This is a genomic window from Nocardia sp. NPDC055053, from assembly GCF_053608285.1.
This window is the reverse complement of record NZ_JBSGVD010000005.1, coordinates 115,343-226,760: the sequence shown is the minus strand read 5'-3', so window position 1 is coordinate 226,760 and position 111,418 is coordinate 115,343. Positions and strand designations below refer to the sequence as shown.

Here is a 111,418-nt window from a genome sequence, read left to right as displayed (position 1 = left end):
ACAGCGCGCGCATGGATTCCGGTGCGTCGGGCACCGCGTCGATACCCTCGGCGAGGGCCGTGTCCAGCATCCGGCGACCGGCTTTCGAGCCGATCTCGCCGTGCATCACCTCGGCGACGAAACGCTCGGCCACCGGGTCACCGGTGAACAGGTCCTCGCACAGGGCGGCGGCCTGCTCGTCACTGGGAAACAAGGGCTGCCTGGTCACGGCCGCGAAGATGCGTTCGATCCGGCGCACCGTCGGCGTGCCGCGCGCCTCCCGATAGCGAAAAGCCGTGGGGCATTTCACCGGCTGGACATGATCTTCGACGATATCGGCCACTGTCGGCCTCCTGACGTTCAATTCGCTCATCGACTGCGATCGGCGTCGCGTTGCACCGACCATACTATGAAGCACATATTTCCGTACCCGAAAGTATGGAATGCTCTCGCTCCTACGGCACGATGCGGTATTTCAGCATCATGTCGTGGTCCTCGTGGTCGAGCAGGTGACAGTGCCAGACGTAACCCCGCAGGTCGTCGGGGTGATGGCCCGCGTGGTCGGCGACGCGGTGCCCGCCATGGCCGTCCGCCCCCGCGAGTTCGGTCGCGACCCGGCGCGGGAAGGCCGCATCCGGATCGAAGCCGAGTTCCGTCGCGGTCGGGAACCGGACGATGATGCTGGTGACCGTCCCGCCGTCGACCCGCACGATGTCTTTGCGACCCGCTTCCCATGGCCGCGGCGGCTGCATGGGACCAGCCAGGAACCCTTGCGCCGACGGCACCCATTTCTGCCCGACCGGCGGCTGCGGATGGGCCAGCTGGTAGTCGACCGTCCGCAGTGGCGTCCGGCCGAGAATGCGAAAAGTGACCAGGTGCAGGTGGATCGGGTGCGGATCGGGCGTGATGTTGACGAGGTCCCACTGCTCGACGGTGCCCTGGCGTGGCATTTCGATGTCGGGGCTGGCGAAGGTGAGGTTGTTCAGCGACATGATCGCGGGCGGCACCCGCAGCTCGTAGGGCTGACTCACCGTGACGGTGCGCACCACGGTCGGCGTCTCGATCGCCGGCAGCACCGGCGGCCCGAATGTGCCGCCGCGCAACCGTTCCGGCACACCACCGGCGAAACCCGGCCGATCCTGCACCCGGAATTGGCAGAACATCGGCATCGCGACCTCGCCGAGGATCGCGGCCTGGAACACCGGCGCCTCGTCGTTGCGCAGTTCGACCGTCTCGCCCGGGTCCAGCTCGGTGAAATCGACCAGCAGGTCTACGCGTTCGCCCGGTGACAACCGCAGCTCGTGCACCACGACGGGCGCGTCGAGCAGGCCGTGATCGTTGCCGATCACCCAGAACCGCATCCGGTTGCCGAAGAACAGATTCCACACACTGAACGACGCGGCGTTGAGCACCCGGAAGCGGTAGAGGCCGCGCGCGACCGGCAGATACGGCCAGATCTTGCCGTTGACCATGCCGATGTCCCCGACGGCCCCGCCTTCCCAGCCACCTTCCGGCACCACCGGCGTCGACCGGACCGATTGACGCCCGTCGGCGGTGAACAGTTTCTCCTGCAACACCAAGGGAATCTCGAACTCCCCGGCGGGCAGCCCCAGCGGATTACCGGGTTCGCCGGTGTCGAATTCGTCTCGGAGCAGCAGCATTCCGGCCAGTCCGGCGTAGACGTTCACGCGGGTGATGCCCATCGCGTGGTCGTGGTACCACAGATGACCGGCGTCCTGAGCCAGGGGGAAATCGTGGTCGATGCCGCCGCCAGGGTAGACCAGTTGCTCGGGATGCCCGTCGCTGTCCGGCGGTGTCACACCACCGTGCAGATGCAGCGAGGACGGCGGAGCGGCGCGGAAACTCTCGGCGACACCGTGCAGGCTCGTATCCATGTCGGCGGCGAGCGGGTGCGTGGTCATCCGGTTCTCGAAACGCAGCCGCAGCGGCGATCCCACCGGATGCTCGATCGTCGGTCCCAGATAACTCATCCCGTTGTAGCCCAGCGCCGGTGAATCCGGCAGGTCACGGTGGAAGCGGTGGGTGGTGGTCGAGGCGACGAGGTCGAGCTTGGCGCCGCGCACCACGGGCAGCTGGGGCAGTTCGTCGACGAACGGTTCGACAGCCGGGGAATGGAACAGCAGTGGACTGCGTCTCCCGGGCGCTGCGACGGGGGCCGCGGAGGCAGGCGCCTCGATCAGCACCGTACCGAGCAGACCCGCGCCGGCCACTCGCAGAAACCGGCGGCGTTCAATCGGATGTTCCATGGTCGAGCCCTTCCGTGCTGCACCGTTGCATGCACGATGGGCGACCATACCACTGGGTACAGTGGACAGTACCTCTTTGGATGTAGCGTTCCGCGATCAAGGGTTCTGGCTACTGTGGAGTCATGGGCATCGAGTGTTCCGACATCGTTGCAACACCCAGGGCCGAGGTTTTCGCCTGGTTTGCTCGTCGCGGCGCGTTCACGCGCCTGGCACCACCGTGGCAGCCGGTGACCCTGCTCGCCGAAGCGGATTCCCTGGCCACCGGCCGGGCAGTTCTCGGCTTCCCCGGCGGACTGCGCTGGATCGCCCAGCACGACCCCGGCGAGTATCGACCGCCCGAGCGGTTCGCCGACGCCGTCGCAGCCCAAGGCCCTGCCTCACTCCCCCTCGCCCGGCTGCTGCCGTGGCGCCACATTCACGAGTTCGCCGAAGTCGACGACGAGCACACCCGCGTCATCGATCGGGTGCGGACACCGGTTCCGGAGTCGGTATTGCGGCCGATCTTCGACTACCGCTACCGTCAGCTGGCGAACGACCTCGCCGCCCACCACCGCGCGAGCGAGTCCGGTTACCGGCCGGCCACGATCGCGGTCACCGGCGCGTCCGGCCTGGTCGGCACAGCACTGTGCGCCTTTCTCAGCACCGGGGGTCACCGCGTGGTGCGCCTGGTCCGGCATCCCGCACGTCATCCCGACGAACGGCGGTGGGACCCCGACGATCCCGCCGCCGACCTCCTCGACGACATCGATGCCGTAGTCCACCTGGCCGGCGCCTCGATCGCGGGCCGGTTCACCGCCGAACACAAGCGCGCGGTGGCCGACAGCCGCATCGAGCCGACCCGGCGACTCGCCGAACTCGCCGCCGCGTCGGGGGCCGGCACCTTCGTCAGCGCGTCCGCCATCGGCTACTACGGCTACGACCGGGGCGAGGAAGCACTGACCGAGCAGGCCGAGCGCGGTGACGGATTCCTGGCCGATCTGGTCGAACGGTGGGAGGCCGCCTGCGCGCCCGCCGCCGGGGCGGAAGTTCGCGCTGTTCAGGTGCGAACCGGCATCGTCCAGTCACCGCTGGGCGGCACGCTGCGCCTGTTGCGTCCGTTGTTCGCCGCCGGACTCGGCGGGCGGATCGGGGACGGCAGACAGTGGTTGTCCTGGATCGGCATCGACGATCTCGTCGACGTGTATCACCGCGTGCTCTGGGATAGCGGCTTGACCGGCCCGGTCAATGCTGTTGCACCACAGGCAGTTCGAAACACCGAGTACACCCGGGTGCTGGCGAAGGTGCTGCGTCGACCCGCGTTGCTGCCTGTCCCCGGTTTCGGACCGGCACTCCTGCTCGGTAGGCAAGGTGCGCGCGAACTCGCCGAGGCGAATCAGCGAGTGATTCCGTCACGGCTGGCCGGCGCCGGGCACACCTTCCGCACAGCGGAACTGGAGGAGACCCTGCGCCATCTTCTCGGCCGGACCACTACACCCACCGGACTAGGCTGAATCCCACTGCCGGACATCCCGATAGCGCGCCGAGCCCCCTCCGGAATCCACCGGTGCACTCCTGTTCCCACGCGCAAGCAGCTCCTGAATGCATCGAATGTGCATCGTTTACTGACTACACCGCAGCGGCGATCCGCCATCCCGGGGTCTAGCTGAGGGCTTCCACCGCGTCGGCCAGGCAACCGATCCGCTCGACCGCGTCGGGCAGCATCACGACATCCCAGCCCGGCCCGCCGACGAGCACCCGCGCCCCGGCCGCCGCGCAGGCCAGCACCGCCGAGGTCAGCGCGGTCGACTCGCGCTGGGACCACAGCAGCACCGCGGGCGCGCTCGCCTGCCGGGCCAGCGCGCCGGACAGCGCGTCGGTGGGGACGTCGGCGCCGAGCATGCGCGCGCCGATCCCGGCCTGCGCCAACGCGGCACGCGCTACATCCAGTGGCAGCGAATGTGTTTCGCCGCTGGTGCACGCCAGCAGTACCGGTGCACCACCCGGCGCTGGTGTCACCCGCTGCATGACCGCCGCGATCGACCACGACAGGAGGTGCTCGACATCGATACAGGCCTCGCCGCCACCCTGGCGCGCGACGATATCGGCGAAGGCGGGGCGGCACAACGCTTCCCAGGTCCGCACGACACCGTAGGCCCGCACGTGCGCGTCCAGATGAGCGCAGGCGGCGGTGGTGTCCAACGCGAACACCGCCTCGAGCAGGGCCGCGCGGTCTCCGAGCACCAGCGCGGAGCCACGCGCCGCCGCCGCGGCGCCCGCCGGACTCGCACCGCCGCCGATCAGGTCGAGCATGCGCTCGAGGACCGCGATGTCGGCGTCGGTGTAGAGCCGGTGGCGGCCCGGACGGTCTTGCGCGGGCCCGATCCCGTAGCGACGGTTCCAGCTCCGGAGGGTGGCGGTCGGGATGCCGAGGCGTTCGGCCACCGCGCGCACCGTATATCCGGCCATGGCGGTGGCGGGCGCGGAACCGGCGGGCATCGCTTCATTCTGCCCCGCACGCCCCGGTCTGTACGCCGCGGCCGGGTCCGAGCGCGGCGGCGTTGCCCCGCCGGTACGCCGGTCCGACATCGTGGCGTCCTGCCGGATCCGCCGAATCATGAATCAATTATGCATCGTTTGCTGATAGAATGGCCACACCATCGATCTCGAGGAGTTTCCGTGCGTACTCGACGTAATCCATGGATGACTGCCCTGTTGCTCGCCGCGACCGCGAGCCTCACGGGCGCCGGCGCCGCGGTCGCCGCACCGCCAGCGCCCGTCCCGCGGCTCGATCTCGATCGCTATCTCGGCGAATGGCGTCAGCTCGCGGCGATTCCGCAGGTGTTCAACCTCAATTGCGCGCGCGACACCACCGCTGTCTACACCCTGGACGCCAGGGGCGACATCGGCGTCCACAACCGCTGCCACACCTGGACCGGCGGCGTCGACGAGATCCGCGGCACCGCCACGGTGAACGACCCGGTCACGAACGCGCAACTGCACGTGAGCTTCCCCAGCGTTCCCGGCCAGGGTGAGCGCGAGGGGGACACCAACTACGTCGTGACCGCGCTCGGCCCTGACTACTCGTGGGCACTGGTCACCTCCCCGAGCAGGCTCTCCGGTTTCGTGCTCTCGCGCACCCCGGCGCTGGACGACCCCACCTGGCGCGAGGTCGACGACGCGATCCGGGCGGCGGGCCAGGACCCGTGCGTGTATCTCACCTCGCCGGCGACCGGCGGACGTGACGATGTGCGCCCCCTGTGCGCGCGATGAGCGTCGCCATCGCACTGTTCACCCGCGACCTGCGGGTGCACGACAACCCGGTCCTCACGGCAGCGGCCCGTGTCGCCGACCAGGTGGTACCGCTGTTCGTCGTCGACGAGGCACTGGTGCCCGGCCGCTGCCCACCCAATCGCACGCACTTCCTCGCGGCGGCACTGGCCGAGCTGGACGGAGAACTGCGCGCGCGCGGCGGTGCGCTCGCCGTACGACGCGGTGCGGTGGTCGACGAGGTGGAGCGCGTGGTCGAGGAGACCGGTGCCGCGAGCGTGCACATGGCCGAGGACGTGAGCCGCTACAGCAGGGCGCGTGAACAGTCGCTGCGCGACAGGCTGACCGCAACCGTGCACTGCCACTCCGGTTCCGTCACCACCACTTTCGCGGAGCTCGTCCCGTCGACCGGACGCGATCATTTCGCCGTCTTCACCCCGTACTTCCGGCGCTGGAGCCAGGCTCACCGCCGCACCCCGCTGCCGGCGCCCCGATCACTGTCCCTCCCACCGATCCGCAGCGGCGCACTGCCCGTCGCGAAGGATCTCAGTGATGGCGGGCCGTCGCCACGGTTGACGGTCGGCGGGGAAACGACCGCCCGTACGCTCCTGCGTGATTGGCTCGACGGCCCGATCGACAGCTACGCCCGCGACAACGACTATCTCGCCGCCGACGCGACCTCCCGATTGTCGGCGCACCTGCATTTCGGATGCCTGTCCCCCACCGAGGTGGTGCGCCGCGTCGACACGACGACCGACAGCGAACTCGCCTTCGCCCGGCAACTTGCCTGGCGGGACTTCCACCACCAAGTGCTCGCCGCCCGCCCCGATGCCGCCTGGTCGGATTATCGTCGGCGCACGGCAGCGGGCCCTGTAGACGAAAAGTCCGTCGCCGCATGGCAAGACGGGCGCACCGGCTATCCGATCGTCGACGCGGGGATGCGGCAACTCCGCGCCGAAGGCTGGATGCCGGGTCGAGCGCGCCTGATCACCGCGAGCTTCCTCGCCAAGTCGCTGCGCCAGGACCGGCGGATCGGCGCGGCACACTTCCTGCACTGGCTCGTCGACGCCGATCTCGCGAACAACCAGCTCAACTGGCAGTGGGTCGCGGGCACCGGCACCGACACCCGCCCCAACCGGGTCCTCAATCCCCTGCGCCAGGCCGACCGCTACGACCCCGACGGCACCTACGTGCGGCGGTGGCTACCCGAGCTGGCACACCTGCCTGGCGCGCGAATTCATCGTCCCTGGCGCGAGAACGTCGATCCGGCAACCTATCCCGCGCCGATCATCGATTGTGCCGGGCGGTGAGGCCGGCCTGGCAATTCTTCGAGTGGAAAAGAGACAGCCATCCGAGCGGCCGGGCCAGCCGAACTCCGTGGCATCCACACCGTGCGGCATTGTGCCGCACGCCGACGGAAGTGACGGAAAGATCATGCGATACCTGCGCAGAACTCTCGTAGCGGCCATGCTCCTCGGCTCGACGCTCGGCGTCGCGGCCTGCACCGACGACGACGCGAGCACCACCACGGCGACCACCTCCGCACCGATGCCCACGGCACCGAACACCACCGGCGCGGACGCCGCGTCCGGCCTGGTCGGGCCGGGGTGCGCGGAGTACGCCGCCCAGGTTCCGACCGGTCCCGGCTCGGTCAGCGGAATGGCCGAGGAGCCGGTGGCGGTCGCCGCGTCCAACAACCCGATGCTCACCACTCTCGTGTCGGCGGTCTCGGGCGAGCTCAATCCCGACGTCAACCTGGTCGATACCCTCAACGGCGGCCAGTTCACCGTGTTCGCACCCGTCGACTCGGCCTTCGCGAAGATCGATCCGGCGACCGTCGAGACGTTGAAGACCGACTCGGCCGCCCTCACCGAGATCCTCACCTACCACGTGGTCCCCGGCCAGATCGCGCCACCGAGCATCGCGGGCACCCACGAGACCGTGGAGGGCGCCGATGTCACGGTCACCGGGTCCGGTGACACACTGAAGGTCGGCGATGCGAACGTGATCTGCGGTGGTGTGCGCACCGCGAACGCCACCGTGTACATGATCGACAGCGTGCTCATGCCGCCCGCGGCGTGATGTCGACGATGGTCGCGCCGCCGCGGACCGTAGAGTCGGGCGAGAAACATCCCGGCGGCGCCCATCCGGACCTGCGGGCTGGCCGAAATCCCTCTCATGCCGATGCAAGCAGGGACCACACGATGACGAACCGGCCGGGCTCCTCGCCGATCCGCCTGAGATCGGTCGCCGATCCGGCGGCCGCTTGTCCGGCGGGCGCCAAGCCCGACCATGCCGTCCAAGCCCGCCTGGTCACACTGCTGGCCGATGTCGCGACCGGCGATCGCGGCGCGTTCGCCGAGTTCTACCGCGCGACCAGCCCCCGGGTGTTCGGTCTGGCGTTGCGCGTGGTGCGCAATCACGGCGCCGCCGAGGACATCGCCCAGGAGGTCTTCCTCCAGGTCTGGGCCCTGGCAGCCGAATACGACGCCACCAAGGCGAGCCCGATCGGCTGGTTGATGATGCTGACCCACCGGCGCGCGGTCGACCGGGTGCGGGCCGAGCAGTCGGCCACCAGCCGCGACCTCGTGTTCGGCCACGCCCACCTCGGCCGCGATCACGACACTGTCGCCGAGGAAGTCACCCAGCGACTCGACGAGCAGTCGGTGCTGGACTGCCTCGGCACCATGACCGACCTCCAGCGCGAGGCGGTGGCGCTGGCCTACTACAGCGGGCGCACCTACGTCGAGGTCTCCGAGACCTTGGACGTGCCGTTGCCGACGGTGAAGAGCCGGATCAGAGACGGCTTGAAAAGACTCGAGAACTGTTTGACCGGAGGTAATTCCCGATGAGCGAGACAGATCGGCGGACCCCCTGGTCGTGGCTCGACGAGGCCTACCCGTACGCCCTGGACGCCCTGGATCCCCAGCAGCGACAAGCCGTCGACCATTGGCTCGACGCCGCGGGACCCGACCGCACGGCGGAGTTCCGCGGCATCGTCCGGCGAATCCAGGAGACGATGGCTGCGGTGACCGTGGTCGACTCGGTGCCGCCGCCCGCGCGACTCGAAACCGCGCTGTTGCGGGCCTTGGACCAGCGCCATCCGCGTCGCGCCGACCTGGGCAGGCGCTGGCATGTCCGGTGGTTGACCGTCGCCGCCGCGGCGATCGTTGCCGTCGGTGCCGGTGTCGGCATCGCGGTGCTCGACCGGGCGAACGACGGTCCTGGAGCGATCACCGCGCAACAGGTGGTCGAGCAGCCCGACAGCCGAGAGTCCTCGGTCGCCGTCTCCGGCGGTGGCGCGATGACGGTGTATCAGTCGAAGGCACTCGGCGCCGCCGCCGTGTCGTTCCGGGACCTGCCCGCGCTGCCCGCCGACCGCATTTACCAGCTGTGGCTGGTGCCGTCCGCAGGCACACCGCAGTCGGTGGCGGTGATGGATGGTCCGGCCTCGGTCGTCACCGCCGTCGAGCCCGCCGACACTCTCGCGGTAACCGTCGAGCCTGTCGGTGGCTCCGTCGGGCCGACCACACCGGTGATCGTCAGCATGACTGTCGGCTGACCCGCCTGAAGCGGGTCAGGCCGGCACTCGATACTTCAGGAGTGACAGCATGATTCGCCGTACCGCGGCCGTGGCCGCCACGACGGCCGCGGCCGCGGTCGTCCTCGGGGTCGGACATCTCGTGGCCGTCGTCGTCGATCCGGGTTCCTCCCCGTTCTTCGTGCTCGGGGCGACCGTGGTCGATCACACGCCGATGTGGTTGAAGGACAGCGCTATCCGCTGGTTCGGCACGAACGACAAACTGGCACTGGCTGTCACGATGGGTCTGGTCATGATGGTGGCCGCCGCGATGATCGGGCTCGTGGCCCGCCGCAGCCTTGCGCTGGGAGCAGCCGTGCTGGGAGGTCTCGGCGTCGTCGTGGCGGGGCTCGCGCTGCTCAGGCCGACTGCCACGCCGCTGTGCGCATTCCCCGCGGTGGCCGGTACGGGTGCGGGGATCGCGGCGCTGTGCGCACTGTTCCTCGTGCCGTCCGACGACGGCCATCGGGTCGGTCCGACCCGGCGTGGTTTCTTGCTCGCCTTGGCTGCGGTAGCCGCCGGAGCGGCATCGGCAGGTGCGGCAGGGCAGTTCCTCGGTAGCCGATTGCGCGACGTCGGCGCCGACCGAGCGGCCTTCCGCCTTCCGCGCGTCGCCGAATCGATCCCGCCGGTGACACCCGAGATGGACCTCGCGGTTCCCGGATTGACCCGATTCATCACTCCCGCACAGGATTTCTATCGCATCGATACCGTCCTGCAGCTTCCGTCGCTGACCCGCGCGCAATGGCGTCTGCGCATCCACGGGATGGTGGACCGCGACATCCATCTGGACTACGACGAGTTGAGCGCCAGGACCGCCGTCGAGTCACTCCTCACGCTCACCTGTGTGTCGAACGAGGTCGGTGGTGGCCTCGCCGGAACCGCCACCTGGACCGGCTACCGCCTCGCCGACCTGCTGACCGAAGCCGGCCCGGCCCCCGACGCCGACATGATCTTGTCGCGCAGCGTCGACGGATTCACCGCCGGAACCCCACTCGCCGCCGTGCTCGGCAACCCGGACGCGCTGCTCGCCGTCGCGATGAACGGCGCCGCACTGCCCGTCGCCAACGGCTACCCGGTCCGGATGATCGTGCCCGGCCTCTACGGCTACGTGTCCGCCACCAAATGGGTGGTCGACCTCGAAGTCACCCGCTTCGACCGCGCAGAGGCGTACTGGACCGAACGTGGCTGGGCAGCACAGGCACCCGTCAAGACCGCGTCCCGGATCGATGTCCCGGCCGCGTTCGCCACCCTCTCCGCCGGACCCGTCACCGTGGCGGGAGTCGCGTGGGCACAGGGCCGTGGCATCAGCGCCGTCGAAATCCAGGTCGACGACGGCCCCTGGCAACCGGCCACGCTAGCCGCGGCGTACAGCCTCGACACCTGGCGCCAATGGACCTGGGCATGGAACGCCACACCGGGAACCCATGCCCTGCGCGTACGCGCCGTCGACGCCACCGGAGCCCTACAGACCGACACCCGGACAACACCGTTCCCCGACGGGGCGACCGGCAGGCACTCGCGCGTGGTGACGGTCCGTTGACCGTCGGTCTCAGCCCTGGCGCCGGCTCAGCGGACCCGTGGCTTGCGAGCCACGATGAGAAAGCGCGACGAGTGGGCGATGAACGGGCCGTCGGTGACGATCTGTTCGTGGAGTTCGCGGAGACGGTCGTGATGGGCCTCGACGGAGAAGCCGGGAACGATCCAGATGACCTTGCGCAGGAAGTAGATCACCGCGCCGATGTCGCGGAATTCCATGCGCAGTCGCTCCGCTCGGATGTCGACGACGTCGAGGCCTGCTGCTTCGGCGGCCGCGCGGGCGGTGTCGGGGTGACGGCGGCTGCGCACGGCCCGCGGTTGCGGGCCGAGAAAAGAACTCGCAGAGTTCGAACACGCTCGCCGGGCCTACGTGCTGGGCGAGGTAGGTGCCTCCCGGTTCGAGCATGCGGGCGATCTCGGTCCAGTGCACCGTGACCGGGTGGCGGCTGATCACCAGATCGAAGGCCGCGTCGGCGAACGGGAGTGGTGGTTCGTCGTCGTCGGCCACGACCACGACACCGCGCGGCCGCAGCAGGGCCGTCGCCTTGGCGGCATTCGGCGGCCATGCCTCGGTCGCCGCGGTAACCGCGGGGAGCCGCGGGACGCCGGCCAGCACTTCACCCCCACCGGTCTGGATGTCCAGCGCCGCCGCGGCCAGGGCGAGGCGCTCCCCGATCAGCCGCTGATAGCCCCACGACGGCCGTTCCTCGGTGGCCCGCCCTCCAGTCGGCGGGCGCCAACGGAGCCTCGGGACCGCCGAGGGCCGCGGCGACAATCGGGCAGCCCGCGGTGAAATCGCTCGACGTCAGCGTGTCTTTCCACATCTGGATGAAGGCGGCGAGGCTGTCGACGGGACTGTCGGTGGCGGTGTATCCGGCGATCACCGAACTCATCATCTGCCCGGCCACCCGGGTCGACTCCTCGACGAGTTCCGCCTTCCCGCGGGGGAAGTTCTGATAGATCGAGCGCCGCGCGGTGTCGCTACGAGCCAGCAGGTCGGTGATTCCGGTGCCGGCCACGCCGCGTTCCCGCACGAGCGCGATCATGCCGGCGATGAGCCGTTCACGTGGACTCGGCGTCACGGCATTCCTCCTCTGATCGAACGACCGATGCTTGATGAACATCGCGCATCTGGACATCTTCCGGCTGATGGATCGGTCACATCCCCTGTGGCAACTGCATGTCATCGAGGGCCTCGACGACGGCCGCGTGGCTCTGTATGTCAAGGGCCACCACGCCCTGCTCGACGGAGTGGCCACCGTGCGGCTCGCGCGCAAGGTGATGTCGAACGATCCCGACGAACGCGGTAGGCCGGCGATCTGGGCGTATCGAGAATCCGGCAAGCGGCGGCCCCGCACTGCCCCGGACTCGGAAGGTACAGGCGGGCCCGGGCTCCCCTCACTACTGCGACTGATGAACGCTCCGATCCGAGGGGTCGCGGATCAGCTCACCGGGGTGCAGGCGATCTCACGGATGTACGGCGGGTTGTTCGGATCCGAGACGGCCTTGATCAAGCCGTACTCCGCGCCGGCCTCAATCCTCAACGGCCCGATCACCGCCGAACGCCGGATCGCCACCCAGTCGTTCGACCTGGACCGCGTCACCGCGCTGGCCCAGCGCTGCGGGGGAACGATCAACGACGTGATTCTCGCGATCTGCGCGGGCGGCCTGCGCCGCTACCTCGCCGAGATCGACGCGCTGCCCGCGGACCCGCTGATCGCGGGCATGCCGATGTCGTTCCGCCCCAAAGACAGCGACGACGCCGAAGGCAACGCGACCACCATGGCGCTGGCCACTCTCGCGACCGATATCGACGATGTGCGGGACCGTGTTTCGGCGATCGTCGCGTCGACGGTCGCCGCCAAACAGCACATGAGCCGGATGTCGGGCGCCGCGGTGATGGCGTACACGGCGATGCTCATGGCGCCCTTCGGCGCGAGCTTGGTCCTCGGTGTGAGCAGCCGGATCACGCCGATGTTCAACGTCGTCATTTCCAACATGCCGGGGCCGAGCAAGCCGTTGCACTACAACGGCATGACCCTCGAAGAGTGGCACGCCGTGTCGATCCCGCTCGACGGTCAGGCACTCAACATTACGATCCTGTCGTACGCGAACCGCCTCAACTTGTGCGTCACCGCGTGCGCCACCTCGCTGCCCCATGTCCAACGCGTCGCACCGTACTGCGGTGCCGCACTGGCCGAACTGGAACGGGTCTACCTGCAGTAACACGACAACCCCACCGTCGAAAGGCACTCGTATGCAGTTTCTCCGCACCGACCGGCACGGTTCCGTGCAGACGATCTGGTTGGACAACCCGCCCTACAACTTCCTCACCGATGCCGTGATGGCCGAATTGCTCGAGCTACTTCGTGTCGTCGACCGCGACGACGACGTCCGTGCGGTCGTGCTCACCAGCGCCGTCGACGGTGTCTTCGTCAGCCACTACTCGGTGTCGGAGATATTGGACGGGGTCGAAGCCGCCCCGGTGACACTGAACCCGCGGACGGCGGGCGCCGCGCTGCGGATGAGCACCCTGGCCGACCATGTGCCCGGTGGGCAGGCGGGTTTGGCTCTGGCCGGAGCAGGCGGCGTCGCGAACCTGCGCCGCTACCATGAGGTCTGCCAGTTGATGCGCGAGTCCAGCACCGTGTTCATCGCAGCGCTCAACGGCCGCGCGCTGGGTGGGGGTTGCGAGTTGTCCCTGGCCTGCGACCTGCGCCTGATGGCCGATGGTCCGTTCGAAATCGGCCAGCCCGAGATCTTGGTCGGCATCATTCCCGGCGGCGGCGGTACCCAGATGCTGACCCGGGTGCTTGGTGCCGGTCGCGCCATGGAGTTGTGCCTCGAAGGCGCTCCGATCAGTCCGAGACGGGCGTTGGAGATCGGACTGGTGCACCGGGTGGTAGCTCCCGACGACCTGCTCGCCGAGGCGCAGTCGACCGCAGCCCGGCTGGCCAAGCGCTCCCCCACCGCCGTCCGCGGCATCAAACATGCCATTTACCACGGTGGTTCGACGTCTCTGGAGAAGGGCCTGCATATCGAACGCGCCCAGTTCCTGACCGCGGCGTCCACACCGTCGGCCAAGCGAGCCATGGCCGCCTACCTCGCCGACGTCGAGTCCACCATCGACGAAGGCCGCGACATGTCCGACTTCGTCGCGGACAATCTGCCGGGCTGGATCGACGGAACCAAGGTGGAGTTCACCGAGTAGGTTCCGGCAACGTTTTCGCGGCAAACCTGAGTAGTTCAAGTGTTGGTCATTCCGGCACCGGACTCTGGCGGTACGGTTCTCGGCTCCGATGTCGTTATCCAGTAAGAGGAGTTCGAGCAGATGGATGGCCGGCACGAGGGCATCAGCCGACGTAGTGCGCTGTTCGCGGCCGGAGCCGCGATCGCGTACTCCGCGCTGGAACAGCCGGGGCGGGCGGGCACCATCACGCGGGGTTCGTACACCGGCCCCACGGACTCCGGACAGCGGGCTGACCTGGCCGAACAGGCGATCGTGCAGCGGCATGTGCGCCCGCTCTGGGGGCTGCCGCAGCGGAAGCTGGGTGCGCTGGTCTGGCCGGCTTCGGCGACGGAACAGTCGTTCGGGCGCTGGTGCTACTGGTGGCAGGCTCAGCTGCTCGACTGTGCGGTGGATGCCGCGTCCCGCGCCCGCACCCCGGAACGCGTCGACCGGGTCGTCGCACTCGCACGCGGTATCCGAACCCGCAATATCACCGGCTGGACCAACCGGTACTACGACGATATGGGGTGGCTGGCGCTGGCGCTCGACCGCGCCGACCGGCTGCTCGACATCCGGTTCGGCAACGCCGTCGAGGAGTTGCGGGCGGAGTTGATCGACGGCTGGAACCCGGCCGTCGGTGCGGTGCCATGGCGCTTCGGCGACGACTACTACAACACCCCCTCGATCGGCCCGACCGGTATCGCGTGGGCTCGGCTGGGCGAGCTTTCCCGCGCCGGGGACCTCGCCGACTTCCTGCACACCCGTCTGCGCGACCCGCACAGCGGCTTGATCCTCGACGGTGTCCACGAGCCCGGCGGGAGGGTGAACCGGACCGTCCACACCTACTGCCAGGGCGTGACCATCGGGCTGGAAGCCGAATTGGCGCTGCGCACAGGCGAATCGAGCCACCGCGACCGGGCGGCCGCGCTCGTCGCCGCGGTCGCGGAGGAGCTCACCGACGCCGGGGTGATCGCAGCGACCGCCGGGGGCGATTCCGGGCTGTTCATGGGTATCCTCGCGCGGTATCTCGCCGAAGCCGCACTGTCCCTGGGCGACACCACCGCCGCGGACATCGTGCACGCGTCCGCGCGGGCAGCCTGGGAACACCGCGCCGAGGTGGACGGGCTACCGCTGTTCGGTACCGACTGGACCCGTGCTGTCACGGTCCGGGAGTATCCGGGCACCTTTCTCCCGCTCGCGGACTCGTCCGCCGAGTCGTCGGTGAACCTGAGCCGCGATCTCTCGGTGCAGTTGAGCGGGTGGATGCTGCTCGAAGCGGACCACCGGCTCACCGCCGCGGGACGGTGAGCGCACGCGGCTACCTGTCAGATCCCCACTCGGCTCGCTGTCGGGCGCAGCCGCAGCACGATCAGGCCGGTCAGCAGCAGCACGGCCAGTGAGTCGAACACCGTGCTGAACACCGGTGCGTCCGGCCGGGTGGTCGAATCCGTCAGCGTCAGTACCAGATTCGTCGTCTTGGTGGTGATCGCGGCCAGCGCCACCGGCACCTGAACCGCGGGGACGAACGCCGCCCAGACCAGCGCGGCGCCAAGGACCAGTTGCATCACGCCGCGGTGCCGCAGCAGGGCCTCCTCCATCGGGGCCAGCTGCGTCAGTCCGTAGTACTCCAGGGCGGTCGGCGTAACGAGTGCCAGCACCGGCGTCATGGTGATCAGGCCAAGGACCACGAGGGCGACCTTGACGACTCTGGCATCGGGCATATCGAGCTCCAATCATCAGCAGTACTGACGATCAGCGTACGTGACTAAGATGGGCTGATGCGAGAGACGACGGCAGTGGAACAGATCACCCAGGCGCCGATCTTCATGCTGTTCCGGGTCGGCGATGCGGCCCGCGATGCCGTGGAGCGGTCGCTGGACCGTTACGGTCTGCGCGGCAAGGACTTCCGTGTGCTGTCCTACGCCAGTACGGGCGTGTTCTCCCAGCAGGATCTGGCCCGGGTCACCGGCCTCGACCGCACGACCATGGTCGCCGTGATCGACCGTTTGGAGCGCACGGGCATGGCGGCCCGCGAGCGTGGCGACGACCGGCGCACACACGTCGTGACGCCGACCCCGAAGGGCTTACGCACGCTGAAAGAGGCTTTCGCCGAACTGGAACAGGTCCAGGACGAATTCCTCGCCGCCTTGAGCCCGTCGGGCAAACGCGCCATGGAAACGGCGCTGACCCGGCTGTTCACCGCGCATGACCCCTCGTGCCACCCCAGCGACGAAACCTGATGCGCCAGGGGGACGTGAGAATCAGCGCACGGGCTGCAGAACGTTCAGGATCGGGTCGTAAGCCCAGTTCAGCATCCGCTCGGCGTCTTCTTTCGCTGTGACACTGCTGTGGGGTGAGCTGTGCAGCACCACACCGATCAGGGGAATTCCCGCCCGGACCGTCTCGAACAGCAGGCAGTGTCCCGCGGCGTCGGTGTTCCCGGTTTTGATGCCGAGGGTGCCGGGATATTCGAGCAGCAGCCGGTTCGTCGAATTCCAGTGGTGCTCACGGTTACCCGGTCCGGCGGGAACGTGAAAGGTCCGCGAACCGACGATGTCACGGAACACCGGCAGGCTCATCGCCCGCATGCCCAGCGCCACGAGATCCACCGGTGTGGAATAGGTGGAGTTGTCGGTCGGGTTCGGCAATCCGCTGGGGTCGGTGAAATGTGATCCCGCCAGGCCCATGAAACGCGCGGTGTCGTTCATCCTGGCGAGGAAACCATCCTGGCCGGGCCCGTAGGCCTCGGCCAGCGCATAGGCGGCGTCGCAGCCGGAAGGCAGCAGCAGCGCGTACAGGAGCTGCCGTGCGGTGAGCACCTCGCCGGGCGCCAGCCCCGCCGTGCTCCCGTTGTGCCTGCCGCAGTAGCCCACGACTTCCTGCGGCACGGTCACCGCCCGCTCGAGATCACCGGCGACGATCACGACCAGCGCCGTCATCACCTTCGTGATGCTGGCGATCGGAACCGGAGTGTGCGCCTCCCGCGACCACACCACCGTTCCGGTGATCCCGTCCGCCAGCGCCGCCCCCGTCGCCTGCACCCCCTCCGGCCCGTGCACAGGCCAGGGCAGCAGCTGCGCCTGGCCGGCACTTCCGGTGGGCACCGCGGCCGCGACACCGGGCCCTGCCGCGACAACCAGAACCCCGGCGACTACAGCGTGCAACATCCCGGCAAATGTCCGCATGGCGACATTCTGGCGCACAACTCGACCGACAAGTGGGATTTCACCGCCGCTATTTCGCCCCACGTTTCCGTCAGGACCAGGGCGACGCATTTCCATGAGTGGCGTTCATTCGGTGCCACCCAGGATCGCTCGCAAGCGCTCGGTGTCGGCCGGGGTCCAGCCTGCCGGTGACAGTATCGCGGCCCAGGCGTCGGCGATGTCGGCGTGGAAGGTGTGGCCGTGTCCGTCGGGCACATCGGTCGAGACCGCCATGTCGGCCGACACCTGCAGGAACGTCACCACCGGAATCCAGCGCGTGCTCGGCAGGACATCGCGACCGCGCTCCTCCCTGAGCCAGTCGGGTTTCTGGAACAGCAGCCGCGGTGTCCACCAGGTGATCGGGTCGGAGGCGTGCTGAAGGTAGACCACTTTGGGGGTTCCCCACGCACTGTCGGGGCGGGCGAGATCCGGTGCGCCGGCGATGAATCGCACGGTGTGCCCGTCACGGTAGATCGGCAGCCATTGCGGTGAGCCGGGGTCGCGGCGCGCGGTGGCGTCACGCCACACGGGGTTGGTCGCGGTGGGACCGACGAACAGGACGCCGTCGGTGCGGGCGGCCATGTCCTGGATCCCGGCGAACGCGGCCTCGCCGCCGAAGGAGCCGAGGCTCTCGCCGAAGACGACCAGTTTCGGCCGACGATCCTCGGGCAGGGTGTCCCACTCGGCGTGTACCGCCTCGAACAAGGCCTGACCGGCCTGCCTGGCCCGTTCCTGGTCGACGACGAACGACAGCCAACTCGGCAGGTAGGAGTACTGCATGCTCACCAGGGCGCTGTCACCGTTGGCCAGATACTCCAGTGCCGACGCGGTCGACTCGTTGATCCAGCCGGTTCCGGTCGTGGTCGCCACACCGAGCACAGCCCGGTCGAATCCGCCGGCTCGCCGCAACTCCGCCACCGCGAGATCGGCTTCGGCCCTGATGTTCTCGGCGGAATCGAGTCCGGTGTAGACGCGGATCGGTTCCCGCGCCGGCTTGCCGCTGAACACCGTCAGGTCGCGTGCGGTCGGTCCGTTGGCGACGAAGATCCGGCCCTGCCGACCGAGCGAGTCCCAGCTCACGAGTGATCCGGGACCGCCGGAGCGTTCCGGAATGACGGGTTCTTCGGTATCCGGCGAATCCTCTTGATTGACAGCCTTGAACGTCTCGTTGAGTACCGACATCCCCACATCGGCCACGACGCCGTTGATCACCGCGACAGCAACCACCGCCACGACAACACCGCCGAGCACAGCGGCGACGCGAGTGGGCAGCACCCGCCCCAGTAGCCCACCGACCCAGCGCGACAGCGCCCAGCACAGTCGCGACACCGCGAGCAACACCGCGAACACCACGGCGCTGATCGCCACGATGATCGGGTAGGCGTGCCAGGCAAGGCCACTCACCCCCATGAGCGAACGCAGATCGCTCTGCCAATCGGCGTACCAGGCCAGGACGGTCACCGTGCCGAGTGCCGCGACGATTCCCAATCCCCACCGGACCACCGTTGGCGTCGGCCCCGGCTCTCGTTGCACCATCCACCGCATCAGCGCGGCGACCGCGAGGCCGAGTCCGTAGCCGAAGGCCGCCGCCGCGCCGGTGACGACTCCCTGGAACAGCGGCCCCCGTGGCAGCAGCGATGGGGTGAGCGACAGCCACACCAGTACCAGCGCGCCGATCGCACCGCCCAGGTGGAAACCCCGGCGCCGGAACGCGGGCGCCGGGTCGCCGCCCTCTGGATCGAGCCCGCGCGTGGAATTCATCTGTCCCCCTGTGACTCGCAATTACGTGCCGAGGAAAATTCGCACCCATCCCGGGTGGTCGACGACGTCGACGTCGAACACCTGCACGGTGACCTCGACCGGCCGCCCGGTCGCCGGGTCGCGGAGTCGAATCGGCGACAACCCCGTCGAAAACGTCACCTCACCTTCGCGCCACAGCCCGCAGAACTCCGGGTACATCCCCAGCTCGCCGAGCAGGCGCTCCGGCCATCCGGCCTGACCGACTGCGCCGATTCGCCCGCGCAGTCCGCTCACCGACATCCGCGCGACGTCGTCCCAGTTCACGACAACCTGCCGGGCCAGCCGGTCACCGAACAACCAGTGCAGCCCGTTGCCACCTTCGCGTAGTCCCGGCAGCATCGTGCGTGCGGCCGTGTTGAGCGCCAGGATATTGCCGCGGGAGTCGAAGTATCCCGCCATCCCGCCACGGTGCGCGTCGAGACTGCGGAGCGCATCGTCGCCGATGCCCGCACGCAACTGGCCGATCGTCGGAGTCGCCGCGATCGGTATCCCCGCCAGGTCGAACAGATGCCTGCGCTCGGTCACCCGCAGCGTCCGGGCCCGATCCAGGCAGTCCGCCAATGCCTCGACGACCGCGCGCGCCGGATGATCCCGGTCGCCCCACTCCAGATGAGTCACGTAGCTCACGCTGACTCCCGCCGACATCGCCAGCCGCTCGCGCGACATTCGGCGATCATCGCGCAACCAGCGCAGGAAACTGCCGAATGTCGGGGGCGCCAACCGCACCGCATCGCCGGACCTGGTCAGCTGCTTCACCGCACTCACTTCCGTCAGGGCCTTGGCCGCACCCCTGCACGATAGCGATCGCAGCACGCCGCAAGCCGGGAAACACGCAGCGATGTGCTGCGCGCCTACACGAAACAAGCCATGCTCCGCGTTCTGGCCGGCGGCATTCTCCGCGGCGAGGGTGCGACATCACCGGATCGACGACAGCTCGCTTTCAGCAACAATGATGTCGCCCCGCCTTGACACCCGGCGGTCGGCGAGGTCGCCACGAGACCCGTCGCGATCACCGATGCGGACTTCCCCGCGGCGTGATCACACGGGGCTGTCGGCAGGAACCTTCGCTGCGGTGATCTGGGTCAGCAGGCATCGCCATCCGCCGTCGTCGTGGATGAAGGCGTCGGTGGTCCATTCGTCGGCGTCGAACCGCGTACCCCGGTAATGGGCGGTGTTGACGACACGGGTCGTCAGCAGCGCGACCCGGTCGTAGTGGCGGATTCGCGCAGCGCCGACGCGCGCCATCGCCGAGTGCGTGAGGTCGCCCGACCGGACGAATGCCAGGAACTGCGCCGCGGTGGTGACGCCGTTCTCGGACACCATCACCCACTCGTCGGTCATGAACGAGCCGATGCGGTCCGCGTCGTTGGCGACGATCGCGGCCTGCCACTCGTCGAGCACGGCGAGGAGTTGGTCGTCGACCGATTGTCCGGTGCCGGACTGTGTTGCTGTCATGGTCCGACGGTAGGCCGGGCAACCCCCGGTGGTCTTGGACGAATGGAACGATCGCCGGATGCTCACGCTCTGTCCGACTCTTTCGGCCGAAAAGGGTCAACAGTACGATCGATCTCGAGCCCCACCATCGCACGAGTTCGGCATGCTGCGAGGAAAGGCCGAGGCCATGACGACAAAGACTTGCGATGTGTGCATTGTGGGGGCGGGAATCACCGGGCTGAATGCCTTGTGGGTCGCCGGCCGGTATCTCGCACGTAATCAAAAGGTCGTCTTGGTCGACAGCAGAAAACGGGTTGGGGGGATGTGGACCGACACCTATCCCTACGTGCGATTGCACCAGCCGCACGGCCTGTTCACCGCCGGCAATATCAGGTGGACCCTCGGCCGGGAACGCTCGTACCTGGCGACGAAACCCGAGGTGCTCGATCACCTCGAATATTGCCTCGACACGATCGAACAGCGCGTCCAGGTCGACAAACTCTTCGGATGGACCATGGTCGCGCACGACGAAACCGCGGGCATCGTCCGGATCACCTGCGAGTCCGCGGACGGCGCGACCGTGGTGGTCGAGGCCGAGCGGCTGATCAAAGCGTATGGGTTCCGCATCGCACCGAATGAGCCGTTCGATGTCTCCAGCACGCGGGTGCGGTCGGTATCGCCCGACTTCTGCGATCTCCACGGCGACGACCTGCGAGGCAGTGACGCGCCGGTATGGATTATCGGTGGTGGCAAGACTGCCATGGACACCGCGCTCGAACTCATCACGCGGTACCCCGGCCGCGAGGTGAATCTCGTAGCCGGGGTCGGGACGTTCTTCCAGAGCCGCGATCGGTTGTTTCCTCCCGGTGCCCGAAGGTGGTGGGCTGGTGAACTTTCCAGCAGTCTCCTCAGAGAAACCAGCCGCCGTTTCGACGGAACCAACGAGGCCGACGTGTGGGACTGGCACCGCACGACATACGGCACCTGGGTTACCCCGGAGACGGGCAGCTTCCTGCTGGGAATTCTCTCGGAATCGGAGAATGCGACGATCGCCGCGGGATTGCGCCGGGTGGTGATGGACTACCTCGTCGATGCCGTCGACGACAACGATGTGACACGACTGGTCTTTCGCAGCGGTGCGACGACCACCATCCCGCCGGGCAGCTGGATGGTGAACTGCACCGGTTACGTCTTGCGGCACGACTACCCCTACGAGCCCTACGTCTCCGGCAGCGGAGCGGTCCTGTCGATACAGCCCCGGTCTGCCACCTTGTACCTGACCTCGATGATCGGCTACTTCCTGACCCACCTGATGTTCCTGGACCGGCTCAGCGACACCCCACTCTACGAACTCGACGTGCCGGAACTGCTGAGCAAGTCCAGAACCGTTGTCCCGTATACGCTGTTCGCACTCACCCTGTACAACGCCGGCATCATCTACGACAACGTTCCGCTCGCGGTATTTCGCGATTTCGGACTCGACTTCGATCGCTGGTATCCCTTGCCACGCCGCATGGCGGCCATGACGCGGTTCGCGCTCACGCACCGTCGCGACCGCGAACACCTGCGTCGCACCCTGGACACCGTTCGCGACCGGTTCGATGTCCGCTGCGGTCCCCTGGCACGGGAGGCCCGACACGGCGACACGACCGAGGTGGCGGACCAAGGGACCGGCAGCACCGTGTAAAACTGGACATATGCCGCATACCAGTCCCGTTACCGCTTGGAAGACACTCCGCGACGGAAACGATCGCTTCGTCGAAGGCAGACTGCAGCACCCCAATCAGGGCGCAGCCGACCGTGCCGAACTGACCGCTGGGCAGCATCCGTCGGCGATCCTGTTCGGCTGTGGTGACTCCCGGGTCGCCGCCGAGATCATCTTCGACCGCGGCCTCGGCGACATGTTCGTCGTCCGCACCGCCGGTCACGTCGTCGACGGTTCCGTGCTCGGATCGATCGAGTACGGCGTCGACGTGCTGGGCGTGTCGCTGATCGTCGTTCTCGGCCACGACAGCTGCGGCGCCGTCCGCGCGACGATCGACGCCCTGGATTCCGGCGCCGTGCCCGGCGGGTTCATCCGCAGCATCGTGGAGCGGGTCACCCCCTCGATCCTGCTCGGCCGCCGCGAGGGACTCAGCACCGTCGACGAGCTCGAGGCCCGGCACGTGGAGGAGACAGCGATGCTGCTCACCCAGCGGTCGAGCAGCATCGCCGAGAAGATCGAAGCGGGCGAGCTCGCCATCGCGTGCGTCACCTACAACCTGTCCGACGGACGCGCCCAGTTGCACCGCGTCATCGGGAACATCGGCGAACTCGAGTAGCCGGTACACCGCCGCGAGGGACCGACCTTCGCGGCGGTGATGTCCGGACCGGTCAGGCGCGGGTAAGCGCGCCCCCGTACTCCGACCGCGCGAATCTGACCGCGGGCTGGAACCGGGCCAGTACCTCGCCCGCGGGCAGCCCGGTGACCTCCTCGATATAGGCGCCCGCCTGCTCGACGGTCTCGATGCCGAGGAACGGCTGCGGATGGTGCAGCAACCCCACCAGCGCGCTCGCGAACCGCGGCTCCACCGCCCCGGCGGCGAAGAACTGCCCGCCGATGTCGGCGAACTCCGGATCGCCGAGGAACAGCCGGGTCACCTTCGCGGCGGCATCGCTGCGCGCGGCGAGGAATTCGGCATAGCGGGCGGCGATCCAGGTCTCGTCGAAGGCGCCGTCGTGCACCGCGGCCGCGGCGACCAGCCGCTGCGCCTGGACCAGCCCGCTCTGCGCGCCCTGCCCCGCGATCGGGTCGTAGGCGACGGAGGTGTCGCCCAGCGAAGCCACCGGATGACCGCTCGCGGTGGTGCCGACGCCCGCACGAACCACCGGCCGGACGGCACCCTTCAGCCACGAGTGCGGGTCGTCCTCGATCACCTGGGTGGCCAGGACTTCCGGCAGATCCCAGTCGATGTAGTCGCGGTACAGCTCGGTGACGATACGGTGCGCCGAGGCCGCCGAATCGGCCGCGCCGAAGCGCCGTTCCCAGTCGCTGCCCGGCCGGGCCCAGCCGAGGAATGCCCAGCTCGGACCCGCGTCCTTGTGCAGGTAGGGCCCCCACCAGCCCTCGCCCTGATCGGCGAAGATGGAGAATCCGCTGTGCGCGCCGCCCGCCGGACTGCGGTGGGCGAACACGCTCGGGTCGTGGCCGAGTCCCGTCACCGTGACGGTGAGCAGCGAGCGTTGCGGCGCGTCGTAGACAGTGCGGGCGGTGTCGATCGGGAACAGGTCGGACAGGCCACCGCGACCGGTCGCGACGAGGGTCAGATCGTGCCGGCCTGCGATGCCGTCGAGGGTTTCCGGGGTGACCTGCTCGACGGCGAAGCGGCCACCGCGCTCGCGGAAGGCGGTGAGCCGCTCGTCTGCCTTGAGCCTGGTGTCGACCGCGACGCCGACGTAGCCGTCGAACACGCCGTCGAAGGCGATGAGTTCGTTGCGGTCGGGGTCGGCGATGCGGACGCTGAGCCCGGTGTGGCGGGGTGCCCTCGCGGTGTAGGGGTCGAGGCCGAGGGCCAGCTCGGCCTGCTGTGCCACACCGAATTCCAGGGCGGTGCCGGTGGCGGGGACGTCGTTGCGCAGGGCAGGCTGATCGCGGTCGCTGTAGAGCGTGACCTCGAACCCGGCGTCGAGCAGACCTAGCGCCGCGGTGACGCCGGTCTGTCCGGCGCCGACGATCGCGGCCGAACGCGGGGAACGTGAAGCGGTATTGTGCGATGTCATATCGGAATGATGCTCGATTCCGCGCCGCCGCAGCAGGATTGCGATCAGCGGGAATCGATGGCCGCGACCGTACCCGGCCGGGACTCCGATTCCGGCAGGGCGGTCGAATTCCGGCCGCCCACGCGGTAACTCGCCCCGCGATGGCCGTCCGGGAGCCGGTCCCCCGCTCCGAACAGCGCGTGCCGCAGCGTGCCCCGCTCGTATTCGGTGGCATAGACACCGCGCGCGGTCAGCACCGGAACCACGTGCCGCACAATGTCTTCGAATGTGCCCGGCGTAATCGCGTAGGCCAGGTTGAACCCGTCCAGATCGGTCTCGTCCACCCATTCCTGGAGCTGGTCGGCGACGGTCTCCCCCGAGCCGACGAACACCGGGCCCATGCCGCCGATACCGGCCCAGCGGCCGATGTCGCGCACGGTCCATGCGCGACCGTCGTCGTCGAATTCCTGGAACGCGGCCACCGCCGATTGGATGGCGTTGCTGTGCACCTCGCCGATGGGGTCGTCGAGGTCGTAGCGCGACAGGTCGATGCCCATCCAGCCGGACATGAACACCAGCCCGCCCTCCACGCTCGCGTAGGACAGGTACTCCGCGTGTTTGGCGCGCGCGGCCTCGTCGGTGGCATCGGTGACGATGGTGGCCAGCGCGTAGATCCGGGCCGAGTAGCGGTCACGGCCTGCCTCCTCGAGCGCAGCCCTGATCCGCGAAACAGTCTGGGCGAGCACGCGTTTCGACGGCGCGGCCACGAAGATGGCCTCGGCGTTCTCGGCGGCGAAGCGGACACCGCGCGGGGAGGCGCCCGCCTGGTAGATCACCGGGGTGCGCTGGGGCGACGGTTCGGACAGGTGGATGCCGGGCACGGTGAAATGCCGGCCGCGATGGCCGATGTGGTGCACCTTCGCCGGATCGACGTAGACGCCGCGCTCGGCGTCGCGCACCACGGCGTCGTCCTCCCACGAGCCCTCCCACAGCTTGTAGAGCACTTCGAGGTACTCGTCGGCCTGGTCGTAGCGGTCGTCGTGGTCGAGCTGGTCGTCGGCGCCGAGATTGCGGGCGGCCGAGGGCAGGTAGCCGGTCACCACGTTCCAGCCGATCCGGCCGTCGGTGAGGTGGTCGAGGGTGGACAGGCGCCGGGCGAACGGGAACGGATGCTCGAAACCGGTGCCGGTGGTGATGCCGAAGCCGAGGTGCTCGGTGACCGCGGCCATCGCCGTCACCAGCAGCAGCGGATCGGCCACCGGGACCTGCGCGCCCTGGCGTAGCGCGGCGATGTCGTTGCCGCCGTAAGCGTCGTAGATGCCGAGGACGTCGGCGATGAAGAGGCCGTCGAAGCGACCGCGTTCGAGCAGCTGCGCCAGCTCGGTCCAGTAGCTCAGCTCCTTGTAGCGGTGTGACTGGTCCTCGGGGTGGCGCCACAGCCCGGGCGACTGGTGGGCCACACAGTTCATGTCGAAGGCGTTGAACCGGATCCGGCGGGTCATCGCGCCTGCTCGCCGGCCGGAACCCGTTCGCCCGCACTCCAGCCGAACGGCAGGTCGGTGCCGTTGAGCAGGTGATCGCCCACCGCCCTTGCCTTCTGGATGGCGGGATTGTGCACGGAGATGGTGCGCGCGTTGCGCCAGTGCCGGTCCAGGCGAAGCCCTTCGGACACGATGGACGCGCCGCCCACTTCGAACAGCAGGCTCGTCGCGGGCAGCACGGTGTCGATCACCGCGAGCTGGGCTTGCGCGGCCGCGAGTTCCACCGCGGTGAGCGCGGTGTCGTCCTTGGCTTCGGCGGCGAGCACCTCGTCGAGGAGATCGGCCACCGCGAGCACGTTCGCACGGGCGGAGAACGCGGCCGCCGACAGCTTGCCGATCACCTGCTGCACGAGCGGATCGTGGCGGGGCAGGTCGGCGGCGGAGTGGGTGTAGCCGCGCGTGCGTCGCGAGACCCAGTCCCGCACATCGCTTTCGGCGCGCTGGGCGATACCGGCGAGCACCGCCAGCTGGACCAGCTGCAGATACGCGGTCGCGTAGGTGGGGCCGGATACGCCGTAGCCGGGGCCGAGGATCTGCTCCTCGGTGACCCGCACTGCGGTGAATTCCGTGGTGCCGCTGGCGGTGAGCCGCTGTCCGAAGCCGTCCCAGTCGTCGTGTTGCCGCACGCCCTCGGCGCGGGCGCCGACCAGGACGCCCACCCGCTCGCCGTCCCGGTCGGCGGCCACGAGGATGTGGTCGGCGTACAGGGAGCCGGTGCTGTAGACCTTGGTGCCGTCGAGCCGCCAGTGCTCGCCGTCGCGGGTGAGCCGGGTGCGGTACCGGTCGACCGCGCCGACGCCGGGTTCGGTGATGGCATTGCCCACCAGGGTCCCCCCGGTCACCGCGCGCAGCCACTGTTCCCGCGCCGGGCCCGGTGCGGCGAGCAGCTGGTCCTCGACGAAGGAGAAGTGCACGCGCAGGGCCTGCGGCAGGTTCGATTCGGCGGCGGCGAGGTCGATGAGCAGCCCGAACAGCTGGCGCACCGTCGCACCGTAGCCGCCGAACTCCACCGGAACGCGCAGCGCGCCGAACCGGGCAGCGCGCAGGGCGGCGATCTCGGTGTGGGCGAGTTCCCGGTCGGTTTCGCGGGCGACGGCGCCGGAGGCGATGCGGTCGAAGATCGGGCGGAAGGCGTCATCCAGTTCGGAATCGGCCGCGCGTTTCGTCTCGGTGGATGTCATGAACCCACGATGACGCCGTCGGCCTGCGCGTTCACTGGTTGCGCGCAGCGGGATCACAAAGGGTGCGGTGCGGGGGCGCTCTGCGACGATGTCCCCATGAGCACCGCCACCCGACCGGGTGTGATCACGACAAGCACGCTGGTTCTGCTGTCGGCCCTGTACTTCGCCCAGGGCCTGCCCTTCGGCTTCTTCACCCAGGCGTTGCCGGTGGTGCTGCGCGAATCGGGCTACTCGCTGGTCGCGATCAGCGCCTCGGGTGTGCTGTTCCTGCCGTGGGCGCTGAAGTTCCTGTGGGCGCCCTACGTCGACCGCTACGGCACCCGTCGTACATGGCTGCTGGTGCTGCAATTGTCCGCGGCCGCGGTCGCGATGGTCCTCGCCTGCCTAGATCTGTCGTCGTCGTTGCGCTGGCTGTTCGTCGGCATCGTGGTGGTGAACCTGCTCTCGGCGACGCAGGACGTGGCCACCGACGGTCTCGCCGTGCGCCTGCTCGGTCCGCGCCAGCGCGGGCTTGGCAACGGCATTCAGGTCGGCGCCTACCGCATCGGCATGATCGTCGGCGGTGGCGCCCTGCTGTGGATGTTCGCCGTGTCCGGGTGGCGAATGCTGTTCCTCGCCATGGCATTACTGATCGTGCTGACCACGGTGCCGGTGTGGCTGCTGCGCGAACCGGTCGCCGACCGCCCGCCGCGCCCGCATCCGGCGCAACTGCTCGGCGCCTGGTGGATCCGGCTGCGCCGCCCCGGCGTCCTCGTCTTCATCGCGCTGATCGGCGCGTTCAAGTTCGGCGATTCGATGGCGTCGGCGCTCACCGGCCCGTTCCTGTCCGACGCCGGTCTCGATCTCGGCCAGATCGCGCTGATCAAGGGCGTCCTCTCCTCGGCGGGCGCCCTGGCCGGCGCGGCCTTCGGCGGCTGGCTGGCCTACCGCTACGGCCGCCGCAGCGCGCTGCTGATCGGCGGTGTCACCCAGACCGCGAGCATCGCGCTGTATCTGTTCGCCGCCCTCGGACTCGGCGGTTTCGAACTCCTCGTCACCGCCAGCCTGGCCGAACACGTCTTCGGCGGCGCGGCCACCGTCGCCGTGTTCGCTCTCATGATGGACGCCTCCGAGCCCGACCACGCGGGCAGCGACTACACCCTGCTCGCCTGCGCCATCGTCGTCGTCCAAGGTGTGGCAGGCATGGCCGCGGGCATCGTCGGCGAGCTGGCCGGCTTTCCCGCCCTGTTCACCACCAGCCTCGTCCTGTCCGGAATCGGCTGCGCCGCACTGGTTCTCGGCTTGTCCCGGGGCCTTGGTCCCGACAGCCTGCGCCAGGCGCTCGGCGACACCCAGGGTCGGCGCACGGCGCGTTGGCAGGTGGATCTGCAAGACTGAGCAGGTGAGCGATGCTGATGCGGGAAGCTACGTCGAGGCCGGTGAGTTCCGCCGCGACACCAACTACATCACGACGCGGATCACCGCCGACGGCCGCGACGGCTACCCCGTCGAACCCGGCCGCTACCGGCTCGTCGCGGCCAGGGCCTGCCCGTGGGCCAACCGCACCTTGATCGTGCGCAGGTTGCTCGGGCTCGAACCGGTGCTGTCACTCGGCCTGTGCGGGCCCACCCACGACAAGCTCAGCTGGACCTTCGATCTGGACCCGGGCGAGGTCGACCCGGTGCTGGGCATCCACCGGCTCCGCGACGCCTACCTGGCCCGGTTCCCGGACTATCCGCGCGGCATCACCGTGCCCGCGGTGGTCGACATCCCGACCGGACAGGTCGTCACCAACGACTACGCCCAGATCACTCTCGACTTCTCCACCGAATGGGCCGCCTACCACCGGCCCGGCGCACCGCAGCTGTATCCCGAACCGCTGCGCGCCCAGATCGACGAGATCAACGCCGAGGTCTTCCGCGAGGTCAACAACGGCGTCTACCGCTGCGGTTTCGCCGGCGCGCAGGACGCCTACGACGACGCCTACACCCGGCTCTTCGCCGCCCTCGACCGGCTCACCGAGCGGCTGAGCACCCAGCGCTACCTGGTCGGCGACACCATCACCGAGGCCGACGTGCGCCTGTTCACCACACTGGCCCGCTTCGACCCCGTCTATCACGGCCATTTCAAGACCAACCGCAGCAAACTCAGCGAGATGCCGGTGCTGTGGGCCTACGCCCGCGACCTGTTCCAGACCCCCGGCTTCGGCGACACCATCGACTTCGGGCAGATCAAGGAGCACTACTACGTGGTGCACCGCGACATCAACCCCACCGGAATCGTCCCCGCCGGACCGGATCTGTCGAACTGGCTGACCCCCCATCACCGCGAGGAACTCGGCGGACGCCCCTTCGGCGACGGCACCCCGCCGTCGCCGCCCCTGCCCGCCGAGCGGGTACCCGCAATCCGCTGAACCGCCCTCGTCTTCAGTTCACTCGGCAGCCCCGGTGATGTTGCGGGCCATCCCGCCGAAGATGACCGCGTGGAAGGGGCTGAGCGCTTTCCAGTAGAGGTGCCCGGCCAATCCGTGTGGTTCGAACAGGGCGCGCTGCCGGTAGTGGGCGCCGCCGTCGGCGGACGGGGTGACCGACAGTTCGAGCCAGCCACGCCCTGGCACCCGCATCTCCGCGCGCAACCGCAGCAGCCGTCCACGCTCGAGGTGTTCGACGCGCCACCAGTCCAGCGCTTCGCCTACGCGCAGGCGGTGCGGGTCGCGCCTACCGCGGCGCAGGCCGACACCGCCGAGCAGCCGGTCGATCCACCCGCGCAGCGCCCAGGCCAGGGGAAAGGAGTACCACCCGTGTTCGCCGCCGACGGCTTCGAGAACCGCCCACAGGGTAGCCGGGTCGGCGGTCGTATCCCGTTCCCGCACATCGCTGTACAGCGATCCGCCGGACCAGTCGGGGTCGGTGGGCAAAGGGTCCGACGGGGCGTCGGGCAGGCCTGCGTCCGACCAGCGGGTGGGGACGTCCAGATCGCGAATGCGGTGCAGCGCCAGCCGCACCGCGCCGGAATAGGAGGTGAGCCCGTCCGATGGGTCCGGGATGTAGTCGGCGATGCGGTGGTCCGCGCACACGACATCGTTGATGAGCGATTCCATCAGCGGTACGGCGATGGCACGCGGTACCGGGGTGACCAGGTTGACCCATTGGGACGACAGCCACGGGGTCAGCACCGGGACGGGCACGATCACCCGGCGTGGCAGCTCCGCCGCGACGGCGTAACCCCGCATCATGCCCTCGTAGGTGAGTACGTCGGGGCCACCGATGTCGAAGGCGTCGTTCACCCGGCCTGGCAGGCCGGCCGCGCGCACCAGATAGTGCAGCACGTCACGCACCGCGATGGGCTGGATCCGGCTGCGCACCCAGCGCGGCGTCACCATGACGGGCAGCCGTTCGGTCAGGTACCGCAACATCTCGAAACTGGCTGATCCGGAACCGATGATCACCGCCGCGCGCAACACCACGGCGGGGGTCGGCGCGCGGAGCAGGATCTCCCCTACCTCGGCACGCGAGGCGAGGTGTCGTGACAGTTTCTGACCGGTGGGCGTGATGCCGCCCAGATACACCAGCCTGGTCAGTCCCGCGCGGTCGGATTCGGTCGCGACCAGGTTCGCCGCCTCGCGATCCACGTTCTCGAAATCCGCGCGGGCCAGGGAGTGGACGAGATAGTAGAGCACTTCCTGACCGTCCAGCGCGGCGCGCACGTCCTCGACGCGGGTGACATCGCCGCGCACCACCTCGACCCGGTCGCGCCATGCCGCCTCGGTGAGTTTGCCCGGGTCACGGGCGAGGACCCGGACAGTGTGCCCGGCGTCCAGCAAGTCCGGAACGAGTCGGCCACCGAGGTATCCGGTGGCGCCGAACACGACACAGCGCATCCGAGATCACCCCTGTCCGATCTTGAGCCGACCGAGATGTACCGTGCGATGCTTCGTCCTTCCCCCTTCTACTGTATACACGATTCCGGGCCCTCATGAGGCGCCGAATTGTGGTCCATAATCGCTCGCGAAAACTGAAACCACCAGGTCAGGAGTAGCGGGGATGGTCTATGTGCTGGATTTCGGTGAGGTCGACCGGGCGCAGGTAGCGATCGTCGGCGGCAAGGGCGCGAACCTCGGTGAGCTGTCGCGCATCGACGGTGTCGAGGTGCCGGACGGCTTCTGTGTGACGACGGATGCCTTCGTACGGGCCGTGGCGGGCCGGCCGTCGATCAGCGACAAGGTCGAGGAGCTCTCGCGCCTCGAAGCGGAGGACCGGGAAGCGATCCGCGAGCTGAGCGCGGAGATCCGGCGCGCCATCGAAGAGCTCGTCATTCCCGATGATGTGGCGGCCGAGATCATCGCCGCGCACGCCCGGCTCGGTGCGGACGGCGCCTACGCTGTCCGATCCAGCGCGACGGCCGAGGATCTACCTACCGCGTCCTTCGCCGGCCAGCAGGACACCTTTCTGAACGTCGTGGGGCCGGAGGCGACCCTCGAGCACGTCAGCCGGTGCTGGGGTTCACTGTTCACCGAGCGGGCCGTCACCTATCGCCTGCGACATGGTTTCGGCCACAAGCTGATTCGAATGGCGGTAGTCGTGCAGCGGATGGTTTTCCCGCGCGCCGCGGGCATCCTGGTCACGGCCGACCCCGTCACCTCCGATCGGACGGTCGTTTCCATCGACGCGGGCTTCGGTCTCGGTGAGGCTCTCGTTTCCGGCCTCGTGAACGCCGATGTCTACCGGGTCCGCCACGGCGACGTCATCAGCGCAACGATCGCCACCAAGAAGCTCGCCGTCGAGCCCGTGCCGACGGGCGGAACGCAAGTGCGCGAGATCGCGCAGGAGCGCAGGAACGAGCCGGTGCTGTCCGATGCCGAGGTGCTCGAGCTCGCGCGGCTGGGCCGCCGCATCGAAGCACATTTCGGCAACCCCCAGGACATCGAATGGTGCCTGGACGGCAAGGGTTTTCGCATCGTGCAAAGCAGGCCGATCACCACGGTGTTCCCGATTCCCGTGGCCGCCGACGACGAGAACCGCGTCTACGTGTCGGTCGGCCATCAGCAGATGATGACCGATGCGATGAAGCCGTTGGGGATCTCGTTGTGGCAGCTGACGAGCCGGGCGCCCATGCGTACCGCGGGTGGACGGTTGTTCGTCGATGTCACCGCGTTGCTGTCGTCGCCGGCGAAGGGCGCGCGCCTGATCGAAGGGCTCGGCAAGTCCGATCCGCTGATCGGGGACGCGCTGCGGACCGTGATCGATCGCGGTGACTTCCTTCGTCAGGTCCCGGACGAGGATGCCGCCGCGGTATCGGCCGGTGCCGCGCCTTCGCCGATCGAGGCCGATCCCGACCTCGTCGCCGAGCTGATCGCGACCAGCGAGTCCTCCCTCACGACCCTGAAACGCGACATCCGGACCCAGTCCGGACCCGCGCTGGTCGACTTCATCCTGGCCGATATCCAGGAGCTGCGGCGGGTCCTGTTCACCCCGCGCGGTCTGCAGGTGATCACTGCCGCCATGGACGCCACGTTGTGGCTCAACGATCGGCTGCGGGAATGGCTGGGCGAGAAGAACGCGGCCGACGCGCTCACCCAGTCGGTTCCAGGGAACGTGACCTCGGAGATGGGCTTCGCACTGCTGGACGTCGCCGATGCGATCCGCCCGCATCCGGAGGTGGTCGCCTATCTGCAGCAGGTCGACAAGGAAGGGCTGGCAGAGGGCGACTTCCTGGACGAACTGGCCGAACACACAGGCGGTCCGCGGGCACGCGCCGCGATCGAGGACTTCCTCGGCACATACGGCATGCGCTGCGTCGGCGAGATCGACATCACCAGGCCACGCTGGAGCGAAAGCCCCGCCACACTCGTGCCGACAATCCTCGGCAATATCAGGAACTTCGGGCCCGGCGCGGGCAGGCAGCGTTTCGCGGACGGACTGCGCGACGCCGAGCAGACGAAACAACAACTCCTGCAACGACTCCGCGTCCTGCCGGACGGCGACCGGAAGGCCGAAGAGACCGAACGGATGATCGATCGGGTCCGCACGTTCTCCGGCTATCGGGAGTATCCGAAGTACAGCATGGTCAGCCGCTATTTCGTCTACAAGCAAGCCCTGCTCGGCGAGGCCGCGCGGCTCGTCGAGGCCGGAGTGCTCCGCGAGCCAGAGGACATCTTCTCCCTGACATTCGACGAGCTCAGCGAGGTGACCCGCACCCAGCGGGCGAGTGCGGAGCTCATCGACGAACGCAAAGACGCGTTCCGCGTGTTTCAGGCGCTCACCCCGCCGCGCGTACTCACCTCCGACGGGGAGACCTTGTCCGGGGCGTATCGGCGCGCCGACCTGCCACCGGGTGCCCTGCCCGGAATGGCGGTGTCCGCCGGGACCATCGAGGGTCGCGCCCGCGTCGTGGCGGATATCGCACAGGCCGACGTCGAATCAGGCGACATCCTGGTCACCGCCTACACCGATCCGAGCTGGACGACGCTGTTCGTCGCGATCGCGGGACTGGTGACCGAAGCCGGCGGCCTGATGACCCACGGTGCGGTGATCGCCCGTGAGTATGGCCTGCCCGCCGTCGTCGGCGTGGAGCACGCCACCGAACTGATCCGCGACGGGCAGCGCATCCGGGTGAACGGCACGGACGGATACGTCGAGATCCTGCCCCACTCCGCCGCACCCGGGGTCGGTACCGCAGGCTGATCCGAGTCTGGCTCCCCAGTCCGATATCCTGCCGTACCGCAGTCCGATGTGCTTGCGGGACACTGGTTTCTACCGTCGGAGCATGCGTCTACGAAGCTTCGTTCTCCCGGTCTGCACAGCGGTGGTGCTCGTGACCGCCTGCACGACCAGCGCGGCCGAGCCCGCCTCCGCGCCTGCGGTCACTGTCGCCCGCGCGGACGCGGTGCGCGCCGATCTCGACGCGCTGATCCGCTCCGGCGCTGTGGGGGCTCTTGCGACACTCACCGACAACGGCGGCAGCACCGTCGTGGCCGCCGGTCTCGCCGATATCGCCGCGCAGACCCCGATCCCGACCGATCGACCCGAACATGTCCGGGTCGGCAGCATCACGAAATCCTTCACCGCCGCGATCGCGCTGCAATTGGTGGCCGAACACCGGATCGGCCTCGACCAGCCGATCGGGAGGTATCTGCCCGGTCTGCTCGCCGGTGCGGGCGTGGACGGGAAGGCCATCACCGTCCGCCAGGTCCTTGGTCATCGCAGCGGACTGCCCGAGCCGACCCTGTCCCGGGAAACGAACGAACACGCGGCAGCTCTGGACGGCCGCACCTTCACCCCCGCGCAGGAGATCGCGCTCGCGCTGCGGCATCCCGCGCAGTTCGCCCCCGGCACCCGATTCAGCTACACCAACATCAATTACATCGTCGCCGGAATGCTGATCGAGGCGGTGACCGGGCGCAGTTATGCCGATGAGCTGCGCGATCGCATTCTCACTCCGCTGGGTCTGGCGGACACCTACCTGCCCGCCACCGGCGAAACCGGTCTGCGCGATCCGCATCTGACCGGTTACACCGCCGAAGACGGCACCGTCGCCGAGGCGACGCTCATGGAGCCGTCGCTGCCGTGGACATCGGGCGCGCTGGTCAGTACGGGCGCCGACCTGAACCGGTTCTATACCGCGCTGCTGGCCGGGCAGGTGGTGCCGCTGACCCAGTTGCAGCAGATGCTCGACGGGTCCGACATGGGCAACGGTGACGGCATCTCCTACGGGCTCGGCATCGCGTACACGCAACTACCGTGTGGCGCGAAGTTTGTGGGCCATGTGGGCGGCGTCCACGGCTTCTCCGCCCTCTCCGGTGCGGGCACCGCCGGGCGCGCGGTCACCATCTCCTTCACCGGAACACCCACCACCGTGGATATCCACGCCCTGCTCACCCACGCACTGTGCGGGTGAGCATCCCAGCCGGCGGCTATCTTCCCAGCTCGGTGGTGGTCGAGCGGCGTTAGGATTGGAGAGGGGTGCGAGGAGAAGAAGGATGAGCACCACCAGTGTGATCGTGATCATCGTCGTCGTGGCAGTAGTCGTTGTGCTCGTCGGCGCGTGGCTGTTGATGCGCAAGCAGCGTGAACACCAGCGGGCCGAAGCCACCAGCATCCGTGACCGGGCGGCGGAACAGGAAGCCGAAATCGGTCAGCGCGAGGCGCGGGCGGAGGAGATCGCCGCCAAGAGCCGCGCTGCCGAGGCCGAAGCCGACGCCAAAGCCGCGCAGGCCGAGCAACTTGCCCAGCAGGCGAACGTGCGTCGCAACGACGCGGCCGAGTCGCGAGCCGACCTGGACAAGGAGTGGGAACGCGCGGACAAGGTCGACCCGGACACGAAGTCGGGCCAGTCGCCGGATTCAACCTGAACCGCCGACACACATAGCCATAGCGGGCGGCCTCGGGCACCTCCCGGGCGGGTTGACGCCCTACTTCGGAACCAGCACTCCGGACAGATCCGCTTCCCGGATCGGCGTATCCGGATTCGCCTGGGCGCTGCACATGAGGTTGATGGCCGCGACCGCCAGATCGACGGTGTTCTGGTCGATCGACGCGTCGTCCCCGCGTTCCTCTTCGAGGAACTTGGTCACCGTCGTGTGCTTCTTGGCCGAGTCCTGCGCGGTGTACTCACTGCACCGGGTGTCACCGCCCTTGTTGACCGCCTTCTCCACCTCGGCGCAGCCCGCAGACCCACCGAGCACGGCCACAATCAACCCCGTCGTCACGACTGTTCTTCGCACAAGCATGGTCACTCTCGTCCCTGTAGTCGATCGCGCCCGTGAGGGCCCGTTACACCGGACATAACCACTCTGACCGAGGGTAACCAGCGGGCCGGATCGCGGAAGTCCCGATTCAGCCGGCGTATGCCGCCAGGAAACGTTCGCCTGCCTCCCAGATCTCGGCTTCGCGCTGCCGGTCATAGGATTCCGCGGACGACCGGGCCACCTGGTTGCGGTCGACATACGACCCGGTGGGCGCCGCGATATCACCGAGCACGACGTCCGCGAGGTATCGCCCCGCCGCCCTGCGGCTGGTAGCCAGCGGGGTCAGCGTCATGATCGGCAGGATGTGCCGCATCGCGAACCGGGAAGCGGGGTCCGCGTCGCGGGCGAGGTCGGTGCCGGGGACGAATCCCGGGTTGTACGCGACGGCATCGATCCCGGCGGGCAGCCGACGGGCGTACTCGTGCACCAGATAGATCGCGGCGAGTTTGCTTGTCGAATACGCGGTGCGCCCGGCGGCTGTGGTGTGCGGCTCCCGGAAGGCGCCGATGCGGGCCAGCACATCCGGAGATTGCCAGGCCGGGCCTGGAACCATGCCCATGTTGTGCCGGAAATCGCCGAAATGGGTGTCGCTCACAGTGATGACGATGCGACCGGGCACGGTGCAGCGGTCCCCCAGCAGCCGGACGAAAAGGTGGTTGGCCACCACGTTGACGGTGAACGTCGACTCGAACCCTTCGGGGCCCGTGGTCTGCGCGTTCGTGTACTGAGTACCCGCGTTGCCGACGAAGGCGTACAGCGGCGGAAGATCGCCGGCGGCGAGCCGATCACCGATCTCGATCGCCGCGGTTCGGACACTCGCGAGCGAAGCGAGATCCGCCGAGACGCAGGAAACCTCATGCCCGTCCGCACGCAGCGCTGTCGACAACTCCGTCCCCGAGGAACCTCGGGCGACGACAACGAGGTGCACATCGGGCGAACGTCGCAGGATGCGCTCGGCGGCGATCCGTCCGATGCCGCGACTCGCGCCGGTCATGACGATGGTGCGCATGAAATCTCCTCGACTGGATTACCACTCATGTCATCACCGACATTCGCCGCTCGCGATCGGTCGAACCAGTGCCGTGCCCGACACCAGGACCAGCAGTGCCCAGGCTCATCGGGTGCCGAGCGGCGAGAATGTCCCCATGGTTTCCGCCCGTCCCGCCTTCGGCGAACTTCTGCGCACCTGGCGCGACCGTCTGTCACCGCTCGACGCGGGCTTCGCCGTCACCGGGAGCCGTCGCGCCCCGGGGCTGCGGCGCGAGGAGCTCGCCCAGTTGGCTTCGCTGTCGGTCGACTACCTGCTGCGTCTGGAGCAGGGTCGCGCCGTCAACCCCTCACCTCAGGTCGTCGCGGCACTCGCCCGGGCTCTGCAGCTGTCCCGAACCGAGCGCGATCAGCTGTATCGCAGTGCGGGACAGCTACCGCCGCAGGACGGGACCATCAGCGACCACGTTCCCGCCGGCATTCAACGACTCACCACTCGCCTCGGTGACATCCCGATCGGCGTGTTCACCGCCGACTGGTCTCTCGTGTGGTGGAACAGCATGTGGACAGCTCTGCACGGCGATCCCGCCGTGATCCCGGCACCGGAACGAAATCTCGCGCTCGCGCTCTTCGGCGACGGCGCCGCGCGTGCGGCGATGCGGCCGATTCGTTCCGAGCGCGGCGACGAGGCGTTCGCGGCGTCGATCGTCGCGGACCTGAAAGACGCGCTGACCCGCTATCCCACCGACGCCCGCCTCAACCGGCTGGTCCAAGACCTGCGACAAGGTTCGCCAGGCTTCGCGCACCTCTGGGCGACGGCGACCACTGCACAGCACGTGACCGATCGGAAGACGATCATCCACCCCGAAGTCGGCGAACTCCTGCTCGACTGCGACGTGCTCCTGGTTCCGGGCGCCGACCTCTACATGGTGACCTACACCGCCGCCGCCACCACCCCCGACGCGGGCAAACTCGAACTGCTCCGGGTGACAGGCGGCCGAGCTGTGCGGACCGGGCCTGTGGGCACAGCATGATGGTGGGATGGTGAGTGTATGCGCACAGTGCTGATACTGATCGTCGTGTCGGTGATCGCGCTGATCGTCGGCGATCGGGTCGCAGTCGTGGTGGTGCAGAACGAGATCGGCCGCAAGGTGGCGGCCGAGTACAACCTTCCGCACCGGCCGGACGTCGATATCCGCGGGTTTCCGTTTCTGACCCAGGCCGTCGACGGCACCTATCCGGAGATCGATATCCGGGTCGGCGACTGGAGTGGGGAGAACATCTCCGTCCACCACCTCGATGTCGTGCTGACCGACGTGTCGGCGCCGCTGAGCGACGTGCTCGGCAACCGCACCTCGAACCTTGTCGCGGCCACGGCGACGGCAACGGCCGTTGTTCCCTACGACGTCGTTCGGGGTTTCGCGCCGTCGGGCGTGGAATCGATCTCCGACAGCCCGGACGGGCTGCGCGTCACCGGAACATTCCCGGTGGCGGGGATGTCGGTGCCCGCGACAGTCTTCGTCACGGTCGCGCCGACCGACGAGGGCATCGAGGTCACGCCGGTCGCGGTCCAGTCCGCGGTCGGCGGACCGGCACTCTCGCTGACGATGCTGCGCCGGACCCTGACCTTCGTCGTGCCGCTGCAGCGGCTGCCGCTCGGTGCGCGCTTGACGGCCATCCAGCCGGGCGCCGACGGCCTCCATGCGACCGCCGTGGCCGACGACGTGCGCTTCGCCGACCTGCCGTGACGACCGGGTGGTGAGGTCGGGCACCATCGCTTGCCGCCCGGTAGCCGGCGTGCCACAGTGGCATCGAGCCCCGGAAGAGGGCTTCCGGACGAGGGGTGCCGTACCCGGAGTGCGACAAGACGGCCCGAGGAGGGCTGGTCATGTCGTGGATTCTGCTCGTCGTCTCCGGATTCCTGGAAGCCGTGTGGGCCACCGCCCTGGGCAAGACCGAAGGCTTCACCCGGCTGGGGCCCTCGGTGGTGTTCTTCACCGCCCTGGCCGCCAGCATGGCCGGCCTGGCCTTCGCGATGCGTGAACTCCCCGTCGGCACCGCCTACGCGGTCTGGGTCGGGATCGGCGCGGTCCTCACCGTGGCATACGCCATGGCCACCGGCGACGAGCCGGTCGCGGTGCTGAAGATTGTGTTCCTGACCATGATCGTCTCCGGCGTCGTCGGACTCAAACTCGCTCACTGACCTACGGACACGGGTCGGAAGTCGGTAGCGTTCGGGTGGGAACCACGACCGAGCGACAGGGAGAGCTGATGGGACTCGAGAACGAGGAGTTCGATTGTGACACTGCGCCACTGGCGATCTCCCCCGATGACGCCCGCCGGTACCGGCTCGACCACAGCCACCACGAGTGCCGTCTCGGCGCCGCCGCGCAGGAGGTCCTGAACGGATCCAGGGCCGAGCCGTGGCCGGAGGCATCCCAGCTGCGGACCGCCGAGGACTGGCTGCATGCCTACCGGCACCGAGGACTACCTACCGAGATCACCGCCGACGGAGCCGGTGTCGAACTGGTATGCGACGACACGGTCACCGCGCTGCTCATCCCGGCCGGACTCGCCGCCGCCACCTACGACCGCAATTCGCTGGCTGTGCCGACACTCGCCACCGCGCCACCCTATGTCCCGCTGCACCGGTGGGCGATGCTCACCCGGGCCGCGTCCCTGACCGACGACGCCACCGGTGTCCTCGCCGATCTCCATGTCACAGCTCTCATGACCGGAGATCGGATCCAGCTGCCCACCGGACCCGGCACCCGCCTGCACCCACCGCGCTACTGGCATGAGTGGCCCCGTCAATCCCGGTCGGGCAAGCCCTACCTTGTGCAACTGCTCCAGGTAGCCAATCCGATGCTGGCCGGTGTCAGGTCCCAGCGCTACCTGGCATCTACCGAAGGCAGGCTCGACGCCGTGACCCGCCGCTGACCATCGGCCGCGGCTGGTTACCGAATGCCGGGGTGGCGGATCAGGAAATAGCTGTGAATGCGACCGGCATGGTCGCGGGGCCGCGAAGCGTGATGTGGTCTCGGTAGACCGGCGGGTCGACGACGAGGCGTGGGTTGTGGACGCGGCGGGCGAATCGGGTGATGGCGACGGAGGCTTCCAGACGGGCCAAGGGTGCGCCCAGGCAGAAGTGCTGGCCGAGGCCGAAGGCGAGGTGGCGATCGGCGCGGGCAGGGTCGAACCGGGTGGGGTTCGTGAAGACCTCGGGGTCGTGGTTGGCCGCGGCGATGAGCATGATCGCGAGATCACCTGCCGCCAGCTCGATTCCGGGCAGTTCGATGGGTTCGCGTGCGATCCGGGGTACCAGTTGCACCGGCGGGTCGTAGCGCAGGCTCTCTTCGATCACCGCGGTGGCGAACGGTGCGGCGACGCCGAGGATGGCGAGGTAGTGGCGATGGCGCAGCAGGGCCAGGGTGGTGTTGGCGATGAGGTTGACTGTTGTTTCGTGCCCGGCGATGAGCAGCAGTACGCAGGTCGAGATGAGTTCGTCGTGGGTGAGCGCGTCGCCGGATTCCTCCGCCGCGAGCAGCGCGGACACAAGATCCTCGCCTGTCCGGGTGCGTCGGCGGACGAGTTGTTCGAAGTAGTCGTGGATTTCGTTGCTCGCGCCGACAAGTCGCGCGGGATCGGGGCGGCCCGCGGTGACGGTCGCCGAGATCGGATCGAGGCTGCGCGCCAGCAGCATCGACCACTGCCGCAACTGTGGTTCGTCGTCGAGTGGGACGCCGAGCAGTTCGCAGATGACCGTGATCGGCAGTGGGTAGGCGAGATCGGCGACGATGTCGAGCTGTCCGCGTTCGGCCGCGCGGTCGAGGGCCGCGTCGGCGATCTCGGTGATGCGCGGTTCGAGGGTGCGCACCACGGCGGGGGTGAACGCCTTGGCGACCAGGCGACGTAGCCGGGTGTGGTCGGGCGCGTCCCGGAACAGCATCGAGGCGGTGCCGGCCAGGGTATCCGCGTGCTCCCCGGCGAGGTCGTGAACGGGAGTGGGCCCCAGCGGAATCGAGGCGTGGTGACGTTCCACGCTCGCCGCCCTGTGCCGGAGCACGGTCGTGCAGTCTCGGTAGGACGACAGCACCACGACCGGCGTCCGGCCGAGTCTGGTCGGCCCGTGCGCACGCATGTCGGCGTAGAGCGGATACGGGTCGCTGCGCTGCGCCGGATCGAGAAGTCGGGCGAAGAAGCCGGAGCCTGCCGTGGTGGTCATGGAGTCCGCCCTTGGTCAATCGTGCCGGATCGCACGGTGGCTGAATGTGGGTGCCGTGCCGGGATTGAGCAGCGCACCGGTCAGTTCACTGGAAGGGAAGAACTGCAGGAACCGCGAGTCCTGCTGCGACACATCCACAATGGTCTTCTCGATGACCATCGAGTTGTATTGCTCGTAGGTGGTCTCGATGGTGTTCGCGTTGAGCACGACCTCGTGTCCCCAGGACTTCGCCGTCCGCGCCAGGCCTGGGATGCGGGAGTTCTCCGGGGTCAGGCATTCGGTGGCGATCGCGTTCTCGCTGATCGCCCAGATCCCGGTGTCGGTATTGAGCACCAGCGACTGATTGCCCATCGCGTGTCCGGGCGTGGACAGCAGCGCGACGCCGGGCCCGAGCAGTACGCTGCCGTCCAGCGGCACGATCGCCTCCGGCGGCAGGTCGACGAAGGTGGTGGGCTGATACCAGGGCCGCTGGTAGGGGTGCAGATCCGCCATCGCTTCCAGTTCGTCCCGCTGCGCGAGGAGCTTGGCGTTCGGGAATGCCGCCACCACCGGCGCGTTCGGGCTGATGTCGGGCTGGGGACGGGTGGTGCCCAGCCATCGCCGGACGTCCTGGGTGTGCAGGTGGTCGAAGGCGAGGTAGTCGACCTCGGCCGGGTCGATGCCGGCGCGGTGGCAGGCGGTGTGCACATCGGAGTGCTCGGTGACGAACAGGTTGCGCACCGGCCCGGGCGTGTAGCGCTGCAGTTCGGCGAAATAGGGTGTGTAGGAATCGAGTTCGTGATCACTGGGTTCGAACAGCAGGGTGCGGCGGGTGCCGTCGGTGTCGGTCCAGCGCACGATCAGCATGCGGTTGCTGATGGTGAGGAACGGCGCCGGGCTCACGGCAGCCCGGAAGAGTCCGTAGCGGGTGGGATAGGGCAGGGAGATCAGGTCACAGGTACGTACCGAGCCGGGGCGGCCGGTGGTCGCGAACTCCCGGCGGAAATCCACCGCGGCGGTGCGGGCCGCGCGCAGTCGTGGCCCGAAACCGCCGGGCGCGACCAGCGCCTTGTCGAAGGTATCGATACGGGTGAACGGCGCGGTGGTGGCCGGCCGTGGAATGGCGAGGGGCTCGGTGGCGAGCCGGTCGGCGATGCTCATGTCAGGCTCCTGGCGGCAGCGGTCGGCGGCGCGGCGATCACAGGGTCCGCGGCCGCAGACGGCCGGCCGCGAACAGCGGGGTGAGTGGCCGGATCGGAATCGGGGGTACCCAGACTCCCAGCAGGTCGACCCGGTGCAGTCTGGCCTCGAGCACGCGGCCGATGCCCATCTGGTCCAGCGGATCACGTTCTGAGCCGTGGACTGTCAGCTGGAAATCTTCGATCCGGCGGACCTCGACAACACGCTCGCGCGGAGTGAAACCCACCAGCCAGGACGGGAAGACACCGGCGAGGCCGACCACGTTGCGGTGCGGGCGGGCCAGGATAGGCGGTGGATCGGTCAGGATCGCGCCGAGCCTGCCGCTCATGCTGAGCAGCTTGTGCCCACGGCGGGTGGCCTCGGCGCGGATCTCGGTATCGGTGACGGTCCAGTCGATCTCGCCCAGTTTCTTCGGGTAGCCGAGCAGTTCCCGGCCGATGATCAAGGCCACGTCGTCGTCGAGAATCATCCAGGGGCAGTGGATTCCGGTGCCCTGTACTGTTCTGACGTGCACGAACAGCCCCGCCTCGTGGTAGCCCTGCGAGTCGAAGTTGTTGTCGGGGAAGAACGCGGTGAACAGGTCCGCGCGCGCGGGTTCGGTCAACCGGACCCCGGCGGGCAGCCATTGCCGCAGCCGATCCGGATCGATCTCGACGGTCGCGCTGAAGTAGTGGGCGTCCTGGTAGAGGCTCCGGCGCGGGTCACCTATCGTGAGCACGCGACGCAGGTCGGCGCTCAGGGAGCGTCCGACGGTGCGGATGTCAGGTTCCCACCCCATGGCTACTTGACCTTTCGGTAGACGGCGCGCAGCAACGGTCCGACGAGCGCGCGAGGGGTGTACTGGCCGCCGACGGTCTGCACTTTGGCGAACAGACCGGGCACCACCCGCCGCCGACCCGCATCCATACCCGCGATCGCCTGCGCCGCAGCCTGTTCCGCGCTCACCCACAGCGGACCGGGGACCAGACGGTCGAGCTCGGGAACTTCGGCCACCTCGGCGTACTCGGTGCGCACCGGCCCGGGCGCGAGCAGCGTGCACTGCACCCCGGAACCGGCCAGCTCACCGTGCAGGGACTCGGCCAACGTGTTGGCGAACGCCTTGGAGGCGGCATAGGTGGCGTTGTTGGGGCCCGGCTGATTGCCCGCTGTCGAGCCGGTGATCAGGATCGCGCCCGCGAGGCGCGCCACCATGCCGGGCAATACAGCGAGCGTGAGGTCGTGCACCGCAACGGTATTCAGTTCCACCTGCCCGCGTTCGCGCGCCGGATCCGCGGCGGCGAGTTCCCCGTAGGTGGCGAAGCCCGCGTTGTTGCAGAGCACGGCGATGTCACGCCCGGCCAGCTCGTCGCACAGTTTCGCGCGTTCGCCGCGGTCGGCCAGGTCGACGGCGCGGATCTCGGATTCGATGCCGTAGCGGGTGGCGAGCCGGTCGGCCAGCTCGCGCAGCCGGTCCTCGCGGCGCGCCACCAGGATCAGCGAATATCCGCGCCGGGCAAGGCCTTCGGCGAGCGCGGCACCGATACCGGACGACGCTCCGGTGACGACTGCTCTGGTACTCGACGTGGGAGTGGGTAGCGACATGGGTTCTCCTCGGAAGTCAGAACTGAGTGAGTGCGCGCGCGGTCACGGTGGTGCCCGCGGCGGCCAGGGTGCGCACCGCCCCTGGGCCGGTCACCTGTTTGTCCCCCGCCGCGATGCGCCGGAAATTCGCCGCGTGCCAGGCGAGCTGGAGGTAGGAATTGACCGGAGTGGCGGCAGCGAGGGGGATGCGCGGTGCGGTGGGCAGGCTCTGCGGTTCCCCGGCCCCGACCAGCAGTTCCGCCGCGATGCCGGGCCGCACGGCGAACGGGCGGCCCATCCCGATCACGTCGACCGCGCCGTCGGAGAGCACCTCGTCGACGAAGGCACGGGTGCGAACGCCGCCGGTGAGCATGAGCGGCATCGCCGAGCGGGCCCGCAGTTCTCGCGCGTAGCGCAGGAAGTACGCTTCGCGCTCCCTGGCGCTGTCCTGCACGACGCCGGTCATGGCGGGAGCTTCGTAGTTGCCGCCGGAGATCTCCAGCAGGTCGATGCCTGCCTGTTCGAGCGCGAGGGCGACATCGAGGGATTCGGCTTCGGCCAGTCCCCCGCGCTGGAAGTCGGCCGAGTTGAGCTTCACCGAGACGATGGCGCCGGGACCGATCGCCTGTCGCACGTCGGCCACGACCTCCAGCAGCAGTCGGCGACGGTTCTCGGGACTACCGCCGTATCGATCGGATCGCTGGTTGGCGACAGGCGAGAGGAACTGCGACAGCAGATAGCCGTGGGCGGCGTGCACCTGCACGCCGGAAAAGCCCGCTGCCACTGCCAGTTCGGCGGTGCGCGCGTAGCGGCGGCGCAGATCGGCGATGTCGTCGAGGCTCAGCGCCCGCGGCTTGCGCAGGTTGAAGCCGAGCGCCTGCGGCCGCAGCGCCGACGGGCCGACCGGGCGCCGATGCAAAGGTCCGACCGCGACACGTCCGGGGTGGTTGATCTGCATGACCATGACCGAACCTTCGCGGGATCCCGCGCGCGCCCAGTTGCCGACGGCCTCGAGATGCCGCTCGTCCTCGAGCGTCACATTGCGCGGCTCGACGTAGGCGCGGCGGTCGATCATGACATTGCCGGTGATGAGCAGACCCGCCCCGCCACGTCCCCAGGCGCTGTAGAGCCGGGTCAACGTCTGGCTGGGGGCGCCGGTGATCTCACCGAGCTGTTCGCTCATGGCGGCCTTGGCGATCCGGTTGGGCAGGGTCACCCCGCACGGCAGCGTCAATGGACTGCCGACGGCGACGACGCGGGGCGAACGATTCTTGGGTGGCATGGCGAACTCCTGTTGTGGCGGAGAGGTTTCGGGGTCAGGCGATGAGACGAGCGGCAGCACGGATCGGGCGCAGCAGGCGACGCCCTTGCGCGATCTCGGAGGGCGCGGTCGGCCGCGGCGCGGTCTGGGTGAGCTCGGCGGAACCCGGCAGCAGGGCCCGCACCGTCAACAGCTGGGCCAGCGCGCGCACCAGCCATCGGCCGCGCAACACCTCCCAGCGCAATTCCGGTCCACCCGCGAGGATCTCGGCGGACGGCTCGCTGACGCGCGCGTAGAGATCGCCCACCGACGTGTGCGTCCGCTGCTGGAGCAGTGCGGCTTCGGCGAGCAGCCGCGAACTGTTCATCAGCAGCATGCCCGCGCCCGAGCGCGGTGCGACCAGTCCGGCGAAGTACAGGTTCGCCAGGCCTGGCGCGAAGGTGTGCGACACCAGTCGTGGCTGCCCGTTCTGCCATTCGAGCAGGCCGTCGCGCAGGAACGGGAAGGTGGTCTTGAACCCGGTCGCCCAGACGATGGTGTCGTAGGTGCCGCTGGTGCCGTCGGTGAAATGCACGGTGCGACCGTCGAAGCGCGCGATTTCCGGCCGGACGGCGATCCGGCCGTGCTTGAGGAAATACGGGAGCTGCTGGTTGACCACGAGATCCTGATCGAAGATCCGGTGCTCGGGCTTGGTCAGTCCGAAGCTCTCGTACCTGCCCATCCCGACGGCGACGACCAACCGGAAGATGGCCTCTTGCACCAGCCGCGGCACCGGCACCGAACCGACATCGAAGTTTCCGCTCGGAATCCCCAGGACGTATTTCGGGATGAACCAGTAGCTGCGGCGCAGCGAGATCTCGGCTTTGCCGAAGGTCACCGCCGCCTCGACGGTCAGGTCGCAGCCGGAGTTGCCAGCGCCGACGACGAGCACGCGCGGGCCTTCGAGGTCGGCGGGGCGCTTGTAGTCCTTGGAATGAATCTGAGTGCCGGTGAATTCGCCCGGATAGGAGGGGATGTTGACATCCCAGTAATGGCCGTTGGCGACCACGACACCGTCGTACTCGCGCACCGCGCCGTCGGCGAATTCGACCCGCCAGCCGGCCAGGCCGACATCGTCGAGCGGCGCGACATCGGTCACGAGGGTGTCGAACGCGATGCGGTGGTCCAAGCCGAACTCGGCCGCGAAGCCGCGCAGGTAGTCGCGCATCTGCGCCGCGCTGGGGAAGTCCGGGTAGTGCTCCGGCATCGGGTAGTCCGGGTATTCGGTAACGCCCTTGGAGCTGATCAGGTACGTGGAGTCGTACACCCCGTGCGACCAGTTACCACCGATCGCCGCCGTGGCCTCGACATGGTCGTAGTCCAAACCCAGATCCGTGTAGGCCTTCGCCACCGCCAACCCGGTGTAGCCGGCCCCGATGATGCAGTACCGCGCCATTGTCACCTCCCAAGAAAGCTACACTTACTGTAGCTACAGTGTGTGTAGTATTTGTGACGGCACTGCCGGATGTCAAGCAGGCCTCCGACACGGAAAGGTGGTCCGCGACCATGGCCGAACGGCGAAACCGCGCCTACGCACCGCGAATGGCACCCGAACAGCGGCGCGAACAACTACTCGACGCGGTCCTGCGCGTCATCGTCGAGCAGGGCGTGCACAAGGTGTCCATCGACACCGTCGCCAAGGAGGCCGACGTCAGCCGCCCCGTCGTCTACGGATTGTTCGACGATTCCGACCAGTTGCTCCGCGCCTCACTCGATCGGGAGGAAACCGCGGCGCTGGCACAGATGTCCAAGGCAGTGCCGCTCGCCGGCACCGGCGACCCGGCCGGGGCGACATCGGAGAGTCTCGAACACTTCCTCACCGCCGTGCAGGCCGCACCCGATCGCTGGCGGGCCATCTTCCTGATCGCCGACGCCAGCACCCCGGCCTTCCGCGGCCGACTCGAGCGGGGACGGCAGGCCTTCATCGCCGCACTCGCCACCTTCGTCCGGGAATCGTGCCCACCCGAACGGCTCCCGACCCTCGATGTCGAACTCACCGCCCGCACCCTGTACGCGCTGTTCTGGGAAGCGGGCCGCCTGGTCCTGGCCTATCCCGAAGCCTTCCCACCACAACGGATTCGCGACTACGCCAGCACTCTCATCCCCGCCCTGCCCGCCTTCCACGACCCGAAAGCACCCCGATGAGCGACGTATCCCGGCAGGTGTGGACGGTCGTTACCCGCGCCGCTCGTAAGCCACGGAGATTGCCTCCGCGCCCTGCCGGATGGTGTCGACATACCGCGCACGCTCGGCGTGGCTGACCGCGGAGCACAGCGGACCGATCTGGACCTCATAGGGCGCCCCGGAGCTGTGGAACACCGGTGCCGACAGGTAACTGACGGGCAGTGACTCCTCGCCGGTGAGGTCGGCTTCGCGGTAGGGGCGCGCGGTCAGACGCGCCAGCTGGCGCAGTACCCGGGCGCGTAGTTCCGGCTGGACCACCTCGGCCCCTACCGCACCGAGCAGCTCCGCGAGCACGTCCACCAGACCGGCGTCGTCGGAGTCCGGGCGGAATACCGCGCAGCCGTTGGTGGTGACGAACCGCAGCAGCGCGGGAGCGCTCCGCCGCGTCGGACCGGTCGCTGTCGCCAGCCACGCGCGGCGTTCGGGCTCGCCCCGCCACGGCATCACCGCCGCGCCCGCCGGATAGGCCAGTGGAATGGACTGTCCCACAGCGAGTCCAGGGACGATGCGCGCACCCAGCGCATATTCCTTGGCCACCACGGTGAGGCGGCCGTCGGCGATTCGGCTCAGTGTCACGCCGCACCCCGCCGCCACAGCCAGTGCCTTCAGCTCGGCGCTCACCGTCGCATTCGGGATCTCGGGGCCGACCGGGGACAGCGCGGCGAGGGCGGGGCCGGGGCCGAAACGGCGATCGCGGTCGCGGTGCACCCAGCCCGCGTCGGTGAGCTCGGTGAGTACGGCGGTGATGGTCGCGCGGGCGAGCGAGAGCGCAGCCGCGATTTCCGACGCGGTCAGCGCTCGGTCGCTCCGGGTCAGCAACTCCATCACCTCGATGACCCGGCGCGTCGGTGGCGACGCGGATTCCCGCATGACACCCCCTTGTCCGCTGGTGCGGCCCGCCCTACACTGCTTCGACTATTCGCCACATATTAGTCGAATATTCGACACAAGGGGTGATCATGATTCTCGACCACTTCCGGCTGGACGGCCGGGTAGCTGTCGTCACCGGGGCGGGACGCGGCCTCGGCGCCGCGATCGCGACCGGTTTCGCCGAGGCGGGTGCCGACGTGGTGATCGCCGCGCGCACCGAAGCCGATCTGCGGCGGGTCGCCGAGCAGGTGGAAACGACCGGTCGGCAGGCGCTCGTCGTGGTGGCCGACCTCGCCGATCAGGACGCGGTCACCGCGCTGGCCGGGGCCGCGGTCGAGCGGTTCGGCCGCCTGGACATCGTCGTCAACAACGTGGGTGGGGCGCTGCCGAGGCCGTTGCTCGACACCTCCCCCGACGACCTCGCCGAGGCATTCGCCTTCAACGTCGGGACTGCGCACGCCCTGGTGCGGGCAGCGGTGCCGAAGATGCTCGCGACGGCGGACGGCGGCTCGATCATCAACATCACCTCGACGATGGGCAGGCTGCCGGGGCGCGCTTTCGCCGCGTACGCCACCGCCAAGGCAGCCCTGGCGCACTACACCCGCAGTGCCGCGATGGATCTGAGCCCACGGATCCGGGTCAATGCCATCGCGCCTGGCTCGATCCTGACCTCGGCGCTCGACATCGTCGCGGGCAATGAGCAGATGCGCGCCGAGATGGAGCGGGCGACCCCACTCCAGCGCCTCGGCGAGCCGAGCGATATCGCCGCGGCGGCACTGTTTCTCGCCTCCCCCGCGGGTGCTTTCCTCACCGGGAAGGTGCTCGAGGTCGACGGTGGGCTCATCGCGCCCAATCTCGCCATCCCCCTTCCCGATCTGTGAGGACGACACCATGGTTCACCGCATAGTGCATTGGGGCACAGGCAATGTCGGGCGGCACGCACTGGCGGGTGTGCTGGCCGATCCTCGGTTCGACCTGGTCGGCGTGCACGTCTCCGGGCCCGCCAAAGCCGGCCGCGACGCTGCCGAACTCGCCGGAACATCCACGCCGACCGGCGTGCACGCCACCACCGACACCGCGCAGGTCCTGGCGCTGCGGCCGGACTGCGTTGTCTACACCGCCATGACCGACAACCGGCTGATGGAGGCACTGGAAGACCTGCGCATGCTGCTCGCCGCCGGTATCAATGTGGTGGCCAGCGCACCGGTGTTCCTTCAGTACCCGTGGGATGTCCTTCCCTCGAATCTTCTCGAACCAGTGGAACAAGCCGCAGCGCAGGGCAATTCATCGCTGTTCGTCAACGGCATCGATCCCGGTTTCGCCAATGATCTGCTGCCGCTGGCACTGCTGGGCACCTGCCGCTACGTCGAGCAAGTGCGCTGCCTCGAGATCGTCGACTACTCGACCTACGACAATCCGGCGGTCATGTTCGACATCATGGGCTTCGGCAGGCCGATGCACGAGACTCCCCTGCTGTTGCAACCCGGGGTGTTGTCGCTGGCGTGGGGCAGCGTGGTGCGCCAGCTCGCGGCCGGACTCGACCTCGAACTCGACAGTGTCACGCAGAGTTTCGAGCGGCTGCCCGCGCCGGAGACATTCGACATCGAGTCGGGCACCATCGCCGCAGGCACCGCGGCTGCCCTGCGTTTCGAAGTGCGGGGCATGGTAGGCGATCGCGCCGTGACCGTGCTCGAGCACGTCACCCGCCTGCGTGCCGACCTCGCCCCCGACTGGCCGCAGCCCGCCCGCACCGGCGGGTCCTATCGCGTCGAGATCACCGGCGAACCGCACTACACCCTGGACCTGGCCATGTTCAGCGACCACGGCGACCACAACCACGCCAGCCTCGTCGGCACCGCCATGCGTCTGGTCAACGCCATCCCCGCCGTCGTCGCCGCCCCGCCAGGCATCCGGACGACACTCGACCTTCCCCTCGTCACCGGCGCCGGCCTGGCGGACCCGACCAGATCTCGCGGAGGAGATTCTCCCGTTACACATCCCTGATACCTTCGGAAAGCAGCTGAGTCCCGACAGGAGCGATCCCCAACGGAGGCGTCGTGAGCGTGCTGTCCAGCGATCTGCAAACTCTGAGCTACGAAGCGTATGTCTACCTGTACTCGCTGGTGACGATGGACGTCACCCGTCAGCAGCAGACGAACTCACCGGTCGGCTCCACCCCGGGTTTCGGGCCTCCGAACCAGTTCCACCACATCCGCGAGTTCCCGGATGCCGACTTTCGCGCGGTCGTGCGGCCGAATTTCGACACGCTGTATTCCTCGGCGTGGCTGGATTTGACGCGCGGTCCCGTCCGCATCCACGTTCCCGACAGCGGCGACCGGTATTTCATGCTCCCGATCCTGGACGCATGGACCGACGTGTTCGCCAACCCCGGCAAACGGACTACCGGCACCGCCGAACAAGACTTCATCATCGTGGGGCCGGGATACAGCGGCGACCTGCCTGCCGGAGTCCCGGTGATTCACGCCCCGACCCCCCATGCCTGGATGATCGGCCGAACCCAAACCAACGGACCCGCCGACTACGCGGCGGTCAACACGTTCCAGGACGGACTGCGGATCACCGAACTGGCCGACACGGCGCCGTTTCAGCCGGACCCCGCCCTGGTCACCGAGACCGAACCACTGCGGCAGGTCAACGCGATGTCGGCGACGGAGTTCTTCGGCCGCGCCGCGGCGGCGTTGACGGTCGACCCGCCGCACAGGACCGACTTCTCCCAGCTCGCGCGCATCGCGCTGCTCGGCATCACGCCCGGCCAGGACTTCGACGAGACCCGCTTCTCCCCCACGGACCTCGAAGCGATCGAAGCAGGCGTCGCGGCGGCGCGGGCCGCGGTGGCCGCGACACCGACCACACTGGCCGCACCGGTCAACGGGTGGGTCAGCGTGCTCGGCACCATCGGTGTCTACGGCAACGACTACTTCAAGCGGTCCGCCATCACGCTGGCGGGCCTGGGCGCCAACCCGCCCGAAGACGCGATCTATCCGCTGCTGGTCGCCGACGCCGACGGCGACCAGCTCGTCGGCGACACCGACTACGTGATCCACTTCGACGCGGGGAAACTACCACCGGCAGCGGCATTCTGGTCGATCACCATGTATGACGCCGAGGGGTTCCAGATCCCCAACGAACTCGACCGATTCGCTCTCGGCGACCGAGATCCCTTGCAGCACAATCCGGACGGATCGCTCGAGATCTACTTCTCCCGCAAGAACCCGGGGCCTGACCACGAATCGAACTGGCTACCGGCGCCCAGCGGCCCGGTCGGTATCACCATGCGCCTGTACGCTCCGCGCGCCGAAGCTCTCGACGGAACCTGGACCCCGCCCCCGGTTCGCAAGGCACGCTGACGCGGGCACCCACCGCACGGAGCCTCACCCCACGGTCTGATCCCATGCCATACCAAGGGATTACGAGCAACGAGATTTTCGTCGTTAGCTTCGGATTCATGACGACATCTGCTCTGGTCCCCGAGTCATCTCCACCGTCACCGCGACGCGGGGCCGATGGTGATTACGCCCGTCTGTTGCGCCGGATTTCCGATGCGGGGCTGATGAACCGGCGGCCCGGCTATTACGCCGTCCGGCTCGGTCTCGTCGGGGTCGCGTTCGTGGCGGGCTGGGCGGCGTTCGTGCTTGTCGGCGATTCGTGGTGGACGCTGCTGGTCGCCGGGTTCATGGCCGTGACGTTCGCCCAGATCGCACTCGTCATGCATGATGTCGCGCACCGCCAGGTCTTCCGGCTACGGCAGCCGACGGAGCTCGTGGGGCGAATCGTCGGCAACGCGGGCATCGGCCTCGGCTACGGCTGGTGGCAGGACAAGCACACCCGGCATCACGCCAACCCGAACCACGAGGAACTCGACCCCGATGTCGCGCCCGACATTCTGGTCTGGTCACAGCAGCAGGCGCGGTCGAGCCGCGGTCTGCCTCGCCTCATCGGGAGGGCACAGGCGTTCCTGTTCTTCCCCCTCCTCTTGCTGGAGGGCCTGAACCTCCATGTGGCCGGCGTGCGAGCGCTCGGAAACCGGTCGGTCAAACACCGCGGCTGGGAAGGCGCGCTGCTGTTCGGCCACTTCGCCGTCTACCTGGCCGCACTGTTCGCGGTACTGCCCGCCGACAAAGCCCTCGCGTTCTTCGCTGTCCACCAGGGCCTGTTCGGCCTGTACATGGGCTGCATTTTCGCCCCGAACCACAAGGGCATGCCGACCTTGACCGGCGACGACCGCCCCGACTACCTCCGTCGCCAGGTCCTGACCTCCCGCAACGTCCGGGGCGGCGGGTTGATCGATCTCGCCCTCGGTGGGCTCAACTACCAGATCGAACACCATCTGTTCCCGAGCATGCCCACACCGAACCTGCGCCGCGCCCAGCCGATCGTCCGCGACTACTGCGCCGAAATCGGCGTGCCCTACCACGAAACCGGACTGATCGCCTCGTACCGCGAGGCGCTGAAACACCTGCATCACGTCGGCGCTCCCCTGCGCACTCCTGACGCGCTTCGTCGCGGGCTCAGGTGAGGTTGCGCTCGGTCACCCTGTCGTCGAGCCACCTCAGGCGGCGGTCGATCAGTTCGGTGCGGTCGGGATCAGCGCGGTCGCGTACCCGCCGCAGCATGTCTCGCAGTGACAACCATCGGCGAGTTCACGGCGAACACGATGTCGTCGACACCCGTGCGAAGGAACTCCTCCCATCCCGGCAGATCAATGATCAGCCTGTCGACACCGCTGTGGTCGGTCCTGGTCGAAAGTCCGTTCGTTGCCGACGATCAGGCCCTGCAACACACTGGCCTCGGGCAGCTTCCCGCCGTGGATCTCGGCGACGCGACTGCCGCGATGCAATGTGGCGCCGGGACACTGCCGCACGACGATGACCACGTCAGCCGCTGTCGCCGCGTCGATCAAGAGGACGGCCACAGCTGACCTCGGGGCCGCTACTCGCGCGACAGCATCGCGACGGCTTCGCGTTCGAGATCGACGAACGGTTCACCGCTCACGTCGACGGCCACCCGATGCAGGGTTCCGCCCGTGAACGACCACGGTCGCGTTCCGGGATAGTCCTGGGTGACGGCTTCGCCGCTGTCGCGTCCCGCGTTGAGACCCTCCCCGGTGAGGCTGAATTTGCCGGGCTGGGTGCGGATTCGACCCTCACCGACCTTTCGGTCACCGTAGTAGAGGCTCAGGAGCCCGTTGGCGGTGCCGGGCGGGTCCTCGCCCTGCTTGTCGAAGGACGCCGCCACGATCAGGTTCTCGCCGGTCGGCAGGTCCTCGGTCGCGTCGACGCGCTGTTCCTCGCTGCCGAGGAAGTTGTACACGTAGTGCAACCGGTTGTCCTTGACATACAGCGCGTGCCCGCCGAAACGGCCGCCGTGGGAGAACAGCACACCGGAGGCGCCCGGTTCGGGCAGATCGACGAGCGCGCCGATCGAGTACGAGCGGTTGCGGATGTTGACCGCCACCGCCTCGGGTACCTCCGCGCCGCCGGGACGGTAGACGTAGCGGTTGCGCGGTGGCGCGAGTTGCGGGCGCGGGGTGGTGAGGATTTCCACGGCGGAACGATCGTCGAGCGGGAACGCCTGATTGGTACCCGCCTCGTAGAACCACAGGCCGATGAGTTCGGCCAGTCTGCCGGGCTCCTCGGCGGCGAGGTCGTGCATCTCGGCGCGGTCCACCTCGGTGTGGTAGAGCTCCCAGGTGTCGTCGGGGAAGTGACTCCAGCCGCTGAGGGTGGGGTGCGTGGTGACCGCTTTCCAGCCGTCGTGCCAGATCCCGCGTCCGCCGAGCATGGAGTAGAACTGCGTGTGCTTGGCGGTCGGGATGTTGGGCGCGTCGAAGCTGTAGCGCATGCTCACCCCTTGGAGCGGCACTTGGGGATGCCCCTTCACCATGTCGGGAAGGTCGACATCGAGGCAGTCCAGGAGCGTCGGCACCAGGTCGACGGCATGGTGGTACTGATCACGGGTCTCCCCGTGGGCCGTGATCCCGGCCGGCCAGGAGATCACGCACGGGTCGCAGGTGCCGCCGTTGAACGAGTACCGCTTCCACATCTTGAACGGGGCGTTGAAGGCCATCGCCCACCCGTTCGGATAGTGGTTGTAGGTCGTCGGACTGCCCAGTTCGTCGAGCTTGGCCATGTTCTCGGCCAGATCGTCCGGGACGCCGTTGGCGATCTTGTTCTCGTTGACCGAGCCGTCCGACCCGCCTTCGCCGCTGGCCCCGTTGTCGGAGACGACGACGATGATGGTGTTGTCGAGTTCCCCGATCCGCTCCAGATAGTCGAGCAAGCGGCCGATCTGGTCGTCGCAGTGGGACAGGAAACCCGCGTACACCTCGGCCATGCGGGCGAACAGCCGCTGTTCGTCGCCGGAGAGCGTGTCCCAGGGGCGGGTGTAGTCCAGCGGCGGGAACGGCTCGCCATCGGGCCCGCTGCGGGTCTCGGGCGTGCCGATCGGGTTGAGCGGTGGCAGCTCGGTGTTCCGCGGGACCAGGCCCATCTGCTTCTGCCGCTCGAGGATCTCCGCGCGCATCACCTCGTAGCCAGCGTCGAACCTGCCCCGGTAGCGGTCGGCCCATTCGCGCGGCACGTGATGCGGGGCGTGCGCGCAGCCAGGGGCGTAGTAGAGGAAGACCGGACGCTCGGGAGCGATCGCTTTGACGTCGTCGATGTATTCGATGGCCCGGTCGGTGATGTCGACGCTGAAGTGGTAGCCGTCCTCGGGCATCGACGGCTGCTCGACCGGATGGTTGTCGTGGATCAGATCCGGATACCACTGATTGGTCTCGGCTCCTAGGAAGCCGTAGAAGCGCTCGAAACCGCGACCGATCGGCCAGTTACGTTTGGTGGACGCCAGGTTCATCTCGTCCTCGGCGCACAGATGCCATTTGCCGACCATCGCGGTGCTGTAGCCCTGCTCGACCAGAACCTCGGCAAGGGTGGCGCACTCCGGCGGGATGTGACCGTTCGCCCCCGGAAATCCCACCGCGCACTCGCTGATACAGGCCATTCCGTTGGTGGTGTGGTTGCGGCCGGTGAGCAGGCAGGAGCGGGTCGGCGAGCACAGTGCGGTGGTGTGCCACTGGCTGTAACGCAGACCTTTCGCGGCGATCCGGTCGATATTCGGTGTCTCGATCGGGCCGCCGTAGCAGCTCATCGCGCCGAACCCGACGTCATCGAGCACGATGTAGACGATGTTCGGTGAGCCCGCCGCCGCCTGCGGCTGCTGATAAGGGCCCCAGTCCGGGACCGAATCACGGATGTCGAGATTGACAACACCGCGGAATGGAATTGCCATGGGGCGACTCCTCACACGTGCACGGCTTCGGATAGTGACCGGTCCTGCGACACCGATCGACATTACACCGGGCGCTCGGTGGATACCGCGCTCCTCATCGAAATTTCACCCTTGCCGGGTGAGGGATTACAGCACCGCGACAGCGAAGCTCGGACTATCGTCCGCGATATCCGTCGGTCATCGGAAGGGCAACGATATGAACAGGATCGCCGGCGAGCCACCACTGACCGGTGATCGCCCTCGGCAGGAACACCTGGTATGGATCGAGGGCGGCATCTTCGCCATGGGCTCGGACAACCATTACCCCGAGGAAGCACCGGCACACCGGGTCTCGGTCCCCGGATTCTGGATCGATCCGCATCCGGTGACCAATGCCGAATTCGCCCGCTTCGTCTCCCATACCCGTTATGTCACAGTCGCCGAGCGCGCCCCGGCGGCAACGGACTACCCCGATGCCGACCCGGACCAACTGGTCGCGGGCTCGTCGGTGTTCATCAAGCCGGATCACCGTGTGCGCCTCGACCAGCCCTACCAATGGTGGCATTGGGTTCCCGGCGCGAATTGGCGACATCCACACGGCCCTGGCACGTCCATCAAAAAGCGACCCGACCATCCGGTGGTACATATCGCGTGGGACGACGTCGCGGCATACGCCGAGTGGGCCCGCAAGGACGTACCGACCGAAGCCGAATGGGAGTACGCCTGCCGCGGTGGTCTCGACGGCGCCGAATTCGCCTGGGGTGCCGAATTCGAACCCGGAAACACGCTGATGGCCAATACTTGGCACGGCGAATTCCCGCACCACAACACACGAATAGACCGTTACGAAGGGACCTCGCCCACCGGATCGTTCCCGCCCAACGGATTTGGCCTGTCGGACATGATCGGCAATGTCTGGGAATGGACCCAGGATTGGTACACCGCGCACAAGAGCCCGGCCCATTCCTGCTGTGTCCCCACAGATCCGCGCGGCGGCACCGAAGAGAACAGCCGCGATCGTGCTCACCCGAAAATCGGCCGCCGCGTCATCAAGGGCGGCTCACACCTGTGCGCTCCGAACTATTGCCGGCGGTACCGCCCCGCGGCCAGAATGGCCCAGGCTGTCGACACCTCGACCTCACATCTGGGCTTCCGGTTGATCATTCGACCGTGAGCGGGTCTTCGACGCCATGACCATTCACCACCCCCCGAGCGCGGCCAGAATCGCCACCGGCGACAGCAGGATCCACTGCGGAAGGCGCAACAACGGCGCGCGGCCTGGCAGGCGCGACGCGATCACCAGGAAAACGACCGTGTAGGCGGCATATCGAGCCGCGGTCAGCAGCGCGACCAGCTCGGTCCCCGCCGGCTGCCACCACGCCACCGCGAGCAGCGTCGCCGCGGTGGCGACGAGGTCGACGCTCACCATGTGCCACACCGCGTGCATGGTTCGCTTCGGGACATCGGCCAGCGAGCTGTCCAGCAGCGGCCGCACCGGATCGACGTGCCCGGCGACGATGTGGATCGCCGACACCACCGCCGCTATCAGGCCCGCGGCCAGCAGATACCCGTTCATCGCACTGACAATACGGGTCTACCCGGTCGGCGATTTCGAAGTGTGACACAGCTCGTACAGCGTTGGCGTGCAGTCGAATCCGCGCCGACGCGACAAGCGACTGCTGATGATTCAGCTATGGCGCCGACGCTCCCAGAGCAACCGGTCGATCGCTTTCGCGATCAGCGTTGGACGATCAACGCCGGGAAACATGCGACGCTCGTAGTCGATCAGCCGCTCGGCTGTGCCGCTACTGCCCATCACCAAGGTCAGCAGCGCGCGGTAGTCATGTGGCACAGGGGCTTCCACGGGCGGCACCGGCATGGGCCGCGCTGAGCTACTGGGCGTCGGCGCAGGCCGATCCTCTTCCCCAGCAGGCGACTTCATGGCCCGGTCGATCCTCGGATTCAGGTATCTGGCGACCATGATCACAGCGATGCTGCCGACGATCAACGCAGCACCGGTGACAACCGTGCCGATCCCGTCGTCATCGTCTTCTTGCAGCTCCCGCAACTTGTCCTGGTAGGTCTGCCTGAATGCCTTGCCGTTCTGGAACGTGATGCACAGGGTGTCCGTCGTCATGGGTTTGCCATCACACATCGGAACGGTGGGTTCGGGGGCGGCCGAGTCCTCCTGTGCCACGGAGCTGCACCCCGAGATCATTCATCGAGTCGGGCTCGTACGGCTCGAACTCGTTCACTTGTCACCTCGCGTATCGCCACAGAAGATTCGACCTCGATTGCGCCACATTTCGGCTACCGGAAGTACGGGTAGTCCTGCACCCAGTGGAATCCGCGGCTGCGCAGAGTAAACGTGCTGGGGTCCAGCCTGTCCAGTGTGATCGTGACCGAGCGGTCATGCAGTGTCCCGTGCAGTGACAGCCGGTCCGGGGTGAGTTGCTCGGTGGTCAGCGTCGCGATGGGGCGCCCGGCTTCTCCGTCGGTCATCGTGGTGAGTTCCAGCTGTCCGGAAGGGCGGAAGACGGCCCGCACCGGCACCAGTTCACCATTCATCCGCTGGTAGGTTGCCTGCCCGGGGTCGTCGAAAACCAGTCGCTGCCAACGATTCACGTCAGTCGTCAGTGGCGGCACCGACAGCCCGTCGAGGGTGAAGTCCCGCACTTCCCAGATTCCGTACAGCTCGGACTTGGGACTGGCCGCACCGTACTGTTCTTGCCAGACCACCCACCGGTCATAGCCACTACCCACCGCGATCCAGATGCCGAGGGCCACCTGAATCCACAGTGCGATGCGGTTTTTCCGGTCGTCGGTGAACAGCGGGGGCTGGGTCAGCGGTGCACACGCGCGGTCCAGCACGAACACATTCGTCAGTCGCCGCAGGTACGGGGCGAGCAGGACCAGGCTGATCAGCAGCAGGTGCGCGGCGAGCAGCTTCTCCGGGATGTCGAATGTCATGTTCAGCAACAGGATTTGCGCCGTGCTCGCCAGGCTCACTGCCGCACCGAGCACCGCGGTCCGCGGCACGAACAGCAGCAGCCCGGCCACGACCTCCACCGCTCCGAGCGTCATCTCGTACGGATAGGAGCTGCCGACCTGCAGCCACAGCACCGAGGCCGGACTCAGGTCGCCGTAGGGCTGCAACAGCTGCGCCGGCGTCGGGCCCGGCATCTGGGTGGGGATCAGCTTGGCGAACCCGAACCCCAGCATCTGCCCGCCCAGGCACACCCGCAGAAACAGGGTGAACCACGCCGACAGGCGGGGGTGGGAGGTGCGACGGTCGAACGCCGTCCACACGGCGGCGCCCACCGCCGCGACAATCAGGAGGCAGAACACCAGCACCCAGACAGCCGCTTGGTCACCGGCTCCGGAGTCCGCGTGCTGCACCGCGTCGACGCCGAAGACCGTCCTGCCCACCCACCCGGTGACGGGATCGGTCAGAGACATGTTCCACGGCCCGGTGTACCTGCGGGTCCACTGGCTGAGGATGCCGAACAGCGCGAACGGGATATAGCTGTTGAGCAAGCAGAACAGGCCGAAATACAGGACGCTGAATCGGAACGCGAGCTGCGTCGGTGCTGGGCCGCTAGGGTTCATACCTTCAGTCAAGGCAGCGAGCTGTTGCCGGCACGTATCCAGTTTTCGATACGCCGACGATATCGCCCGTCGGGGAGAGTCGAGAGTCTATGCGCGTACTGATCGTCGAGGACGAGCCCTTTCTGGCAGAAGCCATCCGCGATGGCCTTCGCCTGGCCGCGATCGCCGCCGACACCGCCGGTGACGGTGACACCGCCCTGGAACTGCTGGGCATCAACACCTACGACATCGCCGTTCTCGACCGCGACATCCCCGGCCCCTCCGGTGACGAGATCGCCGAACACATCGTCGCCTCCGGCAGCGGCATGCCGATCCTGATGCTCACCGCCGCCGACCGGCTCGACGACAAGGCGAGTGGGTTCGAGCTCGGCGCCGACGACTACCTCACCAAACCGTTCGATCTGCGGGAACTCGTTCTCCGGCTCAGAGCACTCGACCGCAGGCGCGCCCACAGCAGACCACCGGTGCGGGAGATCGCGGGCCTGCGGCTGGATCCGTTCCGCCGCGAGGTCTTCCGCGACGGCCGCTTCGTCGCGTTGACCCGCAAGCAGTTCGCGGTGCTCGAAGTCCTCGTCGCCGCCGAGGGTGGTGTCGTCAGCGCCGAAGAACTCCTGGAACGGGCGTGGGACGAGAACGCGGACCCGTTCACCAACGCCGTGCGGATCACCGTCTCGGCCCTGCGCAAACGTCTCGGCGAACCCTGGATCATCGCTACCGTCGCCGGAGTCGGATACCGCATCAGCACCCAACCGGGAGGCGACCGTGGATAGAGCACCTGGATTGAGTGTTCGCCTCAAACTCACCCTCAGCTACGCCGGTTTCATCATGCTCGTCGGCACCTTGCTGATCGCCGCCGTGTTCGTCTTCTACCTGTACTACCTCCCCGACGGCTGGATCCAGACCGCCACCGGTGACTTCTGGATCGACCGCGGCAGCCTGCTGCGCGCCTTCGCACCATTCGTGACCGTGGTACTGGCATTTCTGCTGGCGTTCGGTCTCGCCGGAGGGTGGATTCTCGCAGGCCGGATGCTCACGCCGCTGTCGCGCATCACCGCCGCCACCCGCATGGCCGCGAACGGCTCACTGTCCCACCGCATCCGGCTACCGGGCCGCCGGGACGAGTTCCGCGAACTCGCCGACGTCTTCGACACCATGCTGGCCCGGCTCGAGGCACACGTCGCCGAAGAACAGCGATTCGCCGCCAACGCCTCCCACGAACTGCGCACCCCGCTGGCGATCACGAAGACACTTCTCGATGTGGCCCGCAGCGATCGCAGCCGCGACACCGGCGAACTGGTCGACCGGCTGCACGCCGTCAACACCCGGGCGATCGACCTCACCGAAGCCTTGCTCCTGCTCAGCCGCGCCGATCAACGGTCCTTCACCCGCGAAGATATCGACCTGTCGCTCCTCGCGGAAGAAGCCACCGAAACGCTGCTTTCCCTCGCGGAGGAGCACGGCATCACCCTCGAGACCTCCGGTGACATGGCCCCCACCATCGGCTCCCACACCCTGCTCCTGCAGCTGACGACGAACCTCGTGCACAACGCGATCGTCCACAACCTGCCGGTTCGGGGCGCCGTGTGGGTCAGGACCGGAGGGTCCCCCGGGGCGGTGACGCTCACCGTCGAGAACACCGGTATCCCGCTCACCCCCGCAACTGGTGTCCACCCTGGTCGAACCATTTCAGCGCGGCACCGAACGCATCCGCGCCCACCACGCCGGGGTCGGGCTCGGCCTGGCGATCGTCGACAGCATCACCCGGGCACACGCCGGAACCCTCACCCTCATTCCCCGCCCCGCCGGCGGGCTGTGCGTCACGGTGCAACTATCCGCGCGGACATGAGGATTACCTATGCTCGCGAGTATGGAGATCCTTCCGGAGCGGCTGCGGTGACCCGCACGGCCAAGCACACCGTGGCGCGCGAGGCGATCCTCGACGCGACCGTGGCGACCCTGGAGGAATGCGGGTACGCGGGCACTTCCGTCCGCGCGGTCGCCCGCAGGGCCGGCGTGAGTCAAGGGGCACTACAGCATCATTTCCCCACCAAGACCGCGCTGGTGGAGGCCGCGCTGTTGCGGCTCGCGGTGGGGTTGTCGGAGCAGGCGCGGGAAAGAATGCGCGCGCTACCCGACGCCGGGCCGCAGCGGTGCGCAGAAGCGCTCGACATGCTGTGGGAGATCCACAATCTCCCTATCGCCCACGTCATCACCGAATTGCTCCTCGCCGCGCGCACCGATGCCGAATTGCGCGAGCACATCGCCACGGGAGTCGACACCGCGCACGCGCTGGCCATCGCGATGGCCGAGCAGGCGCTGCCCGACCTGGCTACCCGACCCGACTTCGCCGACTGGATCCTGACGTGCGTCGCCACGATGCGGGGCCTGGTCGTCATGGCGCCGCTGCCGATCGCCTCGGCCAGTGTCGTCGGCTGGCCGCAGGCGCGAACGCTACTGCTCGCCGCGATCTCGGCCGGCCCCGGCACTCACGGATAGGGCAGCACCTGACCGTCGCGGCGGGCCAGCAGTACCGACATCGCCGACAACTCGCCGCTCTGCTCGTTGGCCATCTGCCCGGCGACCTGGATCACCGCCATCGCAGAAGCATGCAGCGCGGCATAGTTGGCCATCTCGATCCCGCCGCGATGATGGCGAATCATCAACTGCAGCAAGCGAACCTCGGCGGCTCGTGGATCCGGCAATCTGCGCAGTTCGTCTACCTCGGCCCAGGTCGCCATCCCCGGCATCAGCGCATTCGGCCCATGCTGGTGACCGGCGCCCATCCACGCCATCGGCACCGTGGCAGCCTGCGGCTGGTCGAGCAGTTGCAGCCAGCCGCGCAGGACACCGATCTCGTTCAGCTGGGTGGTGCGGATCTGCGCGCAGAGCGCGGTGATGGACGGATCGACGCCGATGGTCACCGCGTCGCAGAGCACGATCGCTTGTTCATGGTGGGCGGCCATGTCCTGGGCGAAACCGATCTCCGCCGGCGTCAGCACCGTGGCCGCGGGCGTCTCCGAACGCGGCGACCACAGCGCGCCGACACCGACGCCGAGCAACATCGAAAGAACCAGGGCGACAGCCGATACCGTGGTGCGTGTCATCGCGGCGGATACACCGAGTCGTCCAGGTCGAGCACCATGAATCCGTTGTCCATGCAGCTGACCCACAGGTGCGAACCGTGGAACTCCGGCGGCGAGAAGCACCAGTCCGTCGACAGATCGGCGCCGATGAGTTTCGCCCGGTCACTGGTGAGGTCGCCCGCCGAGATGGCGCCTTCGAGGAGCGCACGACCGACGGCGATGGTTCCGGTCAGTGGTGGCGCCATCAGGATCGGATTGGTGTCGGCGTGCAGGGAATTGACCAGTTGCCGCTTCTTGCCGACCTGCCCTGGCGGGTTGTAGTAGGCGATCTCGCGGACCTCGCGCAGATCACGAATGTCGAAAACCCTGATGCCGGACTGAATCCAGCCGCACGCGAGCGTGGTGGGATCTTCGGCCCGATCCACCGAACAGTAGTGCGCGTCGTACCCGAACAGGCCCTCCCCCTGCGCCGACTGCGCCCATCGGTCGGCGTTCTCGGGCAGATTGATCTCTAGCTTGATGGTATCGACCAGGCGAATATTGCGTTCGTCGGCGATGTCCATGATCTTGACTCCGCCCGAGCCCGCCTCGTCGACGGTCAGGATGAACGGCTCGCCGTTCTTGGTGATCGGAATCGTGTGCTGGGTGAATTGGCCGTCGAGCCAGAACCGCTGGGAGATATGCGGCACAGCGGGATCGGGGTCGCGGCGTTGCACGGCGCTGATGTCGAGCACCGTGATACCGGCCAGCGTCGACACGTACATGCGGTTTCCGTCGGGGCTGATGCCGAACCCGTGATTGGACAGACCCGTCGATCCGGTCCAGATCACGCGTGGATTACCCGGATCGCTGACATCGATCGCGTGCAGCAAGCCGGGCGGCAGAGTGCCTGCCGCCCAATAGGTCCGGCCATCGGGCGAGAATCCGCCCTCGTGCGTGGTGATCGGCAGCGGCATCGTCAGCTGCGAACCGGGCCCACTGTTGAGCAGTCGCGGGTGCGCGCAGTCCTCGGAGATGTCGTAGATCGAGAAATAGCCTGCGCCGTAACCGATTCCGACACCGGTCGCGGCGAGCAACCCGCGTTCGTGGTTCACCTTCAACGATTCCCACGTGCCGCCCTGCATCGCCGGTTCGGTCAGCGTGGTCGACAGCCTCGGATTCGCCGGATCGGAGGCATCGAGCACTTGGACCCCCGGATGGTCGGAGAGGAAACCCATCGGCCAGTTGGACCCGGTGTAGGAGCAGTGCTCGTAGGTGGGGCTGACGATCCCCGCCCCCTGCCCCTGATACTGGCCGACCAGCGTCAGATTGCAGCGATACCCCTGCTGGCTGCGGCCGCTGTTGCGGTCGGCCAACGGAACTTCGCCCTGCACTCCGGTCTCCGGTAGCGAACCTTCCCCGCACTGCGCGCGGGCGACGGCGTCCCGCTCGATCTCCAGGAACTGCGCGACCGGATCCGCCGAAGCCGGCCTCGGCAACCCACCGGTGGCCATCACAACCAGCGCAACAACCCCACATCGGACCAGCCCCGCGCATTTCACGCACCGAGGCTACGACGTGGCGATATCCCGGCGGACCGAAACAGCCAAATTTCCAAGTCAGCGACTTGGCGCGGTCGGCTCAGCGCGATCGCGGAGGTTGCCCAGGCGGCGGATCGGCGGCCGGGCTGTTCGCCGCCGACGCTCGACGCTGCCGGATGACGTTCAGGCTGAACTCGGACCAGCGGATGTTCTCCTGCTCGAAGGAGATTCCGCGCAGCAGGGTCAAGTAGGAGCCGACCCGCTCGGCCTCGCTCAGATAGGCGTGTTCGCTGCGGCCGTCGAGCAGGCGCGCGCGCAGCCGTTCATAGCGAGCGAGTTTGGCCTGTGCCCAGCCAAGGCGCTCGATGAGGACAGCCTCGACGGCCGACTCGTCGCCGGCCTCCATACCCTGAATCTTCACCAGCATCTCGTCGCGGATGACCGTCGGCTTGGTCGGCTCGGCGACGAAGGCGTGCAACGCGCGTCGGCCGACGTCGGTGATGGAGTGCAGCCGCTTGTTCGGGCGCTTCTCCTGCTCGACCACCCGCGCTTCGATCAGGCCCTCCGCCGTCATGCGCTCGAGCTCTTTGTACAACTGTTGCGGGGTCGACATCCAGAAGTTCGCCACGGAGGCATCGAACTCCTTGGCCAGGTCGTAGCCGGAGGCTTCCCCTTCGAGAAGAGCGGCGAGCACCGCGTGTCGTAACGCCATCCGACCACCCTAGCAGGATCGAGACTATTCAAGTCGAGTAGTGACTACCCCTGGACACTCTGGGCGGTTCGGCGCTAGCCTCGACCGCAATTAGTCAATTATTTGCCCAGGAGGCACGGTGCATCCTTTCCGAACCGCGGTGGAGGCCAGGGACCCGGACGCTATGGAGGCGTTGCTGGCCGACAATGTGGTGTTCACCAGTCCCGTCGCCTTCGCGCCGTACCCGGGCAAGCCGGTGACGGCGGCGATCCTGCGGGCGGTGTTGCGGGTCTTCGAGAACTTCCGGTACGTGCGGGAGATCGCCGCCGCTGACGGTCGCGACCATGCGCTGGTGTTCGAGGCCACCGTGGACGGGTTACAGCTGTCCGGCTGCGATTTCCTGCACTTCGACGCCGACGGCAAGATCGATACGTTCACCGTGATGGTGCGACCGCTTTCGGCGGCCCAGGCGCTCGCCGCCCGGATGGCCGAGCAGTACCCGCGGATCCAGCAGGAGGCGCGGGAGGCTATCGAAGGCAAGACCTCGGCGTGAGCGATCCGCACAGCACGCCCGTCTTCGCGCGGTATGTCGCGCTGGGCGACAGCCAGAGTGAAGGTGTCGGCGACGGCGACGACCGAACCGGTGTGATCGGACTGGCCGACCGGCTCGCGGCGTCGATGGCGAGCGCGAACCCGTCGCTGCTCTACGCCAATCTGGCGGTACGCGGCAAGCTCGCGAGCCAGGTTCGCCAGGAACAGCTCGATGCCGCTGTGGCGCTGCGACCCGACGTCGCCACCGTGATCGCCGGCGTGAACGATCTGCTGCGACCAGGTTTCGACGCCGATGCGGTGGGCCGGCAGCTCGAGGCGATGTTCGAGGCTTTGACCGCCAACGGTGCGACGGTGGCGACGCTGACTTTTCCCGACATCACCCGCATCACGCCCCTGGCCCGGCCCATCGCCGCACGCACCGTCGCGCTCAACGCGGTGATCCGCGACGCCGCCGCGCGCCATGGTGTGGTCGTGGCGGAAACCGGCGATCACGAGGTAGTCACCGATCCGCGCCTGTGGTCCCCGGACCGGCTGCATGCCAGCCCAGTGGGGCACCAGCGCATCGCCGACGCACTGGCCGAGGCACTGCGGCTACCCGGATCCGACGACAGCTGGACCACACCGCTGTCCCCGCCACTGCCCCATCGGCATCCAGCAGCACTGGTCGGCACCGAGTTACGGTGGCTGGCAACCTTTCTCGGCCCGTGGCTGCTTCGCCGCCTGACCGGACGCTCCTCCGGCGACGGTCGTGTCGCCAAGCGCCCCCAACTGGCCCGTTTCGAGGAAAGGGCCGACTCCCCTGCGTCGGCCTCGCCACGGTAGGAAGCGTCGATCGTCCGGTTCGATCAGCTCCATCTCGCAGACGGCCTGATCGGTCACATGGGCGAAGGACGCCGCATCCCACAACGCGACCCATCCACTGCCGGTAGTGGCGACGACGTCGAAATCGATGACGGAAGTCGTGTCATACAACAGTTTCAGCACAGCTCACTGACAGCGGGCCCAAGCCGAGATCCCGCCCCGCACCGCGAAACTGCGCCGGGCGCACCGGGGGGTTGCCATGATTGCCCTCGCACGGGGAAGCGGACGTCGCCGAATGAGCTAATTCAGGATGACGTTGAGTACGACGACCGCCAGTCCGAGGGTGGTGTTGACGATGCCGACCCCGCAGGCGCCCCATCGGGAGTATCCGCCCACCCGTGCCGCCACCATGCCCCAGCCGAACAGGATCGCAGCATTGAGCCCCAGCGCCATCGTGGTGTAGCCGGGCGTCACCGAACCGTCGGAATGGAAAACATCATCGCTCCACCCCGCGAAATGCGCGAGCAACAGCACGATCAGCGTCGGTACGCACGCGATGACCATCGGTATACCCGTGAGCATGTTGCGACCGAGATCGACCCAGAACCCCGACCTCGATCCGGCCTGGTGCGTGGAGACATGCTGGCCGTAGCTGCGCGTGACCGCGGCGATGGCCACACTCGCCACGATCCACACTGCCGCATACATCGGCGTCTGATCCGTTGGAACGGCCGCCAGCATGACACTGGTGAGCACCGTACCCACCACTCCGCCGTAGACGTCGTTCACCTGTAGCCGCACTCGCCGATGATAGCCAAGCGGCATCGACGCAGCGGCCGTTCACCGTGGTCGGTGAACGGCCGGTCCGGTCACCAGGGCAGCGGCATCCAGCGGTCGAAGAACCAGAAGCCGTGCTGCTGTGGTCCTTGGTTCGGGCCGGGGTTGTGCTGCTGAGCGGGGCCAGGACGCTCCTGGTCGGGGCCGTCGTGCGGCTGGGCACTGGCGGCTCCGGCACCGAGTCCGATCAGTGCGGCGGCGACACCGCCGGCGATGGCCGCCTTCGCCGCTTTGGTCTTGACAACGTTCACGGAGTTCTCCTTGAATCCGGTCGACGGGCGTGTGTTGCTCGTCGGATGCTCAACTTTCGACACCGCCCATCGTTGTGCCAGTTCCTTCGGGCCCGCTCGGTCTCGGCTGGGAGTTGGCTGGCAATCGGTACGCGGAAACGCACCGGGCGCGCCGCTGTCCGCGCAGAGCCGAGCGGAAGGTACCCGGCAGCTTCGCCCAGCCAGGGGCAGCCGTCCAGCGGCGGGACAGCGATACGCTCGGTTGATGTCGTCATGATGCGTCAGGAGTCGATACGGGCGAGGACTTCGGCCGCCGCGCGGTGACCGGACCGGATCGCGCCGTCCATGTAGCCGTTCCACACCTCCGCCGTCTCCGCACCCGCCCAGTGGATCCGCCCGATCGGCGCGGACAGTGCCGCCCCGTACTGCGTCCACACCCCGGCGCCCAACCGGCCGCCGTAACAGCCGCGGGTGTATTCCTCTTCCATCCAGTTCAATTCGGCGTAGTCGATCGGATCGGCGGCTCCGGGACCGAACAGCTCGGTCAGGGTGTCCACCGCGGCGGCACGTCGTTCGTCGATGCTCCATCCCGCCGCCGTGCGCGCGTGCGCGCCCTCGAAGAAGGCGACGATCACCCCGCACGAGCCGTCCGGCGGGGAGTTGTCGAGGGTGACGCCGATGGCGCCGTCGAGGTCGAAGGCGAATCCGTTGAGGCCTGCGTCGCGCCAGAACGGTGTGGGATAGGCGATCTGGGCCTTGATGACCGACCCCATCGGAATCTGCTGGGTGAGACCGTCGCGTGCGGCGGGCAGCGCGGGCCGATAGGTCAATCGTCCGGCCAGAGTCGGTGGAATCGCCACGATGACCTGCCCGGCGGTGATCGTCCCACCGGAATAGGCGACCCGCACGCCGTTCTCGTCGTGGTCGATGGCCCACACGGGGGCGTCGAGCAGGACGATCTCGTCACCGAGTGCGGCGGCGAGCCGTTCGGAGATCTGATGCGTGCCGCCGACGACCCGCAACTCCTGTGCACCACCGGTGACGCCGACGAGGACATCGAGCATTCCCCCGGACTTGATGTAGAACAGGAAGTGCAGCAGCGACATCTCCGCGGGCTCGGCGGAGAACAGCGCGGGCACGACCGCGGCCCAGAATGCCAGTACCTCGTCGTTGCCGGTGTTCGCGCGCAACCACTCGTCGACGGTTCGGCGGTCCAGGTCGGCCGCGTCCGGCGCGGCCCAGGGCGAGGAGAGCGAGACGGTGGCGGCGATCGCCTCGAGTTCGGCCTGCAGGCGGCCCACCTCCACGGCGGCCTCGCCGGAGAGGCCGAAGGTTTCGTCGCCGTAGCGGGTGACAGTGCCCCGGTAGCGGGTCACCGACTCCCCCTCGTCGTAGGTCGGGAAGGTCTCGAGGCCGAGTTCGGCGACCAGTTTCAGGACCTCGGTCTGAGTCCGGCCGATCCATTGCCCGCCCATCTCGACCGGAACCCCGTTCGACAGGGTGCCGCCCGCGTTGCGCCCGGCCACCCGGTTTCGCGCCTCGAGCACCCGCACCGTGCGGCCTGCCGCAGTGAGCTCCTTGGCCGCGGTCAGGCCGGCGAGACCGGCACCTACCACCACAACATCGATATCGGTCATCGCCGGTTCCTTCGCTCAATTCTCGGTCGGTTGTCCGACTGCAATGTAGATCACCCGGGTGGCGTGTGCAAGAGTTGTGGCGATATTCGTCCGCCGTGGAGCGAGGAGAACCCGTGGTTTACGTCAAAGCGTCCGAGCGCGAGGAGCAGATCGTCACGGCGGCTGTCACCGTGCTCAGCGCGATCGGGGTGCCCGCGACCACGCTGCGCGCGGTCGCCGCCGAGGCGGGTGTCCCGCTCGGCACGCTGCACTACGTATTCCCCACCAAGGACAAACTGCTCCAGGCGGTCATCACCACCGTCATCAGCGACATCTCCGGGGCGCTGCGGGCCCAGCTCGAGCTCGACAAAGGCGTCGAACACGCGCTGCGCCACGGGGTCACCAGCTTCTGGGAACTCTTGGTCGCCGACCGGATCGGACTGCAGATCATGCAGTACGAGCTCATGACGTACTCGCTGCGCACCGAGCCCGGCGGCAGCCTGGCCCAGCTGCAGTACGAGCGCTACAGCTCGGTGGTCACCGAGTTCTGCGAACAGGCCGCCCAGGCGGCGGGCGAACGCTGCGCGGTCGGCTTCGACACGCTCGGCAGGCTGGCGCTGGCCCAGATCGACGGACTGATCCTGCAGTACGTATCCAAGCCCGACGCCGCCCGCGCGCGGCGCGACCTGAACCAAGCCCTCGACATGCTGATGCTGTTCGCCGATCCGCAGCCGGTCGCCCGGAGCAAGACCAGGCGATGAGCCCGCTCGGGGCCACCACGCCATAACCTCCGGGTTGTCACCCGTTGCGTCACAGGTCACCTTCGCTCTATCGTGATTCGTACGGCTGTCCGACTTATTTTGCGCGCTCTCGCATCGGAGCGGGTGCTGCGCGGGTCGGCCCTGACGCACATCTGGAGTGAGACGATGGCTCAGCAGACATTCCCCGACCTGCCCGACGGCGAGGATCTACCGCGCGCCGCGACTGTCGTCGTTGTCGGCGCGGGCATGGCCGGACTGATCGCGGCCCGCGCGTTGCACCGCCGGGGCATCGACGTCCTCGTGCTCGAGTCCGCCGCACGTCCGGGCGGGCGGGTACTGGCCGAGACCACCGTGCTCGGATCGCGGGTCGACCTCGGCGGCCAATGGATCGGACACGGGCACCACCGCTTCGCGGCGCTGGCCGCCGAACTCGGCACGACGGTCTTCGCGATGCGGACACCGGACCGGCCAACGGTCGTCGACGGCGACACGGTCGTCTCGAACTCGGGTGTGACCGCGATGGCGGCGAACGCGGTTCTGCTGGTGTGGGAGATGTCCACGCGGGTCGGCGCACCGCGCGCATGGAAGGCGCGGAGCCTGCGGTCGTGGCTGGGACACGTACCGAACCGGCGGGCGCGGCGGCTGCTGGAGGTCATCGCCTCGGTGTCCACCACCGCCGACCTCGACCGCTACTCGGTGCACGACTTTCTCGAGATGATCGGCTTCCAAGGCGGATTCCGGACCATGCTGTCCACCGCGGGCGGCGCCCAGGAGAGCCTGGTCGCCGACGGGGCCGGGACGCTGGCCGAACGACTCGCCGCCGACCTCGGCGACCGGGTGATCTTCGACAGCGCGGTCACCGCGATCCACCGCGACGACGACGGCGCCACGATCCACTCGGCCACCGGAACCTACCGCGCCGCGAAGGTGATCGTGACCGTCCCGCCCCCGACGGCCGCGCGCATCGAGCACAACCCCGCACTGCCCGCCGCGCGAATCCGGCTGCAGGACAACACCTATATGGGTTCGGTGTACAAGGCGATCGCGGTCTACGATCAACCGTTCTGGCGCGATCGCGGTCACGCCGAATTGCTGGCGCTCACCGAGCCCGGCCTGGCGAGCTTCGATACCTCGCCGCCCGGCGGTCCCGGCCATCTGTGCATCCTCGTCGCTGGTCCCGAAGCCCGGGCCCTCGACGGGCTCGACAACGATGCCCGCCGCGCGGCGATCCTCGGCCCGCTCGCCACCCACCTCGGCCCGCGGGTCCGCGAGCCGCGTGGCTGGCACGAGAAGTCATGGCACCAGGACCAGCACGTCGGCGGCGGCTACACGGCCCTGCCGGAAATCGGAATCGCCGACGGGTACCTACCTGTCGACACGACACCGCTGGGCCACCTCCACTGGGCAGGCTCCGAGACCGCCGGCGAGCACGCCGGATACATCGAGGGCGCCATCGAGTCCGGCGAGCGCGCCGCCGCCGAAGTCGCTGCCGCCCTGACGGATTCGCGGGCTGGTTGATCGCGAATCCGTCAGGGCTGCCATCTCACGCGTCCGGCGTTTCGCCGTCCTCGCCGAGGCAGCAGCGCCCCTAGGATGACCCCATGCCAGTCAGGATGAACAACGTCGGCATCGTCGTCGAAGACCTCACGGCTGCGATCGAGTTCTTCGGCGAACTCGGCCTCGAACTCGAGGGTCGCACCATGGTGGAGGGCGAATGGGCCGGACGCGTGACCGGGCTCGGCGACCAGCGCGTCGAGATCGCCATGATGCGCACACCGGACGGCCACGGCCGGCTCGAGCTCTCACGCTTCCTCACGCCGGAGGTGATCGCCGGCCCCGGGAACGCTCCGGTGAACACGCTGGGCTACCTGCGCGTCATGTTCACCGTGGACGACATCGATGAGACGCTCGCTCGCCTCGGCAGCCACGGCATGCAGCTCGTCAGCAGCGAAGTGGTTCAGTACGAGGACGTTTATCGACTCTGCTACATCCGCGGTCCCGAAGGCCTGCTCATCGGGCTCGCCGAAGAACTCGGATAAGCCGGTGGTTCCGCCGGGACGCACCTGGCGCTTCGCCGGTCAGGCGCGGTCGTGGAGCGTGATCTGGTAGCCGTCGGGGTCGGCGAAGGTGAATGTCCGGCCGAACGGGCCGTCGATCGGTGCGGAGACGATGGTGTGACCGTCGGCGACCAGAGCATCGTGAATGGCCTGGACGTCTGTGGCGTGCAGCCAGATCGCGGCACCGATGCCGGGCCGAGCAGCGGACGCGAGATCGGTGCCGGGAACGATGTCGCGGAGCGCGAACGCGATCGGCTTCGTCTCGAAGACGACGGCGTGCGGTGGTCCGGCCTGCGAGCGGACGAGGCCGAGGTACTGCTCGTAGAAGGCCCGTGAAGCGTCGAGGTCGCGCGCTTGGAGCGAGAGGAAGTCGGGGCCGGTGACGGGCATGACGATACTCCTTCTTTTGTGTCAGGTTTCTGACACGGATCAATGTATGTCAGAATACTGACATGAGTCAAGACGGCATCGGCGTCCACCTGGAGACGTCACTGGGCTACCTGCTGAAAGAGGCGTCGAGCGCCCTGCGCGCAGCGATGGAGGAGGTGCTACGGCCGCTCGGGATGAGCGTGACGCACTACTCCTGCCTCGAGCTGCTGGCTCAACGACCGGGCTTGTCGAACTCCGAGCTCGCACGGGGCGCGTTCGTGACCAGGCAGACGATGAATGTGCTACTCCAGACCCTGGAACGAGACGGCTACGTGACCAGGCCCGCGGCGGCACCCGTCGGGAAGGTGCTCCCCACGCGGCTCACGCCTCGCGGCCGGCGCAGCCTCGAGAAGGCGACCGTCGCGGTCCGGTCCGTCGAGGTCAGAATGCTGGCGGGCATGACAGAGGCCGAGCAGTCGGACGCGTTCCGGATCCTGCGGAGCATGATCCACTCCCTGCGCGAAGGCAACGACGGTACATAGTTCGTTCGCCGGCGCACTACCGGGGACAGCGAGTCACAGGGGCCTCTCACATCGCGAGCACCACTCCCACCGCGGCCGCGACGAAGAGGGCCACCAACAGCACCGCCACGACAATCGCGGCAACACCGGTCGGCGGAAAATGGCGGCTGGTGCGCGGCTCCGGAGCCGACAATCCCGATGTCTGGGCAGATTCCGGTGGGGTCGACCCGGGTGCAACGCCACCTCCTGGTTCCAGGTCGGGGGTTTTGTCTGGATCAGGATCCATGGAGTTCATCTCTACCTACCTCCTTGCCATAACCGTTTGCACTTACCGAAGCAATAGACGCTGCCATCGTCTTCAATCAGGTTGCGGTGGAGCCCGGCTTCACCGACACCGACATGACGGCGGCCCTGGGTGTGGGAGGTGGGCGACCTGTCGAGGAAAGCGCCAGAACCGTTGTGCGGCTGGTGACGATCGGCGCGGACGGACCCACCGGAACACTCCAGGACGAGGCCGGCGAACTTCGCTGGTAGGCGTCGGCCATCCGATGTCCAGGGGATTCCGGCGTGTGGTTCCGCGGCCGCATCGTCGCCTACGCCACGTTCCGCTCAGGCAGGCGGCTGTGACCCTTCGTCATCCCGACCGCGCCGACTTCCGGTGTAGGCGCTCTCGCGGATCCGGTTGACCACGCCAGGGACCATCGCGACCCCGGCGGGATGGTTGAGGACCGGATCGAAGAAATCAGTGCGGTGCTCACCCGGTTCGGCTCGCCGCAGGTCCAGCTCACCGATGATCTCGGCCGGACTGCCGAGCCCGTCAGCGGTCAGGGTGTAGCGAATCACCCGATCGTCGACGTAGTCACCGACTGCTTGCAAGGATGCCGTGTTCGGCAGCGTCTCGGCGTCGAGCGGCTCGGCGAACAGCCACGCCGGTGACGCCTCGCCGAACCGGTACGGCAGCAGCGAGCCGAAACAGGCGGTCGACCAGCCGAGTGCAGGGGTGAAGACGAAACGGCCGAGGGTGCCGCGACCGGTGGTCGCCAAAGCGAAGTCCCACGGGTGATCGTCGCGGTCGAGCACCCGAAAGGCCAACCCGAGCACATCGGGCACCCCGACCGGACTACCCAGTGCCTTCGACAGTCGCGCGATAACCGCCCGATCGCCCGCACCGAACCACGGCTCGTACTTCTGCGCGGGCCGGAACCGCCCGGCGAGGCGGATTCCCCGTGGATGAAACACCCGCGCGTGGCGCACGCGCGCCGCGGCCTGAAAGGCCGCCGAGACGGCGGCGTTCGGCAGGTCGGTAAGCCTGCGTATATCGATCAGCGGTGCCGCCCTGCGATCATCGCCGTCGCCCATCGCCTGCGCACCCGGACGAGACTGCGAGGCAGCGGGGTCGGGAAACGCGCGTTTGCCGAAGTCGGATCGGACGTAGGTCTCGTCGTCGTCGGACAGCGGCTCCGGCTCTCGCCAGGCCTCGCCACCGCCCGCACCCCTGAGGGCCCTGTCCAGCTCGTCGGCCAGCTCCTCGTCGTGGGCGGGTCCATGTTTGGTATTGCCTCGTTCGATATCCAATTCGACCTCCTCGTACGGCTGTCAGCGATGCCGCCCGAGCACGGCGGCACCACCTCGCGCATACCCGGCGCCGCGCTCCCGAATCGGATCGCTGACAACCCGGCACACCTCGTGGTGGACTTTCTCCAGGTCGGGCGGCGCAATCTACGGAAAGACCGGCCGGAAGCCGCCGATCTCCCGCTCGAGTAGTTCGGCCAGCCGTAGTACGGTGCGGTCCTCGAGCATCGGTCCGATGAGCTGCACTCCCACCGGAAGGCCCTCGGGAGACCGGCCGGCGGGGATGGCGGTGGCGGGCAGGCCGGGCATGGTCGCCAGCCCGGCCCAGACGAGCTGATCGAAGTACGGGTACGTGACGCCGTCGATGTCGATCCGGCGTTCCAGCAGATCGGGGTTGTGGTCGTGGGGGAACGCGGGAGTCGGCGTGATCGGACACACGACGGCATCGAACTCGGCGAAGAGCTGACGCCAGCCGTCGCGGTGGAGCTCGCGACGGGTATTCGCCTCGATCCAGTCGCGGTGGCTGATCACCATGCCGCGCAGCCGCGCGGCGTCGAGACTCGGGTCGTCTGCGTTCAGTGCGGCGGCGCGGGTCTGCAGCTGCTCGTAGGCTTCGACGGGAAAACGCGCAACGGTGCTCGAGAACAGCAACCGCGTGTAGAGCGTCGCGGCTTCGGTCAGATCGGGCAGCAGCAGACTGTGACGTTCGACGCGGGCACCCCCGTCGACGAGCGCGTCGGCCACCCGGTTCACCCCGGCCCGCACAGCGGACCCGGTGGGGAGAAGCGGATGCTCGTCGAGGACCAGGACGCGGAAGTCGGCGAGCCGCTCGTGACGCGCAGGCGGCAGCGTCACGTCGTATGCCATGCCGTGCGTCAGCGGGTCCGGTCCGGCCATGACGTCGAGCAGGAGGGTGAGGTCGCGCGCGGTGCGTGCCATCGGACCGACGACGGCGAGGTCGAGGTCGGTCGGCAGTGCCGGGGCAGGCGGCGCGACCATGCCTCGGGTCGCCGCCAGGCCGAGTGTCGGCTTGTGTGCGTAGATGCCGCAGAAATGCGCGGGGGTGCGCAGCGATCCGGCGAGGTCGGAGCCGATGGACAGCGCGCCGAATCCGCATGCCAGGGCCGCCGCGGATCCGCCGGAGGATCCGCCCGGCGTGCGATCGTGATCCCATGGGTTGTTGGTGGTGCCGTAGATCTCGTTGAAGCTCTGGATATCTTGCAGCCCCAACGGCACATTGGTCTTGCCGAGCACCACCGCGCCGGCGGCCTTCAGCCGCGATACCTGTACCGCGTCCTCGGCCGGTACGTAGTTCCGCTGCGGTGGCATGCCCCAGGTCGTGGGTAGCCCGGCGATGTCGTAGGACTCTTTGACCGTCACCGGAATGCCGAGCAGCGGCCGGTCCTCGCCGCGGGCGCGCGCCTGGTCGGCCCGCTGTGCGGCGGCCCGCGCACGGTCGAAGTCCGGCACACAGATCGCGTTGATCACCTTGTCGTCCCGCTCGATGTGGGCGATCGCCTCGTCGGTGAGTTCCACCGAGGTCACCTCACCGGCACGCAGGGCAGCTGAAAGATCTTCGGCAGATCGAAAATTCCACTCCATGAATCCGAAGCTATCGGCCTGCCGCGGAGGACATAAAATGCCGCCTCGCACAACGGGAAAGCCGAACGGCCACCTCCACCGGCAATGTCATGCACGCGATCCGTCATCGCAGGTGGCCCGCCCCAGGTCATATCTCAGTACTCGTCATATTCCGCTTGGGCTGAGTCCGCTGTCTGCTGCGCCGAACGCGCGAGTCGGCGCACGGATTCACTGCTTGCGGTGGTGGTGACCAGGGCGTGGCTGCTGCGGCTGCTGTAGGTGATCGAGACGACCGCGGCGGCGATGAAGACGAGGATGATCACGACACCGCGGGAGGACCGACAAGCGACCGAAACGCCGACCCTCTGGATTCACCCGATTCGGGTGAGGCGCGCGGACTGGAGGCGGTGCACGATTCGCCTATGGGATCAACTCCAGTTCTGGGCCCGGTGCTGTCGATCGACGCAGCGGGCGCAATGGCGACGACGATCTCTCGACAAGATGAGACCGACCGGCTTGACCGCACGGCAGCGGTGTCGTCGTTCCAGGACACCTGAGCCAAGGCGACTTTTCGGCCGCCACGTATGCGGCCAATGGTGCAGTGGCCCTGCATATTCCGTTGCCACGCGACGCAGTCGCCGCTGAGGTCGCCGCAGCGACGATCTACGGGAGAAGTGCGTACGACCCGCTGTCAGACATTCACAGACCAGGAGATTCCAGTGAAGCTCGAGAGCAGTGTCTATGGGATAGCGTCGATCGCGGCAGTTGTGCTGATGACCGCGGCGTGTAACTCCGACGACACCACATCCACGCCGACGACCACTCCGACCGCCCAGGTCGACACCCTGCAGAGCAGCATCGTCGCAACGGCGTCCGCGGCGGTGAGCTCCGTACGCGAGAACGTGCAGCAATCGGTTCAGGATGCGATCAACAAGATCTTGGTTGCCGCCCCGATCTCCTTCGACCCGGGCAGTTCCGACCTCGGCACGATCGACACCGTCACCCTCACCGCGGTTGCGGCCGCCTTGCAGGGAAACGACACCAAGATAGAAATCACGACCTACGCCAAGGATTCGAACGTGGCCACAGCCAAATCTCTGGCCGAATCCCGCGGTGACAACATCGCGGCCGCGCTCGAGGCCGACGGCATCGACAAGTCACGCATCACGGTGAAGGCCGATGCGAATCCCTCAGACCCGCAGGTCGATCCCGATCAGGCCAAGATCACGGTCGTCGACGGATAGAACAGGACGTCACCGACGGCCGGCGCCAACCCGGATCGCACGCCGAGCCCGACTCCCGCAGCAAGGATCCGGCGCGGGGACGCCACGCACCGGTAGCCTGGCGCCGGTTCGACCGGGTTCATCGGGCGGCGGCGTTCTCGCCTGCCTCGACATGCTGCGGGTGGATCTCATTCGGACCGGATCCGGATGCGTGGGCTCGGTCACGGCTTCGCAATCTTGCGTTCTGATTCGCCTACGCCCGTAGTGCCCGAGACGTACGGTAATCACCGACACGGTCGTCGAATCCGGCGGCGGTGGCGATCGGTGTCGGAGTCGAAAGTCGGTGAGTCCTAGTGGTATCCGAGTTGGAGTTCGAGGATCTGTCCCGTCGAGCCGAGAGCGACGGTACCGCACCACGGGTCGGTGCGATCATCGATCGCGGTGGACAGGTGCTGCTACTCGCGCGCCACGACACCGGCCCGATCAAGGCCACTCTGAAGCTTCCCGGCACCACTGTGATGCCGCGGGAGTCCCTCTCCGACGCGGTCGTCCGTGGCGTGTACGAGGAAACCGGCTTGGTCGTCACCGGGATTCGGCACCACGTCGGGGATTTCGACTACCTGTCCCCCGACGCGCGCCCGGTTCGCCGCCTGCATTTCGCGGTGGATGTCGCGGCGACCGATCCGATCCGCCTCACCGTCCATGCCAGGTACGTCTGGGCGCCAATCGACGGCGAGCTCCCCGTGACGTCCTCCATCCGCCGCATCCTCGATACCTACCGCAATCTCGTCCATCCCTGAGGTCCGGCGGGGCCGCAGCGGGCTCCCGGAACGCACCGCGTCGAGCCGCGCTGAGGATGACTACCGCCGAGCGGTACGCGCGGCGTCGGCCAACCGTCGATTGGTCACCCGCAGTTGTCGTGCGGTACTGGTGGTCAGCGCCCGCGTCTGAGCGGAATCGAGGCGGCCACACACCCGCCCCCAATGCACGGCGACCTGGTCACCGACAGCCACCTCGGTCGCCAGGTGCTGGTCGTCGACCTCGGCGCGCTGGAGCGCTGGAGCGGACAACCGCAGCCGCGGACCGTCCAGTACCAGCCGCTGACAGCGGACAGCAGCGGCGCCGTCTTCGCGAGCCATCACGGTGCCCCAGGTGATGCGGCAGCTGTCCAGGATGCGGATCGGGTGCTCGTCGGCGCCGCGGCCGAGCAACCGGGTCCAGGGATACACGCCGAAGACGTGGAATCCGTGGTTGGCGGCGGCTTCCCCGGCGAGGTCGGAATTCAGGTACGACCAGTAGTGCCCGGCCATCGGCGCGATGATCGCGAGCAGTTCGGCGGTGAACGCGTCCGCGTCGAGGTCGGCGCCGATCCCGCCACCGAGCCAATAGGACTCGACGAGGCGCCGGTCGAGCGGATCGGTGATGCCGGTCAGTGTCGCCATGGCCCGCAGGTAGGGCCAGGCTCCGGAGAACTGCCGTGCCAGGGCGCGGACTTCTTCGGCGGAGCCGTTGTGCAGCGCCCGCGCGTCGGAGGGACCGCAGTAGCCGAGCCGGTTGGGCGCGTAGGCGTAGCGGGCGAACATTTCGGTCCCGTCGATGATCGCGCCTCCTGTCAGCAGATCCGTGGCAATTGCTCTCCGGCGGGCAGATCCACCACCCGGGTGCCGCCCAGGGCGGTGCGGGCGACCACTATGCCCGGATGGTCCTCGACGCAGACACCGATGGCTTCGGCGCGCGCGCCCAGCGGGTGCGCACGCAGGGCCGCGAGCACTCGGTCGGCGTCCTCGGGGGCGACGAACGCGATCAGCTTTCCCTCGTTGGCGACATACATCGGATCGAGGCCGAGCAGGCCGCACGCATCACGGACCGCGTCGGGTACGGGCAGTTTCCGTTCATCCAGTGCCACACCGACTTTCGCGACACCCGCGATCTCGTTGAGTGTCGCCGCGACCCCGCCGCGCGTCGGGTCGCGCAGCACGTGCACGTCGGCGCCGGTGGCCAGCATCGCGGCGACCAGTCCGTTGAGCGGCGCGGTGTCGCTGCAGACGGTAGTGCCGAATTCGAGGCCCTCACGGCAGCTCATCACCGCGACGCCATGCACCCCGATGTCACCGCTGACGAGCACGACGTCGCCGGGACGGGCCCGCTGCGGGCGGATGTCGATGCCGTCGTCGACGATGCCGATGCCCGCGGTGTTGATGAAGATGCCGTCGCCGTGGCCGGAGTCGACCACCTTGGTGTCGCCGGTGACCAGCTTGACGCCCGCCGCGAGGGCGGCGGTGCCGACGGCCTCGGCGACCCGGGCGATCTCGGCGAGCGCGGTGCCTTCTTCGAGGATGAACGCCGTGGACAACACCATCGGGCGCGCGCCTGCCATGGCCAGGTCGTTGACGGTGCCGTTGACTGCCAGGTCCCCGATCGACCCGCCGGGAAACGCCAGGGGTTTCACGACGAAGGAGTCGGTCGAGAAGGCCAGCCGCGCGCCGCCGAGGGTGAGCACCGCCGAATCACCCATGCCCGCCTCGGCGGCGGAGCCGAACGCGGGCAGGAACAGGTGCTCGATCAGCTCACCCGACATCGCTCCCCCGCCACCGTGACCCATCACGATGGTCGGTGAGTCGCGCAGCGGCATGGGGCACACCCAGCTGTCCATGTCGAGCCTGACCGCCGCGTTGTCCTCACGCATGAGCCACCTCCGCGGGCAGATCGAGGCGCCGGTACAGGTAGTAGGCCGCGCAGGCGCCTTCGGAGGAGACCATGGTGGCCCCCAACGGGTTCCGCGGTGTGCACTGCTTGCCGAAGGCGGCGCATTCGTGCGGCTTGATCAGCCCCTGCAGCACCTCGCCGGAGCGGCAGATCGAGGACTCCGCGGTGTGCAGGTCGGTGACCGCGAACCGGTGCTCGGCGTCGTAGGCGAGGTAGCGTTCGGAGAGACGCCAGCCGCTGTTCGGGATCACACCGATCCCGCGCCAGGCGCGGTCGGTGACTTCGAAGACGTCGGTGAGCATCGTCTTCGCGGCCGGGTTGCCTTCGGCGCGGACCGCGCGGGGATAGGCGTTCTCGAGTTCGTGCCTGCCGTTCTCGAGCTGGGTCACGGTGCGCCGGATGCCTTCCAGGATGTCGAGAGGCTCGAATCCGGTGACCACCATCGGTACCCCGTACTTGTCGGCCAGCGGCGGATACTCCTCGGTGCCCATCACACTGCAAACGTGCCCGGCGGCCAGGAAGCCCTGGACCCGGCAGCTCGGCGATTCCATGATCGCGGCGATGGCGGGTGGGACGAGCACGTGGGAGACCAGCAGCGAGAAGTTCTCGATGCCAAGCCGTTTGGCCTGATAGACGGTCATCGCGTTGGCCGGTGCGGTGGTCTCGAAGCCAATACCGAAGAACACCACCTGCCGGTCCGGGTTCTGCCGGGCGATGGTCAGCGCGTCCAGGGGCGAGTACACCACCCGCACGTCACCGCCCTCGCTCTTGACCCGGAACAGATCGCGTTCGCTGCCGGGGACCCGGAGCATGTCGCCGAAGGAACAGAAGATCACCCCGGGCTGCGCGGCGATCTCGAGCGCCTTGTCGATCACCTCGAGCGGGGTGACGCACACGGGGCAGCCGGGGCCGTGGATCATCTCGATCTCGTTCGGCAGCAGCTGGTCGATGCCGTGGCGGATGATCGAATGAGTCTGTCCGCCACAAACTTCCATGATGGCCCACCGCTGGGAGGTGGCCGCGCGGATCTGGTCGAGCAAGTTCTTCGCCAGGTCGGGATTGCTGAATTCGTCGAGATACTTCATGACGTCACCTCCGTGTCGTCGTCGGCGCCGGAGTCGGTCGCTGCCGGTTCTGCCGTGGGATCGGGGAGCCCGGATTGTCTGGCGGCGAGGGCGAACCCGTCGCCGAACTCCTCGTTGAGCACACCGAGGTGCTCGAATTCGGCCAGTGTGCGCAACGCCGATTCCTCGTCGAGGCGCTGGATGGCGAAGCCGACGTGGACCACCACGTAGTCGCCGATCGCCGCGTCCGGAATGTATTCCAGGCACACGTCTTTGTGCACGCCGCCGAAGTCGACGACCGACATCATGGTGCCGTCGCGTTCGTGCAGGCTGAGCACCTTTCCCGGGACTGCCAGGCACATCGCTGCTCTCCTTTCGCTCAACCCGCACCGGCGGCGAGTAGTTGCCCGAACGCGAGACCACCGTCGTTGGGCGGCAGTCTGCGATGGGTGATGACATGGAACCCGTTGTCGCGCAACACAGTGCGTGCCGCCGAGAGCAGCAGCGCGTTCTGGAACACCCCACCCGAGAGCGCGACGGTCGTCGGGGACGGTGCGAAATCCAGGGCGAGGTCGAGGACCAGCGCGGCCACGGCGTGATGGAAGCGGGCGGCGATCACGGCCGCCGGGACGCCCTGGGCGGCGTCGGTGACCACGGCGGCCACAACCGGGGCCGGGTCGATCACGGCCGGGTCGGCGGTGTGATCGAGGCCGAACCGGTAGGTGCGGGAGCCGGGGCCGGCGCCACGCGCGACGGCCTCCAGCTCGATCGCGGCCTGGGCTTCGTAGTCGACGGTGTGGCGGACGCCGGCCAGCGAGGACACGGCGTCGAAGAGCCGTCCCATGCTCGATGTCGGGGTGCACCCGAAGCCGGAGCCGAATTGGTGTGCCAGCACCGCTCGTTCGTCGGTGGGGCAGGCGGCGACCGAGGCGATCGTGTCCGACCAGTCCAGTCGCGCGGACCACAGATGCGCCAGCGCCATCCGGTAGGGCCGGTGCACACTCACGTCCCCGCCCGCCAGCGGCACGTACTTCAGGTGCGCGAGCCGGCGGTAGCCCTTGTACCCGGCGGCCAGGACTTCACCGCCCCAGATGGCGCCGTCGGGTCCGAATCCGGTGCCGTCGAACGCGATCCCGGTGACCGTGTCCGACGCGCCGAGTCCGTGTTCGCCCATGACCGCGGCGATGTGCGCGTGGTGATGCTGGACGGTGTGTACCGGACGGCCTTCGGCGTGGGTGCGCGCCCAGGTGGTGGATCGGTAGCGCGGGTGCGCGTCGGCGACGAGCTGGGTGGGTTGGACCCCGGTCAGTTCCGCGAGGTGCTCGGCGGCGAAGCCGAAAGCGCGCAGGGTGGCCAGGTCGTCCATGTCGCCGATGTGCTGGCTGAGCCACGCGTAGCGGCCGTCGCCGACCGCGCAGGTGTTCTTCAGGTCCGCGCCGACAGCGAGCGTCGGCGGTACCGGGACGGGCAGGGTCAGCGGAAGTGGCGCGTAGCCGCGCGACCGGCGCAGCGGCAGCTCGATGCCGTCGACGACACGCACCACCGAGTCGTCGCACGGGGTGAGGATGCGGCGATCGTGGGAGAGCCAGCCATCGGCGAGTTCGGCGAGCCGGGTGCGGGCATCGGAGTCGTCGTAGCAGATCGGTTCGCCACCGAGATTGCCCGAAGTCATCACCAGTACCCGCGGGCCGGGCGGGTCGCCGGGGAGCCCGAACAGCAGCAGGTGCAGTGGCGTGTAGGCGAGCAGCACACCGAGATCGGGGTTGCGTGGCGCGATCGAGGGGGCGAGGGCGTCGGCGGTACGAGGCAGCAGGACGATCGGCCGTTGGGGGCCGCTGAGCAATGCGGCGGCGCTGTCGTCGACCTCGGCGATCGCGCGCGCCCCGGCCAGGTCGGCGACCATGACTGCGAACGGTTTGTCGCCGCGCCGCTTTCGGCGGCGCAGGGTGGCCACGGCGTCCTCGTTGGTGGCGTCGCAGGCGAGGTGGTAGCCGCCGATGCCCTTCACGGCGAGAATTCCTCCCTCGCGTAAGAGGTTTCGTGCCGACTCCACTGGGTCTCCCTGCCCGGAGTAGGTCAGGCGGGGGCCGCAGTCGGGGCAGGCGATGGGCTGGGCGTGGAAGCGCCGGTCGGCCGGGTCGGCGTACTCGACGGCGCAGCGCCGGCACATCGGGAAGTCGGCCATCGACGTGCTGGGCCGGTCGTAGGGCAGTTCGGCGATGATGGTGAACCGGGGTCCGCAGTTGGTGCAGTTGATGAAGGGGTGGCGGTAGCGGCGGTCGGTGGGATCGACCAGTTCGGCGGCGCAGTCGTCGCAGATCGCGACGTCGGGTGAAGCCAGGGTGCGGCCACCGCCGTCGCGGGTGGTGTCGGCGATGCGGAATCCGGTGCCGCCGAGGAGCGCAATCGTGCGCTGCTCGACCGATTCGACGACGGCCAGCGGTGGGGGGTGCTCGCGCAGACGGCGCGCGAACTCGTCCAGATCGGCAGGCGCGCCTTCGATCTCGATGATCACTCCCGAGCTGTCGTTGGCCACCGCCCCGGACAGGGACAGCTCGGCGGCGGTGGTGTAGACGAAGGGCCGGAAGCCGACGCCCTGCACCACCCCGCAGACCACGAGGCGACGGCGTTGCCGGTCGGCGGTCATGGCTGTTCACCTCGTCCGAGCAGGTTCAACCCGGCCAGCGCGGTGGCGGCACCGGCCTCGTCGGTCTTCTCGACCGCCAGACCCATGTGGATGATCACCCAGTCACCGGGATGCACCGGATCCTCCTCCAGCAGGCCGATATTCACCTTGCGGTCCTCGCCGGAGACCGTGACCAGGGCGAGCTGCCCGTGGTAGCCGTCGAGGATCTCCACGACCTGTCCTGGGATACCGAGGCACATGGTTCATCCCTCCGATCGGTTCGACGGGGTGAGTGGCTCGCGCGGGTCGGTGGCCAGTCGGGTGAGCACCTCGGCCACCGCGGCAATCGCCGGGTCGACCGCGGCGAGGACCGGCGCGGATAGTCCGATGCCCTCCTCGACCGAGTGGACCTGGCAGCCGATGACAACGGTCGGTGGCAGGGTCCCGCCGAGCGCGCGCACGCTCGCGAACACGGCGTCGGGGTTCATGGCGTGCGCGTCGAGTTGCGCAGCGCCGGCGGCGTCGGGTTCGGCGTGGAAGACCGAGAGCGCGCCGGGGGTACCGCGGTCGGGAATCGCGTCGACGAGCACCAGCGCGTCCCAGGGGTCGAGCAGGTCGTAGGCCAGGTGCATGCCGCGGATGCCGTAGTCGACCACGCGCACGTCCGCACCGTGCGGCGGGAGCCGTCGCACCACTTCGGGCCCGAAACCGTCGTCGCCGAGGAAGATGTTGCCGATCCCGGCGACGAGCACTCGTGCCGTCATCTCACATCCGGCGAATCTTCAAGTAGCGCTGCAGGTCCGGTATCGAGCGGACGCCGAGGATCGCGGCGGCAGCGGCGACCACGGCCGCGAATCCGACGGCGATCATTCCTATGGTGGCCATGACTGACCTCTTCTCTCATTCTCGTGGGCTGTCGAGTGGTTCGATCTCCTCCGGGGCGAAATACAGGTAGCGGCCGTACCATTCGTGCAGTTCGGCGGCGGGGTCGTCCTCGATGACCACGCCGACGTGCGCCTGCCCGTCGACATCGGCGTGCACCGTGACGACCCGGGCGACCCTGCCGTCGTAGAACAGGTCGTGGGCGTCGGCGCGCCGCGACGGATGCAGGCGGACCCTGGTGCCGTTGCGTACCTTGACCGCGCCGACCATGACCGCGTCGGACTCGGGCCGAACAGCGTTGTCGGCCATCGGATCCCACCAGTCGACGCCGTCGGGCACCTCCGGGATCAGGGCGGCGGATTCGGCGTGTGGATCCCGCAGGACCCCATGCAACTGCTGCAGGGCCTCCGGGGTCATGGCGTCGCAGCGGTCGATGATCTGGGCGGCCCGTTGATCGGTCGCGCGGGCTTCGGCCTTCTCCTGATCGGTCATGGTCATCACCCGCAGGGTGAGGATCTCGTCGATCTCGGTGGAGTCGAACAGCGGTCCATCGCTCTGCTCGGCGATCTCGGGGTGGTCGTAGAGGATGATCGGGGAGATCAGCACGATGCTGTGGTCGCCGGGCGGTCCGGCCAGGACCGGGAAGCAGCGGTGCTGGACACAGCGGGCCACGGCGGCTTCGGCATCGGGCGGGGGTTCGAGCAGCGAGACGAACGAGCCGTCGTCGATGTCGGCGATGACGTGCGCGCCGATCAGCGAGCGGGCCATGGACTCCTCCCGATCGGTCGCCGGGGCACCGATATTGCGCAGGGTGACGCTCAGACGCGTCCATCGCCCGTCGGGTTCCACCGACACCTGGACCTCACCGTCGAGGTGCACGCGGCTCCGGACCAGCCGACCGGCCGGTGACCCGTCGGCGCCGGGGATCACCTCGAGATCGGTTCCGGCCGGAATCGAGAAGCGTGCCGTCGCAGCGATCAGCCGCAGCGGACCGATCCGCTCCTCGCATTCGACCGCTTCGTCCCAGCTGATCCACGATCGGCCGTCGACGACGAGCTCGGCGACCGGGACTCCCCCGGCGTCCTCGACCGTGCGGCGCTGCAGGTGCAGGAACCGGACGGTCAGGGTGATCGAGGCGTGCTCGTCCGCGTCGAGCAGGCATTGGGCCGACAGTTCCGCATCCTCACCGAGGCCTGCCGCGGCGGCCCCGGCCGGGCCGAGGACACCGAACTGCCAGCGCGACTGGTTCTTGGCCGAGTTCGCCCGGTACGGGTACAGCAGGTAGCCCTCGTAGAGCACCGCGTCGGCGACCGCGCGTGCCCTGGCCCGTGATCTCGTCAGCTCCGTACTCATGAGCTGTCCTCGGCGGTGTCGAGCAGGCGGGTCACCGCGTCGTCGAAGCCGAGCAGCCCGTGGCCGGACTTGTAGGCGGCGATCGCGTCGAGGGTGTCGCGGCGCAGGCGCAGCCAGCCCGAGTTCGGGAAGTGCGCGGCCATCAGGTCGCCCCACACCGAGACCGGCATCTGGAACTTGTCCTCGCGGTCCCACGGTATCTGCTGCACCGCGAAACCTGTGGCGCCGCGGATGAATACGGTGCCGCTGAACAGGAAGATCAGGGGCACCGTCCCTTCGCGCAGGGCGTGCAGATATTTGGACCCGGTCACCTCGAAGTCGTAGGTGCACGGCATCGGCAGGTCGACTTGAGCCCCGCCGTGGAATCCGGGAACCATGGTGGCGCAGTGCATCCAGAGGAAGGAACGCTGGGTGTCACGCCAGCGTTCGCGTGGCCCGAACAGGTCGAGCAGGCCTGCGCTCTCCTCGTCGGTGTAGCCGCGCCGGTGCGGTTCGATCCGCACCTGCGCGCGTAAGGCGATGGCGTGCACCGGTTCCTCGGCGAGCGCGGCGATCCCGACGCGCGCTGTCAGGGTCGGCGTTACGGCGTAGGGCTCGGGTGCGATGCCGAGCACCGCGAAGGTCGTCGAGTAGGCCGGGCACATCACACACCACCCGGCCGGGCGCGCGCCGACACCGCGGCGAAGAACTCGTCGAGATACCGGTGCACGTCCTGGCCGCCGTCGAACCCGCGCCACAGCAACCGCATGTGGCCGACGAACTCGTAGCAGGCGTCGATGGGCAGGAGCAGGCAGGCGGCCTCTGCGGTGCCGCGCTCGGGGACCCGGATCATCAGCGCCTCGACATCGGGGAGGGCCACGTCGATCTCCGGGTGCCGGTCGAGCACCGTGCGCCACTGGTCGAGGGGCAGTTCGGATTCGGTGGCCCCCATCGGTCCCGGATAGAACGCGACGGTGCGGCCCAGCGCGGAATTGTCGAAGAAGAACGCCAGACCGACCGGGATCTCGAGCGCGTCCCACTCGCCGTGGCTGATGGTGAACTCCGGGAAGCGCAGGTACCGGTCGGGCACCGCCCGATACCGCAGGGTGGCGTTCTGGTCGGTGAACAGCAGGTAGCAGCCCCGGCATACACACAGCAGCTGACGTCCTTCGATATTCACCACGTGCTGGTGCTCGGCGGCGATGGACTCCGCGCACATCTCACACCGTTCGCCCGCAGGCACGGCGGGCTTGCGGTCGACGGTGAGGCGCCGCAGCACCCCCAGCGGAGAACTCACCCGCCCACCCCCACCGGGACGGCCACCGACAGTTCACCGGCGCGCACCAGCACCGGCAGCGGTTCCAGATGGCCGTCGCCGTCGACCCGGGCACCGGCGTGGACGGCGTCGTAGTGCGCTCGGCACCTCGGGCAGCGCAGGACCGCGTCACCGACCGGGAATCCATCCCGCCGCTGCAGCGCGGCACCGGCCAGGGAGTTGTCACACGACGGGCAGTGGTCGCGGTAGACGAACAGCTCCTCACCGACCCGGCAGGCGAGCACCGCGTGCCCGCCGATGGAGAAACCGCCGACTTCGCCGGCACCGAGCTCACCCAGCTCCGGAACGGCGATCCAGCTCCCGTGGTGCTCGCCCACCGGGCGGGCCTCGGCGTGTACCCGCGCGAACAGTGAGTCGGCGGAGATCAGGGCGTCGGTCGACTCCGGTTGCGCGGCAGCCACTTCGATCGACTCGATCTCCGGCGCCGCGGCGCGCACCGCGTCCTCCACCGCCAGTTCCAGGGTCACCGAGGACGAGGGGCAGGTGCGGCAGCTACCGGACAATTCGAGACGCACGACGCCGTCGGTCACGCTCAGCAGTTCGACATCACCACCGTGGGACCCCAGGTACGGGCGCACACTGTCGAGCGCCGCGCGGACGCGGGTGTGCACGTCATGCGGGTGCAGGCCGTGCACCAGCAGCAGGCTCGCGACGAGATCGTCGGCGGCGAGCCGATCGCGCACGTCGTCGTCGACGAGCGCGAGGACCCGTGCCAGTCCGGCGCCGTAGAGGTCGGCGACCTCGCGCACCAGTTGCTCGGCACGTTCACGGGCGACGACCCCACCCGCCGAACTCGCGTTCAGCAGGGTCTCGATCCGCTCGCCTGCGCCGCGCCATCGGTCTTGGTCGATCGCTGCCTCGTCGTGCTCCCCCGGCCGATCCGGCATCACCGTTACTCCCCGGTGAGTGTCTGGGTGGGCGAGTGGAGTTTCTCCAGCGTCTTGCCGTTGCCGAGGTACATGTGCACCCCGCACGGCAGGCAGGGATCGAAGCTGCGCACGGTGCGCATGATGTCGATGCCCTTGAAGTGCTCGCGGTCGTTCTCCTCGAAGATCGGCTGGCCCTGTACCGCGTCCTCGTACGGGCCCGGCGTGCCGAAACTGTCGCGGGGGTTGGCATTCCACGGCGTCGGCGGATACGGGTGGTAGTTGGCGATCTTGCCTTCCCTGATCACCATGTGATGGGACAGCACTCCGCGTACCGCCTCGGTGAACCCGCAACCGATGCCCTCCTCCGGAACCTCGAAGTGCTCCCATGTCTTCGTCCGCCCCGCTCTGATCTCCCCGAGCGCCTGCTCCGCGAAGTGCAGCGCACAAGCCGCGGCGTAGGCCTGGAAGTAGGTGCGGGCGCGATCGCGTTCGATGGTGTTGCTGCCGAACGCGGGGATCTTCCATTCGAAGCTGACCGGGCCCTTCAACGCGGTCTTGGGCAGGTTGATCTGCACACTGTGCCCGGTGGACTTCACGTAGCCGATATCGACCAGCCCCGCCAGCGCCGTCGCCCACAGCCGGGCCAACGGCCCGCCCCCGGTGTCGAGCGCCAGATGGTCGGTGCCGTCGAACCAGCGCGGCGACATCACCCAGCTGTACTTGTCGTCCATGTCGCGCTTCTGCGGCTTGGGGTTGGTGTGCTGATTCCAGGGGTGGCGCCGGTCGACCGGATTGCCGAGCGGGTCGGTCTTCACGAACATCTCCTGGTCGGTCCAGTCGTCGTAATACGAACTGCCCAACAGGATTCGGATGCCGAGATTGATGTCGACCAGGGAGGTGGTCAGCAGTTTCCCGTCGACGACGATGCCGGGGGTGACGAACATCCGCCTGCCCCACTCTTCCATGTCCTTGTACTCGAAATTGCACACCTCCGGGTCCTGGAACGAGCCCCAGCAACCCAGCAGGGTGCGCCGCAATCCGACCTTTTCGTACCCGGGGAGCGCCTCGTAGAAGAAATCGAAGAGGTCGTCATGCATCGGCACGACCTTCTTCATGAATTCGACGTAGCGCATCAGGCGCGTCATGTAGTCGGTCATCAGCTGGATCGTCGCGACGGTTCCGACGCCGCCGGGATACAGGGTCGACGGGTGCACGTGCCTGCCCTCCATCAGGCAGAACATCTCGCGGGTGTAGCGGCTGACCTGCAATGCCTCCCGGTAGAACTCGCCGGTGAACGGATTGAGCGCGCGCATGATGTCGGCGATGGTGCGGTAGCCGTGCTCGCCCGAATGCGGGGCCGGGGTCTTCTCCGCCTGCGCGAGGACACCGGGGTTGGTCTCGGCGACCATCTTCTCGCAGAAATCCACGCCGACCAGATTCTCCTGGAAGATGTTGTGGTCGAACATGTATTCCGCGGCCTCACCGAGATTGACGATCCACTCGCCCAGGTGCGGCGGTTTCACCCCGTAGGCCATGTTCTGGGTGTAGCACGAACAGGTGGCGTGATTGTCGCCGCAGATACCGCAGATGCGGCTGGTGATGAAGTGCGCGTCGCGGGGATCCTTGCCCCGCATGAAGATCGAGTAGCCGCGGAAGATGGACGAGGTGCTGTGACACTCGACCACTTCACGGTTGTCGAAATCGATCTTGGTATAGATTCCCAGGCTGCCGACGATGCGGGTGATCGGGTCCCAGGCCATTTCGACGAGGCTGTCGGGATCGATCCTCTTGTGTGACGGCTCGGGGATGATGGCAGTCATTCCAATCGCCTCCTACCAGGTGCGGGTGGCGCCGGATTCCAGCTTCTCGCCCTTGTGCCGCCAACGCGGCTCCTTGTCCACCGTGCGTCCGGTGATGTGGCGCAGGCTGCGGATCACCGACCCGTACAGCCCTGATGCCGTCGAAGAGATCTTCCCGCCGGGCGGCTCGTCCATGAACGGCATGAATTTGTCCGGGAATCCCGGCATGGTGCAGCCGATGCAGATGCCGCCCACATTCGGGCAGCCACCGACGCCGTTGATCCAGCCACGCTTGGGGACGTTGCATTTGACCACCGGGCCCCAACATCCCAGTTTCACAATGCATTTCGGGGAGCCGTACTCGTCGGCGAAGTCGCCTTCCTCGTAGTAGCCTGCCCGATCACAGCCTTCGTGGACGGTGGCGCCGAACAACCATTTCGGGCGCAGCGCCTCGTCGAGGGGGATCATCGGCGCCTGTCCGGTGGCCATGTAGAGCAGGTAGGTCAGTGTTTCGGACATGTTGTCCGGGTGGGCGGGGCAACCGGGCACGCACACGATCGGGATTCCGGCCTTGGATTTCCAGTCCCAGCCGAGGTAGTCGGGCACGCCCATCGCGCCGGTGGGGTTACCCGCCATGGCGTGGATGCCGCCGTAGGTGGCACAGGTACCGACCGCGACCACCGCGGTGGCCTTCGGGGTCAGCCGATCGAGCCACGCACTGGTCGTCATCGGCTGACCGGTGGCGGGATCGTTGCCGAAGCCGCACCAGTAGCCCTCCGCGTGGAGCTGTTCGTTCGGGATGGAGCCTTCCACGACGAGTACGAACGGTTCGAGTTCACCGCGGTCGGCTTTGAAGAACCATTCGAGGAAATCGTCGGCGCCGCCGGTGGGACCGCATTCGAAATCGATCAACGGCCAGTGCACCGCGATCTGCGGGAGCCCAGGAAGAGCGCCGAGCGCGATCTCCTCGATACTGGGCTGTGTCGCTGCTGTCAGCGCGACCGAATCACCGTCACAACCGAGGCCTGCGTTGATCCACAGCACGTGGATCAGGGCCTGTTCTGCTTTGATTGCTTCCTGGGTGGGCATGGGCTGTGCCACTTTCTGAAGCGGGGCATCGCAGGCCCGGGAGCCTGCGACGTGATCCTGATCACGTCAGTCTATGTCGCTGGTGAGTGATCCTCAATAGTTGCCGAGCGCTGCAGCCGGAGCCAGTCATACCACTGCGCCAGACCGGAACCGCTGGTCACCGACAGTGGCAGGATCTGCGCGTGCGGGTTGATCGCCGTCGCGTATTCCCGGCATTTGTCCAGGTCGAAGTCGACATAGGGCAGCAGGTCGATCTTGTTGACGAGGACCAGGGACGCCGCGGCGAACATGTGCGGATACTTCAGCGGCTTGTCGGTGCCCTCGGCCACCGAGATAACCACGACTTTGCCCCGCTCGCCGAGGTCGAACAATGCCGGGCACACCAGGTTGCCGACGTTCTCGACGAACAGCAGCGTGCCGGGCGCGGGGTCGAGGGACTCGAGCGCGCGGTAGGTCATCTCGGCGTCGAGATGACAGCCCGCGCCGGTATTGATCTGCACGACCCGACAGCCCGTCGCCCCGATCCGCTCGGCGTCGAGCAGGGTCGCCTGATCACCCTCGATCACCGCGATCGGCACCTCGGTGAACTCGCGGATCGTGCGTTCGAGCAGCGTGGTCTTGCCCGCACCGGGCGAGCTGGTCATGTTCAGCGCCAGGATGTCGCGGGCGGCGAGCCAGTCACGGTTGCGCTCGGCCAGCAGGTCGTTCTTGGCCAGGACTTTCTGTTCGAGGGTGACGGTCTCGGTCACCGGCAGGTGCACGTGCTCCCCGCCGTGACCATGACTGTGCCGGTGCGGCTCGTGCTCGTGCTCGTCCTCGTGCTCGTGCTCGTGCTCGTCCTCGTGCTCGTGCTCGTGCGGGAGGGTGATCACCGCGGCGTTGTCGTCGCCACATCCACAGGTTGCGCACATTCTCGGCTCACTTCCATCGACCGGATTCGGAGTTCGTGCCCAGCTCTGATCTCGACATCGGCGCTGCCGCACTCGCACAGGGCGATCGGCTCGACCATGGTGAACTCGGCGCCACAGCTTCGGCAGGCCGCACGCCCTGGTACCGCGTCGATCTCGAGGCGCGCGCCCTCGGCGAGAGTTCCCTCGGCGGCGAGTTCGAAGCAGAACTGCATCGCTTCCGGAACGACCGCACACAGCACGCCCACTTCCAGGAGCACGCTGTGCACGCGCGCGCCCGCCGCGTGTTCGCAGACGGCGTCGATGACACTCTGGGTGATCGCCATTTCGTGCATCGCAGTCCCGGCTCGTCGAGGGATGAACCCATTGCTGAGGCTACTCCTCGGCAACCCGCCGGCGCGATGGCCGAACGCTCAGCTGAGACGGTGTGCGGCGAGCAGGTCAGCATCGCCGAGGATGTCGGCGGTGGGGCCGTTGGCGACGACCTCGCCCGCGTCGAGGATGACGACCCGATCGCAGATCCGTTGCGCGTAGGGCAGATCATGGGTCACCACGAGCATGGTGGTTGGCAGCGACAGCAGGATCTCGGCCAGCTCGCGGCGTGCCACCGGATCGAGGTTGGCGGCCGGTTCGTCGAGCACGAGAACCTCGGGCCTGCACGACAGCACCGTCGCCAGCGCGGCGCGACGGCGTTCCCCGAGCGACAGGTGCGCCGGTGAGCGCCCGGCCCGATCCGTCATCCCCACCGCGTCGAGCGCCTCGCGCACACGTTCGGCGAGAGCCTCGCCGCGGACGCCGAAATTGGCGGGCCCGAACGCGACGTCCTGTTCCACGGTCGGCATGAACAACTGGTCGTCGGGGTCCTGGAACACCACCCCGACCCGTTGCCGGATGGCGCGGACACTGTCGCGGTCCAGCCGCATACCACCGATGTGCACCTGCCCCGAAGCGGCGGTGAGCGCCCCGTTCAGGTGCAACATCAGCGTGGACTTGCCTGCCCCGTTGGGCCCGAGGACCGCCACCCGCTCCCCTACCGCGATCTGCAGGTTCACCCCGTTCAGCGCGCCGGTCCCGTCGGGATAGGCGAAGGTCAGATCGACCACACGCACCGCGGGTGTCATCGGTTCGGTCACCGCACCATCCAAGCACCGGCGCAGACGGCGATCGCCGCGGCCGCCGGCAGACAGCCGAGCAGCCATTGCCTGCCGGTGGCGGGCCGGGTGCCGACATCGGGTACGGCGCCGTCGAATCCGCGCGACAGCATCGCCAGATGGACCCGTTCGCCGCGTTCGTAGGATCGCAGGAACAGTATGCCCGCGCCGCGTGCGGTTGCACCGGCTTGGCGCAGGGTGCGCGGGTCGTCACCCCGCGAGATCCGCGCCAGCCGCATCCGCGCCGCCTCGGCCACCAGCACGTCGACATAGCGCAGCATCAGCACCACGATCATGACGATCGTGCCCGGCACGCGTAGCCGCGTCAGCCCTTCGGGCAAGGCGCGCACGCTCGTCGTCGCGGCCAATGTCAGTGAGATACCCACGCCGATAGTGCCTTTCGCGATGATCCCCCACGCGGCGTAGAGGCCGGTCACCGACAGCGACAGCCCGAGGACCTCGGTGCGCGGTTCCCCGGCGGCGAAGGGCAGCAGGATCGCCAGCACGACGAACGGCAACTCGATGAGCAGCCGTGGCGCGATCCAGCGCACCGGGATTCCCCACCATCGCCACAGCGCGACCAAGCCAAGGGCATAGCAGCCGAACGGCCACAACAACTCCCGCGGTGTCGCCACGACCGCGAACACCGCGACCACCGCGCAGACGATCTTCACCTCGGCAGGCACCCGATGCGCCGGCGAATTCCCCACCAGGTACAACCGGTGGACCGGGCCGCTCACCTACTCCGGCTCCGCATCCGACCGCGCCGCGACATCACCCGCACGGGCCGCCGGGCGCGTCGCGCTTCGCCCGATCCGGATCGTGCGGACCACCGCGAACAGCACGGCGAAGGCGGCCACGACACCGACGATGCCAGCCAGACCGGCCAGATCGCTGTTGCCGCCGATCGTGTAGTCCGCCAGCGGTGAACCGGCGAACCGGTGTTCCTCGGCGCTCTGGGCGATGCACTCACCATGCAGTTCCTCGGCGCCGTTCACCTCGACCGTGGTGCACCCGCGCTGGGTGGTGGCGTCGAGCCCGTCGGGCTGTGAACTCGCGGCATAGGACAGCACACCCGCGACGAGCACCGCGGCCGCGGCGAACGCCCACAGGAAACCGGTGAACGACAACCGGGCGCGAGCGGGAGATGCTGCGGCGGAGCCTGATTCCGCCGCACGCAGCACATAGACCAGGTCCGGTCGTGCGTTCGCCACGGCCACCACGGTGATCGCGGTGATGATGCCTTCACCGATCCCGATCAGCGCGTGCGTGACGAACATGTACCCCACGACGGCACCGACCGTGGAGCCCGCGGCGCCGCCGATCGCGTACTCGACGACGAAACCCATCGCGGCGCACAGGGTTCCGATGAGCGCGGCGACGAAGGCCACGATGCCCATGCCGGTATCGGTCCGTCGGCGAAGCAGCGCAACCCCACCGCGGGCGACCAGATATCCCGCCACGACACCGAGGAGTGCCATGTTGGTGATGTTGGTGCCGAGTGCGGTCAGCCCGCCGTCGGCGAACAGCAGCGCCTGGACGACCAGCACGATCGCCACGCACAACGCCCCGAGGTAGGGCCCGACCAGAATGGCGGCCAGCGCCCCGCCCAGCAGGTGCCCGCTCACGCCGGGCAGGATCGGGAAGTTCACCATCTGCACCGCGAAGATGAACGCGGCCACCAGCCCCGCCATCGGCGCCGCGCGCTCATCGAGTTCCGCCCGCGCTCGCCAGCCCGCGAACCCGAGCCCCATGGCCGCGATCCCCGCGAAGATCAGCGACGTCGGCGCATCGACGATCCCGTCGCTCATGTGCATTGCCACGGTGCTGCCGTTCACCTATCAGAACACTACGCCCTTTATCTGTCCAAGTGAACAGATAAAGGGATGTCCGACCACGACACCGGCCTGGATGCGACCCGGGTGCGATGCGACTAGAATCCGATGATGGAGCGCCGCAGCGAAGCCGCGCGCAGCCGTCATGGACGTGATCGCCGGTCGCCCTTCGACCGGTTCGTCGAGCAGGCCGAGCTGCGAGTGAGTCAGGCTCCGTTCTTCTTCCTCTGCGCCGGAATCGTCGCCGCGTGGCTGATCAGTGTGCCGTGGTGGACGGATCTCAAAACCTGGCAGGTTGCCATCCACACTGTGGCGAGCGTCTTCACCCTGCTGTTGGTGGTGCTGCTCGAGAACGCCGGCCGCCGCGCGAGCGAGGCCGCGCAGGAGAAACTCAACGTCATCGCCGAGGCCTTGGCCGCGCTCCTGACCTCCTCCGCGTCCACCGATCCCGAACTCCGCGCGGCCGCGGACCGGCTGCGGGAAGCCGTCGGACTCGAAGAACGCCACTGACCAGACGGCTCCGAGTCGACCCGACTGGCAAACACATTCGCCGAGGCCGGACCGTCGTCGACGACGGCGGCGTCGGCGGCGCGCTGACAGCGGCCTCTGGGCACTGCCCGGACACAAGAAACCCCTCCGACCGAGGCAGGAGGGGTTTCGGTCAGAGCTCAGTCCGCGGACACTTCGCTGCGGTCACCGCTCCACAGCGTGTGGAACTTGCCCTCAGCGTCGACGCGCTCGTACGTGTGTGCGCCGAAGAAATCGCGCTGACCTTGCGTCAGTGCGGCCGGCAGTCGCTCTGCGCGCAGAGCGTCGTAATAGGACAGCGAGGAGGCGAACGCCGGGACCGGGATCCCGAGCAGGGTGGCGGTGGACACCACGCGGCGCCAGCTGTCGATCGCCGTCTCGATCGCCTGTCGGAAGTACGGCGCGAGGATCAAACTCGGCAGGGCGGGGTCCTGCTCGTAGGCTTCCTTGATCCGGTTCAGGAACCGGGCCCGGATGATGCAGCCGCCGCGCCAGATCGTCGCCAGGTCACCCGGGCGCAGATCCCAGCCGTACTCGGCGCTGCCCGCGGCGATCTGGTCGAAGCCCTGTGCGTAGGCCACGACCTTGGACGCGTACAGCGCCTGCCGGATGTCCTCGGTGAACTGCTCGACATCGGTGGGCTTGCCGGCAAGTGTGCCCGACGCGAGACCCACCGCGGCTTTGCGCTGGGCGCGGGATCCGGACAGCGCCCTGGCGAAGACCGCCTCCGCGATGCCGGTCACCGGCACGCCGAGATCGAGCGCGGACTTGACCGTCCAGCGGCCGGTGCCCTTCTGCTCGGCCGCGTCGACGATGACGTCGACCAGCGGCTCGCCGGTCTTCGCGTCGACCTGCGCGAGCACCTCGGCGGTGATCTCGACCAGATAGCTCTCCAGGTCCCCGGAGTTCCACTGCGTGAACACGTCGGCGATCTGCCCGGCGTCGAGGCCGAGCGCGTCACGGAACAGGTGGTAGGCCTCGCCGATCAACTGCATATCGGCGTATTCGATGCCGTTGTGCACCATCTTGACGAAGTGCCCGGAACCGTCGGGGCCGATGTGGGTGCAGCACGGCGTGCCGTCGACCTGCGCCGCGATCGACTCCAGCAACGGGCCGAGCGACTCGTAGGACTCCTTCGGCCCGCCGGGCATGATCGCGGGACCGTTGAGTGCGCCCTCCTCGCCACCGGAGATGCCCGCACCGACGAAGTTCAGGCCGCGCCCGCGCAGAGCGGCCTCGCGCCGGATGGTGTCGGTGTAGAGGGCGTTGCCGCCGTCGATGATGATGTCGCCCGGCTCCATCACCGCGGCCAGCTCCTCGATGACGGTGTCGGTCGCCTCGCCCGCCTTGACCATGATCAGCACCCGCCGCGGCTTCTCCAGCGCGGCGACGAACTCCTCGACGGTCTCGGTGCGGACGAAATCGCCGTCACCGCCGTGCTCGGCGAGCAGCGCGTCGGTCTTGGCCACCGAACGGTTGTGCAGCGCGACGGTATAGCCGTGCTTGGCGAAGTTGCGGGCGATATTGCTGCCCATCACGGCCAGGCCGGTGACACCGATGTGTGCACGCGCGGTAGAGGTCGACATTGATCAGCTCTCTTCGTTCGGCGGGTCCGACGGGTGCGGAAGACGGCTTCCTTGGCAGCCAAGTTACTTGGCACCGATCCGCGGCCGAACACTTACCACCCTCACCGGGGCTCCGCACGGAACCGGGCGTAGTCCGCGTGTCGGCGGTCGCTGCTAGTGTCGGTCGAGTTCTGACACGGGGTGTCTCGCGACCGCGAGGCTGAGAACAGACCCGCTGAACCTGTTCAGGTAATGCTGACGAAGGGATGTCACGGTGTTGCGCGCCCACACCACAAATACCGGCCTGTTCACCGATCACCTCTGGGACCGGACCAAAGTCCTCCGGAGTGCGATCGACGACCTGGAATTCCTGCGGCACCTCGGGGAGGGCACGTTGCCGCTCGAGGTGTTCCGCACCTACATCGAGCAGGATTCGCTGTATCTCACCGGATACTCGAAGGCGCTGGCGATTCTCGCCGCCAAGTCGCCGGACCCGCAGACCGCGGCCTTCTGGGCGACCTCGTCCGCGAACGCCGCCACTGTCGAGTCGGCCATGCACGACCAGCTGCTCACCGGTGGGGCGCTGCCCCCTCGGCAGGGTGAGCCGGAGCATTCGCAGACTTGCCTGGCCTATGTCTCCTACCTGATCGCCGCCGCCGCGACCGAGTCCTACGCCGTCGCCGCGGCGGCCGCGCTGCCGTGCTTCTGGATCTATGCCGAAGTGGGACGCGACCTGGCCGAGAGCGCTGCGAAGGTGATCGCGGCGGACCCCGCCCACCCGTACGCCCAGTGGGTCACCACCTACGGCGCGGCGGAGTTCCAGCAGGCCGCGGCCACGGCTCGATCGCTGGTCGACGCCGCCGCCGAGTCGGCGAACGAGCACGAGCGAGCGGCGATGGAGAAGGCATTCATCCTCGCCGTGCGCTACGAGTTGATGTTCTGGGACACCGCCCTGCATCCGCAGCCCTGGCCTGCCGCATGAGCGGGCGTGTTCGCCGCGCACTCGCGGTCATGGCCACCGTCGTCGCGACCCTGTCGCTGCTCACCGCCTGCGGTTCGGGCGGCGGCTCCGATCACACCATCCGGTTCGCGCTGGACTGGACGCCGAATACCAACCACGCCGGGCTCTACGTCGCGTTGCAGCGCGGCTACTTCGCCGACGCCGGTCTGGATGTGCAGGTCCTGCCGTACAACAACACCTCGGTCGACACGATGGTCGATGCCGGAAACGCGGAATTCGGGATCAGTACCCACAATTCGTCGACCTTCGCCCGCGCGTCGGGTGCGCAGGTCAAGTCGGTGCTCGCCCCGCTGCAGCACTGGGCGACGGGCATCGGGGTGCGCGCCGATCGCGCCGACCTCGCGAGCCCGAAGGACCTCGACGGCAAGACCTACGCCGGTTTCGGCGACCCTGGCGAGCGGGAGGCGCTGCAGCAGGTCATCCGCAACGACGGTGGCACCGGCGATTTCACCTCGGTGGTGCTGGGTTCGTCGGCGTACGAAGCGGTCTACTCCGGCAAGGCGGATTTCACCGTCTCGTATCTGGCGTGGGAAGGGATCGAAGCCGAACACCACGGCACCCCGATGCGGTACTTCCGGTACACGGACTTCGGTTTCCCGGACGCCTACGCGATCGTGATCGACGCCAACGAGGGCTGGCTGGCCGAGAACCCGGACCGCGCCGCGAAATTCGTGCAGGCGCTGCAACGCGGCTACCAGTTCGCCGCGGACAATCCGGACGCGGCGGCCCAGGATCTCATCGATGCCAATCCGGGCGCGTTCAACGACGAGGCGCTGGTCTTCGAGAGCCAGCGCATGCTGGCCGCGCAGTTCATGAAGGACGCCGAGGGCAAGGTGGGCACCCAGACGGCGGAGCAGTGGTCGGCGAATTCCGGCTTCCTGTACCGGGGCGGCCTGCTGACCGGCCCCGACGGAAAGCCGCTGACCACCGAACCCGACTGGTCGACATATTTCACCAATGAGTACCTCGTCAACCGGTGAGCTGTCCGTAGCCGCGTCGCCGCTGGTCCCCACCGGCGACGACGGCGGGACGGCCCGCTGGGCTGGGATCCGGTGGGCGGTGCCGTCGTTCGTCACGGTGGTGGTGCTGGTCGCGATCTGGCAGGTCTACGTCACGAGCAGTGGTGTCCGTCCGCAGGTCCTGCCGTCTCCCCTGCGGGTCGTTCAGCAGGGTTGGGCACACCGGGACGAGATCAGTTCCCATGCGGCCGCCACCTTGCAGGTGACGCTGGCCGGGTTCGCGGTGTCGCTGACACTGGCATGGGTGCTGGCAGTGGTCGTGGACTTCTCGCCCTGGCTGCGGCGTGCGTTGGTGCCGCTGTTCGTCGCGTCGCAGACCGTGCCGATCGTCGCGATCGCACCGCTGATGATCATCTGGTTCGGGTTCGGTCTGCTGCCGAAGGTCTTGGTGGTCGCGCTGGTCACCTTCTTCCCCATGGCCATCGGCCTGATCGAGGGATTCGCCGCGGCCGACCGTGACGCGGGCGCGCTGCTGCGGAGCATGGGCGCCTCCCGGCTGCAGGAGTTCCGTTATGTGCGACTGCCGTCCGCGCTGCCACGGTTCTTCACGGCGCTGCGGATCGGGATCACCTATGCGGTCGTCGGCGCGGTGTTCGCCGAGTATGTCGGCGCGAGCGTCGGTCTCGGCATCTATATGAGCTTGCAGAAGAATTCGTTCCGCACCGACCTGGTATTGGCGGCGGTACTGGTCACGGCGCTGCTGAGCATCACGCTCTACCTGTCGACGTTCGCGATCGAACGCCTCGTCGCGCCGTGGTCGCGCGCGCAGAACAGGAGCCGACGTGACTGACGCCGGGGACGACCGCATCGTCGTCGACCATCTCACCAAGTCGTTTCCGCAGCCAGGTCGGCGCAGCCCGGCCCTCGAGGTGCTGGGTGGGGTGTCGTTCACGGTCCGATCGGGCGAGTTCGTGACCGTCATCGGGCCGAGCGGTTGCGGCAAGAGCACCGTGTTCAACATGCTGGCCGGACTGGAATCCCCCGACTCCGGCAGCGTCGGCTTCCGCGCGGCCGACGGCGAGGACACCGCATCGCACTGCGCCTACATGCCGCAGAAGGACCTGCTGTTCCCCTGGCGAACCATCCTCGACAACACCATCCTCGGCCTGCGTGTCCAGGGTGTCCCGAAAGCGGAGGCCCGGCGCCGCGCCCGCGAACTGTTCCCGGTCTTCGGCCTGTCCGGTTTCGAGGACGCCCGCCCGTTCCAGTTGTCGGGCGGGATGCGACAGCGGGCCGCGCTGCTGCGGACCGTCGTCCAGGAGCGCGAACTACTGCTGCTCGACGAACCCTTCGGCGCGCTCGACTCGCTGACCCGCACCGAGATGCAGTCGTGGTTACAGGAGGTCTGGCAGCGCTACCGCTGGATGGTCCTGATGATCACCCACGATGTCCGTGAGGCGGTGTACCTGTCGGACCGCGTGCTCGTACTGTCGGCGCGCCCGGCCACCGTGCGCTACGAACTGCGCATCGACCTGCCACGGCCGCGCGGGTTGTCCACGATCACCGCCCCCGAATTCGTCGCGCTGGAAGAGAAACTTCTCGCGATCCTGCACGAGGAGTCGCGTCGGGCGCTGGCGGAACAGCGCTAGCTCGACCGCTCGGTGCAGGGTCGATCCGCCCACCACGGTGTGCCGGTGGTCAGTGCCCGAGCGACGGATCCCAGCGGTTGGCGAGCAGTGTGAAGCTCGGGAGGTCCTCCAGCGAGGTCAACGCCTCGTAGATGCGCTCGTACCGTGTCGAGGCGATCCGCCACACCCCATCCGGATCGCGACGATAGGTGTCGGAATAGTATCCGCCACCACGGATCTGCACTTTCGCGCCCGGCACGAGAACAGTGTCCTCGAACGCCCAGGAACCCTTCGCGGTATCGCCATCGACCTCGATCTCGGGATGGTTGGCGATGTGGATCGTGACGATCCCAGGCCCGAGGTTCTTCTCCATGAACGCCACGACGCCGGCCCGATTGTCGAAATGCAGCGGCCCGGCCATGGCCTGAGTGCCATAGCGCGCGGAGACGTCCTCGGCGAGGCAGTCCGCGAACTCGTCCCACAGCTTCAGGTCGAGTGTGCGGAAGTAGCAGTGCTTGAGACGCTTGATCTCCTCGATCGCGACAAGGTCCATGGCCGGAGTGTAGAACGCGTTCTAGATCCGAGTGGGCGTTCGGCCGACGTTCGGCCTCTTCGCCGTCCTGGGTCTCGCCGGTCTGCCGACAGTGGGCACCGCCTCTCCCGCGCTCGCGGACCGCTCGGTGCGAGATGCGACCGTCGCGGACCTGTACATCCGGGACGCGGACCCGTCGCTCGACGCCGTCGCCGGGCAGTTCGCGGCGCTGTGGAACCCGAATCTGCCGATGAGCGCGAAGGAAGAGGTCAGCTACCACGGTTCGACGGTCGGTCCGGCACTGCGGGGCATTCTGTCCCAAGTCGACATCACCGCCGACCGGATCATGATCATGGGCTGCGGGCGAATTCTCTCCGATGCGGGCAGCGACGAGACCATAGCGCTCGGCTCGGGCCCGCGCCGCCTCGAATCGGCGTACCTGGCGGTCACCCGCGGCAGCGTCGAGTATCTCGGCGACACCGGCGCGCCGGGTGAGGTGGAACAGTGAGCGCGACAGTGGATCTCGGCCGCGCGGTCCGGAGCGAACTGGCGAAACTGTCCTGGCGCAGCCCGGTGTGGTTCGCGATCGTGCCGATCGCCGTATTGCTGCCGATCGTCCTGAACGCGAGCTTGGCGATCGCCACTCGGATGAACAAGGTCAACGGCAGCGGCGGCATGGACACCAACAATGCCGGCTACTGGGTGATGATCTTCTCGACGATCGTGCTTATGTCGGCGGGCGTCTCCTCGCTCAGCAACGAATTCAAATACGCGACAGTGGAATTGGTCTACTGCGCGCAGACACGGCGATGTTCCCCGACGTGTGGGGACAGGTCGAGCTGACCTCGGCGGCCGGTCTCCGATTGCTGTGGGGGCTTTCGGTTTTCGCGTTCTTCGTCTCCGCATCGGGGATCGGGATCGCCGGGCTGATACCACGTCCGGGCGTGGTCGTCGGTGTGGTGCCGCTGTGGAAGTTCGGCATCGAAACGTTCTCCGCCATGCTGCCGGTGAAGGTCGGGAACATCGTCGCGCAGTGGATGCCGTTCACGAACGGCGAACTGGGCGCAGGCCAGTACCCGACGATGCGCCCGATCTTCGGCGGCGCCAACGGTTCGCTGGCGTATTTCGCGATCATCGCATCGGTGTTCTTCGTGCTCGGGCACGATACGGCTTTCCCGACGCGATTTCACCACGGACTGATCGGCGGATCGGGTTCCGCGAAATGCGCGTTCTACGCGCCGCTATCGAAAGACGCTCATGAAGATGAGGTTCGCGATAATGTCGGACTGGCTCCAGGTGTTTCCGAGGCCGTCGTTCCGTTCGGCATAGACCCACGCTCCGACGTTGAACGTATAGGTGTTGCCTGGGCGCATCGTCCAGAACACGTCGATGGTCGCCCCAGGACCGAATCCGCCGCTGCTGTAGACGTCGACCTCATTGCTGACTCGCTTACGCCAGCGTTTGTCGGTGGCGGAGGTGACGAAGTTGCCGTTCTCGAAAACCGAGAGATCGGTACCGCCCTCCGCGGTGGCGTCGCCGCCGAACCCGGCGCCGACCGTGTAGTGGTCGTCGGTCGTCCGGTACGCGCGACCCATCACGGAGACCTCATGATCGGTATGCAGCGTGACCCCGAATCCGGCGCGCGCGTACACGAATTCCTCGGCGCCGCTGATCTTCGGGCCGGCGCGGCCGTCGATGGCTACCTGGCCGTCGTCGCGATCGACAACGATCTTGAACGGTCTGCCGCCTGCCGGGTCGTGCCACGCCCACTCGAAGTCATACGGGATCCCGAAGATCTGGGTGCCTGCCCGGATATCGAGCGTTGTTTCCGGGTGGTTCCCGTGCGAGTCGGTGCGCTGCGGGTGTACCAGATCCTCGTCGAACGGTACCGGCGTTTCGTCCGCTTTTCGCAGTATGTCCGCTGTGTCCGGATCCTGTTGCGCCAGTCGTATCAGGGGGGCGTAGAGCGCCCGCGAGATCGCGGTCTGTTCGGCGGCGTCGGCACGCCTGCGCGCGGTCTCCGCGGAGGAACGTTCGATCATGCTTTCGATCGATTTCTCCACGAAACGGCGGTGCTCGGCGGGAAAACCCGGTGAGTAGCGGATCTGCGACGTGGCAGGTTCCGTGCGGGGAGCCGGCGTCGTGGTCGATGTCATGAGTGCACCTCCAAATGGTGTTGTGCTCTCGTCAGCCTGCGCCTTCGAACGCGGGTTCGTCACGCGTAGTCGGCTACCCCATGACTCGTTCACCAAGAAACACCACCGGGACCGCGGCGAAGGTGCCGCCTCCGGCAGGACTGCGCGGAGGCGGCGAATTCGCACTAGTTTGCGTGCAGATACACCGGAATACCGGTGTGCCCGTTGGAGATGAAACTCTGCACCGGCGCCAGCTCGTCCGGGCTCGTGGCCAGGCTCATCTCGGGGAACCGGTCGAACAGCGCAGGCAGCGCAACGGCGGCTTCGAGGCGGGCCAGCGATGCGCCGATGCAGTGGTGCGCCCCGTGGCCGAAGGCGAGGTGCTGCTCGCGGGTGGCCCGGGTGGGGTCGAACTCGGCGGTGTCGGCGCCGTGTATTTTCGGGTCACGGCTGGCACCGGCGTAGGAGGCCAGGATGGCCTCGCCCTTGCCGATCCGATGCCCACCGGCGATATCGATGTCCTCGACCGCGTACCGCAGCGGCAGGTGCGCCACCGGTGCCTGGAAGCGCAGCGTCTCCTCCACCACGTCCGCCCACGACACAGCACCCGCGGCGACCGCGGCACGCTGCTCAGGATGGGTGAGCAGGGCGACGATCGCCTGGTCGAGCAAATTGACCGTCGTCTCGTGACCGGCGTTGATGACCAGCATCAGCGTGTCGACGAGTTCCTTCTCGGACAGTGTGGAGCCGTGGTCCTCGTCGCGCGTGGCGATCAGCACGCTGGTGACGTCATCGCCGGGATGCTCACGACGGAAGGCGACGAGTTCGCTGACCAATCGGTACATTTCGAGGTAGTTGGCCTGTGCCTGCTCGGCGGTGAACGAGCCGTCGAAGAAGCCGTCGACACACTTGTGCAGCGCGGGCCCCAGCTCGTCGGGCACACCGAGCAGCTCGGTGATCACCCGGATCGGCACCGGGTAGGCGAAGCCGGTGCGCAGATCGACCGGCTCGCCGGCCGGGACGGCGGCCAGCGCGTCGAGCAGACTCTCGGTGATCTCGGCGATCCGCGGACGTAGCGCGGTGCTGCGACGGTGGCTGAACGCCGGGGAGACCAGCCGGCGCAGCCTACGGTGATCAGGCCCGTAGGCGGTGAACATGTTGTCCACCGCCACCCACGGCAGCAGCGGCCACGCCTCGGTGATCTCGCCGTTGATGAACGACATCCAGTGCTGTCGAGGGTCTTTCGACACCCGAGGGTCGGCGAGCAGGCTCCGGAGTACGGCCTGATCGGTCACCGACCAGGCGGGCACGCCACCGGGCAACTCGACCAGCGCCACCGGGCCGCGCTGCTGAATGCGTGCCGACTCACCTTGGATGTCGGCACCGGTCGGATCCAGCACGATCGGTTCCATGACATTCTCCTCCATATCAGGGACCGCGGCCCGTGATCGGTAGTGCCGCAGCCGGTTTCGACCGCGTGGTGGGCAACTTACCCCGCGGCCGGGTCACTCAGGGGACGAACAGCGGCGCGGACGGCGGGAAGCTGATCGGTAGCGTCGTCATCGCGCGGTGGAACGGTCCCGGCCGCCAGGCGATCTCTTCCGCCGGCACGGCCAGGGTCAGGTCCGGCAGCGCGTCGAGCAGTTGGTCGAGCGCGTCCTGCGCGATCTGATAGGCCACCGATCGAGCCGGGCAGGCGTGCGGACCGGCACCCCAGGCGAGGTGGGATCGGTTGCCGTTGCGGTCGCCCTGGGCGATCGCCGGGTCGTTGTTGCACGCGGACAGGCTGATCACCACCGGCTCGTTAGCGGGTAGCCACACATCGTCGACCATGACCGGCTGCCGCGGATAGGTGGTGCAGAAGTTCGCCATCGGCGGATCGAGGAACAACACCTCGTCCAGCGCGTCGCGCGTGGACAGGCTGCCCGCGATCACCCCGCCGCCGAATCGGGCGTCGGTCAGGATGAGCAGCAGCGCATTGCTGATGAGGTTCTGCATCGGCTCGATGCCGGCGCCGTAGAAACTGATCAGGTTGTACAGCATCTCTTCGTCGTCGAGACCCGCAGCATGGTGCGCCAGCCGCGAGGTCAGATCGTCGCCCGGCGCGTCGCGGCGCAGGGTGATCAGCTCGATCAGCGCCGCGGACAAGTACTCCATCCCCCAGGCCGCGTTGACGGTGTCGAACAGCGCCGCCATCCCGGTCGCGACTCGCCGTCCCAGCTCCGGAGTGCAGCCGACCACCCGGTTGAGAGTCTCGAAGACCAGCGGAAAAGCGTACTGCGTCAACACATCCGCGGAGCCGGTGCCACAGAACGTATTGATCAGCGGAATCGCGACCTGTTCCACGGTCGCATGGAGGGCATGGTGATCGATACTGCCTATCGCGGCGACGTAGGCCTGCCGATAGCGCGCGTGGACCGATCCGGAGTTGCGCAGCGCGTTCGGATACCACTGCATCATCGGCCGCACCGGGCAGTCCTCCGGGATGCTGTCCTGCCACACCCGCGGATCCGCGGGAAAGTTGTCGGGGTCGTGCAGGATTCGCACCGCGGTCCGATACCCGAGCACCAGGTTGGCCGGGACACCCGGCGACAACTCGATCGGCGCTATCGCCCCGTACCTTTCGCGCATGGCGCGGTAGTTCCCGTGCGGATCGGCAGCGAACTCGGGCGCATAGACGAGCCCCTGCACCGGGCAACCAGCACCCCGGTCGGAGTACGACGGCGACTGCGGCGCGCGCCGACGGGAGACATGGGCGTCCTCCACAGACAGTGTTCCTTCCCGAATGGACGGCAGGTTCTCGCGACACTGCCACACCCGCGGGACCATCAAGATCGGCGAGACATACCGGCGAGTAGCGATTCAGGCGGCAGCCGAACAGCAAGTCGCCTGTCCCCCAAGGCTGTTGCGGTTCTCCCCGGCGACGACCGAGCACACGCATGCGCGTGTACAACCCGCAGGAAGTCGATGAATTCCTCTTACCCGCTCGTCATCGGGGGCGCTCGAGCAACTGAGTGAGTTCGTTGCGACTGTTGACTCCGGTTCGTTGACACGCCCGCAGGAGATGACCCTCCACGGTGCGGACCGACATGACCAGCTCTCGAGCTATCTGCTGATTGGACATACCGACGGCAACCAGAGCGATGATTTCGCGCTGCCGGGCCGTGAGGGGAGCTGGACCGTGCAACGTACGTAGTGCGGGCGTGGCCGCACCGGTCACCGAGGCTGATCGTCGAGCGGCGGCTGCAGTGGTCAGTGCCGCGCCTCGAAAAGCCTTCGCCCGGAAGAGTTGTGAGGCCTGCGCGGCAGCATCCGCAGCAGCAATACGATCACCGAACTCGTCATAGCGAACGGCAGCTTCCTTCAGGCCCTGAGAGTCGCCCCGCTCGACGGCCTCGGCGTGATCGGCAGCTACCGCCACTCGCGGTCCTTCGACGAGTGCACGGAGTTCGGTGAGCCGGGCGGTCTGGTGTCGGTCGCCGAACTGGACCGCGGTCTGGCGACAGACAACCTCGTGAGCGAAGAATTGTTGCGACCGTGCCATGTCCGCGGCGTCGACGGCGAGTGCGATGGCACGGCTGGTGACACCGGTTGCGGCAGCCACCCACGCCCGGGCCAACTGGTGCTGGTTACGCGGACGCAGCGCCTCGGCAGCTGGCCCCGGAGGTCGATATTCACTGAGCAGAGACGATGCCGAGATGGCTTCTCCCTGCATGGAGACGGCGATGATCTGCTGGAGTAGCGCAGCAGTGGGTATCCAGGTGGACTCGAAAGGCAACCTCACCGCGAGTGCTTCCTGTCCCTTGCGGACCGCGGCCGCCAGGTCACCCCGGGCGGTTGCGACCATCGACTCCAGCAGTGACCAATAGGAATAGGCCAGTGGGAAATCCAGGGGTTCACGCGTCAGTCGCGCGACGAGCTCGTCGGCTTGGGCGAGGTAGCCGGCGGTACAGAGTCCCATGAGGTGGAAGCAGCCATTGAGGAAATGCATGGTTGCGGTCTTGTCCGAAGTACGACACAACTCGTAGGCATGTTCGGCAGCGGTTGTCATCTCGGTGTAGTCCCCCAGCATCGCAGCCCCACCGGTGACGGCGACCGCGGCCAGGACCTCGAACCCTTTGTCCATAGGCGCTGTTGTGCCCAGTGCTTTGCGACCCGATTCGACCGCCGCGACCGGGTCTGTGTGGAACGCCGCGGTGAAAGCAACCGAAGCGTCGTAGAGGCAGGTCAATCCCGCAGCGGTTGCGTCGTGCTCGATGGCGGCGAACTGTCCGCTCTCAGGTCGGCCTGCCAGGGTGGCTTCGGCAACCATGCGGGCCAATGTCAGTGGCACGTGTACACGTGGCGGCAGCGGCAGGCGTTCGAGCGCAGTGGCGACCTCGACCGCTTCCTGGAACTGCTGGGTCTCGATCAGTCCGCTGACGTGAACAAGATGCGCGCGGAAACCGCCACCGGATGCGACGGCGTGGCGGGCAAGCCGCTCGGCAGTGACCGGGTCGGACAATCGCAACGCCGCGTGGGCGGCCTCGACAAGCACGGCTGGATCGGCAGTGAGATCGGACTCGCACATCAGCACCGCGCGCCGGACCCTTTCGACTGGCCCACAGTCGTCGTTCCGGATGTGCAGCTCCTGCACAACCCTGCCCCGCAGCGACTGCAGCCGTGCAGGCAAGCTCGCTGCTCGCCGCACTTCACCCAGCAGCGGATGTACCAGTCTGACCGATACCGCGCTGCCACCGCGGTCGATAGTGATCAACCCAGCCGCGACCGCGGTTTCGACCGACTGTGGACCGCACACCGCGGTCAGCACGTCGATCTCGATCGGATCGACGACGGACAACACGTCCAGCACGCTCGAGACCATCTGTGGCTGGCGCGCGATACTGGCGGCGACGAGTTCGGCCAAGGGCGGCGAAATGGACGGTCTTCCGTCCCATACCCAGACCCCGTGGCGGCACGTCAGCAGGCCGCTCGCGAGCTCGCCTTCGACGAGATACCGAAGGTGGAGCACGTTTCCGCGAGTGAACTGCCACATTCTGGCAGCGGTCGATGATTCGACCCGACCGCCCAAGGCTTGGGTCAGCAGACCGGCGGTTTCGAGCTGCGAGAGCGGCTGAAGGTCCAGGCGTAGCAGCAACTGGTCCTTCCACAGTCCTGACAACGCGTCCGGGGCGAGTTCACCATGGCGCAGCGTCAGCAGCACCGACGCCTTTGCTGATCGAACGATCTGATGCACCACCAAGGCCGATTGCTCGTCGAGCAGGTTGGCATCGTCGATGACCAGCAGACCGGGTCCTACCCCTGTGGTCGTGGTCAGCGCCTCGACCATTGACTGGACCCGGCGCAACGGATCGGTGCCGAAGTCTTCGCTGACCTCAGCGAACGCGCCGAGCGGCACCGACCGAGCTGACCGGGTAGCGACAAAGAACCTGCACGGTCGGCCTTCGGAACGCCACCGCGACACGATCTCGGTGGCCAGTCTGGTCTTCCCGACACCGGCAGAACCCGCCACTACGCAGCCGGGTGTGTTCGGAGCGGTGGCTTCCCACAGCTCGGCGATTTCCTCGGCTCGGCCGGTCAGTGACCACCCCGCCACCATCGTCTCAGGGTAGTCAGTCCCGAAAGGCTTCGGAAACGGTTCGAGCCCCGGCAAAACCTCACCCACCATCTCGATCACGGATCACAGCCAGCTTCCGCGCGGCCATATCGAGCACCGAGTCCACCGCATCGATGTCGACTCCCAGCACCTCAGCGATGACCTCGTCGGTGATTCCCGCCGCGTGTAGCCGCAACGCCTCGGCGTAGGGGAACGGAAGCCTGTCCATGGCCCATCGAAGGCGCTCGTCTTCAGTCATGTTTGCGACGACCTTTCCGCCGTGAGCAGCTGCAAAAAGCAGGACTCCAGGGTGTTCCGGAGGTGCTACGTCTCATTGCTGCTGTCCGATCTCCTCTCGACCGTCCCTCAATCGGAAGTCACGGTGTGGAGTAGGCGGCTACCCGTCTTCGGCTGATTCGATCAGACCCCCCGCGCGATCCACCAGCCATCGGCCGCGATCGGCAACGCGGCGGTCAGGATCGTCATGATGCCCATCAGGTGTCCCCTTCTGTTCGACGCCGGTCGAACGCGATCTCGATGTGAGACGTCGACAGCTGTGGCACCGCTGTCGTGAGCGACGCCCTCGGCAACCTCGAGAAGGTGCTGCAGCGCGGGTGTGAAGAGCGCCGTACCCTCGTACGGTTGCCTGTTCGACACCTACACCGACAGTTTCGACGCGGTCTGGCAAACCGGCCGACCGGTGAAAGGCTGAGCCGATGGCGCGCACCGAGTTCTGTGACGACCCCGCCGCACCAGAGCCGAGCAGTCTTGTCGTCGCGGCGTCCGCTGGCGTGTGTGACGACAAGGGCCGCATCCTGTTTCAACGGCGGGCAGACAGCGGCCTGTGGGCACTGCCCGGCGACGGCATGGAGATGACCGACAGCCTCCCCGGCTGCGCGGTGCGCGAGGTCAAGGAAGAAACTGGCCTCGACATCGAGATCACCGGGCTCGTCGGTACTTACACCGATCCACGCCACGGGATCGCCTACAGCGATGGCGAGGTTCGACGTCAGTTCAACGTGTGCTTCCTAGCCCGTGTCACCGGCGGCGACCTCGCCATCTCCGACGAGTCCACGGAACTACGGTTCGTATCCCCCGCCGAGCTGGACAGCCTCGCAATGCACCACACGCAGCGACTAAGGCTGACTCACTACATGGAGGGACGACGCACGCCGTACCTGGGCTGAAGACTCACGTGCGGGTGTGCCCCGCCTGTCTTGGAGGCTGAGCCGGGCGCTGCGGTCCAGCCGCGTTCGCCGACCTGTTCTGGACGCGCCGGACCGGCCGAGCCTCGAGTGGGTCGTCGTGGCCCGCCGGTCCTGACGCGGGTCAGGAAATGCCGCGGAGGAAGGTGCGGATGTCGTCCGCGAGCAGTTCCGGCTCCTCCATCGCGGGGAAGTGGCCGCCCTCGGTGAACTCGCTCCAGTGGCCGATCGCCTTCCACGGGTCAAGCGCGCGGCGCATGAGCGGGTGAGTGTCGAACACGGCCCATCCGGACGGCACGCCGGAGGCCATGTCCCAGTCGAATCCGGAGTGCTCGCCCTCGTAGTAGAACTGCGCGCTGGACGCGCCGCTGCGGGTGAACCAGTACAGGCTGATGTTGGTGAGGAGCTGGTCGCGGTCGACCGACTCGTCCGGCGTCCGGTAGGCGGCGCCCGCCCTGGTCTTGAATTTCTCGGCGATCCACGCCAGCTGACCGACCGGCGAGTCGGTGAGCGCCGCGCCGATCGTGTCGGGACGGTGGTTCTGCATCTCGAGGTACCCGCGCTCGGCCCCGTCCTCGGCGCGCACGGCCTCGATCTGGGCGATCTCGTCCTCGGACAGACCGTCGGGGTAAGGGAACTTGTCGCCGACCAACCCGAGCCACTTGGGGTCGGCGCCGGTGTGCGTGCCGATGACGCGCTCCGGGTAGCGCGCCGCGAGGAGGCCGGTGATGCCCGAGCCGATGTCGGAGCCGTGGGCCGCGAACCTCTCATAGCCCAGACGCGTCATGATCTCGGCGTAGGCCTCCGTCGTCCGTGCCAGCTCCCAGCCGGTCCCGGACAGCGGGGTGGAGAACCCGAAGCCGGGCGGCGACGGGATGACCACGTGGAACTCGTCGGTCAGCAGCGGGATGAGTCGCTGGTACTCGACGAACGAGCCCGGCCAGCCGTGGTTCAGGATCAGCGGGGTGGCCGCCGGGTTCGCCGATCGCGCGTGGACGACGTGGAACGTCTGGCCGTCGACGACCGTCGTGAACTGTACGTACTCGTTGAGCTTCGCCTCCTGCGCACGCCAGTCGAACCCGTCGCGCCAGTACTCGGCGAGCTCCTTCAGGTACACCAGCGGGATGCCACGGCTGAAGTCGGTGCGATCGTCTCGGCCCGGCACGGGGATCGGCCAGCGCGTGTGTGCCAGCCGGTCGCGAAGGTCCTCGACGTCGGCCTGCGGGATATCGATGCGGAAGGGTGTGAGTGCGTTGTTCTCGTTCATGACACCCACGTTCCCGGGTAATGCGGCGGGATAGCTTCCGCAATTGCTGAAATGATCGAGAACATGTTGGAGACCTCGGCCCGCCTGCTCGAACTGCTGTCGTTGCTCCAGCTCAAACGGGACTGGACAAGCTCCGAGCTCGCCGGCCGCCTCGGGGTGAGCACGAGAACTGTGCGCGCCGACATCGGCAAGCTGCGGTCGCTCGGCTATCCCGTGGACGCGCGCCCCGGCGTCGCCGGCGGGTACCGGCTGGCCGCCGGGACGGCGATGCCCCCACTGCTGCTCGACGACGACGAGGCCGTCGCCGTCGCGGTCGGACTGGGCGCGGTCGCGACCCAGAGACTCGGAGTCGAAGAGACATCGCTGACCGCGCTCGCGAAGCTGGAGCAAGTGCTCCCCTCGCGCCTGCGTCGGCGCGTCGAGGCGGTACGCGAGGCGACGAGCGTCGTTCCAGGGGCCGATCCGCCGCTCGACCTCTCGGTTCTCGGCGCGGTCGCCGCCGCGATCCGCGGCCACGAACGGCTCCGGTTCGGATACACCAAACCCGGGGGCAGTGCAGAGGCCCGCCACACCGAACCGCAACGGCTGGTGAGCTGGGGGCCGCTGTGGTACCTGCTCGCGTGGGATCTCGACCGTGACGCCTGGCGGGTCTTTCGCGTCGACCGCATGGTTGCGCACGCACCGACTGGTGCGCGGTTCCAGCCGCGCGTGATCCCGGAGGACAATGTCGTCGAGTACGTCGTCGGACGCGTCAGCAAGGCGGCCTGGACGTACCGCGCCCGGGCACTCGTACATGCTCCCGCCGCCGAGGTCGCCGCGAAGATCCGCATCCCGGTCGATATCGAGGTGGTCGACGAGTCCACGTGCCATGTCGAGCTGGGTTCCAACGACCCGGACCGGCTCGCGCTGCGGCTGACCCAGCTCGACGTCGACATCGAGGTGATCGACGGAGACGAGCTCGCGGTGGCGTTCGATCGCCTCGCGACGAGGTTCCGCCGCGCGGCGGGCGGCGCATCCACGACGTGAATCCCGGCCTTCGATCATGCGCCGATGTCGTCGAGGACGACGCGGCGTGGCTCCACGCAATCGAGCAGGTGGCCGGGCGATCGGCCAGGTGAGGCACCCGGAGCCCCCGCGCCGATATGGCATCATCAAATAGAACGAGTTCTAGAAATGTCCGAGGAGGTCTTCGTGGGAACTGCGCGATCAGTGCGGACGGGGCCTTTCGTCGTGCCCGCCGTCGACGAGATTCCCGGCGGACGGATGCTCGAACTTCCGGGGCGCGGCCAGACCTACGTCGTGGACATC

The 111,418-nt window shown here is 67.8% G+C and carries 114 protein-coding genes, 2 pseudogenes and 2 riboswitches (2 of these 118 cut by a window edge); of the genes and pseudogenes, 50 read left to right on the top strand and 66 right to left on the bottom strand.

Going from position 1 to position 111,418, the window contains the following annotated elements; genetic code table 11:
• Together ACWF82_RS07655 and ACWF82_RS07650 are read right to left on the bottom strand one after the other, a co-directional pair.
• Positions 1–289, bottom strand: the 5' portion of a protein-coding gene (locus ACWF82_RS07655) for an oxygenase MpaB family protein (protein ID WP_452499175.1). The gene continues 950 nt to the left of window position 1, outside the view; the window shows 289 of its 1,239 coding nt (coding positions 1–289); it begins with the start codon at positions 287–289; its stop codon lies beyond the left edge, outside the window.
• A 145-nt stretch (positions 290–434) separates the two neighbouring features.
• On the bottom strand, positions 435–2,246 hold the full coding sequence (locus ACWF82_RS07650) for a multicopper oxidase family protein (protein ID WP_452499015.1): 1,812 nt from the start codon (positions 2,244–2,246) through the stop codon (positions 435–437).
• 122 nt (positions 2,247–2,368) lie between these two features.
• Here ACWF82_RS07650 and ACWF82_RS07645 point away from each other — a divergent pair, with 122 nt between their 5' ends.
• Entirely contained in the window at positions 2,369–3,736 is a 1,368-nt protein-coding gene (locus ACWF82_RS07645) for a TIGR01777 family oxidoreductase (RefSeq protein WP_452499013.1), read from the top strand.
• A 148-nt stretch (positions 3,737–3,884) separates the two neighbouring features.
• Here the strand turns inward: ACWF82_RS07645 and ACWF82_RS07640 are convergent, their stop codons facing one another.
• Positions 3,885–4,721, bottom strand: a complete 837-nt coding sequence (locus ACWF82_RS07640) for a MerR family transcriptional regulator (protein WP_452499011.1) — start codon at positions 4,719–4,721, stop codon at positions 3,885–3,887.
• Positions 4,722–4,925: 204 nt separating this feature from the next.
• Here ACWF82_RS07640 and ACWF82_RS07635 point away from each other — a divergent pair, with 204 nt between their 5' ends.
• The 6 genes from ACWF82_RS07635 to ACWF82_RS07610 all read left to right on the top strand — a co-directional run bounded on the left by ACWF82_RS07635 (position 4,926) and on the right by ACWF82_RS07610 (position 10,615).
• Complete coding sequence (locus tag ACWF82_RS07635) at positions 4,926–5,495, top strand: lipocalin family protein (protein WP_452499009.1); 570 nt, start codon at positions 4,926–4,928, stop codon at positions 5,493–5,495.
• Positions 5,492–6,802, top strand: a complete 1,311-nt coding sequence (locus ACWF82_RS07630) for a cryptochrome/photolyase family protein (RefSeq protein ID WP_452499007.1) — start codon at positions 5,492–5,494, stop codon at positions 6,800–6,802. The genes ACWF82_RS07635 and ACWF82_RS07630 overlap by 4 nt, the downstream gene beginning before the upstream one ends.
• Positions 6,803–6,926: 124 nt before the next feature.
• Entirely contained in the window at positions 6,927–7,574 is a 648-nt protein-coding gene (locus ACWF82_RS07625) for a fasciclin domain-containing protein (protein WP_452499005.1), read from the top strand.
• Positions 7,575–7,696: 122 nt separating this feature from the next.
• Positions 7,697–8,344 (top strand): ECF RNA polymerase sigma factor SigK, encoded by a 648-nt coding sequence (gene sigK / locus ACWF82_RS07620; protein ID WP_452499003.1) that lies wholly within the window; start codon positions 7,697–7,699, stop codon positions 8,342–8,344.
• Positions 8,341–9,054: an anti-sigma factor gene (locus ACWF82_RS07615; RefSeq protein ID WP_452499001.1), complete on the top strand. Its 714-nt coding sequence runs from the start codon at positions 8,341–8,343 to the stop codon at positions 9,052–9,054. The genes sigK and ACWF82_RS07615 overlap by 4 nt, the downstream gene beginning before the upstream one ends.
• 49 nt (positions 9,055–9,103) lie before the next feature.
• Positions 9,104–10,615: a molybdopterin-dependent oxidoreductase gene (locus tag ACWF82_RS07610; protein WP_452498999.1), complete on the top strand. Its 1,512-nt coding sequence runs from the start codon at positions 9,104–9,106 to the stop codon at positions 10,613–10,615.
• 26 nt (positions 10,616–10,641) lie between these two features.
• On the opposite strand, the pseudogene ACWF82_RS07605 reads toward ACWF82_RS07610, so the two are convergent.
• Positions 10,642–11,332, bottom strand: a pseudogene (locus tag ACWF82_RS07605) (methyltransferase domain-containing protein); the annotation flags it as partial.
• A complete protein-coding gene (locus ACWF82_RS07600; protein WP_452498997.1) occupies positions 11,229–11,693 on the bottom strand; it encodes a TetR/AcrR family transcriptional regulator in 465 nt (154 codons plus the stop codon). The gene ACWF82_RS07600 and the pseudogene ACWF82_RS07605, both read right to left, overlap by 104 nt.
• A 34-nt stretch (positions 11,694–11,727) precedes the next feature.
• On the opposite strand from ACWF82_RS07600, the gene ACWF82_RS07595 reads away from it, so the two are divergent.
• From ACWF82_RS07595 to ACWF82_RS07585, 3 genes are all read left to right on the top strand, one after another.
• Positions 11,728–12,837, top strand: a complete 1,110-nt coding sequence (locus tag ACWF82_RS07595; RefSeq protein WP_452498995.1) for a wax ester/triacylglycerol synthase family O-acyltransferase — start codon at positions 11,728–11,730, stop codon at positions 12,835–12,837.
• A gap of 31 nt (positions 12,838–12,868) precedes the next feature.
• Entirely contained in the window at positions 12,869–13,822 is a 954-nt protein-coding gene (locus ACWF82_RS07590) for an enoyl-CoA hydratase/isomerase family protein (protein ID WP_452498993.1), read from the top strand.
• A 120-nt stretch (positions 13,823–13,942) separates the two neighbouring features.
• Complete coding sequence (locus ACWF82_RS07585; protein WP_452498991.1) at positions 13,943–15,148, top strand: glycoside hydrolase family 76 protein; 1,206 nt, start codon at positions 13,943–13,945, stop codon at positions 15,146–15,148.
• A gap of 17 nt (positions 15,149–15,165) precedes the next feature.
• On the opposite strand, the gene ACWF82_RS07580 is transcribed toward ACWF82_RS07585, so the two are convergent.
• Positions 15,166–15,561, bottom strand: coding sequence for a hypothetical protein (locus ACWF82_RS07580; RefSeq protein ID WP_452498989.1), 396 nt, complete (start codon positions 15,559–15,561; stop codon positions 15,166–15,168).
• 57 nt (positions 15,562–15,618) lie between these two features.
• Between ACWF82_RS07580 and ACWF82_RS07575 the strand changes: the two genes are divergently transcribed.
• Positions 15,619–16,080 (top strand): MarR family winged helix-turn-helix transcriptional regulator, encoded by a 462-nt coding sequence (locus ACWF82_RS07575; RefSeq protein WP_452498987.1) that lies wholly within the window; start codon positions 15,619–15,621, stop codon positions 16,078–16,080.
• Between the two features lie 21 nt (positions 16,081–16,101).
• Here ACWF82_RS07575 and ACWF82_RS07570 read toward each other — a convergent pair whose 3' ends face one another.
• The 4 genes from ACWF82_RS07570 to ACWF82_RS07555 all read right to left on the bottom strand — a co-directional run bounded on the left by ACWF82_RS07570 (position 16,102) and on the right by ACWF82_RS07555 (position 20,298).
• Positions 16,102–17,007, bottom strand: a complete 906-nt coding sequence (locus ACWF82_RS07570; protein WP_452498985.1) for a D-alanyl-D-alanine carboxypeptidase family protein — start codon at positions 17,005–17,007, stop codon at positions 16,102–16,104.
• Positions 17,008–17,130: 123 nt separating this feature from the next.
• Positions 17,131–18,804 carry an alpha/beta hydrolase gene (locus tag ACWF82_RS07565; protein ID WP_452498983.1) on the bottom strand — a complete coding sequence of 558 codons (1,674 nt, stop codon included), beginning with the start codon at positions 18,802–18,804 and terminating at the stop codon, positions 17,131–17,133.
• Positions 18,805–18,825: 21 nt separating this feature from the next.
• Positions 18,826–19,608 (bottom strand): MmyB family transcriptional regulator, encoded by a 783-nt coding sequence (locus ACWF82_RS07560; RefSeq protein WP_452498981.1) that lies wholly within the window; start codon positions 19,606–19,608, stop codon positions 18,826–18,828.
• A gap of 273 nt (positions 19,609–19,881) precedes the next feature.
• A complete protein-coding gene (locus ACWF82_RS07555) occupies positions 19,882–20,298 on the bottom strand; it encodes a nuclear transport factor 2 family protein (protein WP_452498979.1) in 417 nt (138 codons plus the stop codon).
• A gap of 142 nt (positions 20,299–20,440) precedes the next feature.
• Between ACWF82_RS07555 and ACWF82_RS07550 the strand changes: the two genes are divergently transcribed.
• Entirely contained in the window at positions 20,441–21,964 is a 1,524-nt protein-coding gene (locus ACWF82_RS07550; protein WP_452499174.1) for an FAD-dependent oxidoreductase, read from the top strand.
• Between the two features lie 10 nt (positions 21,965–21,974).
• Positions 21,975–22,598, top strand: coding sequence for a carbonic anhydrase (locus ACWF82_RS07545; protein ID WP_452498977.1), 624 nt, complete (start codon positions 21,975–21,977; stop codon positions 22,596–22,598).
• Between the two features lie 52 nt (positions 22,599–22,650).
• Here ACWF82_RS07545 and ACWF82_RS07540 read toward each other — a convergent pair whose 3' ends face one another.
• The 3 genes from ACWF82_RS07540 to ACWF82_RS07530 are packed head-to-tail and all read right to left on the bottom strand — an operon-like array spanning position 22,651 to position 26,737.
• The gene (locus tag ACWF82_RS07540; protein ID WP_452498975.1) at positions 22,651–24,036 is read right to left on the bottom strand and encodes a styrene monooxygenase/indole monooxygenase family protein; all 1,386 of its coding nucleotides are present in this window, start codon (positions 24,034–24,036) and stop codon (positions 22,651–22,653) included.
• A 44-nt stretch (positions 24,037–24,080) separates the two neighbouring features.
• Entirely contained in the window at positions 24,081–25,517 is a 1,437-nt protein-coding gene (locus ACWF82_RS07535; protein ID WP_452498973.1) for an LLM class flavin-dependent oxidoreductase, read from the bottom strand.
• Positions 25,514–26,737, bottom strand: a complete 1,224-nt coding sequence (locus tag ACWF82_RS07530; RefSeq protein ID WP_452498971.1) for an acyl-CoA dehydrogenase family protein — start codon at positions 26,735–26,737, stop codon at positions 25,514–25,516. Before ACWF82_RS07530 ends, ACWF82_RS07535 begins: the two co-directional genes overlap by 4 nt.
• A gap of 96 nt (positions 26,738–26,833) precedes the next feature.
• Between ACWF82_RS07530 and ACWF82_RS07525 the strand changes: the two genes are divergently transcribed.
• The gene (locus tag ACWF82_RS07525; protein ID WP_452498969.1) at positions 26,834–28,114 is read left to right on the top strand and encodes an MFS transporter; all 1,281 of its coding nucleotides are present in this window, start codon (positions 26,834–26,836) and stop codon (positions 28,112–28,114) included.
• Between the two features lie 4 nt (positions 28,115–28,118).
• The gene (locus ACWF82_RS07520) at positions 28,119–29,129 is read left to right on the top strand and encodes a glutathione S-transferase family protein (protein WP_452498968.1); all 1,011 of its coding nucleotides are present in this window, start codon (positions 28,119–28,121) and stop codon (positions 29,127–29,129) included.
• 18 nt (positions 29,130–29,147) lie between these two features.
• Here the strand turns inward: ACWF82_RS07520 and ACWF82_RS07515 are convergent, their stop codons facing one another.
• The gene (locus ACWF82_RS07515; RefSeq protein ID WP_452498966.1) at positions 29,148–30,596 is read right to left on the bottom strand and encodes an SDR family oxidoreductase; all 1,449 of its coding nucleotides are present in this window, start codon (positions 30,594–30,596) and stop codon (positions 29,148–29,150) included.
• A 163-nt stretch (positions 30,597–30,759) separates the two neighbouring features.
• Between ACWF82_RS07515 and rph the strand changes: the two genes are divergently transcribed.
• The 3 genes from rph to ACWF82_RS07500 all read left to right on the top strand — a co-directional run bounded on the left by rph (position 30,760) and on the right by ACWF82_RS07500 (position 35,066).
• Complete coding sequence (gene rph, locus ACWF82_RS07510) at positions 30,760–33,399, top strand: rifamycin-inactivating phosphotransferase (protein ID WP_452498964.1); 2,640 nt, start codon at positions 30,760–30,762, stop codon at positions 33,397–33,399.
• Positions 33,400–33,481: 82 nt separating this feature from the next.
• On the top strand, positions 33,482–34,612 hold the full coding sequence (locus tag ACWF82_RS07505; RefSeq protein ID WP_452498962.1) for a serine hydrolase domain-containing protein: 1,131 nt from the start codon (positions 33,482–33,484) through the stop codon (positions 34,610–34,612).
• Positions 34,613–34,694: 82 nt separating this feature from the next.
• Positions 34,695–35,066, top strand: a complete 372-nt coding sequence (locus tag ACWF82_RS07500) for a hypothetical protein (RefSeq protein WP_452498960.1) — start codon at positions 34,695–34,697, stop codon at positions 35,064–35,066.
• Between the two features lie 60 nt (positions 35,067–35,126).
• On the opposite strand, the gene ACWF82_RS07495 is transcribed toward ACWF82_RS07500, so the two are convergent.
• On the bottom strand, positions 35,127–35,423 hold the full coding sequence (locus tag ACWF82_RS07495) for a hypothetical protein (RefSeq protein ID WP_452498958.1): 297 nt from the start codon (positions 35,421–35,423) through the stop codon (positions 35,127–35,129).
• 127 nt (positions 35,424–35,550) lie between these two features.
• Positions 35,551–36,471 (bottom strand): SDR family NAD(P)-dependent oxidoreductase, encoded by a 921-nt coding sequence (locus ACWF82_RS07490; protein ID WP_452498956.1) that lies wholly within the window; start codon positions 36,469–36,471, stop codon positions 35,551–35,553.
• A 136-nt stretch (positions 36,472–36,607) separates the two neighbouring features.
• On the opposite strand from ACWF82_RS07490, the gene ACWF82_RS07485 reads away from it, so the two are divergent.
• From ACWF82_RS07485 to ACWF82_RS07470, 4 genes are all read left to right on the top strand, one after another.
• Positions 36,608–37,483, top strand: a complete 876-nt coding sequence (locus ACWF82_RS07485; RefSeq protein WP_452498954.1) for a helix-turn-helix transcriptional regulator — start codon at positions 36,608–36,610, stop codon at positions 37,481–37,483.
• A gap of 18 nt (positions 37,484–37,501) precedes the next feature.
• On the top strand, positions 37,502–38,197 hold the full coding sequence (locus ACWF82_RS07480; RefSeq protein ID WP_452498953.1) for an LmeA family phospholipid-binding protein: 696 nt from the start codon (positions 37,502–37,504) through the stop codon (positions 38,195–38,197).
• A 62-nt stretch (positions 38,198–38,259) separates the two neighbouring features.
• A riboswitch (guanidine-III (ykkC-III) riboswitch) is annotated at positions 38,260–38,326 on the top strand.
• An 11-nt stretch (positions 38,327–38,337) separates the two neighbouring features.
• Positions 38,338–38,652 (top strand): DMT family transporter, encoded by a 315-nt coding sequence (locus ACWF82_RS07475; RefSeq protein WP_452498951.1) that lies wholly within the window; start codon positions 38,338–38,340, stop codon positions 38,650–38,652.
• A gap of 68 nt (positions 38,653–38,720) precedes the next feature.
• Positions 38,721–39,389: a hypothetical protein gene (locus ACWF82_RS07470; protein ID WP_452498949.1), complete on the top strand. Its 669-nt coding sequence runs from the start codon at positions 38,721–38,723 to the stop codon at positions 39,387–39,389.
• A gap of 40 nt (positions 39,390–39,429) precedes the next feature.
• Here ACWF82_RS07470 and ACWF82_RS07465 read toward each other — a convergent pair whose 3' ends face one another.
• Genes ACWF82_RS07465 through ACWF82_RS07440 form a run of 6 tightly spaced genes read right to left on the bottom strand, consistent with a single transcriptional unit; the run spans position 39,430 to position 46,109 of the window.
• Positions 39,430–40,674: a cytochrome P450 gene (locus ACWF82_RS07465; protein ID WP_452498947.1), complete on the bottom strand. Its 1,245-nt coding sequence runs from the start codon at positions 40,672–40,674 to the stop codon at positions 39,430–39,432.
• 15 nt (positions 40,675–40,689) lie between these two features.
• Positions 40,690–41,814 carry a hypothetical protein gene (locus ACWF82_RS07460; protein ID WP_452498945.1) on the bottom strand — a complete coding sequence of 375 codons (1,125 nt, stop codon included), beginning with the start codon at positions 41,812–41,814 and terminating at the stop codon, positions 40,690–40,692.
• A gap of 37 nt (positions 41,815–41,851) precedes the next feature.
• On the bottom strand, positions 41,852–42,631 hold the full coding sequence (locus ACWF82_RS07455; protein WP_452498943.1) for an acetoacetate decarboxylase family protein: 780 nt from the start codon (positions 42,629–42,631) through the stop codon (positions 41,852–41,854).
• A gap of 2 nt (positions 42,632–42,633) precedes the next feature.
• Positions 42,634–43,434 (bottom strand): SDR family NAD(P)-dependent oxidoreductase, encoded by an 801-nt coding sequence (locus tag ACWF82_RS07450; protein WP_452498941.1) that lies wholly within the window; start codon positions 43,432–43,434, stop codon positions 42,634–42,636.
• A 16-nt stretch (positions 43,435–43,450) separates the two neighbouring features.
• Positions 43,451–44,695 carry an NADH:flavin oxidoreductase/NADH oxidase family protein gene (locus tag ACWF82_RS07445; protein WP_452498939.1) on the bottom strand — a complete coding sequence of 415 codons (1,245 nt, stop codon included), beginning with the start codon at positions 44,693–44,695 and terminating at the stop codon, positions 43,451–43,453.
• Between the two features lie 34 nt (positions 44,696–44,729).
• Entirely contained in the window at positions 44,730–46,109 is a 1,380-nt protein-coding gene (locus ACWF82_RS07440; RefSeq protein WP_452498937.1) for a flavin-containing monooxygenase, read from the bottom strand.
• 110 nt (positions 46,110–46,219) lie between these two features.
• On the opposite strand from ACWF82_RS07440, the gene ACWF82_RS07435 reads away from it, so the two are divergent.
• Entirely contained in the window at positions 46,220–46,858 is a 639-nt protein-coding gene (locus ACWF82_RS07435) for a TetR/AcrR family transcriptional regulator (RefSeq protein WP_452498935.1), read from the top strand.
• Positions 46,859–46,888: 30 nt separating this feature from the next.
• Here ACWF82_RS07435 and ACWF82_RS07430 read toward each other — a convergent pair whose 3' ends face one another.
• A complete protein-coding gene (locus ACWF82_RS07430) occupies positions 46,889–47,767 on the bottom strand; it encodes a helix-turn-helix domain-containing protein (RefSeq protein ID WP_452498933.1) in 879 nt (292 codons plus the stop codon).
• Positions 47,768–47,856: 89 nt separating this feature from the next.
• Between ACWF82_RS07430 and ACWF82_RS07425 the strand changes: the two genes are divergently transcribed.
• The 5 genes from ACWF82_RS07425 (at position 47,857) to ACWF82_RS07405 (ending at position 52,706) form a co-directional block, all read left to right on the top strand.
• Positions 47,857–48,648 carry an SDR family oxidoreductase gene (locus tag ACWF82_RS07425; RefSeq protein ID WP_452498931.1) on the top strand — a complete coding sequence of 264 codons (792 nt, stop codon included), beginning with the start codon at positions 47,857–47,859 and terminating at the stop codon, positions 48,646–48,648.
• Between the two features lie 10 nt (positions 48,649–48,658).
• Positions 48,659–49,771, top strand: a complete 1,113-nt coding sequence (locus ACWF82_RS07420; RefSeq protein ID WP_452498929.1) for an NAD(P)H-dependent amine dehydrogenase family protein — start codon at positions 48,659–48,661, stop codon at positions 49,769–49,771.
• A 53-nt stretch (positions 49,772–49,824) separates the two neighbouring features.
• Positions 49,825–51,135: a DUF1254 domain-containing protein gene (locus ACWF82_RS07415; RefSeq protein ID WP_452498927.1), complete on the top strand. Its 1,311-nt coding sequence runs from the start codon at positions 49,825–49,827 to the stop codon at positions 51,133–51,135.
• A gap of 98 nt (positions 51,136–51,233) precedes the next feature.
• A complete protein-coding gene (locus ACWF82_RS07410; RefSeq protein ID WP_452498926.1) occupies positions 51,234–52,304 on the top strand; it encodes a fatty acid desaturase family protein in 1,071 nt (356 codons plus the stop codon).
• A gap of 186 nt (positions 52,305–52,490) precedes the next feature.
• Positions 52,491–52,706, top strand: coding sequence for a hypothetical protein (locus ACWF82_RS07405; protein WP_452498924.1), 216 nt, complete (start codon positions 52,491–52,493; stop codon positions 52,704–52,706).
• Between the two features lie 11 nt (positions 52,707–52,717).
• Here the strand turns inward: ACWF82_RS07405 and ACWF82_RS07400 are convergent, their stop codons facing one another.
• Positions 52,718–55,075: an arylsulfatase gene (locus ACWF82_RS07400; protein ID WP_452498922.1), complete on the bottom strand. Its 2,358-nt coding sequence runs from the start codon at positions 55,073–55,075 to the stop codon at positions 52,718–52,720.
• 196 nt (positions 55,076–55,271) lie between these two features.
• On the opposite strand from ACWF82_RS07400, the gene ACWF82_RS07395 reads away from it, so the two are divergent.
• On the top strand, positions 55,272–56,228 hold the full coding sequence (locus tag ACWF82_RS07395) for a formylglycine-generating enzyme family protein (protein ID WP_452499172.1): 957 nt from the start codon (positions 55,272–55,274) through the stop codon (positions 56,226–56,228).
• A 24-nt stretch (positions 56,229–56,252) separates the two neighbouring features.
• Here ACWF82_RS07395 and ACWF82_RS07390 read toward each other — a convergent pair whose 3' ends face one another.
• The 3 genes from ACWF82_RS07390 to ACWF82_RS07380 all read right to left on the bottom strand — a co-directional run bounded on the left by ACWF82_RS07390 (position 56,253) and on the right by ACWF82_RS07380 (position 58,663).
• Entirely contained in the window at positions 56,253–56,630 is a 378-nt protein-coding gene (locus tag ACWF82_RS07390; RefSeq protein WP_452498920.1) for a hypothetical protein, read from the bottom strand.
• 111 nt (positions 56,631–56,741) lie between these two features.
• Complete coding sequence (locus tag ACWF82_RS07385) at positions 56,742–57,251, bottom strand: hypothetical protein (protein ID WP_452498918.1); 510 nt, start codon at positions 57,249–57,251, stop codon at positions 56,742–56,744.
• A 113-nt stretch (positions 57,252–57,364) separates the two neighbouring features.
• Positions 57,365–58,663 carry a DoxX family protein gene (locus tag ACWF82_RS07380; RefSeq protein WP_452498916.1) on the bottom strand — a complete coding sequence of 433 codons (1,299 nt, stop codon included), beginning with the start codon at positions 58,661–58,663 and terminating at the stop codon, positions 57,365–57,367.
• An 89-nt stretch (positions 58,664–58,752) separates the two neighbouring features.
• Between ACWF82_RS07380 and ACWF82_RS07375 the strand changes: the two genes are divergently transcribed.
• Together ACWF82_RS07375 and ACWF82_RS07370 are read left to right on the top strand one after the other, a co-directional pair.
• On the top strand, positions 58,753–59,433 hold the full coding sequence (locus ACWF82_RS07375) for a response regulator transcription factor (RefSeq protein ID WP_452498914.1): 681 nt from the start codon (positions 58,753–58,755) through the stop codon (positions 59,431–59,433).
• 10 nt (positions 59,434–59,443) lie between these two features.
• The gene (locus ACWF82_RS07370; protein WP_452498912.1) at positions 59,444–61,159 is read left to right on the top strand and encodes a TetR family transcriptional regulator; all 1,716 of its coding nucleotides are present in this window, start codon (positions 59,444–59,446) and stop codon (positions 61,157–61,159) included.
• Here ACWF82_RS07370 and ACWF82_RS07365 read toward each other — a convergent pair.
• From ACWF82_RS07365 to ACWF82_RS07355, 3 genes are all read right to left on the bottom strand, one after another.
• Complete coding sequence (locus ACWF82_RS07365) at positions 61,150–61,767, bottom strand: DUF305 domain-containing protein (RefSeq protein ID WP_452498911.1); 618 nt, start codon at positions 61,765–61,767, stop codon at positions 61,150–61,152. The genes ACWF82_RS07370 and ACWF82_RS07365 overlap by 10 nt on opposite strands.
• Positions 61,764–63,239 (bottom strand): LVIVD repeat-containing protein, encoded by a 1,476-nt coding sequence (locus ACWF82_RS07360; RefSeq protein WP_452498909.1) that lies wholly within the window; start codon positions 63,237–63,239, stop codon positions 61,764–61,766. The genes ACWF82_RS07365 and ACWF82_RS07360 overlap by 4 nt, the downstream gene beginning before the upstream one ends.
• 127 nt (positions 63,240–63,366) lie before the next feature.
• A complete protein-coding gene (locus ACWF82_RS07355; RefSeq protein ID WP_452498907.1) occupies positions 63,367–63,978 on the bottom strand; it encodes a PadR family transcriptional regulator in 612 nt (203 codons plus the stop codon).
• A 118-nt stretch (positions 63,979–64,096) separates the two neighbouring features.
• Here ACWF82_RS07355 and ACWF82_RS07350 point away from each other — a divergent pair, with 118 nt between their 5' ends.
• Both ACWF82_RS07350 and ACWF82_RS07345 read left to right on the top strand, forming a co-directional pair.
• Positions 64,097–64,510: a nuclear transport factor 2 family protein gene (locus ACWF82_RS07350; RefSeq protein ID WP_452498905.1), complete on the top strand. Its 414-nt coding sequence runs from the start codon at positions 64,097–64,099 to the stop codon at positions 64,508–64,510.
• Positions 64,507–65,331, top strand: a complete 825-nt coding sequence (locus tag ACWF82_RS07345) for an SGNH/GDSL hydrolase family protein (protein WP_452498903.1) — start codon at positions 64,507–64,509, stop codon at positions 65,329–65,331. The genes ACWF82_RS07350 and ACWF82_RS07345 overlap by 4 nt, the downstream gene beginning before the upstream one ends.
• A gap of 279 nt (positions 65,332–65,610) precedes the next feature.
• Here the strand turns inward: ACWF82_RS07345 and ACWF82_RS07340 are convergent, their stop codons facing one another.
• From ACWF82_RS07340 to ACWF82_RS07330, 3 genes are all read right to left on the bottom strand, one after another.
• Positions 65,611–66,099: a hypothetical protein gene (locus ACWF82_RS07340; protein WP_452498901.1), complete on the bottom strand. Its 489-nt coding sequence runs from the start codon at positions 66,097–66,099 to the stop codon at positions 65,611–65,613.
• 80 nt (positions 66,100–66,179) lie between these two features.
• Positions 66,180–66,398 (bottom strand): hypothetical protein, encoded by a 219-nt coding sequence (locus ACWF82_RS07335; protein WP_452498899.1) that lies wholly within the window; start codon positions 66,396–66,398, stop codon positions 66,180–66,182.
• A gap of 260 nt (positions 66,399–66,658) precedes the next feature.
• The gene (locus tag ACWF82_RS07330) at positions 66,659–68,014 is read right to left on the bottom strand and encodes a flavin monoamine oxidase family protein (protein ID WP_452498897.1); all 1,356 of its coding nucleotides are present in this window, start codon (positions 68,012–68,014) and stop codon (positions 66,659–66,661) included.
• 113 nt (positions 68,015–68,127) lie between these two features.
• Between ACWF82_RS07330 and ACWF82_RS07325 the strand changes: the two genes are divergently transcribed.
• From ACWF82_RS07325 to ACWF82_RS07315, 3 genes are all read left to right on the top strand, one after another.
• Entirely contained in the window at positions 68,128–68,754 is a 627-nt protein-coding gene (locus tag ACWF82_RS07325) for a TetR/AcrR family transcriptional regulator (RefSeq protein ID WP_452498895.1), read from the top strand.
• Between the two features lie 165 nt (positions 68,755–68,919).
• Positions 68,920–70,272: a flavin monoamine oxidase family protein gene (locus tag ACWF82_RS07320; RefSeq protein ID WP_452498893.1), complete on the top strand. Its 1,353-nt coding sequence runs from the start codon at positions 68,920–68,922 to the stop codon at positions 70,270–70,272.
• Positions 70,273–70,355: 83 nt separating this feature from the next.
• Positions 70,356–70,793 carry a VOC family protein gene (locus tag ACWF82_RS07315; protein WP_452498891.1) on the top strand — a complete coding sequence of 146 codons (438 nt, stop codon included), beginning with the start codon at positions 70,356–70,358 and terminating at the stop codon, positions 70,791–70,793.
• Positions 70,794–70,832: 39 nt separating this feature from the next.
• Here ACWF82_RS07315 and ACWF82_RS07310 read toward each other — a convergent pair whose 3' ends face one another.
• Complete coding sequence (locus tag ACWF82_RS07310) at positions 70,833–71,201, bottom strand: VOC family protein (protein WP_452498889.1); 369 nt, start codon at positions 71,199–71,201, stop codon at positions 70,833–70,835.
• A 62-nt stretch (positions 71,202–71,263) separates the two neighbouring features.
• On the opposite strand from ACWF82_RS07310, the gene ACWF82_RS07305 reads away from it, so the two are divergent.
• Positions 71,264–71,722: a MarR family winged helix-turn-helix transcriptional regulator gene (locus tag ACWF82_RS07305; RefSeq protein ID WP_452498887.1), complete on the top strand. Its 459-nt coding sequence runs from the start codon at positions 71,264–71,266 to the stop codon at positions 71,720–71,722.
• A 46-nt stretch (positions 71,723–71,768) separates the two neighbouring features.
• On the opposite strand, the gene ACWF82_RS07300 is transcribed toward ACWF82_RS07305, so the two are convergent.
• The 4 genes from ACWF82_RS07300 to ACWF82_RS07285 all read right to left on the bottom strand — a co-directional run bounded on the left by ACWF82_RS07300 (position 71,769) and on the right by ACWF82_RS07285 (position 75,177).
• Complete coding sequence (locus tag ACWF82_RS07300) at positions 71,769–71,996, bottom strand: DUF6480 family protein (protein ID WP_452498885.1); 228 nt, start codon at positions 71,994–71,996, stop codon at positions 71,769–71,771.
• Positions 71,997–72,310: 314 nt separating this feature from the next.
• Complete coding sequence (locus tag ACWF82_RS07295) at positions 72,311–73,276, bottom strand: hypothetical protein (RefSeq protein ID WP_452498883.1); 966 nt, start codon at positions 73,274–73,276, stop codon at positions 72,311–72,313.
• 144 nt (positions 73,277–73,420) lie between these two features.
• Entirely contained in the window at positions 73,421–74,875 is a 1,455-nt protein-coding gene (locus ACWF82_RS07290; RefSeq protein WP_452498882.1) for an amidase, read from the bottom strand.
• 134 nt (positions 74,876–75,009) lie between these two features.
• Positions 75,010–75,177, bottom strand: coding sequence for a hypothetical protein (locus ACWF82_RS07285; protein ID WP_452498880.1), 168 nt, complete (start codon positions 75,175–75,177; stop codon positions 75,010–75,012).
• Between the two features lie 351 nt (positions 75,178–75,528).
• Between ACWF82_RS07285 and ACWF82_RS07280 the strand changes: the two genes are divergently transcribed.
• Positions 75,529–76,098 (top strand): OmpA family protein, encoded by a 570-nt coding sequence (locus ACWF82_RS07280; protein WP_452498878.1) that lies wholly within the window; start codon positions 75,529–75,531, stop codon positions 76,096–76,098.
• Positions 76,099–76,430: 332 nt separating this feature from the next.
• Complete coding sequence (locus tag ACWF82_RS07275; RefSeq protein ID WP_452498876.1) at positions 76,431–76,877, top strand: NUDIX hydrolase; 447 nt, start codon at positions 76,431–76,433, stop codon at positions 76,875–76,877.
• Between the two features lie 60 nt (positions 76,878–76,937).
• Here the strand turns inward: ACWF82_RS07275 and ACWF82_RS07270 are convergent, their stop codons facing one another.
• The 20 genes and pseudogenes from ACWF82_RS07270 to ACWF82_RS07175 form a co-directional block, all read right to left on the bottom strand.
• Positions 76,938–77,660, bottom strand: coding sequence for a DUF6390 family protein (locus ACWF82_RS07270; protein ID WP_452498874.1), 723 nt, complete (start codon positions 77,658–77,660; stop codon positions 76,938–76,940).
• Between the two features lie 29 nt (positions 77,661–77,689).
• The gene (gene hypE, locus ACWF82_RS07265) at positions 77,690–78,763 is read right to left on the bottom strand and encodes a hydrogenase expression/formation protein HypE (RefSeq protein WP_452498872.1); all 1,074 of its coding nucleotides are present in this window, start codon (positions 78,761–78,763) and stop codon (positions 77,690–77,692) included.
• On the bottom strand, positions 78,756–79,868 hold the full coding sequence (gene hypD, locus ACWF82_RS07260; RefSeq protein ID WP_379303040.1) for a hydrogenase formation protein HypD: 1,113 nt from the start codon (positions 79,866–79,868) through the stop codon (positions 78,756–78,758). The genes hypE and hypD overlap by 8 nt, the downstream gene beginning before the upstream one ends.
• Positions 79,865–80,209, bottom strand: a complete 345-nt coding sequence (locus tag ACWF82_RS07255; RefSeq protein ID WP_452498870.1) for a HypC/HybG/HupF family hydrogenase formation chaperone — start codon at positions 80,207–80,209, stop codon at positions 79,865–79,867. The genes hypD and ACWF82_RS07255 overlap by 4 nt, the downstream gene beginning before the upstream one ends.
• 17 nt (positions 80,210–80,226) lie before the next feature.
• Positions 80,227–82,494 (bottom strand): carbamoyltransferase HypF, encoded by a 2,268-nt coding sequence (hypF, locus tag ACWF82_RS07250; RefSeq protein WP_452498868.1) that lies wholly within the window; start codon positions 82,492–82,494, stop codon positions 80,227–80,229.
• Positions 82,491–82,733 (bottom strand): HypC/HybG/HupF family hydrogenase formation chaperone, encoded by a 243-nt coding sequence (locus ACWF82_RS07245; protein ID WP_357346664.1) that lies wholly within the window; start codon positions 82,731–82,733, stop codon positions 82,491–82,493. The genes hypF and ACWF82_RS07245 overlap by 4 nt, the downstream gene beginning before the upstream one ends.
• 3 nt (positions 82,734–82,736) lie before the next feature.
• Complete coding sequence (locus ACWF82_RS07240; protein WP_452498865.1) at positions 82,737–83,237, bottom strand: hydrogenase maturation protease; 501 nt, start codon at positions 83,235–83,237, stop codon at positions 82,737–82,739.
• Between the two features lies 1 nt (position 83,238).
• A complete protein-coding gene (locus ACWF82_RS07235) occupies positions 83,239–83,358 on the bottom strand; it encodes a DUF6893 family small protein (protein WP_452498863.1) in 120 nt (39 codons plus the stop codon).
• A 15-nt stretch (positions 83,359–83,373) separates the two neighbouring features.
• The gene (locus ACWF82_RS07230; RefSeq protein ID WP_452499170.1) at positions 83,374–84,696 is read right to left on the bottom strand and encodes a hypothetical protein; all 1,323 of its coding nucleotides are present in this window, start codon (positions 84,694–84,696) and stop codon (positions 83,374–83,376) included.
• 8 nt (positions 84,697–84,704) lie between these two features.
• Positions 84,705–85,352: a DUF6084 family protein gene (locus ACWF82_RS07225; protein ID WP_379303052.1), complete on the bottom strand. Its 648-nt coding sequence runs from the start codon at positions 85,350–85,352 to the stop codon at positions 84,705–84,707.
• The gene (locus ACWF82_RS07220) at positions 85,352–85,984 is read right to left on the bottom strand and encodes a DUF5947 family protein (RefSeq protein WP_379303054.1); all 633 of its coding nucleotides are present in this window, start codon (positions 85,982–85,984) and stop codon (positions 85,352–85,354) included. The genes ACWF82_RS07225 and ACWF82_RS07220 overlap by 1 nt, the downstream gene beginning before the upstream one ends.
• A complete protein-coding gene (locus tag ACWF82_RS07215) occupies positions 85,981–86,910 on the bottom strand; it encodes a NifU family protein (protein WP_452498861.1) in 930 nt (309 codons plus the stop codon). The genes ACWF82_RS07220 and ACWF82_RS07215 overlap by 4 nt, the downstream gene beginning before the upstream one ends.
• 5 nt (positions 86,911–86,915) lie before the next feature.
• The gene (locus tag ACWF82_RS07210; protein WP_452498859.1) at positions 86,916–88,712 is read right to left on the bottom strand and encodes a nickel-dependent hydrogenase large subunit; all 1,797 of its coding nucleotides are present in this window, start codon (positions 88,710–88,712) and stop codon (positions 86,916–86,918) included.
• A 12-nt stretch (positions 88,713–88,724) separates the two neighbouring features.
• Positions 88,725–89,780, bottom strand: coding sequence for an NADH-quinone oxidoreductase subunit B family protein (locus ACWF82_RS07205; protein WP_452498857.1), 1,056 nt, complete (start codon positions 89,778–89,780; stop codon positions 88,725–88,727).
• A 71-nt stretch (positions 89,781–89,851) separates the two neighbouring features.
• Positions 89,852–90,691: a hydrogenase nickel incorporation protein HypB gene (gene hypB / locus ACWF82_RS07200; protein ID WP_452498855.1), complete on the bottom strand. Its 840-nt coding sequence runs from the start codon at positions 90,689–90,691 to the stop codon at positions 89,852–89,854.
• On the bottom strand, positions 90,649–91,023 hold the full coding sequence (locus ACWF82_RS07195) for a hydrogenase maturation nickel metallochaperone HypA/HybF (protein WP_452498853.1): 375 nt from the start codon (positions 91,021–91,023) through the stop codon (positions 90,649–90,651). Before ACWF82_RS07195 ends, hypB begins: the two co-directional genes overlap by 43 nt.
• Before the next feature lie 78 nt (positions 91,024–91,101).
• A complete protein-coding gene (locus tag ACWF82_RS07190) occupies positions 91,102–91,809 on the bottom strand; it encodes an energy-coupling factor ABC transporter ATP-binding protein (protein ID WP_452499168.1) in 708 nt (235 codons plus the stop codon).
• Between the two features lie 8 nt (positions 91,810–91,817).
• The gene (gene cbiQ / locus ACWF82_RS07185) at positions 91,818–92,579 is read right to left on the bottom strand and encodes a cobalt ECF transporter T component CbiQ (protein WP_452498851.1); all 762 of its coding nucleotides are present in this window, start codon (positions 92,577–92,579) and stop codon (positions 91,818–91,820) included.
• Positions 92,580–93,023, bottom strand: a complete 444-nt coding sequence (locus ACWF82_RS07180; RefSeq protein WP_452499167.1) for a PDGLE domain-containing protein — start codon at positions 93,021–93,023, stop codon at positions 92,580–92,582.
• A pseudogene (locus ACWF82_RS07175) lies at positions 93,003–93,677 on the bottom strand (energy-coupling factor ABC transporter permease); the annotation flags it as partial. The pseudogene ACWF82_RS07175 and the gene ACWF82_RS07180, both read right to left, overlap by 21 nt.
• 108 nt (positions 93,678–93,785) lie before the next feature.
• On the opposite strand from ACWF82_RS07175, the gene ACWF82_RS07170 reads away from it, so the two are divergent.
• A complete protein-coding gene (locus ACWF82_RS07170) occupies positions 93,786–94,184 on the top strand; it encodes a low affinity iron permease family protein (RefSeq protein WP_452498849.1) in 399 nt (132 codons plus the stop codon).
• A 158-nt stretch (positions 94,185–94,342) separates the two neighbouring features.
• On the opposite strand, the gene gndA is transcribed toward ACWF82_RS07170, so the two are convergent.
• Entirely contained in the window at positions 94,343–95,788 is a 1,446-nt protein-coding gene (gene gndA, locus ACWF82_RS07165) for an NADP-dependent phosphogluconate dehydrogenase (RefSeq protein WP_452498847.1), read from the bottom strand.
• 166 nt (positions 95,789–95,954) lie between these two features.
• A riboswitch (TPP riboswitch) is annotated at positions 95,955–96,051 on the top strand.
• On the opposite strand from gndA, the gene ACWF82_RS07160 reads away from it, so the two are divergent.
• The 4 genes from ACWF82_RS07160 to ACWF82_RS07145 all read left to right on the top strand — a co-directional run bounded on the left by ACWF82_RS07160 (position 96,042) and on the right by ACWF82_RS07145 (position 99,396).
• Complete coding sequence (locus ACWF82_RS07160; RefSeq protein ID WP_452498845.1) at positions 96,042–96,749, top strand: TenA family protein; 708 nt, start codon at positions 96,042–96,044, stop codon at positions 96,747–96,749. (Overlaps the previous riboswitch by 10 nt.)
• Entirely contained in the window at positions 96,746–97,768 is a 1,023-nt protein-coding gene (locus ACWF82_RS07155; RefSeq protein WP_452498844.1) for an ABC transporter substrate-binding protein, read from the top strand. Before ACWF82_RS07160 ends, ACWF82_RS07155 begins: the two co-directional genes overlap by 4 nt.
• Positions 97,746–98,597, top strand: coding sequence for an ABC transporter permease (locus ACWF82_RS07150; protein WP_452498842.1), 852 nt, complete (start codon positions 97,746–97,748; stop codon positions 98,595–98,597). Before ACWF82_RS07155 ends, ACWF82_RS07150 begins: the two co-directional genes overlap by 23 nt.
• Positions 98,590–99,396 (top strand): ABC transporter ATP-binding protein, encoded by an 807-nt coding sequence (locus ACWF82_RS07145; protein ID WP_452498840.1) that lies wholly within the window; start codon positions 98,590–98,592, stop codon positions 99,394–99,396. Before ACWF82_RS07150 ends, ACWF82_RS07145 begins: the two co-directional genes overlap by 8 nt.
• Positions 99,397–99,445: 49 nt before the next feature.
• Here ACWF82_RS07145 and ACWF82_RS07140 read toward each other — a convergent pair whose 3' ends face one another.
• Entirely contained in the window at positions 99,446–99,928 is a 483-nt protein-coding gene (locus ACWF82_RS07140) for a nuclear transport factor 2 family protein (protein ID WP_452498838.1), read from the bottom strand.
• Between the two features lie 31 nt (positions 99,929–99,959).
• Between ACWF82_RS07140 and ACWF82_RS07135 the strand changes: the two genes are divergently transcribed.
• The 3 genes from ACWF82_RS07135 to ACWF82_RS07125 are packed head-to-tail and all read left to right on the top strand — an operon-like array spanning position 99,960 to position 102,003.
• Positions 99,960–100,415 carry a hypothetical protein gene (locus ACWF82_RS07135; protein WP_452498836.1) on the top strand — a complete coding sequence of 152 codons (456 nt, stop codon included), beginning with the start codon at positions 99,960–99,962 and terminating at the stop codon, positions 100,413–100,415.
• Positions 100,412–100,750: a hypothetical protein gene (locus tag ACWF82_RS07130; protein ID WP_452498834.1), complete on the top strand. Its 339-nt coding sequence runs from the start codon at positions 100,412–100,414 to the stop codon at positions 100,748–100,750. Before ACWF82_RS07135 ends, ACWF82_RS07130 begins: the two co-directional genes overlap by 4 nt.
• A complete protein-coding gene (locus ACWF82_RS07125) occupies positions 100,717–102,003 on the top strand; it encodes a hypothetical protein (protein ID WP_452498832.1) in 1,287 nt (428 codons plus the stop codon). Before ACWF82_RS07130 ends, ACWF82_RS07125 begins: the two co-directional genes overlap by 34 nt.
• A 224-nt stretch (positions 102,004–102,227) precedes the next feature.
• Here ACWF82_RS07125 and ACWF82_RS07120 read toward each other — a convergent pair whose 3' ends face one another.
• The 5 genes from ACWF82_RS07120 to ACWF82_RS07100 all read right to left on the bottom strand — a co-directional run bounded on the left by ACWF82_RS07120 (position 102,228) and on the right by ACWF82_RS07100 (position 108,295).
• Positions 102,228–103,454 carry a cytochrome P450 family protein gene (locus tag ACWF82_RS07120; protein ID WP_452498830.1) on the bottom strand — a complete coding sequence of 409 codons (1,227 nt, stop codon included), beginning with the start codon at positions 103,452–103,454 and terminating at the stop codon, positions 102,228–102,230.
• Between the two features lie 97 nt (positions 103,455–103,551).
• Complete coding sequence (locus ACWF82_RS07115; RefSeq protein ID WP_452498828.1) at positions 103,552–104,808, bottom strand: cytochrome P450; 1,257 nt, start codon at positions 104,806–104,808, stop codon at positions 103,552–103,554.
• Between the two features lie 223 nt (positions 104,809–105,031).
• Entirely contained in the window at positions 105,032–107,710 is a 2,679-nt protein-coding gene (locus tag ACWF82_RS07110; protein ID WP_452499165.1) for a LuxR C-terminal-related transcriptional regulator, read from the bottom strand.
• Complete coding sequence (locus tag ACWF82_RS07105; protein ID WP_452498826.1) at positions 107,700–107,897, bottom strand: hypothetical protein; 198 nt, start codon at positions 107,895–107,897, stop codon at positions 107,700–107,702. Before ACWF82_RS07105 ends, ACWF82_RS07110 begins: the two co-directional genes overlap by 11 nt.
• 161 nt (positions 107,898–108,058) lie before the next feature.
• Entirely contained in the window at positions 108,059–108,295 is a 237-nt protein-coding gene (locus ACWF82_RS07100) for a hypothetical protein (protein ID WP_452498824.1), read from the bottom strand.
• Between the two features lie 59 nt (positions 108,296–108,354).
• Between ACWF82_RS07100 and ACWF82_RS07095 the strand changes: the two genes are divergently transcribed.
• Positions 108,355–108,825: an NUDIX hydrolase gene (locus tag ACWF82_RS07095; RefSeq protein ID WP_452498822.1), complete on the top strand. Its 471-nt coding sequence runs from the start codon at positions 108,355–108,357 to the stop codon at positions 108,823–108,825.
• 142 nt (positions 108,826–108,967) lie between these two features.
• On the opposite strand, the gene ACWF82_RS07090 is transcribed toward ACWF82_RS07095, so the two are convergent.
• Positions 108,968–110,110 (bottom strand): epoxide hydrolase family protein, encoded by a 1,143-nt coding sequence (locus ACWF82_RS07090; RefSeq protein ID WP_452498821.1) that lies wholly within the window; start codon positions 110,108–110,110, stop codon positions 108,968–108,970.
• A gap of 63 nt (positions 110,111–110,173) precedes the next feature.
• Between ACWF82_RS07090 and ACWF82_RS07085 the strand changes: the two genes are divergently transcribed.
• A complete protein-coding gene (locus ACWF82_RS07085) occupies positions 110,174–111,136 on the top strand; it encodes a helix-turn-helix transcriptional regulator (protein ID WP_452499163.1) in 963 nt (320 codons plus the stop codon).
• Between the two features lie 165 nt (positions 111,137–111,301).
• On the top strand, positions 111,302–111,418 hold the 5' portion of the coding sequence (locus tag ACWF82_RS07080) for an alpha/beta fold hydrolase (protein ID WP_452498819.1). Its footprint extends 768 nt past the window's final position; only the first 117 of its 885 coding nucleotides appear in the window; the start codon lies at positions 111,302–111,304; its stop codon lies off the right edge, out of view.

Coding starts and splice junctions, on each gene's coding strand:
- ACWF82_RS07650 (WP_452499015.1), bottom strand. CDS start 2,246: ATGGAACATCCGATTGAACGCCGCCGGTTTCTGCGAGTGGCCGGCGCG.
- ACWF82_RS07645 (WP_452499013.1), top strand. CDS start 2,369: ATGGGCATCGAGTGTTCCGACATCGTTGCAACACCCAGGGCCGAGGTT.
- ACWF82_RS07640 (WP_452499011.1), bottom strand. CDS start 4,721: ATGCCCGCCGGTTCCGCGCCCGCCACCGCCATGGCCGGATATACGGTG.
- ACWF82_RS07635 (WP_452499009.1), top strand. CDS start 4,926: ATGACTGCCCTGTTGCTCGCCGCGACCGCGAGCCTCACGGGCGCCGGC.
- ACWF82_RS07630 (WP_452499007.1), top strand. CDS start 5,492: ATGAGCGTCGCCATCGCACTGTTCACCCGCGACCTGCGGGTGCACGAC.
- ACWF82_RS07625 (WP_452499005.1), top strand. CDS start 6,927: ATGCGATACCTGCGCAGAACTCTCGTAGCGGCCATGCTCCTCGGCTCG.
- sigK (WP_452499003.1), top strand. CDS start 7,697: ATGACGAACCGGCCGGGCTCCTCGCCGATCCGCCTGAGATCGGTCGCC.
- ACWF82_RS07615 (WP_452499001.1), top strand. CDS start 8,341: ATGAGCGAGACAGATCGGCGGACCCCCTGGTCGTGGCTCGACGAGGCC.
- ACWF82_RS07610 (WP_452498999.1), top strand. CDS start 9,104: ATGATTCGCCGTACCGCGGCCGTGGCCGCCACGACGGCCGCGGCCGCG.
- ACWF82_RS07595 (WP_452498995.1), top strand. CDS start 11,728: ATGAACATCGCGCATCTGGACATCTTCCGGCTGATGGATCGGTCACAT.
- ACWF82_RS07590 (WP_452498993.1), top strand. CDS start 12,869: ATGCAGTTTCTCCGCACCGACCGGCACGGTTCCGTGCAGACGATCTGG.
- ACWF82_RS07585 (WP_452498991.1), top strand. CDS start 13,943: ATGGATGGCCGGCACGAGGGCATCAGCCGACGTAGTGCGCTGTTCGCG.
- ACWF82_RS07580 (WP_452498989.1), bottom strand. CDS start 15,561: ATGCCCGATGCCAGAGTCGTCAAGGTCGCCCTCGTGGTCCTTGGCCTG.
- ACWF82_RS07575 (WP_452498987.1), top strand. CDS start 15,619: ATGCGAGAGACGACGGCAGTGGAACAGATCACCCAGGCGCCGATCTTC.
- ACWF82_RS07570 (WP_452498985.1), bottom strand. CDS start 17,007: ATGTTGCACGCTGTAGTCGCCGGGGTTCTGGTTGTCGCGGCAGGGCCC.
- ACWF82_RS07565 (WP_452498983.1), bottom strand. CDS start 18,804: ATGAATTCCACGCGCGGGCTCGATCCAGAGGGCGGCGACCCGGCGCCC.
- ACWF82_RS07555 (WP_452498979.1), bottom strand. CDS start 20,298: ATGACAGCAACACAGTCCGGCACCGGACAATCGGTCGACGACCAACTC.
- ACWF82_RS07550 (WP_452499174.1), top strand. CDS start 20,441: ATGCTGCGAGGAAAGGCCGAGGCCATGACGACAAAGACTTGCGATGTG.
- ACWF82_RS07545 (WP_452498977.1), top strand. CDS start 21,975: ATGCCGCATACCAGTCCCGTTACCGCTTGGAAGACACTCCGCGACGGA.
- ACWF82_RS07540 (WP_452498975.1), bottom strand. CDS start 24,036: ATGACATCGCACAATACCGCTTCACGTTCCCCGCGTTCGGCCGCGATC.
- ACWF82_RS07535 (WP_452498973.1), bottom strand. CDS start 25,517: ATGACCCGCCGGATCCGGTTCAACGCCTTCGACATGAACTGTGTGGCC.
- ACWF82_RS07530 (WP_452498971.1), bottom strand. CDS start 26,737: ATGACATCCACCGAGACGAAACGCGCGGCCGATTCCGAACTGGATGAC.
- ACWF82_RS07525 (WP_452498969.1), top strand. CDS start 26,834: ATGAGCACCGCCACCCGACCGGGTGTGATCACGACAAGCACGCTGGTT.
- ACWF82_RS07515 (WP_452498966.1), bottom strand. CDS start 30,596: ATGCGCTGTGTCGTGTTCGGCGCCACCGGATACCTCGGTGGCCGACTC.
- rph (WP_452498964.1), top strand. CDS start 30,760: ATGGTCTATGTGCTGGATTTCGGTGAGGTCGACCGGGCGCAGGTAGCG.
- ACWF82_RS07505 (WP_452498962.1), top strand. CDS start 33,482: ATGCGTCTACGAAGCTTCGTTCTCCCGGTCTGCACAGCGGTGGTGCTC.
- ACWF82_RS07500 (WP_452498960.1), top strand. CDS start 34,695: ATGAGCACCACCAGTGTGATCGTGATCATCGTCGTCGTGGCAGTAGTC.
- ACWF82_RS07490 (WP_452498956.1), bottom strand. CDS start 36,471: ATGCGCACCATCGTCATGACCGGCGCGAGTCGCGGCATCGGACGGATC.
- ACWF82_RS07485 (WP_452498954.1), top strand. CDS start 36,608: ATGGTTTCCGCCCGTCCCGCCTTCGGCGAACTTCTGCGCACCTGGCGC.
- ACWF82_RS07480 (WP_452498953.1), top strand. CDS start 37,502: ATGCGCACAGTGCTGATACTGATCGTCGTGTCGGTGATCGCGCTGATC.
- ACWF82_RS07475 (WP_452498951.1), top strand. CDS start 38,338: ATGTCGTGGATTCTGCTCGTCGTCTCCGGATTCCTGGAAGCCGTGTGG.
- ACWF82_RS07470 (WP_452498949.1), top strand. CDS start 38,721: ATGGGACTCGAGAACGAGGAGTTCGATTGTGACACTGCGCCACTGGCG.
- ACWF82_RS07465 (WP_452498947.1), bottom strand. CDS start 40,674: ATGACCACCACGGCAGGCTCCGGCTTCTTCGCCCGACTTCTCGATCCG.
- ACWF82_RS07460 (WP_452498945.1), bottom strand. CDS start 41,814: ATGAGCATCGCCGACCGGCTCGCCACCGAGCCCCTCGCCATTCCACGG.
- ACWF82_RS07455 (WP_452498943.1), bottom strand. CDS start 42,631: ATGGGGTGGGAACCTGACATCCGCACCGTCGGACGCTCCCTGAGCGCC.
- ACWF82_RS07450 (WP_452498941.1), bottom strand. CDS start 43,434: ATGTCGCTACCCACTCCCACGTCGAGTACCAGAGCAGTCGTCACCGGA.
- ACWF82_RS07445 (WP_452498939.1), bottom strand. CDS start 44,695: ATGCCACCCAAGAATCGTTCGCCCCGCGTCGTCGCCGTCGGCAGTCCA.
- ACWF82_RS07440 (WP_452498937.1), bottom strand. CDS start 46,109: ATGGCGCGGTACTGCATCATCGGGGCCGGCTACACCGGGTTGGCGGTG.
- ACWF82_RS07435 (WP_452498935.1), top strand. CDS start 46,220: ATGGCCGAACGGCGAAACCGCGCCTACGCACCGCGAATGGCACCCGAA.
- ACWF82_RS07430 (WP_452498933.1), bottom strand. CDS start 47,767: ATGCGGGAATCCGCGTCGCCACCGACGCGCCGGGTCATCGAGGTGATG.
- ACWF82_RS07425 (WP_452498931.1), top strand. CDS start 47,857: ATGATTCTCGACCACTTCCGGCTGGACGGCCGGGTAGCTGTCGTCACC.
- ACWF82_RS07420 (WP_452498929.1), top strand. CDS start 48,659: ATGGTTCACCGCATAGTGCATTGGGGCACAGGCAATGTCGGGCGGCAC.
- ACWF82_RS07410 (WP_452498926.1), top strand. CDS start 51,234: ATGACGACATCTGCTCTGGTCCCCGAGTCATCTCCACCGTCACCGCGA.
- ACWF82_RS07405 (WP_452498924.1), top strand. CDS start 52,491: ATGATCAGCCTGTCGACACCGCTGTGGTCGGTCCTGGTCGAAAGTCCG.
- ACWF82_RS07400 (WP_452498922.1), bottom strand. CDS start 55,075: ATGGCAATTCCATTCCGCGGTGTTGTCAATCTCGACATCCGTGATTCG.
- ACWF82_RS07395 (WP_452499172.1), top strand. CDS start 55,272: ATGAACAGGATCGCCGGCGAGCCACCACTGACCGGTGATCGCCCTCGG.
- ACWF82_RS07390 (WP_452498920.1), bottom strand. CDS start 56,630: ATGAACGGGTATCTGCTGGCCGCGGGCCTGATAGCGGCGGTGGTGTCG.
- ACWF82_RS07380 (WP_452498916.1), bottom strand. CDS start 58,663: ATGAACCCTAGCGGCCCAGCACCGACGCAGCTCGCGTTCCGATTCAGC.
- ACWF82_RS07375 (WP_452498914.1), top strand. CDS start 58,753: ATGCGCGTACTGATCGTCGAGGACGAGCCCTTTCTGGCAGAAGCCATC.
- ACWF82_RS07365 (WP_452498911.1), bottom strand. CDS start 61,767: ATGACACGCACCACGGTATCGGCTGTCGCCCTGGTTCTTTCGATGTTG.
- ACWF82_RS07360 (WP_452498909.1), bottom strand. CDS start 63,239: ATGGCCACCGGTGGGTTGCCGAGGCCGGCTTCGGCGGATCCGGTCGCG.
- ACWF82_RS07355 (WP_452498907.1), bottom strand. CDS start 63,978: ATGGCGTTACGACACGCGGTGCTCGCCGCTCTTCTCGAAGGGGAAGCC.
- ACWF82_RS07330 (WP_452498897.1), bottom strand. CDS start 68,014: ATGACCGATATCGATGTTGTGGTGGTAGGTGCCGGTCTCGCCGGCCTG.
- ACWF82_RS07320 (WP_452498893.1), top strand. CDS start 68,920: ATGGCTCAGCAGACATTCCCCGACCTGCCCGACGGCGAGGATCTACCG.
- ACWF82_RS07315 (WP_452498891.1), top strand. CDS start 70,356: ATGCCAGTCAGGATGAACAACGTCGGCATCGTCGTCGAAGACCTCACG.
- ACWF82_RS07310 (WP_452498889.1), bottom strand. CDS start 71,201: ATGCCCGTCACCGGCCCCGACTTCCTCTCGCTCCAAGCGCGCGACCTC.
- ACWF82_RS07305 (WP_452498887.1), top strand. CDS start 71,264: ATGAGTCAAGACGGCATCGGCGTCCACCTGGAGACGTCACTGGGCTAC.
- ACWF82_RS07300 (WP_452498885.1), bottom strand. CDS start 71,996: ATGAACTCCATGGATCCTGATCCAGACAAAACCCCCGACCTGGAACCA.
- ACWF82_RS07290 (WP_452498882.1), bottom strand. CDS start 74,875: ATGGAGTGGAATTTTCGATCTGCCGAAGATCTTTCAGCTGCCCTGCGT.
- ACWF82_RS07270 (WP_452498874.1), bottom strand. CDS start 77,660: ATGTTCGCCCGCTACGCCTACGCGCCCAACCGGCTCGGCTACTGCGGT.
- hypE (WP_452498872.1), bottom strand. CDS start 78,763: ATGCGTGAGGACAACGCGGCGGTCAGGCTCGACATGGACAGCTGGGTG.
- hypD (WP_379303040.1), bottom strand. CDS start 79,868: ATGAAGTATCTCGACGAATTCAGCAATCCCGACCTGGCGAAGAACTTG.
- ACWF82_RS07255 (WP_452498870.1), bottom strand. CDS start 80,209: ATGTGCCTGGCAGTCCCGGGAAAGGTGCTCAGCCTGCACGAACGCGAC.
- hypF (WP_452498868.1), bottom strand. CDS start 82,494: ATGACCGCCGACCGGCAACGCCGTCGCCTCGTGGTCTGCGGGGTGGTG.
- ACWF82_RS07245 (WP_357346664.1), bottom strand. CDS start 82,733: ATGTGCCTCGGTATCCCAGGACAGGTCGTGGAGATCCTCGACGGCTAC.
- ACWF82_RS07240 (WP_452498865.1), bottom strand. CDS start 83,237: ATGACGGCACGAGTGCTCGTCGCCGGGATCGGCAACATCTTCCTCGGC.
- ACWF82_RS07235 (WP_452498863.1), bottom strand. CDS start 83,358: ATGGCCACCATAGGAATGATCGCCGTCGGATTCGCGGCCGTGGTCGCC.
- ACWF82_RS07225 (WP_379303052.1), bottom strand. CDS start 85,352: ATGTGCCCGGCCTACTCGACGACCTTCGCGGTGCTCGGCATCGCACCC.
- ACWF82_RS07215 (WP_452498861.1), bottom strand. CDS start 86,910: ATGCCGGATCGGCCGGGGGAGCACGACGAGGCAGCGATCGACCAAGAC.
- ACWF82_RS07210 (WP_452498859.1), bottom strand. CDS start 88,712: ATGACTGCCATCATCCCCGAGCCGTCACACAAGAGGATCGATCCCGAC.
- ACWF82_RS07205 (WP_452498857.1), bottom strand. CDS start 89,780: ATGCCCACCCAGGAAGCAATCAAAGCAGAACAGGCCCTGATCCACGTG.
- hypB (WP_452498855.1), bottom strand. CDS start 90,691: ATGTGCGCAACCTGTGGATGTGGCGACGACAACGCCGCGGTGATCACC.
- ACWF82_RS07195 (WP_452498853.1), bottom strand. CDS start 91,023: ATGCACGAAATGGCGATCACCCAGAGTGTCATCGACGCCGTCTGCGAA.
- ACWF82_RS07190 (WP_452499168.1), bottom strand. CDS start 91,809: ATGACACCCGCGGTGCGTGTGGTCGATCTGACCTTCGCCTATCCCGAC.
- ACWF82_RS07170 (WP_452498849.1), top strand. CDS start 93,786: ATGGAGCGCCGCAGCGAAGCCGCGCGCAGCCGTCATGGACGTGATCGC.
- gndA (WP_452498847.1), bottom strand. CDS start 95,788: ATGTCGACCTCTACCGCGCGTGCACACATCGGTGTCACCGGCCTGGCC.
- ACWF82_RS07155 (WP_452498844.1), top strand. CDS start 96,746: ATGAGCGGGCGTGTTCGCCGCGCACTCGCGGTCATGGCCACCGTCGTC.
- ACWF82_RS07150 (WP_452498842.1), top strand. CDS start 97,746: ATGAGTACCTCGTCAACCGGTGAGCTGTCCGTAGCCGCGTCGCCGCTG.
- ACWF82_RS07140 (WP_452498838.1), bottom strand. CDS start 99,928: ATGGACCTTGTCGCGATCGAGGAGATCAAGCGTCTCAAGCACTGCTAC.
- ACWF82_RS07125 (WP_452498832.1), top strand. CDS start 100,717: ATGTTCCCCGACGTGTGGGGACAGGTCGAGCTGACCTCGGCGGCCGGT.
- ACWF82_RS07120 (WP_452498830.1), bottom strand. CDS start 103,454: ATGGAACCGATCGTGCTGGATCCGACCGGTGCCGACATCCAAGGTGAG.
- ACWF82_RS07110 (WP_452499165.1), bottom strand. CDS start 107,710: ATGGTGGGTGAGGTTTTGCCGGGGCTCGAACCGTTTCCGAAGCCTTTC.
- ACWF82_RS07105 (WP_452498826.1), bottom strand. CDS start 107,897: ATGACTGAAGACGAGCGCCTTCGATGGGCCATGGACAGGCTTCCGTTC.
- ACWF82_RS07095 (WP_452498822.1), top strand. CDS start 108,355: ATGGCGCGCACCGAGTTCTGTGACGACCCCGCCGCACCAGAGCCGAGC.
- ACWF82_RS07090 (WP_452498821.1), bottom strand. CDS start 110,110: ATGAACGAGAACAACGCACTCACACCCTTCCGCATCGATATCCCGCAG.
- ACWF82_RS07085 (WP_452499163.1), top strand. CDS start 110,174: ATGTTGGAGACCTCGGCCCGCCTGCTCGAACTGCTGTCGTTGCTCCAG.